Annotated in this window: 93 protein-coding genes and 2 pseudogenes; 66 read left to right on the top strand and 29 right to left on the bottom strand. The window is 35.7% G+C overall.

Features of this window, described 5'->3' with window-relative positions:
• The first annotated feature begins 44 nt into the window (after positions 1-44).
• The 3 genes from LNP23_RS14015 to LNP23_RS14005 all read left to right on the top strand — a co-directional run bounded on the left by LNP23_RS14015 (position 45) and on the right by LNP23_RS14005 (position 1,574).
• Entirely contained in the window at positions 45-722 is a 678-nt protein-coding gene (locus tag LNP23_RS14015) for a YiiX family permuted papain-like enzyme (RefSeq protein ID WP_230001676.1), read from the top strand.
• Between the two features lie 89 nt (positions 723-811).
• A complete protein-coding gene (locus tag LNP23_RS14010) occupies positions 812-1,264 on the top strand; it encodes a Coq4 family protein (protein WP_047776291.1) in 453 nt (150 codons plus the stop codon).
• A 4-nt stretch (positions 1,265-1,268) separates the two neighbouring features.
• A complete protein-coding gene (locus LNP23_RS14005) occupies positions 1,269-1,574 on the top strand; it encodes a hypothetical protein (protein ID WP_230001675.1) in 306 nt (101 codons plus the stop codon).
• An 840-nt stretch (positions 1,575-2,414) separates the two neighbouring features.
• Here LNP23_RS14005 and LNP23_RS14000 read toward each other — a convergent pair.
• The 10 genes from LNP23_RS14000 to LNP23_RS13955 all read right to left on the bottom strand — a co-directional run bounded on the left by LNP23_RS14000 (position 2,415) and on the right by LNP23_RS13955 (position 20,085).
• Entirely contained in the window at positions 2,415-3,803 is a 1,389-nt protein-coding gene (locus LNP23_RS14000; RefSeq protein WP_230001674.1) for a M20/M25/M40 family metallo-hydrolase, read from the bottom strand.
• Positions 3,804-4,348: 545 nt separating this feature from the next.
• Positions 4,349-6,280, bottom strand: coding sequence for a family 43 glycosylhydrolase (locus LNP23_RS13995; protein WP_230001673.1), 1,932 nt, complete (start codon positions 6,278-6,280; stop codon positions 4,349-4,351).
• Between the two features lie 51 nt (positions 6,281-6,331).
• Positions 6,332-7,117, bottom strand: a complete 786-nt coding sequence (locus LNP23_RS13990; RefSeq protein ID WP_230001672.1) for a glycerophosphodiester phosphodiesterase family protein — start codon at positions 7,115-7,117, stop codon at positions 6,332-6,334.
• A 101-nt stretch (positions 7,118-7,218) separates the two neighbouring features.
• On the bottom strand, positions 7,219-9,519 hold the full coding sequence (bglX, locus tag LNP23_RS13985; protein WP_230001671.1) for a beta-glucosidase BglX: 2,301 nt from the start codon (positions 9,517-9,519) through the stop codon (positions 7,219-7,221).
• An 11-nt stretch (positions 9,520-9,530) separates the two neighbouring features.
• Positions 9,531-10,244: a carboxylesterase family protein gene (locus LNP23_RS13980; protein ID WP_230001670.1), complete on the bottom strand. Its 714-nt coding sequence runs from the start codon at positions 10,242-10,244 to the stop codon at positions 9,531-9,533.
• A gap of 5 nt (positions 10,245-10,249) precedes the next feature.
• Positions 10,250-11,635 carry a glucoamylase family protein gene (locus tag LNP23_RS13975; protein ID WP_230001669.1) on the bottom strand — a complete coding sequence of 462 codons (1,386 nt, stop codon included), beginning with the start codon at positions 11,633-11,635 and terminating at the stop codon, positions 10,250-10,252.
• A 68-nt stretch (positions 11,636-11,703) separates the two neighbouring features.
• Complete coding sequence (locus LNP23_RS13970; protein WP_230001668.1) at positions 11,704-12,603, bottom strand: LamG domain-containing protein; 900 nt, start codon at positions 12,601-12,603, stop codon at positions 11,704-11,706.
• 11 nt (positions 12,604-12,614) lie between these two features.
• Entirely contained in the window at positions 12,615-14,078 is a 1,464-nt protein-coding gene (locus LNP23_RS13965) for a RagB/SusD family nutrient uptake outer membrane protein (RefSeq protein WP_047775891.1), read from the bottom strand.
• A 4-nt stretch (positions 14,079-14,082) separates the two neighbouring features.
• A complete protein-coding gene (locus LNP23_RS13960) occupies positions 14,083-17,097 on the bottom strand; it encodes a SusC/RagA family TonB-linked outer membrane protein (RefSeq protein WP_047775895.1) in 3,015 nt (1,004 codons plus the stop codon).
• 243 nt (positions 17,098-17,340) lie between these two features.
• On the bottom strand, positions 17,341-20,085 hold the full coding sequence (locus tag LNP23_RS13955) for a helix-turn-helix and ligand-binding sensor domain-containing protein (RefSeq protein WP_230001667.1): 2,745 nt from the start codon (positions 20,083-20,085) through the stop codon (positions 17,341-17,343).
• A 755-nt stretch (positions 20,086-20,840) separates the two neighbouring features.
• On the opposite strand from LNP23_RS13955, the gene LNP23_RS13950 reads away from it, so the two are divergent.
• Genes LNP23_RS13950 through LNP23_RS13940 form a run of 3 tightly spaced genes read left to right on the top strand, consistent with a single transcriptional unit; the run spans position 20,841 to position 23,365 of the window.
• Positions 20,841-21,407: a YceI family protein gene (locus LNP23_RS13950; RefSeq protein ID WP_047775897.1), complete on the top strand. Its 567-nt coding sequence runs from the start codon at positions 20,841-20,843 to the stop codon at positions 21,405-21,407.
• A 6-nt stretch (positions 21,408-21,413) separates the two neighbouring features.
• The gene (locus LNP23_RS13945; protein ID WP_230001666.1) at positions 21,414-22,805 is read left to right on the top strand and encodes a hypothetical protein; all 1,392 of its coding nucleotides are present in this window, start codon (positions 21,414-21,416) and stop codon (positions 22,803-22,805) included.
• A gap of 8 nt (positions 22,806-22,813) precedes the next feature.
• The gene (locus LNP23_RS13940; RefSeq protein ID WP_047775899.1) at positions 22,814-23,365 is read left to right on the top strand and encodes a hypothetical protein; all 552 of its coding nucleotides are present in this window, start codon (positions 22,814-22,816) and stop codon (positions 23,363-23,365) included.
• Positions 23,366-23,622: 257 nt separating this feature from the next.
• On the opposite strand, the gene LNP23_RS13935 is transcribed toward LNP23_RS13940, so the two are convergent.
• From LNP23_RS13935 to corA, 3 genes are all read right to left on the bottom strand, one after another.
• A complete protein-coding gene (locus LNP23_RS13935) occupies positions 23,623-24,819 on the bottom strand; it encodes an acetate/propionate family kinase (RefSeq protein WP_230001665.1) in 1,197 nt (398 codons plus the stop codon).
• A 94-nt stretch (positions 24,820-24,913) separates the two neighbouring features.
• Entirely contained in the window at positions 24,914-27,007 is a 2,094-nt protein-coding gene (pta, locus tag LNP23_RS13930) for a phosphate acetyltransferase (RefSeq protein WP_047775901.1), read from the bottom strand.
• 63 nt (positions 27,008-27,070) lie between these two features.
• Complete coding sequence (gene corA / locus LNP23_RS13925) at positions 27,071-28,141, bottom strand: magnesium/cobalt transporter CorA (RefSeq protein WP_047775903.1); 1,071 nt, start codon at positions 28,139-28,141, stop codon at positions 27,071-27,073.
• Positions 28,142-28,330: 189 nt separating this feature from the next.
• Between corA and LNP23_RS13920 the strand changes: the two genes are divergently transcribed.
• Complete coding sequence (locus LNP23_RS13920) at positions 28,331-28,933, top strand: hypothetical protein (protein WP_230001664.1); 603 nt, start codon at positions 28,331-28,333, stop codon at positions 28,931-28,933.
• A gap of 64 nt (positions 28,934-28,997) precedes the next feature.
• On the opposite strand, the gene LNP23_RS13915 is transcribed toward LNP23_RS13920, so the two are convergent.
• The 3 genes and pseudogenes from LNP23_RS13915 to LNP23_RS13910 all read right to left on the bottom strand — a co-directional run bounded on the left by LNP23_RS13915 (position 28,998) and on the right by LNP23_RS13910 (position 30,445).
• Positions 28,998-29,570 carry a DUF6252 domain-containing protein gene (locus LNP23_RS13915; RefSeq protein WP_230001663.1) on the bottom strand — a complete coding sequence of 191 codons (573 nt, stop codon included), beginning with the start codon at positions 29,568-29,570 and terminating at the stop codon, positions 28,998-29,000.
• A gap of 476 nt (positions 29,571-30,046) precedes the next feature.
• A pseudogene (locus tag LNP23_RS22960) lies at positions 30,047-30,133 on the bottom strand (hypothetical protein); the annotation flags it as partial.
• Between the two features lie 51 nt (positions 30,134-30,184).
• Positions 30,185-30,445: a hypothetical protein gene (locus LNP23_RS13910; protein WP_230001662.1), complete on the bottom strand. Its 261-nt coding sequence runs from the start codon at positions 30,443-30,445 to the stop codon at positions 30,185-30,187.
• A 332-nt stretch (positions 30,446-30,777) separates the two neighbouring features.
• On the opposite strand from LNP23_RS13910, the gene LNP23_RS13905 reads away from it, so the two are divergent.
• The 16 genes from LNP23_RS13905 (at position 30,778) to LNP23_RS13830 (ending at position 67,183) form a co-directional block, all read left to right on the top strand.
• The gene (locus LNP23_RS13905; RefSeq protein WP_230001661.1) at positions 30,778-33,171 is read left to right on the top strand and encodes a TonB-dependent receptor; all 2,394 of its coding nucleotides are present in this window, start codon (positions 30,778-30,780) and stop codon (positions 33,169-33,171) included.
• Positions 33,172-33,181: 10 nt separating this feature from the next.
• Positions 33,182-34,453 (top strand): DUF4374 domain-containing protein, encoded by a 1,272-nt coding sequence (locus LNP23_RS13900; protein ID WP_230001660.1) that lies wholly within the window; start codon positions 33,182-33,184, stop codon positions 34,451-34,453.
• Between the two features lie 103 nt (positions 34,454-34,556).
• Complete coding sequence (locus LNP23_RS13895; RefSeq protein WP_230001659.1) at positions 34,557-34,982, top strand: hypothetical protein; 426 nt, start codon at positions 34,557-34,559, stop codon at positions 34,980-34,982.
• Positions 34,983-34,987: 5 nt separating this feature from the next.
• On the top strand, positions 34,988-36,448 hold the full coding sequence (locus LNP23_RS13890; RefSeq protein ID WP_230001658.1) for a flavin-containing monooxygenase: 1,461 nt from the start codon (positions 34,988-34,990) through the stop codon (positions 36,446-36,448).
• Between the two features lie 40 nt (positions 36,449-36,488).
• Positions 36,489-40,406: an AMP-binding protein gene (locus tag LNP23_RS13885; RefSeq protein ID WP_230001657.1), complete on the top strand. Its 3,918-nt coding sequence runs from the start codon at positions 36,489-36,491 to the stop codon at positions 40,404-40,406.
• Positions 40,407-40,425: 19 nt separating this feature from the next.
• Positions 40,426-45,453: a beta-ketoacyl synthase N-terminal-like domain-containing protein gene (locus LNP23_RS13880; protein ID WP_230001656.1), complete on the top strand. Its 5,028-nt coding sequence runs from the start codon at positions 40,426-40,428 to the stop codon at positions 45,451-45,453.
• Positions 45,454-45,470: 17 nt separating this feature from the next.
• Positions 45,471-47,378: a type I polyketide synthase gene (locus LNP23_RS13875; RefSeq protein WP_230001655.1), complete on the top strand. Its 1,908-nt coding sequence runs from the start codon at positions 45,471-45,473 to the stop codon at positions 47,376-47,378.
• Between the two features lie 48 nt (positions 47,379-47,426).
• Positions 47,427-53,267, top strand: a complete 5,841-nt coding sequence (locus LNP23_RS13870; RefSeq protein ID WP_230001654.1) for a non-ribosomal peptide synthetase — start codon at positions 47,427-47,429, stop codon at positions 53,265-53,267.
• Between the two features lie 24 nt (positions 53,268-53,291).
• Positions 53,292-54,092 (top strand): thioesterase II family protein, encoded by an 801-nt coding sequence (locus tag LNP23_RS13865; protein ID WP_230001653.1) that lies wholly within the window; start codon positions 53,292-53,294, stop codon positions 54,090-54,092.
• A 10-nt stretch (positions 54,093-54,102) separates the two neighbouring features.
• Positions 54,103-57,681 (top strand): amino acid adenylation domain-containing protein, encoded by a 3,579-nt coding sequence (locus tag LNP23_RS13860; protein WP_230001652.1) that lies wholly within the window; start codon positions 54,103-54,105, stop codon positions 57,679-57,681.
• A gap of 1 nt (position 57,682) precedes the next feature.
• Positions 57,683-58,780 carry a saccharopine dehydrogenase NADP-binding domain-containing protein gene (locus LNP23_RS13855; RefSeq protein ID WP_230001651.1) on the top strand — a complete coding sequence of 366 codons (1,098 nt, stop codon included), beginning with the start codon at positions 57,683-57,685 and terminating at the stop codon, positions 58,778-58,780.
• A 13-nt stretch (positions 58,781-58,793) separates the two neighbouring features.
• A complete protein-coding gene (locus LNP23_RS13850) occupies positions 58,794-59,921 on the top strand; it encodes a Gfo/Idh/MocA family oxidoreductase (RefSeq protein ID WP_230001650.1) in 1,128 nt (375 codons plus the stop codon).
• Between the two features lie 44 nt (positions 59,922-59,965).
• Positions 59,966-64,375, top strand: a complete 4,410-nt coding sequence (locus LNP23_RS13845; RefSeq protein WP_230001649.1) for a non-ribosomal peptide synthetase — start codon at positions 59,966-59,968, stop codon at positions 64,373-64,375.
• Positions 64,376-64,387: 12 nt separating this feature from the next.
• The gene (locus tag LNP23_RS13840) at positions 64,388-65,737 is read left to right on the top strand and encodes an MATE family efflux transporter (protein ID WP_230001648.1); all 1,350 of its coding nucleotides are present in this window, start codon (positions 64,388-64,390) and stop codon (positions 65,735-65,737) included.
• 68 nt (positions 65,738-65,805) lie between these two features.
• Positions 65,806-66,483 carry an HAD family hydrolase gene (locus tag LNP23_RS13835; protein WP_230001647.1) on the top strand — a complete coding sequence of 226 codons (678 nt, stop codon included), beginning with the start codon at positions 65,806-65,808 and terminating at the stop codon, positions 66,481-66,483.
• 1 nt (position 66,484) lies between these two features.
• Complete coding sequence (locus tag LNP23_RS13830) at positions 66,485-67,183, top strand: 4'-phosphopantetheinyl transferase family protein (protein ID WP_230001646.1); 699 nt, start codon at positions 66,485-66,487, stop codon at positions 67,181-67,183.
• A 64-nt stretch (positions 67,184-67,247) separates the two neighbouring features.
• On the opposite strand, the gene LNP23_RS22905 is transcribed toward LNP23_RS13830, so the two are convergent.
• The 3 genes from LNP23_RS22905 to dnaK all read right to left on the bottom strand — a co-directional run bounded on the left by LNP23_RS22905 (position 67,248) and on the right by dnaK (position 70,156).
• Complete coding sequence (locus tag LNP23_RS22905; RefSeq protein WP_230001645.1) at positions 67,248-67,520, bottom strand: hypothetical protein; 273 nt, start codon at positions 67,518-67,520, stop codon at positions 67,248-67,250.
• 136 nt (positions 67,521-67,656) lie between these two features.
• Positions 67,657-68,013, bottom strand: coding sequence for a helix-turn-helix transcriptional regulator (locus LNP23_RS13820; protein WP_230001644.1), 357 nt, complete (start codon positions 68,011-68,013; stop codon positions 67,657-67,659).
• Between the two features lie 259 nt (positions 68,014-68,272).
• The gene (dnaK, locus tag LNP23_RS13815; protein WP_047775908.1) at positions 68,273-70,156 is read right to left on the bottom strand and encodes a molecular chaperone DnaK; all 1,884 of its coding nucleotides are present in this window, start codon (positions 70,154-70,156) and stop codon (positions 68,273-68,275) included.
• A gap of 334 nt (positions 70,157-70,490) precedes the next feature.
• Here dnaK and LNP23_RS22955 point away from each other — a divergent pair, with 334 nt between their 5' ends.
• From LNP23_RS22955 to LNP23_RS13675, 28 genes are all read left to right on the top strand, one after another.
• Positions 70,491-70,877, top strand: a complete 387-nt coding sequence (locus LNP23_RS22955) for an RDD family protein (protein WP_428979163.1) — start codon at positions 70,491-70,493, stop codon at positions 70,875-70,877.
• A gap of 307 nt (positions 70,878-71,184) precedes the next feature.
• Positions 71,185-71,778: a hypothetical protein gene (locus tag LNP23_RS13805; protein ID WP_230001642.1), complete on the top strand. Its 594-nt coding sequence runs from the start codon at positions 71,185-71,187 to the stop codon at positions 71,776-71,778.
• Between the two features lie 194 nt (positions 71,779-71,972).
• A complete protein-coding gene (locus tag LNP23_RS13800) occupies positions 71,973-72,536 on the top strand; it encodes a hypothetical protein (RefSeq protein WP_230001641.1) in 564 nt (187 codons plus the stop codon).
• 206 nt (positions 72,537-72,742) lie between these two features.
• Positions 72,743-73,336, top strand: a complete 594-nt coding sequence (locus LNP23_RS13795) for a hypothetical protein (protein WP_230001640.1) — start codon at positions 72,743-72,745, stop codon at positions 73,334-73,336.
• Between the two features lie 172 nt (positions 73,337-73,508).
• A complete protein-coding gene (locus tag LNP23_RS13790; RefSeq protein ID WP_230001639.1) occupies positions 73,509-74,000 on the top strand; it encodes a hypothetical protein in 492 nt (163 codons plus the stop codon).
• A gap of 151 nt (positions 74,001-74,151) precedes the next feature.
• Positions 74,152-74,628 (top strand): hypothetical protein, encoded by a 477-nt coding sequence (locus LNP23_RS13785; protein ID WP_230001638.1) that lies wholly within the window; start codon positions 74,152-74,154, stop codon positions 74,626-74,628.
• Between the two features lie 24 nt (positions 74,629-74,652).
• A complete protein-coding gene (locus tag LNP23_RS13780; protein ID WP_230001637.1) occupies positions 74,653-75,114 on the top strand; it encodes a DUF3828 domain-containing protein in 462 nt (153 codons plus the stop codon).
• A 186-nt stretch (positions 75,115-75,300) separates the two neighbouring features.
• Positions 75,301-75,807, top strand: coding sequence for a hypothetical protein (locus LNP23_RS13775; protein WP_230001636.1), 507 nt, complete (start codon positions 75,301-75,303; stop codon positions 75,805-75,807).
• 449 nt (positions 75,808-76,256) lie between these two features.
• Positions 76,257-77,357 carry a hypothetical protein gene (locus LNP23_RS13770; RefSeq protein ID WP_230001635.1) on the top strand — a complete coding sequence of 367 codons (1,101 nt, stop codon included), beginning with the start codon at positions 76,257-76,259 and terminating at the stop codon, positions 77,355-77,357.
• 153 nt (positions 77,358-77,510) lie between these two features.
• Positions 77,511-77,735, top strand: a complete 225-nt coding sequence (locus tag LNP23_RS13765) for a hypothetical protein (protein WP_230001634.1) — start codon at positions 77,511-77,513, stop codon at positions 77,733-77,735.
• A gap of 65 nt (positions 77,736-77,800) precedes the next feature.
• Positions 77,801-78,355, top strand: coding sequence for a hypothetical protein (locus LNP23_RS13760; RefSeq protein WP_230001633.1), 555 nt, complete (start codon positions 77,801-77,803; stop codon positions 78,353-78,355).
• A 103-nt stretch (positions 78,356-78,458) separates the two neighbouring features.
• The gene (locus LNP23_RS13755; protein WP_230001632.1) at positions 78,459-78,902 is read left to right on the top strand and encodes a hypothetical protein; all 444 of its coding nucleotides are present in this window, start codon (positions 78,459-78,461) and stop codon (positions 78,900-78,902) included.
• A 161-nt stretch (positions 78,903-79,063) separates the two neighbouring features.
• Positions 79,064-79,558 (top strand): hypothetical protein, encoded by a 495-nt coding sequence (locus LNP23_RS13750; protein WP_230001631.1) that lies wholly within the window; start codon positions 79,064-79,066, stop codon positions 79,556-79,558.
• Positions 79,559-79,715: 157 nt separating this feature from the next.
• A complete protein-coding gene (locus tag LNP23_RS13745; RefSeq protein WP_230001630.1) occupies positions 79,716-80,315 on the top strand; it encodes a hypothetical protein in 600 nt (199 codons plus the stop codon).
• 85 nt (positions 80,316-80,400) lie between these two features.
• Positions 80,401-80,835, top strand: a complete 435-nt coding sequence (locus LNP23_RS13740) for a hypothetical protein (protein ID WP_230001629.1) — start codon at positions 80,401-80,403, stop codon at positions 80,833-80,835.
• Positions 80,836-80,926: 91 nt separating this feature from the next.
• On the top strand, positions 80,927-81,346 hold the full coding sequence (locus LNP23_RS13735) for a hypothetical protein (protein ID WP_230001628.1): 420 nt from the start codon (positions 80,927-80,929) through the stop codon (positions 81,344-81,346).
• A 239-nt stretch (positions 81,347-81,585) separates the two neighbouring features.
• Positions 81,586-81,906, top strand: a complete 321-nt coding sequence (locus tag LNP23_RS13730; RefSeq protein ID WP_230001627.1) for a hypothetical protein — start codon at positions 81,586-81,588, stop codon at positions 81,904-81,906.
• Between the two features lie 145 nt (positions 81,907-82,051).
• Positions 82,052-82,402, top strand: coding sequence for a hypothetical protein (locus tag LNP23_RS13725; protein ID WP_230001626.1), 351 nt, complete (start codon positions 82,052-82,054; stop codon positions 82,400-82,402).
• A gap of 34 nt (positions 82,403-82,436) precedes the next feature.
• Complete coding sequence (locus LNP23_RS13720) at positions 82,437-82,973, top strand: hypothetical protein (protein ID WP_230001625.1); 537 nt, start codon at positions 82,437-82,439, stop codon at positions 82,971-82,973.
• Positions 82,974-83,148: 175 nt separating this feature from the next.
• The gene (locus LNP23_RS13715; RefSeq protein ID WP_230001624.1) at positions 83,149-83,526 is read left to right on the top strand and encodes a helix-turn-helix domain-containing protein; all 378 of its coding nucleotides are present in this window, start codon (positions 83,149-83,151) and stop codon (positions 83,524-83,526) included.
• Between the two features lie 91 nt (positions 83,527-83,617).
• The gene (locus LNP23_RS13710) at positions 83,618-84,373 is read left to right on the top strand and encodes an SDR family oxidoreductase (RefSeq protein WP_230001623.1); all 756 of its coding nucleotides are present in this window, start codon (positions 83,618-83,620) and stop codon (positions 84,371-84,373) included.
• A gap of 71 nt (positions 84,374-84,444) precedes the next feature.
• A complete protein-coding gene (locus LNP23_RS13705; RefSeq protein ID WP_230001622.1) occupies positions 84,445-84,798 on the top strand; it encodes a DoxX family protein in 354 nt (117 codons plus the stop codon).
• Positions 84,799-85,093: 295 nt separating this feature from the next.
• A complete protein-coding gene (locus tag LNP23_RS13700) occupies positions 85,094-86,359 on the top strand; it encodes a Na+/H+ antiporter (protein WP_230001621.1) in 1,266 nt (421 codons plus the stop codon).
• 38 nt (positions 86,360-86,397) lie between these two features.
• A complete protein-coding gene (locus tag LNP23_RS13695; RefSeq protein WP_230001620.1) occupies positions 86,398-87,426 on the top strand; it encodes a saccharopine dehydrogenase NADP-binding domain-containing protein in 1,029 nt (342 codons plus the stop codon).
• Between the two features lie 22 nt (positions 87,427-87,448).
• Complete coding sequence (locus LNP23_RS13690) at positions 87,449-88,039, top strand: hypothetical protein (RefSeq protein WP_230001619.1); 591 nt, start codon at positions 87,449-87,451, stop codon at positions 88,037-88,039.
• A gap of 137 nt (positions 88,040-88,176) precedes the next feature.
• Entirely contained in the window at positions 88,177-88,614 is a 438-nt protein-coding gene (locus tag LNP23_RS13685) for an acyl-CoA thioesterase (protein ID WP_047775934.1), read from the top strand.
• An 80-nt stretch (positions 88,615-88,694) separates the two neighbouring features.
• Positions 88,695-89,138, top strand: a complete 444-nt coding sequence (locus LNP23_RS13680; protein ID WP_230001618.1) for a nuclear transport factor 2 family protein — start codon at positions 88,695-88,697, stop codon at positions 89,136-89,138.
• Positions 89,139-89,158: 20 nt separating this feature from the next.
• Positions 89,159-89,995 (top strand): mechanosensitive ion channel family protein, encoded by an 837-nt coding sequence (locus tag LNP23_RS13675; RefSeq protein ID WP_047775938.1) that lies wholly within the window; start codon positions 89,159-89,161, stop codon positions 89,993-89,995.
• Between the two features lie 42 nt (positions 89,996-90,037).
• Here the strand turns inward: LNP23_RS13675 and LNP23_RS13670 are convergent, their stop codons facing one another.
• Positions 90,038-90,730 carry a hypothetical protein gene (locus LNP23_RS13670; protein WP_230001617.1) on the bottom strand — a complete coding sequence of 231 codons (693 nt, stop codon included), beginning with the start codon at positions 90,728-90,730 and terminating at the stop codon, positions 90,038-90,040.
• A gap of 357 nt (positions 90,731-91,087) precedes the next feature.
• On the opposite strand from LNP23_RS13670, the gene LNP23_RS13665 reads away from it, so the two are divergent.
• The 4 genes from LNP23_RS13665 (at position 91,088) to LNP23_RS13650 (ending at position 94,639) form a co-directional block, all read left to right on the top strand.
• Positions 91,088-91,477: a DUF1398 domain-containing protein gene (locus tag LNP23_RS13665; protein ID WP_047775941.1), complete on the top strand. Its 390-nt coding sequence runs from the start codon at positions 91,088-91,090 to the stop codon at positions 91,475-91,477.
• 127 nt (positions 91,478-91,604) lie between these two features.
• The gene (locus tag LNP23_RS13660) at positions 91,605-92,462 is read left to right on the top strand and encodes a sulfurtransferase (RefSeq protein WP_230001616.1); all 858 of its coding nucleotides are present in this window, start codon (positions 91,605-91,607) and stop codon (positions 92,460-92,462) included.
• A gap of 17 nt (positions 92,463-92,479) precedes the next feature.
• Positions 92,480-93,703 (top strand): ATP-binding cassette domain-containing protein, encoded by a 1,224-nt coding sequence (locus LNP23_RS13655; RefSeq protein ID WP_230001615.1) that lies wholly within the window; start codon positions 92,480-92,482, stop codon positions 93,701-93,703.
• Between the two features lie 324 nt (positions 93,704-94,027).
• Positions 94,028-94,639 (top strand): hypothetical protein, encoded by a 612-nt coding sequence (locus LNP23_RS13650; protein ID WP_230001614.1) that lies wholly within the window; start codon positions 94,028-94,030, stop codon positions 94,637-94,639.
• 70 nt (positions 94,640-94,709) lie between these two features.
• Here the strand turns inward: LNP23_RS13650 and LNP23_RS13645 are convergent, their stop codons facing one another.
• Both LNP23_RS13645 and LNP23_RS13640 read right to left on the bottom strand, forming a co-directional pair.
• Positions 94,710-95,753, bottom strand: coding sequence for an RluA family pseudouridine synthase (locus tag LNP23_RS13645; RefSeq protein WP_047775954.1), 1,044 nt, complete (start codon positions 95,751-95,753; stop codon positions 94,710-94,712).
• Positions 95,743-96,366: a PASTA domain-containing protein gene (locus tag LNP23_RS13640; RefSeq protein WP_047775955.1), complete on the bottom strand. Its 624-nt coding sequence runs from the start codon at positions 96,364-96,366 to the stop codon at positions 95,743-95,745. Before LNP23_RS13640 ends, LNP23_RS13645 begins: the two co-directional genes overlap by 11 nt.
• A 209-nt stretch (positions 96,367-96,575) precedes the next feature.
• On the opposite strand from LNP23_RS13640, the gene LNP23_RS13635 reads away from it, so the two are divergent.
• The 4 genes from LNP23_RS13635 (at position 96,576) to LNP23_RS13620 (ending at position 99,639) form a co-directional block, all read left to right on the top strand.
• Positions 96,576-97,547: a D-alanine--D-alanine ligase gene (locus LNP23_RS13635; RefSeq protein ID WP_047776301.1), complete on the top strand. Its 972-nt coding sequence runs from the start codon at positions 96,576-96,578 to the stop codon at positions 97,545-97,547.
• A gap of 297 nt (positions 97,548-97,844) precedes the next feature.
• Positions 97,845-98,204, top strand: coding sequence for a hypothetical protein (locus tag LNP23_RS13630; RefSeq protein ID WP_230001613.1), 360 nt, complete (start codon positions 97,845-97,847; stop codon positions 98,202-98,204).
• A 314-nt stretch (positions 98,205-98,518) separates the two neighbouring features.
• Positions 98,519-98,977, top strand: a complete 459-nt coding sequence (coaD, locus tag LNP23_RS13625) for a pantetheine-phosphate adenylyltransferase (protein ID WP_047775957.1) — start codon at positions 98,519-98,521, stop codon at positions 98,975-98,977.
• 83 nt (positions 98,978-99,060) lie between these two features.
• A complete protein-coding gene (locus tag LNP23_RS13620; RefSeq protein ID WP_230001612.1) occupies positions 99,061-99,639 on the top strand; it encodes a PhnA domain-containing protein in 579 nt (192 codons plus the stop codon).
• Between the two features lie 118 nt (positions 99,640-99,757).
• Here LNP23_RS13620 and LNP23_RS13615 read toward each other — a convergent pair whose 3' ends face one another.
• The 4 genes from LNP23_RS13615 to LNP23_RS13600 all read right to left on the bottom strand — a co-directional run bounded on the left by LNP23_RS13615 (position 99,758) and on the right by LNP23_RS13600 (position 103,550).
• The gene (locus LNP23_RS13615) at positions 99,758-100,204 is read right to left on the bottom strand and encodes a hypothetical protein (RefSeq protein WP_047775962.1); all 447 of its coding nucleotides are present in this window, start codon (positions 100,202-100,204) and stop codon (positions 99,758-99,760) included.
• Between the two features lie 224 nt (positions 100,205-100,428).
• Entirely contained in the window at positions 100,429-101,778 is a 1,350-nt protein-coding gene (locus LNP23_RS13610) for a DEAD/DEAH box helicase (RefSeq protein ID WP_047775963.1), read from the bottom strand.
• Between the two features lie 418 nt (positions 101,779-102,196).
• A complete protein-coding gene (locus LNP23_RS13605) occupies positions 102,197-103,075 on the bottom strand; it encodes a dihydrodipicolinate synthase family protein (protein ID WP_230001611.1) in 879 nt (292 codons plus the stop codon).
• A gap of 16 nt (positions 103,076-103,091) precedes the next feature.
• The gene (locus LNP23_RS13600) at positions 103,092-103,550 is read right to left on the bottom strand and encodes a cupin domain-containing protein (RefSeq protein ID WP_047775967.1); all 459 of its coding nucleotides are present in this window, start codon (positions 103,548-103,550) and stop codon (positions 103,092-103,094) included.
• Between the two features lie 207 nt (positions 103,551-103,757).
• On the opposite strand from LNP23_RS13600, the gene LNP23_RS13595 reads away from it, so the two are divergent.
• Positions 103,758-105,485 carry a M14 family metallopeptidase gene (locus LNP23_RS13595; protein ID WP_230001610.1) on the top strand — a complete coding sequence of 576 codons (1,728 nt, stop codon included), beginning with the start codon at positions 103,758-103,760 and terminating at the stop codon, positions 105,483-105,485.
• 186 nt (positions 105,486-105,671) lie between these two features.
• On the top strand, positions 105,672-108,287 hold the full coding sequence (locus LNP23_RS13590; protein ID WP_230001609.1) for a type I restriction endonuclease: 2,616 nt from the start codon (positions 105,672-105,674) through the stop codon (positions 108,285-108,287).
• Between the two features lie 217 nt (positions 108,288-108,504).
• Here LNP23_RS13590 and LNP23_RS13585 read toward each other — a convergent pair.
• Positions 108,505-108,804, bottom strand: a pseudogene (locus LNP23_RS13585) (transcriptional regulator); the annotation flags it as partial.
• A gap of 290 nt (positions 108,805-109,094) precedes the next feature.
• Positions 109,095-109,697, bottom strand: a complete 603-nt coding sequence (locus LNP23_RS13580) for an NUDIX hydrolase (RefSeq protein WP_230001608.1) — start codon at positions 109,695-109,697, stop codon at positions 109,095-109,097.
• A gap of 7 nt (positions 109,698-109,704) precedes the next feature.
• Between LNP23_RS13580 and pyrE the strand changes: the two genes are divergently transcribed.
• From pyrE to LNP23_RS13565, 3 genes are all read left to right on the top strand, one after another.
• Positions 109,705-110,349 carry an orotate phosphoribosyltransferase gene (pyrE, locus tag LNP23_RS13575; protein WP_047776045.1) on the top strand — a complete coding sequence of 215 codons (645 nt, stop codon included), beginning with the start codon at positions 109,705-109,707 and terminating at the stop codon, positions 110,347-110,349.
• A 158-nt stretch (positions 110,350-110,507) separates the two neighbouring features.
• Positions 110,508-110,900 carry a hypothetical protein gene (locus LNP23_RS13570; protein ID WP_047776047.1) on the top strand — a complete coding sequence of 131 codons (393 nt, stop codon included), beginning with the start codon at positions 110,508-110,510 and terminating at the stop codon, positions 110,898-110,900.
• Between the two features lie 403 nt (positions 110,901-111,303).
• A complete protein-coding gene (locus LNP23_RS13565) occupies positions 111,304-111,969 on the top strand; it encodes a hypothetical protein (RefSeq protein WP_230001607.1) in 666 nt (221 codons plus the stop codon).
• Between the two features lie 166 nt (positions 111,970-112,135).
• On the opposite strand, the gene LNP23_RS13560 is transcribed toward LNP23_RS13565, so the two are convergent.
• The gene (locus LNP23_RS13560; protein WP_230001606.1) at positions 112,136-112,864 is read right to left on the bottom strand and encodes a biotin--[acetyl-CoA-carboxylase] ligase; all 729 of its coding nucleotides are present in this window, start codon (positions 112,862-112,864) and stop codon (positions 112,136-112,138) included.
• 94 nt (positions 112,865-112,958) lie between these two features.
• On the opposite strand from LNP23_RS13560, the gene rsfS reads away from it, so the two are divergent.
• On the top strand, positions 112,959-113,330 hold the full coding sequence (rsfS, locus tag LNP23_RS13555) for a ribosome silencing factor (RefSeq protein WP_007809313.1): 372 nt from the start codon (positions 112,959-112,961) through the stop codon (positions 113,328-113,330).
• Positions 113,331-113,345: 15 nt separating this feature from the next.
• Complete coding sequence (gene ftsH, locus LNP23_RS13550; protein WP_047776055.1) at positions 113,346-115,271, top strand: ATP-dependent zinc metalloprotease FtsH; 1,926 nt, start codon at positions 113,346-113,348, stop codon at positions 115,269-115,271.
• Positions 115,272-115,343: the final 72 nt, after the last annotated feature.

The following is a 115,343-nucleotide window of genomic DNA, read 5'->3' as shown; positions in this document are numbered from 1 at the left end:
CTTTGTACTTCAAAGTACTTTACTTTTTACTTTAAATTTTTAAAATGAAGAAGACAAAATATATTTTCCTTATAGTAAGTTTTTTAATCAGTTTTTCTTGTGCCCTTTATGTGACGTTACTGTTTTTCCCAATGAATTCCTTTTCGAAATCCAAACAGGAAAATAGTGTTTTGGCTAAAATACAAGATGGCGATATTATTTTTCAGACCTCGGAATCCAGTCAGTGTGAGGCAGTCCGTATTGCAACCAGGTCAAAATTTTCTCATTGTGGAATCATTTTTACCGTGAATGGAAAACAATTCGTTTTTGAAGCCGTACAGCCCGTAAAACTAACTCCATTGGACAAGTGGATCGAACATGGAAAAGACGGCAAATACGTCGTGAAAAGGCTAAAAAACGCCACTGCTGTTCTGGATTCAAAAACACTTGAGAAAATGAAAAACTACGGCAATCAATTTATGGGTAAACAATATGATGCCTATTTTGAATGGACCGATACTAAAATTTATTGCTCAGAACTGGTTTGGAAAATATATAAAAACGGTGCCGACATTGAATTGTGTAACCTACAGGAATTGAAAGATTTTAATTTAGTCGATGAAAGAGTACAAAAAGTATTAAAAGAAAGATATGGAAACGCGATTCCGCTGGAAGAAAAAGTGGTTTCACCCTCTAACCTCTCCGATTCTAAACTGTTAATTACAGTACTAGATAATTACTAAAAATACGAAAGCTGATTTACAATAAAATTAGCTTTTTTATTTCTTATTTAACTTTGAAACTCAAAGAACTTTTAAAAATTAACCACCTTATGAAAGATCGTCTTATTGAAAAAATGTACGAACATACTAAACAACCGTATCAAAAATATTTCAAAAAAAACAAACCTTGGGACATTGACAAAACTACATTATTAACCTATCCGGCAGAGAGTTTAGGTTTTGGACTGGGAACCTTCCTTACTAAAAATCAGTTTGATATTCAGCCAAAACTAGAAGATCATGACATCATTCATGTTCTGACCAATACTGGTATTTCCGTTCGTGAAGAAATCGGAATGCAATATTATCTTTTGGGGAATGGCAAAAAAAGTCTGTATTTATTTCTTGTAATCTCGTCGGGTACGCTTTTTTATCCAAAACAAATGAATTATTTCATTCAACAATACAAAAGAGGCCAACAAGCGCTTCCGTTTTACTATCTGGATTTTTCAAAAATGTTGCACACGCCAATTCAATCTATTCAAAAAACATTTAATATTTAAAATCATGAGAACTAGTAACAACAGAACTTTTACTGAAACCGAATCAATCGATCTGACCATTGGTTCGTTTACAATCAGTACGTTATTTTTCGTTTTTTATATACTTTCGAATGGAAGTACAACTCTGTTGGTCGTTGCCAGCCCGTTTGCTTTTTCTGCACTGATCGTAAATGCTATCATGTTATTTCATTTGACGGACAAATTTATTCAGCTATCGGAACAAAGAAAGGATATCGGAATTAAAATTCTGATCCTGCTCTCGAATATCCCGATTCTCTTTTTGTATTACAGTATTGCAATCAGGGTTTAATCGGTAACGATTGCGATTGCTTTTTTATAATCACAATGTTCACAAAGGGCTTCTTTTACACGCAGATTTAGCAGATTAAGCTGATCTTATTTACCAAATACAAAAAAATCTGCGCAATCTGCCAAATCTGCGTGCTAAAAAATTTACGTATAGAATTAAAAAGAAGTCGCAATGCTATAAATAAACTTTGCAAACCTTGTCTTCATTTTACGATCAAAAAATTAACCGCAAGACTAGCAAAGATTTTCTTTTGCACGCAGATTTAGCAGATTAAGCTGATCTTATTTACCAAATACAAAAAAATCTGTGCAATCTACCAAATCTGCGTGCTAAAAAATTTACGTATAGAATTAAAAAGAAGTCGTAATGCTATAAATAAACTTTGCAAACCTTGTCTTCATTTTACGATCAAAAAATTAACCGCAAGACTAGTAAAGATTTTCTTTTGCACGCAGATTTGGCAGATTAAGCTGATCTTATTTACCAAATACAAAAAAATCTGTACAATCTGCCAAATCTGCGTGCTAAAAAATTTACGTATAGAATTAAAAAGAAGTCGTAATGCTATAAATAAACTTTGCAAACCTTGTCTTTATTTTACGATTAAAAAATTAACCGCAAGACTAGCAAAGATTTTCTTTTGCACGCAGATTTGGCAGATTAGGCTGATCTTATTTACCAAATACAAAAAAAATCTGCGCAATCTGCCAAATCCGCGTGCTAAAAAATTTACGTATAGAATTAAAAAGGAGCAGGAGAACTCTCTATACAGCACAACTTGATCTAAAAAAAAAGCTGCAAGATTGAACTCGCAGCTTTTATCATTTTATTTAAGAAACCTTAATTTACTTTAGGCGTCTCAATTCCGTTTTGATCCATTAGATACATTAAAGCAGTCATAGTTGCCGCTCCTAGTTCTAATTCTCTTTTGTTAATTGCATCAAATTTATCATTTGCAGCGTGGTGATAATCAAAATAACGTTGAGAATCCGGTTTTAAACCTGCTTTTACAATTGCTTTTGATGTTAAATGATTAATATCTGAACCTGCATGTCCAATGGTGAAACTATGCACTAAATAAGGCTCGAAAAGGTCTTTATAGCCTTGTATCTTTTTCAAATTAGTATCATCTGCTTCAATAGAAAATCCTCTTGGACTAAATCCGCCTGAATCACTTTCTAAGGCAAAAATATGATTTTCATTGTTTTTCTTTGAAATTTCTTCATACTTCGCTCCACCTTTTCCACCATTTTCTTCGTTCATAAACAATACTACACGAATGGTATTTTTAGGTTTGTAGTCTAAATTTTTAAGAATACGAAGTACTTCCATACTTTGTACTACCCCTGCTCCATCATCATGTGATCCGTCTGCTAAATCCCAAGAATCTAAATGACCGCCCACAACCATAATATTTTCAGGGTGTTCTTTACCTGTCAATTCCCCAATAACGTTATGAGACAAAACATCCGGTAAGGTTTCGCAAGATTGTTTGAAATAAAATTTCAAAGCCGGATTTCTCTTTAAAGATGCACTTAACAATTCGGCACCATTTGTACTAATTGCCGCTGTTGGAATGTATTGCTCTTTTGGCAAATCACCATAACTTTGTGCCCCTGTGTGTGGAAAATCATCTAAACGCAAATTCATAGAGCGAACAATAGTTCCTACTGCTCCCAATTTAGCGGCTTCTTTTGCACCGGCGTATCTTTGATCTACACAAGCTCCGTAAGAAGTAAAAGTTTCAATGTTCTCCGGATTCATTGGTCTGTTATAAAACACAATTTTTCCTTTTACTTTATCTCCTAATTCTGCTAATTCTTTGATTCCTTTCACCTCAATTACCTCAGCTGTAAGACCACCTTTAGCTGTTGCAACTGATCCACCCAAAGCACAAATCGGAACCACCGTTTTTGCTTTATTGTCTAAGATATAGGCAGTCTCTTTTTCTCCACGAACCCAGTGTGGTACCATTACTTCCTGCAAATATACTTTGTCAAGTCCCAGTCTATCTAATTGCAATTTGGTGTATTGAACTGCTGCTGCTGCAGTGGGAGATCCTGATAAACGACTTCCGATATCGTTTGACAAATATTCTAACCAAGTATAACATTTTGACTCGGTTAAGGCCTTTTTGTAGAATAATTTAATGTTTTTTTCATCATTTGACTGCGCAAAAGATGTCAATCCGTTTAAAGCTAAAACAGTTAAAAGAATCGTTTTTTTCATGGTTTTTATAGCATTTTGGGTTAAGCGCTCTTTTTTATCGAGCCTTACAAAGGAACAAAATTCTTTACAACTCGACTACTTTTTCTTAGTGCTTTTCTATAAAAAAACGCTGATTCTAAGCTTTTTTGTTTGGAATCAGCCTTTTCAGGATTTCACTACTCAAAAAATAATTTTACTTAGCTGTCGGGTGTAATACTGCTAAATTTATTTAACACATAGAAATATAGATTTAAAACTAACATTTATGGTGTTTTTAGAAAATCACAATTTTTTCACCTAACTTTATGTGATTTATTTTAAGTGAAACGACTTTATCTGACTTTACAAACTATATCTCTCCTATGTTTGTCTCGTTAAAAACACCCTCTAGATATCAATTAAACATTCTTTTATGCATTATTGTCACCCTGAGCGAAGTCGAAGGCTGGTTAGGGAAAAAGAGCTTCGACTCCGCTCAGCCAGACAAATGGTGGAGAGATAAGGAAAATTGTGCAGCATTTTTGCTTAGTAATCTCCTATGTGTCAAAATTAATTGCGCTCAACAGCTATTTTACTTCAATAATTTTACTTTTGGCACCAATACCGTTTTCGTTAAAAGGTTCAATTGCAAAATAATACTTTGTGCCTTTGTCCAGACCTCTGAAATCATAAGTACGATCACCATAGACCATGATACTATTGTACAATTTATCAGGCGTAATTCCGTAGTAGATGTTGTAACCTATAGCGTCTGTTTTATTTGTCCATGAAATAATCGCATTACGGGGATCGGTTGTATTTCTTTTCACTTTAAAATCAGAAACTGCTTTTGGTTTTTCTGCCAATCCGTTTCCGAAAACTCTGAAGTCTGAAATAGCAAACATCCCTGAAGCATTATGAATGTTGACCATCTTTATATAACGCGCTTTAATTGGTTTTGTTAATTCAACGTAATCATGAGGAACATCTTTATCATTGGCTGATTTATCAACCACTAAAGTCCAATTTTGGGCATCATCGGACATCCATATTTTATACTGATAATAAATATCCATTGCTTTATTGTACTGCGTGGCTTTATGATCTGCATAATTGATTTGCAGCGCCTTAATCTCCATATTTCTTCCCAAATCAAGTTGCAACCACTCTCCCAGTTGATCGGATGTTGCGGACCAGTAGGTCTGAATATTTTCGTCAGTCAGGTTTGAAGCATCGTAACAGATTTTTTCATATACTTTTTTACCACCGTTGTCCATCCTGTGTGTCTCCACCTCGTTACAAGCTTCAGAAGAAGAAACTGTCACGGGCTTTTTATAGGAAAGTAACATCCAACCTGACGAGGCTCCTTTGGTCTGATCCCGTTGTTGGGTTGGCAGAACAATCGGGAAATCACCGTATGTTGTAATAGAATACATTACTCCATCTTGATCAAATCCGGCCGGAAACATATCGATGCGGCGTTCAAAACGGTCTTTTATAGAGATTTTACAGGTACCTGTATTCCAATAATTTCCATAATTGTCAGCAAAAGTATTTCCGTGGCCTGCTCCAATTACAAAACCTCCGGGTTTATACGACATTGGATTGTGTTTTTGATAGACAAATGGCCCTAATGGATTATCGCCTACGTGAACTCCATTTGCATAACCTTTAAACTCGGTAGCGGGTGCTCCGTACTGCATATAATATTTTCCGTTGTGTTTGGTCATCCAGGCTCCCTCAATAAAATTCCCCCAGGGAGCGGGCTCCATATCATTATTTGGTCCAAAACGTTCCCAGCCATGTATTGAAGGGTCTAATCCAACGACTGCTTTTGCCTGTCCATAAGGTTTCTGAATGTCTTCGACTTCTGTTGCAGCATATAGTTTGGCATAATCAGCCTGATTTCCTTTTGGAAGCCAGGTTTTATAATCTACCTCAACACCCACTAGCGGTAATTTACCGCTTGAACCATAATACATATACACTTTTTTATCATCATCCTGAAAAATGGCTGGATCCCAGGTTGGCAGCATTGCAGTGTTGACATGCCTTGTCCATCGTCCTGATTTTGGGTCAGCTGTTTTCCAAACCGGATGGTCTTTTTTCCAAGTTGAACCTACATAAAACAGGGTATCGTTTACCACCCAGGCTGCCGGTGCACATTGATCATCGTCTCCGGGATTTCTTTGAAAACTACCGTAAACAAATTTCCAATCAGACATATCCTTACTCCAGAAAAAACCGGCCTGATTGGTGGCAAATAAATAATAATCCCCTTTATAAGTGATAATCACCGGATCGGCACTCGAACGGCGGGATTCCGGAATTCCATTATGATTTTGAGTCGTATAATTGTACCCAATATTGATGGGATTACAATAGGTTGTTGCTGGTTTTTCCGGATCAAACCATTCTGTTTTTCCCGGTATGTTCGTATTTTGAGCTGCCATATTACTACTATACAACATCAAAAGGGACAAAAGAAAAATTGTCAGCAGTACAAATATATTTTTCATATGATTTTAATTTTATAAAGAAATTATTTCATCTAAAAACATTTCTTTATTCTATTTTCTCCCCTTTACTCTTTCCTTCAAAAGTTCGGGTTCATTTGTAGTTATATAGTCAAAATTATTCGCAATTATCCAATCCATATCTGCTGGATCATTAACCGTCCATGCATTTAAAATGATATGGTTTTCTTTTGCTTCTTTGATCCATTCAGGATGTTTTTTGAAAACGGAATAATGATAATCAATACCTGTAATCTGATCTGATTTAACTTCCGCAGGTGATTTATTGCCTTCCAGATATTGCAAAGTAGCTTTTGAATCTACTTTTCTAATCTGCTTTAAAATTTCATAATCAAAGCTGATATAACCGGTTATTTTTTCGGCTTTAAGTTTCTTTACAATTTCAACCGCCATGCGTGCAATTTTTTGTCCTCTTTCTTTGCTTATTCCTGAAGGTTTTATTTCACACACCAAAAGAGTCTGTTTATTATTCTTTTTTCCTTCGGCAATATATTCGTAAAGTGTTGGAAGTTTTTCTCCATTAGAGAGTCTGAACTTAATTAAATCCACATAGTTAGTTTCCTCAATAATCAATTTATTGTAATGCGGATCATGGTTGATTACAAGGGAATCATCGGCTGTCATTACAACATCAAATTCTGAACCTGCTGCTTTTAAATCGATGGCATGTCTAAGCGCTGCGATAGAATTTTCAGGTAACTTATTGGTTTTCCAGGCGCCGCGATGTGCCACTACACCATTTTTCTTACTACCACAGGAAGAAAAAATGGCCAATATTATCAAAAAAAGAAATGTTCGAACTACTTTAATTGTATTCATTATCTAAGAATTAAAATTATGATGGTTTAAAAAATAAATGTTTCTTTTAAAAAAAAGCCCTTCGCTAACTACACGAAGGGCTGACCAATAGAACAAACCAACTATTTAGTTAACTCAAAACTAACTTTCTTATCGGCATTTGAATCTGTTCCTACGAAAACATCAAACTGCCCAGGTTCTGCTACGAATTGTAAATCAGAATTATAAAATTTTAAATCTTCAACTGTGATCTCAAAAGTCACGGTTTGTTTTTCTCCTTTTTTAAGGGCTATTTTTTGGAAACCTTTTAATTCTCTAACAGGTCTTGTTACAGAACCAACTAAATCTCTAATGTATAATTGTACGGTTTCTTTTCCATCAAAATTTCCTGTATTGGCAACCTCGACAGTTACTTTTACATTTCCGCCAAAATTCACCTTATCGGATGAAATTTTCAAATTTGAATACTCAAAAGTGGTGTAACTTAAACCAAATCCAAATGGAAATAAGGGTTCGTTTCTCTCATCGATATAATTGGATCTGAATTTTTCGAATTTCCCTTCTGTATTAGCAAGTGGTCTTCCTGTATTTTTGTGGGCATAATAAATAGGCACTTGCCCTACGCTTCTTGGAAAAGTCGATGTTAACTTCCCTGATGGATTAACATCACCGAATAAAACATCTGCAATAGCATATCCTGCTTCACTTCCCGCAAACCAAGCATTTAAAATTGCCGGAACCGTTTCATTTTCTTGATTCAATACTAACGGACGTCCGTCAAATAAAACCAAAACAACCGGTTTCCCTGTTTTAAGTAAAGCTTGTAATAAATCTTTCTGTGCTTGCGGAATTTCTAAATTAGTACGACTGCTGGACTCTCCGCTCATTTCTGCAGATTCTCCAAGTGCCGCCACAATCACATCAGATTGGTTGGCTACTTTTAATGCTTCTGCCAGTAGTTCTTCTTTAGAACGATCATCACGGTGCAATGTTTTGCCAAACATCGTTGCCTTCGTCTCGAAATCTGCATCATAATCTAAATTACTTCCTTTTGCATACAACACTTTAACGGAAGGTCCTGCTACTTCTTTGATACCTCTCAATAAGGATACTGCATTTTCCATTTTTGTAGCTACACTCCAGGTTCCCGGCATGTTTTCTTTGGCATCTGCCAGAGGTCCGATAAGCGCGATAGTACCTGATTTTTTAAGAGGCAGTGCCTGATTTTGATTTTTTAACAACACCAAAGATTGTGCTGCGATCTGACGTGCTTCTTTTCTACTACTTGCTGTAAAAATTTCTGTTTTGGCTCTTTTGTCATCGCAATATTTATACGGATCTTCAAATAATCCTAAATCATATTTTGCATTTAAAATAAGCTGAACCGCATTATCAATTTGTTCGATTGTTACTCTTTTTTCGTCTAAAGATTTTTTAAGTGTTGTTAAGAAACCTTCACCCACCATATCCATTTCAACACCGGCATTTAAAGACAGAGCAGACACATCTTGCAAGTTCCCCATTCCGTGCTCAATCATTTCCGGAATTCCTGTAAAATCTGTTACTACAAAACCTTTAAACCCCCACTGTTTTCTTAAAACATCGGTCATTAACCATTTATTTCCAGTTGCGGGAATCCCGTCAATTTCATTAAAAGAAGCCATTACGGAACCTACTCCTGCATCAACAGCCGCTTTGTACGGAGGAAAATAATCGTTAAACATCCTGATATGGCTCATATCAACTGTGTTGTAATCACGTCCTGCTTCCGGTGCACCGTATAACGCAAAATGTTTTACACAGGCCAAAATAGTATTGTTTTTTGTCAAATCTTTTTGTTGGTACCCGTTTACCATTGCTTTTGCAATCTGGCTTCCTAAGTACGGATCTTCACCTGAACCTTCCGAAACTCTTCCCCAACGCGGGTCACGGGAAATATCAACCATTGGCGAAAATGTCCAGTTAATCCCATCTGCACTGGCTTCCTGAGCTGCAATCTGGGCACTTCTTTCAATTAAGTTCATATCCCAGGTACACGATAGTCCTAATGGAATTGGAAATGTTGTTTCGTAACCGTGAATAACATCCATACCAAATAACAACGGGATTTTTAAACGGCTTTTTTCAACCGCAATCTTTTGTACTTCTCTGATTTTTTGAACTGATTTTATATTGAACAAACCCCCTACTTTACCATCAGCAATATTTTTTGCAACATTGGAGCTATTGGCTTGCCCTGTTGTAATATCACCTGATGTTGGCAAATTTAACTGACCTAATTTTTCGTCCAGTGTCATTTTAGAAATTAACTCTGCCACAAATTCAGACTTCGGTTTAATTTTTACTGTATTTTTAGTGTTCTTTTTTTGAGCGTAACCCAAAACAGCACATCCTAAAAAAAGTAAGACTAATTTGTTTTTCATTCTATTCTATATTATTTGTTCGTATTTGTTTTTATCTGTTTAAACATCCAGTCATAAATTTCCGGGTTGTCATAAACTCTTGTCCAGCTGTCGTGACCCGCGTCGTCAAAAATGATTAATCGGACATCATTCGTCTTGCATTTTTTTAGTTCTTTGTAAACCGTTACGGCATAATCTACATTGACAACATCATCTAATAAACCGTGATAAATTCGGGTTGGAATAGACGCTATTTTGCATACTTTTTCTAACGGAATCAAATCAACAAAACCTGAAATGGGCACAATTGCCGCGAACATATCGGGGTGTGAAAGCGCTAAATTCCACGCTGCCCAGCCTCCTGAACTCAAACCGGTCACATAAATACGGTTGGAGTCTATGTTGTTTTCTTTCCTGATTTTCGTAATTAACTGGTAGATAGACTCTATGTCCCAATCTTCGTCTTCTTTACATTGCGGAGCAAGAACATAAGCATCTAAATCGTGTGTTTTCAGGTATTTTAGAGGGCCGTGAATTTTTACTTTTTCAATGTCTGTACCTTTTTCTCCATCACCTGAAATAAAAACTATTAAGGGCTTTTTCTCTTTTGTATTGGCCGGTTTGTGCAATGCATAACCCACTTCGTAATGGGTTACGATCACCGTTTTTAGTTTTCCGGTTGTTTCACTTTGTGCAAAACTCAATACAGAAAAGAACAGTATCAATAGTGTTATTTTATATTTCATGACAATTAGATTCCGTATTTGCCTGATTTAAATCCAAGTTTGGTTAAACCTTGTTTGGTGTCTGCTGCGTTCATAAACAACTTCCATAATAAACCGCTTCTGTAATTCTCAATCATTGGCGCTATCGTTCCTTGGTCTATAGCCAAATAACGAGGTGTTACCCAATTGTACTGTGGCGAAAAAGCATCGTAAGGGCCTGCAATTCCAATATATTTTGCTTTGTTTTCATCATACAGATAATGCAAAAATTTCATTGATTCTACCGGTGTAAAAGGAAAAGAAGACAAAGCTGCTGTTGGTGTGATTACTCCCGTATCGTTATTGGGTTGGTGTGCGGTATAACCTGTGGTCCCATCTGTATTACGGGTATAACTTGCGGTAAGTCCCCAACATTTATCGGAGTAATCTTTCCATTTTTTCGGATTAGCAATGCTGTATTGCACCATAATTTTGGCGTGATTCTGTGTCAATTGCCAATAATCGGCGTATTTATCGCTTAAGGTATTCGGATCTAAACCTAAATAAGAATAATGCGACCAGAACATTGGTCCAACGTTACCCGAAGCTCCATTGTAATTTAAAACAACCGGTAACCCATATTGAGCACTGCCACTTACTATAGCTCCGTTTCTTGCCCAAGCCTGATGATAGGCTTCTGCAGAAATCGGATAGGTTGGTGATGCGGCTGCCATAACATAAGTGATTAAACATTCGTTGTAACCTTCGAGTTTAAAATTCATTTCCCAACCATAATTGGGAGACCAATGCCAGTATAAAGCATTTTCGCCTTTTGTGTACCAGCTCCACTCTACACCTCTCCAAAGCTCATCTGCTTTTACTGCTAACGCTTTTTCCGTAGTGCTTCCATTTTTAAAATATTCTCTGATGGTAATTAAAGCTTGGCAAACAAAAGAAGTTTCAACCAAATCTCCTCCATTATCTTTTGTTCCAAACGGAATCACTTTTCCTGATTTATTGTCCATCCAATGCGGCCATGCTCCGTGAAAACGTTCTGCTTTTTCGAGGAAAGTTAAAGCCGTTGTAAGTCTGGAAACAGCTTCAGCCCTTGGCAAAAAACCTCTTTCTATACCTACAACAATGGTCATTAACCCAAATCCCGAACCACCGGTTGTTATAATATTGGACTCAAAATTAGGATCCTCCGTAAGATATCTTTCTCTCGCCAATTTTGAATTTGGATCGGCATAATCCCAAAAATATTTTATAGCATCTTTTTGAACCTGATCCATTGCTTCTGCATCGGTCAAAGGTTTAGTCGGTGTTACCGGAGTTGTGGGTAATGGAGTACCTCCTGATTTTTCCTCGGGTGTAGAGGACGAACACGAGTTAAAAAAACTCAAAAAAGCGATTAGGTATATTGAAATTTTCATTCTTTATAAAATATTATGAATTAAAAAATACACCCGGAGAAAAAATCTCCAGGTGTCTTACAAATTACTTATCTGTTATCTTTTTCAAGTTTATATAATGCTGCAACTTCATTATCCGTAAGAGCAGAATCATAAATTCTGAATTCATCCATTAATCCCGTATAATGAAGCATCCAACTATCAGGATTTCCAAATGGAGGACCTAAATGCTGTTGAAAACCGCCAATGATAAATTTTGAGACTTCAGAATTAGCCAGTTCTCCATAAGGACCTCCTCCCATTGTAGGATCACTTGCATATCTTTTTGAAAGAGATAATGGCAAGTCTAATTTTTTCCCATCTATGTAGAGACTGTACGTAGAACTTGTACCATTATAGGTCCACACTAAATGTTTCCATGCGCCAAACATATTAGTCAAAAGGTTTGCTCCATTATGTTCAATAAATTGCCCAGCCCAAGGAATACTAGGCATTACATCTCTTTGGGTATGGTTTTTCATCAACATTGTGGTTGCTGGTCCAGTTCCTTCAATAAGTGTAAAAATATTCCCCCAGAAATCTGTTTTTTTAGGGAGCATGTATAAAGATTGAGCTCCACCTGTATGTGGATCCGTTTTGATCCACATTGAAACTGTAATACTCTTCAGGTTTATTACAGAACTTGCAACGTTATTGTAGGCTATAAAAGAAGTTTTAGATCCTTTGTAGGCCTCTCCCTTGATTCCCGCTTCATAACTAACGTTTTGTCCAACACCATCCGTAATTGCATTTTTAGAATCTGAAATAGTTCCATCAAAACTAAATTTAGCCACCAAATGGTCTGGAGCAATAGCATCTGAATTATCATATCCACCAATTTGTTCGTACGGAATTGGACTGTTAACTTTATCTATACTATCCTCACAACTGGTAAAAAATGCTGCCATTGCAACAGAAGAAAGCAAGAAAATATATTTATTTTTTTTCATTTTGATTGTCTTTAAAAGTTATCGTAACCAGGGTTTTGAGAAGATAGATTTCCGGCTTCTCTTAAAAATGCTGCCGGTATAGGGAACAATTCATGTCTTCCAACTATAAAGTTCTTTCCATCAACATCAAAAGCAGCTTTGGCTTGTCCTGTACGTACTAAATCGAAAAATCTGTCGTGTTCAAAAGCCATTTCAACTCTTCTTTCTTTCCAGATCGCTATTCTAACATCTCCTTGAGAAACAGCTGGTGTTTCTCCTAAGTTTGCTCTAAGTCTGATTTTGTTTAATAATGGAATTGCCTCTCCTGTTTGTCCTAGTTCATTTAAAGCTTCTGCTTTCATCAATAAAACTTCAGCATATCTCAAGTATTTGATGTCCACATCTGTTTCCCACGCACTTGTATAAAGAGATGAATAACACTTGTAGTTGTATCTTTCGTTTTCTACCGTGTTAGGTATCACTCTACCATCGTACAAAGTACTACCTCTAAAAATGATAGTAGCATTTTTTCTAACATCCCCCGGCTCATAGGCATTTACCAAACTTTGAGAAGGCGTATTAAATCCCCATCCCCAACCTCCGGTACCACGAGCACCTTGTGTGTTAGAATACCCCTCAATTCCTTTTGCCGGTACGGCGCCTTGCGCATAAATTTCGAAAATAGATTCAGAATCAAATTTTCCGGAAGCTTTGTACATAGAAGCGTAATCATTAACAATAGAATATCCGGTAACTTTATTACAATTATCGACTACTTGCTGCCATTTCTTTTGATACAAACTTACTTTTGCCAATAGCGCATAAGCCGCTCCTTTTGAGGCTCGTGCTCGTTCTCCGGCAGCATAAGCGCCTTTTTCCGGCAGAGCAGCTATCGCTTCGTTTAGGTCGTTTTCGATAAACGCATATACTTCTGCAGACGATTTACGTGTTAATTGCATAATTCGGTCTGAATCTGAAACCGGCACAGGTAAATGATCCACAATTGGAACTCCTCCGTAACATTTTACCAAAGTAAAATACATAAAAGCTCTCAGGAATTTTGCTTCACCAGCTAATCTGGCTCTTAAAGCAGGATTAGCTTTATCTAATTTTGGTAAAATATTTAAAGCTTGATTACATCGGTTAATTCCATCATAATTAGCTTTAAAAGTACTCTCTGCAGAAGGATTTGATGCATTATACGTTAAAGCATCCAATACATCTTTATCGGTTCCTGTATCTCCAGGTGATGAACCTTTGTCTGCATCATCAGACGTAATACTTGAAAGACCAATCCATCCAAAAGAAGTCATGTCCCAATTTAGAAACTTGTTATAAATTGAAGTTACAAATGTAGCAGCTCCTACATCATTATTAAACAATTCGGTATCATCTGTAGAAATAGATTCGGTTTGATCTACATCTAAATAATCGTCTGCACATCCTGAAAAAAAGAAGGCTGAAACTACAAACGCTGTTATATATATTTTTTTCATGATCTTAAAATTTTAAATTAGCACCCATTACAAATGATCTCAAAGTTGGATAAGCATCTAACTCTACTCCTTGAAGTTTGTATGGATCACCATCGCCATTTAACTCGGGAGAAAATCCTGAGAATTTTTGCGTAATAAAGGGATTAATTGCGTTTACATAAATTCTGCAAGAACTAATAAAACTGTTGCTTTGTAAAGGCAATTTGTAACCTACTGTAATGTTATTGATTCTAAAAAAATCACCTGATTCCAAATAATAAGTAGAAGCCACAGGCACCTTATTAAATGCTCCGGGATTAGAAGCGGTCGTATTATTTGGAGTCCAGAAATTATTAGCCAAAGATTCTTCGATGTTTTCGCCTGAAAAACGTTGCGCTTTTTTACCGTTATACACCTTTGCTCCTGACGTTCCGTAACCATCAACAGAAAAATCAAAGTTTTTATAAATAAGCCCTAAAGAAACTCCATAATTAGATTTTGGCAGAATAGAGCCTACATATTTTTTATCTGTAGCTGCATTTAAAGCATCTTGGGTAACTTTGTTTCCTGCAGCATTATAATAAAGCATGTTTCCGTTTGTCGGATCAAATCCAGCATATTCGTAGAGATAAAAACTTCCTAATGGCTTGCCCAATGAAGAAACATCCAATAACTTTGTATCTTGCCCATTTCCTAACCCCCCACCAATAAGCGGAGCTACGGTTACGTTTCTTAGACTAGTAAGCTCATTTTTATTGTTTGAAAAGTTTCCACCAACCCAATAGCTGAAATTCTCATTAATTTTATCATCCCAACGTAGCGAAATTTCATAGCCTTTATTAGAAACTTTACCTACATGTCCGGGAGAATCAGCTGTTATTCCGGAAGTTATTAACGGCTTAGTAAAAAGAATAACATTTGTCGAATTTTTATCATACACATCAAACGATCCTTTAAGTTTATTCTGAAAAAGCTCAAAATCTAAACCTACTGAAGATTCTTCCGTTATTTCCCAAGACAAACTCGGATCTATTTGAGAATTGATAGTAGTTCCTTCATTAAGGATAGAACCTCCTAAATAAGCCGTTTGACCGGAAGTATAACTTGCTTTGTTTAATGGTACATTTTGGTTACCCAATCTACCCCAACCCCCTCTTAGTTTTAATAAATTAATTGCTTTGACATTAGCCATAAAATTCTCTTTAGTGATTATCCATCCTAAACCAAAGGCAGGAAAATTACCCCAACGATAATCCTTTCCAAAGTTGGAAGATCCATCACGTCTAATAGTACCGGTAAGTAAATACCTATCCATCAATTTGTATTGAAAACGTCCCAGATAAGAGGCTAATTTTGTTTCATTAAAAACCTCATCTTTATAACTTGTTACATTTGTTGCGTACTCCACATCTTTTAATGACCAATAATTAGCATCTGCATTTACGTTTTTTCTAATAATAGTCAATTTTTCTCTGGATCCTTTTACACTTGTTTCGATACCGGCGGTAACCTCCAGATCATGAATTTCCCCAAAAACTTTATTGTACGTTAAATAATTAGATAGATTCCAATTGTAATATTGCTCCCTACCTTTTGTAAGCGTATTTATATTAGCAGTAGGAAATGTTTTTTCATAATCGCTGGCTATTTTATCAGGATTTGCAGCCAGCCAAATATTTTTGTTGTCTTCATAATTATACTGTTTCCACGTATAATATTCTCCGTTAAATTGCGAAGTGAATTTTAAAGATTTTAAAATTTCGTAATCTAATTTCAAACCACCTTGAAGTGTTATACTTCTTTGTTCTTCATCAAAAAAGCCCAACTGTGCCACAGGATTCCCTACATTATTAAATGAAGATCCCGTCTCGTTAGCAAAACCATTATCACCAACTCTGGAAACGCCATATTTCCCGTCAGGAAAATAAACCGGTACCAAAGGAGATTGTTTGTATGCATTTGTAAAAGCGGATAATGGCTTTGGAGTTGATTTAGAAGATGTAAAACTAAAATTCTGATTTAACGTTAATTTTTTAGAAATCTTATATTCATTATTATTTCTAAAAGTCGTGCGTCCAAAATCCAGACCGTTCAAAATTGCTTTTTCTTCATAGTTTCCTAAACTAAAGAAGTATTTAATACTCTCTGAAGCTCCTGAAATAGAAATATTATTTTGTGTATACGTTCCTGTTCTTGTAATTTCGTCAAACCAATCAGTATTAACGGGCTGATCTTGAGAAAAAGTGGTCGATTGTAATGCTGAGTTAGTATAATGAGCATATTTGTTACTACCCGCCATTTTTACTTTTTTAAGAGGCGATCTAATACCGGCAAAACTTTCTATTTCTACAGAAACCTTATTCCCTATACCTTTTTTAGTTGTTATAATAATAACACCATTTGCTGCTCTCGTACCATAAATTGCCAGCGCTGAAGCATCTTTTAAAATATCGTAAGAAGTGATATCATTTGCATTAATGTTATTAATATTCTCAGTCGGCATTCCATCTACAATGTATAAAGGAGCCCTTCCTCCTCTTGCAGTACCAAGACCTCTAATAATTACAGATGGTGTACTTCCCGGCAAATCAGAAGAGATAACTTGTACACCGGCTGCTTTACCTTGTATGGCTTGTGAAGCATTTAGTACTTTAGTTTTTGTAATTTCCTCCGATCTGATGGAGCTGATAGCGGTTGTATTATCAACTTTCTTTCTGGTACCGTATCCAATTACAACGACTTCTTTTAAAGCGGTATCACCAGATTCTTTTAGCGTGATTGTCATTTGTCCTGCACTTGCCGGTACAGAAGCAGAATCAAATCCCAACATAGCAATTTTTAAAGTCTCTCCAACTTTAGCATTAATCGTAAAATTTCCGTCAAAATCAGTATCAGCAGAAGTTTTGGATTCCGATGCCGTAATAATAGCACCCGGAACACCCATCCCGCTACTGTCTAGTACTTTTCCTTTAATTGCCTGTCCGGACATATAGGCCGGAAGCAGCAAGAGTGCTAAAAAGCTAAAAATAAAATTTTTCATACAGTTTGTAATCGTTTAAGTTAGTAGAGCCAAATTAAACAATTACAACGTTGTAGTACATCAAACACACTACTACACAGCTACATCATTATGCGAAAAAACAAACACAATTAACTGATAATCAATGATTTAAATATTCAATTATTTCCTTTAACATAACGTTATGATGTAGTAATGATGTATTAGAATAATCTAAAGAAAGAAATAAAAAAGTAAAAGATGTTTAAAAAAATCAACAGAATCTTACAGACTTAATAAAAACTTTGACAGGTTTTCGTCTTGAGTCAGGTCTAACTTCTTTCTTAGACGATATCGGTGTAATTCTACACCTCTAAAAGAGATGTTCATCATAGGGGCAATTTCCTTTGAAGAAAGGTTCATTTTAAGATACACACAGAGCTTAATATCTTTTGGAGTCAGATTTGGGAATTTCTTGGTAAGGTTAATAATGAACTCATTGTGGATTTGGTTCAGATTGGTTTCAAAAATTTCCCACTCGTGTTTGTTTACTTCATTGATTTTAATTGCTTTTTTAATTTCGCTTTTGAGTTTACTAAAATCTTTTTCCGTATTTAAAATATTCTGGATGTTGTCGATCATTTCGCTCTGCTTGGCAATTGACAATGATTTTCCGGCAACTTCAGATGATTTGGTTTGCAGTTCCAATTCCAGAATGTGTTTTTCATATTCTTGGATATTCAACTCATTCTCGGTTTTTAATTCCATTTCCAGAATTTCTCTTTGGTGCTTTAATTCTTCCGCTTGCAATTTTAATTTTTGAGTATAACGCAGCTTATTCCATTTATAATAGAAAAACAGAATTCCTGCTATACCTATTAAATAAAGTAAAATCATCCACAAAGAAAAATACCAGGGTTGTGCTACTTTAAAATCAAAATCAGCTACTTTTTCATAACTGGCACCGTCGTGTTTGTAAATAACAACTGAATGATAACCGCTACTTAAATTATTCAATAAAATAACGCCGTCAGAAATTGGAACAAAATCTTTACTTTTATTTAGCTTGTAGAATAAATTAGGTTTACTTGCTCCATAAATTCCAGAGATCACATTTACTTTAAGCTCTTTATTGAATTTAATTTTAGAATTGTCTGTCACCAGAGTTCCCTCGCTAAAAGCTTCTACTCGTAACGTTTTGTGCTGCTTGTTGATGTATTTTAACTGAAGTGAAATAAAACCATCATCTAAATTTAACAGATAATGATTCTGATTTTTAAAAATTCTTAAATTCTCATTAATCAATTTTCCTTTATAGTATTTCTCCTGAATAATGTTCCAGACAAATTTATTCCCAGAGGCATAAATGTGATACAGAATTCCGTTTTGAAGTACCATAAAATGATCTTCGTCTATGGCTACAACATCTGAAACGTTTTTGAAATTGGCATTAAACAATTCATTTTTTTCGAGTTTATTGCTAATTGAATTGTAGGTGTACCATGAATTATTAATTAGAAAAAGTATTTCTTTTCTAAACTCAAAGATCTTGATGCCAAAATCATTCTTTATTTTACTTTGTTGGGTAACGTTTTCTACTTTTTTGGTATTGTAGTTATCGTCTAATAGTACATGATACAATCCGCGGTAATTATCGGCTGCCCAAATTTCATTTTTCTTATTCTGAGCCACATATTTTATGGGCTTTGTGAGGCCTTTTATTGTTTTGTACTTAGACAAATCTGACAAATCATCATACACTAAAATACCACTGTAAGTCGATTGGAAATAGGTATTGTTAATGGTGCTTTTGGACAAATTCCACCCCCCGCTCACGGTACTGATTTTAGTCAATGAACCGTTGTCGTAAGAGAATGTTCCGTCATTGTGACCGATAATAAATTTATCCCCAATTTTAGTAATATTCCAGCCTTGCCCCTGCGTATTTGGCATCATCTTAAACTTACCGGTGCCAAATTCAAAAATACCATGATTGGAAGCTATTAAATAGCCGTCTTTTGTGTTTGCCACAGAGTAAACGGATCCCAGGATTCCCGTATTATCATAAAAAATTGATATCGGCGAGTTCACCTCAATATGGGCAATTCCATTATCTAAACCAAGCCATAAATCATCCTCTTTGTCAAAACCAATACTTAAAATGGAATTGTTCATTAAAACATTATTTCGGTCAATGTTTTTAAACAAATTGGATTTTAAGTCTAAAATAAATACGCCTTTATTCCCTGTACCAATAACCAATTTATTGCCTTTAATAAATCTGGCCACATTTATAGTAGTTGACTTTAAGGTCTCATTCAACGGGTTATCCCACGGTTTAAGTCCATTGTTTTGGACCACAAAAACGCCTTTTTTTTGTGTAAAAATATACGTTTCATCTTTGTATTTTTCAATGGCGTGAACCACCGTATTTTTTAGAATCCCCCATCCCTTTGGATTGGCTATTTTTTTTCCATTCATCTTAAAAATACCGTCCTTAACAGACGCTACATAAAGATTCTTATCGACAGGAAAACAATACGAAATAAGCGATGAGAATTTGATCTTTTGAATGGTTTTCCCATTATAAATAAAGACATCATTGAAGGATTGAAAATAAAGCGATCCATTGAATCTGAATATCTTCCAGATCTCTTCATTGTCTTTTTCGGCAAACAGGCGAAGATTTTTGGTAATCGAAACATAATGCATTTTACCATCCTTGCGATACCAATACCCAAACTCTTTATAGGAACCGGAATATATTTTGTCGTCTTCGATTAAAATAGAACGAATGATTGTTTTATTAGGCAACGTGTATTTCTCCCACATTACACCGTCGTAGCGCAACAAATAATGATTGTTGGCAAAATACATGGCGTTATCTTTCCCCTGAGCAACGTTCCAAACCTGATTATCTCCCTGAAAATCGGATTTACTGTAGTTTTCAACAAAAGGAAGTAATTCTTGTGCCTGAATTTGAGAAGTGAAGAGGAAAAAGAAAAATAATTTTAAAAGTGTCGATTTCAAAACATTTGGTTTTATATTCAAAGATACTGACAAAAATTTAATTTTTTATGTGACACCAAGCAGTCTGTTCTTTTGTCACCAATTTGCCCTGTTACTTGACACATCTCATCACTTGTTTTTACAATTCATATTAATCCTATTTCTAAAATCTTTACCCATCCTTTCCATTTTATTGGACTCTTTTTTCGCTAAAAAAAATTACTTGGTTCGCTTTGCTCATTATCTAAATTTCATCAAAAAAACACTTCATAAAACTATTTCTATAAAATCAAAGACTTTTTTATAGGGTATGGATGGTATTCGTTGAAACTTATGAATCATAAAAAAGCAATTAGTCTATAGTACAGTCGCTTACTTTTATTTGAAAAAATAAACTTGTTAAAAAACAAACAAATAAGAGTAAAAATAGTATATTTTTTTTGCCTCCAGTTATTATCTTTTTTATATTTTCGCTAAAAATAAGTTAATTCATTCAAAAATTAACACATATGCAAGAAAATTATAAATTATATTTTTCTCAGTTTTAAGCACCAAAAAGAGTGAAATCTTTTTATTGTAGTAAAAACAAATGGAGACGAAGTTCAATTTTGACAGCTGTCAGGAATGCAAAGAATCCAAACGTTAAATACTATTCAAAGCAGCTCTAAAGGAGCTGTCTGTTTTTTTACAACGCATCTTAGGAATCGGCTGCTGATTCAAAAATCAGTCGACTATTATATAATTCCCCTTAATTAACAACCAAAAAAAGAACAAAAATGAAAACAAAAAAAATTAAATCTATTCTCTTAACCTTTATCTGCTTAGGGATTGCCTTCTATGCCAAAGCTCAGAAAAATTACACTGTAGATACAAAATCACTATTTTCAGTAACCGGAACCTCTACTTTACATGACTGGGAAATGAAATCTGATACCGGCACGGGTACAGCAAACATAACAGCCTTGAATCATAAAATAACCGAAATCAACAGTCTTACTATTATGCTGTTGGCAGAAAGTATAAAAAACGAAAAAAACGGTATAAACAAAGCTGCTTACGAAACGCTAAATACTAAAACACATAAAAACATAAAATACGTTTTAAAATCTGCAGAAAAAGTAAATGAATCTACCTGGAATTTAACCGGGATCTATACCATAGCCGGAGTTAGTAAAGAATATAAAACCCAGATAAAAACAAGCTTTGTCAATGAAATTATAAACTTACAAGGAGTTCAAAAAATAACTTTTGCCGATTTCGGAATGACTCCCCCTAAAGCATTATTAGGAACAATTAAAACCGGTAAAGACCTTACTATCAACTTCAACCTCTTTTTAAAATAAGCACTAATGAAAAAAATTTATATTCTGGTAATAACTTTAATACATATTGCTACTGTAACAGCTCAGGACAGATTCGGTCAAATTCAAAATCTGATTCCGCGTAACAAAGAGGGAATCAATCAATTTGATGTTAAAAAAGACAGCGTTAAGTTTAAAGGATTGAGTGTTGATTTAGGAGCTGCTTTTGCACTGCAGTTTCAGGGGGTAAAGTCTTTTAATGATCATAACTATCCTGCTGACCAATACAAATTAAATAATCTTGAAAATAATTTTAATTTACCAAACGCAAATATGACTATTGGAGCTCAATTGTTTGACGGGGTTCGTGTAAATTTAGATATTTATCTGGCTTCAAGGCACCATAACGAAACCTGGGTAAAAGGTGGTTATTTACAGATTGACAAATTAGATTTTATCGAAAAAGATTTTCTGTCCGATTTTATGCAGTACGCCACGATCAAAATCGGTCAAATGGAAAACAATTATGGTGATGCTCACTTTAGAAGATCCGACAATGGAAATGCATTGATGAATCCTTTTATTGGTAACAATATCATGGATGCTTTTATTACCGAAATGGGTGCTGAGATTTATTACATCCGAAGTGGCTTTGTCAGTATGATTGGCGTAACCAATTCTAAAATGAATCAAAATGTTAAAGAAATTGTTCCTGCTCCAACAACCCCTGCTGCCCCGGATCAAAACACTACCATTAGCCCTACCATTCTTGCCAAAATAGGTTATGACAAACAACTTGACGCTGATCTGAGAGTCAGACTTACGGGTTCTTTATATCACACGGCCAACTCCAGCGGTAATTTGTACTCTTCTGATAGAGCCGGAAGCCGCTTTACAGGTGTAATGACTCATGCCGCTTCGTCATTTGATCAGGATAATAATCCGGCCACTCCTCCTATCTCTATTGCCGATAATTTTGACCCAGCTTCTAACCAGACCACCGGAAGATTCAATCCTGCATTTGGCAACTGGGCTACTTCTTTCATGATTAACCCTTTTGTAAAATACAAAGGGCTTGAATTCTTTGCAACTTTAGAGTTTGCATCAGGAGGAGATAAAAAAGGCAATGACGAAAAACGTACTACAAACCAGTATGAAGCCGATTTGGTTTACCGATTTGGTTCTTCTGAAAACTTCTTTATAGGAGGAAAATACAATACCGTGAGTGGCAAATTAAGCAATGCAGACTCCAAAAAAGTTTCTGTGAACAGGTTTGAAGGCAGTGCCGGCTGGTTTATGACCAAAAATATCCTTGCAAAGGTTGGCTATATCAACCAAACCTATAAAGATTACAGTCAGTTTAATGCCAATGGAACTCCAAACGATTTCTTTGGCGGAAAGTTCAACGGAGTACTATTTGAAGCCGTTATTACTTTTTAACGAATAAAATGAGAAAGTTAGTTATAATTGTAATGTTGGGTCTTGTATCTTTTCTAGTCTTAGGAAGTGCCAGACCCACTTTTTACCCTGATGACACTATTTTAATTATCAAAATGATTGAAATAAAAATCAGTGGAAAATCAACGATTGGAGATTATAATTGTGATAATTCACTCTTAAAAAAAGACACCATTTTTCTAAATCTAAACAAAAGAAACAACATTGTTGCAGAAATTCCGATGCTCCGCTTTGATTGCAGACACCGAATAATGACTAAAGACTTTCAAACTACGGTAAAAGTAAAAAAATACCCTACGAGTTCTGTAACCATTTACGATATAAGAACATACGGAAAAAACTATAAATGCAACCTTTCTTTTTTGATAACAGATAAAACTTTCAAATACAAAGACATTATACTTAACACTTCGGGAAATAAAATTGAGGGCATCATAAATTTAAGCTTCTCCGAGATCGGACTTGAACCTCCGGTAAGAATGGCTGGCTTGGTAAAAGTAAAAGATGAAATACAGATTGACTTTTTTCTGCACAAAAACTAGGTTGTCTTATTTATAAAAAAACCTTCTAAAGCCTATTCCAAAGATGATCTAAAGATTTTTTTATATTGGAAAGTCTTTACAAATAGTATTGCCCTTAAAATTTCAATGCAAAAAACATTATGCTTGCCCGTTTAGACATTTAAAATCTGAATATCAGGACTATGATTTGGATACCCTTCTCATAACTCTCATAATCTGCAGCTTAAAAAACGTTACTCTACATGGGCAAGCATAATTTCATCTGTAAATACAGCATCTTAGTTTTGAAGCAAGTGGTATACCTGATTGGCAATTTCGTATTCTTCATCAGTTGGGACAATCAAAACTTTAACTTTAGAAGTTGTTTTGTTGATTTCTCTTATTTCTTTGGAACGAATCTGGTTTTCTTCATCGTCGATATCAATTCCGAAAAACTCCATATCCGTACAAACCAATTTGCGCATGTACGAAGAATTCTCTCCAATTCCGGCCGTAAAAACAATGGCGTCCAAACCATTTAATGCCGCGGTGTAAGAACCGATAAACTTTCTAATACGATAGGCATTCATGAACAATGCCAATTGACATTCCTTATCTCCTTTTTCGGCATTTGCTTCAATATCACGCAAATCGCTGTAGCCCGTAAGTCCCAACATTCCGCTTTTTTTCTGAAGAATCTCATTTATTTCGTCTAAACTGTATCCCAATGAGTTCGCCATATAAAAAATCACTGATTGATCTACATCACCGGCTCTGGTCCCCATAATTAAACCGTTTGTTGGTCCAAAACCGAAAGAATGATCTACACTTTTTCCGTTTTTAATTGCAGTCATACTACAACCGTTTCCTAAATGAATGGTGATGATATTTTGTGCGGCATGTCGAATCCCTTTCAAATACTTAATTGCTTGTTCTGAAACATATTTATGACTTGTTCCGTGAAAACCGTACACTCGAATTCTTTTTTCGGTCAACAATTCATTTGGAATTGCAAATTTATAAGCTACTTCGGGCATCGTCTGATGAAAAGCGGTATCAAAAACGGCAATTTGATCTGCTGTATGAAAGATTTCTTCGGCCACGGTAATACCTTCTAAATTGGCTGGATTGTGAAGGGGTGCCAAATCAAAAAGTTGCTTGATTTTGGCTTTTACTTTTTCATCGATTTTTACGGTATCAGTAAAATTACTTCCGCCATGCACCACACGATGTCCAACGGCAGTAATTTCTGAAGTTGATTTTATAACTCCTTTTTCAGCATCTAAAAGCATATTGGCTACTTTTTGTAATCCTACTTTATGGGTTGGGATTGATACTGTTTCTTCATAAGAATCGGTTGAAGTTTTAAACGTAACATTGGAACTTTCCAAACCAATTCTGTCAATCATACCGGTACAAATTACCTCATTTGCCGGCATAACCATTAATTGGTATTTAATTGATGAACTTCCTGAATTTATGATTAATATTTTCATTTTTTTTGCTGAGTTTTTTTTGTTTCAGGTTTCAAGTTTCAAGTTATAGAACCTGAAACTTGAAACTTGAAACCTGAAACATTTTTTTTCTTGACTACAATCCTTGTGCTTGGATGGCTGTTATTACTACTGTGTTTATAATATCATCTACGGTACAACCGCGGCTTAAATCGTTTACTGGCTTATTTAAACCTTGTAACATTGGTCCGATTGCTAAAGCTCCGGTTTCTCTCTGAACAGCCTTGTAGGTATTATTTCCTGTATTTAAATCCGGAAAAATAAGTACACTTGCTTGTCCAGCGACTTCTGAATCGGGCATTTTACTTTTTCCGACTGTGAGATCAACTGCAGCATCGTATTGAATTGGTCCTTCAATTTTTAAATCAGGTCGTTTTTGTTTTACAATTGCTGTGGCAGTTCTTACTTTATCAACCTCGTCTCCTTTTCCGGAAGATCCTGATGAATAGGAAAGCATCGCTATTTTAGGTTCAATTCCGAACGCTAAACTCGACTCTGCTGATGAAATAGCAATCTCTGCCAATTGTTCTGCCGTTGGGTTTGGATTAATCGCACAATCTCCGAAAACGGAAACACGATCTTCTAAACACATAAAAAATACGGAGGAAACTACAGAGGAGTTCGGTTTTGTTTTAATGAATTGTAATGCGGGTAAAATGGTGTGTTGTGTTGTATGCGCTGCTCCTGATACCATTCCGTCAGCGTGGCCTTTATAGACCATCATGGTGCCGAAATAAGAGACATCTTCCATTAAATCCCTTGCCATTGTAATGCTTACGTTTTTAGCTTTTCTAAGCTCGTAGTAGGTATTGGCATAGTCTTCATAAAGTGGCGATTCTATCGGATTGATAATGGTAACCTTCGAAAAATCAAAAGTAATTCCGAGTTCTGTGACTTTATTTTCGATTTGTTTTTTATCTCCAATAATTGAAATATCAACGACATCCATGTCTAATAATCTTGAGGCCGCCACAATAATTCGTTCGTCATTTCCTTCCGGAAGCACGATGTGTTTGCGGTGTTGTCTGGCTCTTTTAACCATGTTGTACTGAAACATTTTCGGTGTCATACCTTCTGCTTCAAAAGTGATTAATTTTTCAGACAGTGCTTCAATTTGAACGTATTTTTCAAAAGTACTAATCGAGGTTTCAATTTTATGAGTGTTGTTGGCATAAATTTCCGATCTGATACTACCTATTTTATTCGTGATATAGTACGTTCCCTCAGCAACCGCAATTATAGGTACCACTGCCGAAAGTCCTTCTATAAGTTTTAATATGCTTTCTTCCGGAATTATATTTCCGGTCAGGATGATTCCGGAAATCGAAGGATAGTTCGCCGATTCATTTGCCTGTAATGCTCCTAAAATAATATCGGAACGATCACCGGGTGTAATTACCAGAGCGTTATCATGTAAGTGAACCAGGTAGTTATGCAATTGCATCGCCCCTACACTATAATGCCCAATCTGATTGTTCAAATAAGTACTTCCAAACAATACTTTAGCACCCAATTGATTGACGATCTCCTGCATTGTCGGATTGTTCAGACTTGAAATTAGCGGAATTGTATTAATCAAAACCGTACTCGGCAAGCTTTTTTGCAATCCTTGTGTCACCAATTCAATATTTTCGAATTGCACTTTATTGGCAATAACCGATAAAACTTCAACTTCTTTGACTTTAAACGAATTGTAAACCAAATTAAGACTGTCTACTAATTCGTCCAAGGTTTTTCCAATTCCGGATCCTATGATTATTGTTGGGATTCCGAGGTTTTTCGCGATTAGCACATTGGTGTCCAGTTCAATTGCAGTTCCTTCTCCTGTAAAGCTTGTTCCTTCAACCAAAACAAAATCAAAACGTTCTTCAAGGCGTTTGTATTTTTCGATAATTAGATCTAAAACCTCTCCTATTTTTCCTTTATTTTTCTTCTTAATTAATTTGCTTTTTGTAATCGCATAGGCCTCTTCAAACTTAATGTCAAGATTAAAATAGGAAAGAACAGTTTCTATATGATTGTCTGATTCGCCATCGACAAAATCTTCTATGATGGGTCTAAAATAACCCACCTTTGCCGTTTTACCAATCAGAATACTCATCAAACCGAGTGTCATAATCGATTTTCCGCTATTTTGGTCGCTTGTAGCTATGTATATCGCTTTACTCATATTTTATATTTTTAAACTTAACAAATGTAGTCTATCCCGAAATTTTTAACTTCGAAATAAACGTTAAAACCAACGTCTTTTTTTGAAATAAACGATCAATCCGATAACCAGAAAAAACATCGCAATCATGACATAATGATAGCCGTATTTGTACCGAAGTTCAGGCATATTGTCGAAATTCATTCCGTACACTCCAACAATAAAAGTCAGTGGAATAAAGATGGCCGAAATAATGGTGAGGGTTTTCATGATTTCATTCATTTTTCGACTTTGCTCCGAAAAATAAAAATTAGAAGCGCTTTCCAATGAACTCATATCGGATTCAATTTGCTCTAAAAGCTCTAAACTTTTCTGATGTAGTCTTATAAAAAAATTGAAGGTTTCTTTTTCGATTCCGTTATCCGTATTGTCATCTTTTATTGATTTCAAATAGTATAATGAATCTCTAAGCGGAATAATTGATCTTTTTAAAAAATTTAAATTATCGCGATGGTTTTCAATCTTTTCCAGAATAATAGGTCTGGCCTCTTTTTTAGTTTCATTGATTAATTCCTCTACTTTATCTTCCTCATCTTCCAACGTAATGTAGAAATTCTCCATTACAGCATCCAATAATAAATACAACAAATAATCTACTTTTTTTGTTCGCACAATCCCGGAATGGGTACGAAGACGCTCGCGTATATGGGTAAAAAAATCACTTCGCTTTTCCTGAAATGAAATTAAAACGTTGTCTTTCAAAATAAAACTAATCTGTTCAACACTAATGTTATCTGAATATTCGGAAGGCAAAATCGATTTTATATTGAAGAATAAAATATCTTGTTGCTCCTGTAATTTTGTTCTTTTGGTGGTATTTAAGATATCTGCCAAAAGAAAATCATCAACTTTAAAATGCGCTCCAATGGTTTTTATCAAATTGATATCATTCAATCCATGGATGTTCAACCAGTTATTTTTGGTATAATCAACACAGGTATTTAATGCCAAAATACTAAATTTCTCGTATTCAATAACATCCGCATCATCATAGACAAAAAGTTGCATCTCTGATTGATGTTCTTTGTGAGAGCCCGTGTACTCTAGCGTAATGTGTTGCAGCTTGCGTCCTTTCTTGTATTTTATCTTTCGCATTCAAAAATGTTTTATACAGTAATATTACGAAAAAGAATTCGAAGGAGAAATGACAATTGTCATTTTGATGAAGTGGTTTGTATAAATCATTTAACTAATTCGTCCTACTTATATTATTTTTAAACCTAAACCCGACAGGTTTTTCAAACCTGTCGGGTTTGAAAAACAAAAAATAAAATTTATAACGTTATGCAACTTGTAGAACCATTAGAATTTGGAAAATACTATCATATTTATAACAGGGGGATAAATAGTGAAAATCTTTTTAAGGAAAATAGAAATCATGAGCATTTCTTAAAGCTTTACAACAAACATATAGAACCTATTGCAGAAACTTTTGCGTGGTGCTTGCTTAAAAATCATTTTCATCTATTGGTAAGGATAAAAAGCTTTGAAGAAATTTTACAAAGCCATGAAGAATATGAAATAAAAAAGATTATCGCACCTCATCAGTCTTTTGGAAATTTATTTAATGCGTATACAAAAGCAATTAACAAAGGCTACAATAGACACGGTGCTTTATTTGAAAGGCCTTTTAAAAGAAAATTAATTGATAACGACTCCTACTTAAGAGCTGTTATAAAGTACATTCATTATAACCCCGTAAATCATGGATTTTGCAAACATCCGATAGAATATCCCTGGAGTTCTTATGAGACCTGTATTTCAGAAAGACCAACAAAACTGAAACGTGAGAAAGTAATCGTATTGTTTGAAAATACTGAAAACTTAAAAATCCTTCACAATCAGAAAGAAAATTTCGATTCTTTAGAACAATTTTTAAATTTATAAAAAAACTAAACCCGACAGGTTTTTGAAACCTGTCGGGTTTTAACCGTTTTGTATAACACAAAATTTATTCTCCTTTAATAACTGTATAAGATAAATCGGTAAACACACCATTAGTAACTTCAAAGACATCCGGAGTTACGATTTTAGTTTGTAAAATACCTCCTTTTTCATTTGTAAAACTGAAGGTTCCCGAAACTGTCTTTTTCTCCGGATTCATAGCTGTAATTGTCATTTTTCCGGATTTAGGTGTATGTTCCACAAAAGAATCTCCACCAATTAGATAATAGTTCAAAAACAGTGCATTAATATTAATCAGTTCTCCTTCAGAACCTGAATCTTCAAAAACATATTCTTTTAGTGGCATAGCATCATCGGCTGTTAACTCGCCTCCGCACGTTAAAAAAAGTCTTTGTGAACCATCTTCAGCATTGATATCAAAACGCTGTCCTCCATTTTCTCCCGGAACTTTCATCAAAGTAACACTGTTGATTTTTGTAGCTTTCCACGCTACACCATTGATGGCAGCTGTAACTGAGGCAATTCCAGCCTGGTCTTCTTTTTTGTCATCAGCATCACCACTACATCCTGTAAATAAAGCAGCTACTAACAGTACTACCAGGCCTAATCTTTTTTTCATAATTTAATTTTTGCGCAAATAAAACACTAAAAAAGCTAATACGATTGAGGGAAACCACATTCATAGAAAAATATTTCACAACCAAATCAAACCAGTTTCCGTAACCTGCTGGGGTTAATTCAAATAAACAGAATACCCGACCTCAAAACCTATCTAAAAAAAAGCCATAAAAAAACCGAGTCATTTCTGACTCGGTTTTCTATTCTTATGTAAGAGACGCACAGCAGTGCGTCTCTACGGAGTAAATTATTTTACTTCTTCGAATTCAACGTCTTCAACATTGTCACCTTGAGACTGCTCTTGTTGAGGAGCCGCTTGTTGACCTTGTTCACCTTGAGCGTACATCGCTTCTGTAGCTGTTTTCCAAGCTGCATTGATGTTGTCAAGAGCTGTTTGAATAGCTGGAATGTCTTGAGATTGGAAAAAGAACGTTTGTTGTAAACTCTTATAGCGCTAGTGTTCGAGCCGCTTTTATCTATATTTATTACCTTTGATCGGCAGTTGTTATTTATTGCCTTAATTAGAAAAGACTGGGCACTCATTCTCTGTCTCCTTCTGGTCAAAAGAAAATCGACAGTATTACCCGATTTATCGACTGCTCTATATAAATAACACTAGATACCTTTAACTTTTATATAGGTCTCATTCATTCTCCATCTGACTCCCGCTCTGCTCTTTCTCTTTTTCATTTTCATTTGTGATTCAATCATTGGAGTAAATTTAAACACCCAGCGCTGAATCGTAACATGATCAACTTGTATTCCACGCATTTTCATTATTTCCTCAACATCTCTGTCACTCAATGTAAATCTCAATTTGAAATAAACGGCCTGAAGAATAATAGCTTTGGGATAATAATGACCTTTGGTATTCATTTAATATATTTTGAAGCTCTAAAGATAATAGATATTGCTGGATGCGACAGAACCACCTAGATCTGGAAAAGTCCGAAATTTCACATAAAATAAAGATTTCTTAACAAATAAATGATGTAAGTGTTTTTTTATATAAAAAATACTATTTATATTAGATCTAATTAAAAACAGTAGTCTAAAAACAATTAATATGTTGACTTTCAATTAATTAACTTGTTGTTTTTCTAAAATAACAAATCACAAAAGTTGTTTTTTCTAAATAAAATCGTACATATCCTTTTTTATTCATTTATTTTATTTAGATTTGGTCTAATTAAATATAGTGCAATATTATGATTTCTGAGAGTGTTGGCCTTAATAAAATAATCGTATTTCTTTTTCTCTTTACTTTTTCCATTAAACGTGCCGATGCTCAGGTTACAATGAATATTATCAGCGAATTTAAGGAGCCAATTATTGGAGCGACAGTTACGGTTAGAGGGAAAGACTCTTTCTATTTTCAAAAGACAACCGATGTAAAAGGACAAGTAATAATTAGCGGGAGACCGGGTAGTTATTCCGTTTTTGTAGAAAGTGTTTCATTCAAAAAAAACAATTTCAAAATGCAGATCAATGCAGAGCAAAGCACTTTAGACATTATCCTTATGAAATCAATACAGGAGCTTGACGAAGTGGTAGTAGAAAAAACCAAGTTAACTGCAGCACAAAAAATTCGCGAATCGCTCTATGCACCGGAAGTGATAGATTTCAAAGACTTCAAAAGTACTTCTAAATCTGTGGTTGAAGCAATAAACTTAGCGTCAGGGTTGCGAATACAGCAGCAAGGCGGCATGGGAAGTGCTTTGAATATCAATATAAATGGCATAGACGGTAAAGATGTACGCGTATTTGTAGATGAAATCCCGGTTTATCTGCTAGGTCGTGGTTTTGAACTTCAAAATCTCACTACAAACATGATTGACCGCGTTGAAATCTATAAAGGACTCGTCCCCATACAGTTTGGCTCTGATGCTTTAGGAGGAGTAATCAATATTGTTACCAGAAAAAGTGATGCGAATTTCTTAGGAACAGGATACTCTTATGGTTCCTGGAATACGCATGAAGCTACTCTCAGTGCCTATACACACCCACTCAAAAACAAAAAATTCTTTGCAGGTATTGACGCCGTTTATCGCCATTCCGATAATGATTACTGGATGGATGATGTGGAAGTGGTAGCGGATGATTTATACAATACAAAAAAGGGACGAGCCAGAAGATTTAATGATAAATATGATTTTGGTCTAGCCAAAGTACAAATTGGATTTAAAGACTTAAGTTGGGCCGATAACCTAAAATTCATTTCTTCCTTTACATATACAAATAAAGAATGGCAACATGGAATTACGGCCCTAAAACCTTGGGGAGAACCCTTTTCTAATGAATATACGGGAGGTGCCGCGCTTAACTGGAAAAAATCAAGTTCCCAGAAAAACAGCTGGCAAATTGATGTGACCGCCGGATATAATTTCGAACAGAACTATTTTGAAGACATTTCCTCACGCATCTATTTTTGGGACGGCAACTATATTGAAGGACAAAATAAAGGAGAAAGCGGTTTATACAGTCAGGGCATCACACCTAAAATAATTCAGAAAGTCTGGTATGCACGAGAAAATGCTTTTTTTAGAATAGCAGAAAATTACAGAATAAATGTCAATCTGTTTACTACAAAAAGGGAATTAACCGGAGAAGACAAAGCAGGTGCCGCTACTTATAAAGATGATCCTTTTAAAGAGCCTCAAACCCTTCTAAACAATTTCTTCGGAACTTCGCTGGAGTCTAAATTTTTAAACGGTCGCTTACTTAGTACCACCTCTTTAAAGCATTATTACAGCAAAGTGCGTGGAGTAAGCTTTAAGATCACTAACGAATTTGATAAAATTAGCACCTCCACTTCTTCTGATATTGGCTTTGGTCAAGTGTTCAAATGGGTTCTTAGTCCAAAAATAGCCATCATTCCGGGTTATGAATATACGGTTCGTCAACCCGATAGCCGAGAAATTTTTGGTGACTATATAACGGTTAGCCCGAATCCCAATTTAAAATCGGCTACAAGTCATAACGTTAATTTAAAAATACAATTCAAAGCACTAAATGAAAAGCTCTTTACGGGCATTGGCGGCTTCTACAGAAACACAAAAAACCGAATTATATTAACTTCATTCTCAAATTCGCTTGCGGCTTACACCAATTTATTACAAACTACTACAATTGGTGGGGAATGGTACTTACAATACAAACCTACCAACACCATTGATCTGAGTATAAACACGACGTATCAGGATATAAGACTGGCAGCGGTTGACGATCTGGGGATTTTTACAGACAAATATATCGGAGCAAGAATTCCAAATACCCCTTACCTATTCAGCAATTTTCAAGGGTCTTATACCTTCAATCCCGGGAATAACCGAAACTATTATTTCAGATTTTTATACACCTCGTCCTATGTACATGAGTATTTCCTCACCTGGGCTATTAATGGTAAAAAATCTTCAAAAGTAACAATTCCATCTCAACTTATAAATGACGTTTCAATCTCCATTCACTCAAAAAATAACCGATGGAGTTTTGCGATTGATTGTAAAAATTTAACCGATGCAAGGTTATACGATAACTTCTCTGTTCAAAAACCCGGGAGGAGCTTCTATGGAAAAATCACTTATATATTAACCAAACAATAATCATGAAAAAATGACAAACAAGTTTACCCTTTTAATTTTTACACTGCTGGCATTATCATCTTGTAGCAGCAATGACGACAAGACAGAGTCCACAACAGATACATCGGCGAATTATGCCTTAATTACAAGACCTCAAAATGCAGATGGAAGATCTTTTGCTGCCTATATGCAGAAAATGGATTCTCCGGACGTAACGGGAACAATAAATAATGCTAATGCACACGAAATCTCCGCTTCGCATTCGGGAGGCGTTTATGAGTTTAAAAAAGCAGTATATGTAAATGATTACCAAAATGGATTAATCACCAGATGGACTTTATCTAACGGGAATCTAGGACAAAAAACAGGATCTATCAGCGTTCCGGAATTGGGATTCCAGGGAAATATTTCTTTCAAAGATGAAAACACAGCCTACATTGGAGGATCAGGAAAAATTGTAATTTTTAATCCTACCACCATGGTAAAAACAGGCGTTATCGATTGCTCTAGTTTGTCAAGAGTTGGAAAAGTGACAAACTTTCCAACTGCCGGAGCAACAATTAAGGCTGAGGGAGTTACGGAGATTATCATCAATGGGAATTTTATGTACGCGGCTTTATATGCTATGTATGACTTTAACACCTTTACCCCGGCTACCACTACTTGTGATATACTTGTAATAGATCTAACAAAAGTAAATAACTCAGCTGCAGGTAATTCAGCAGCTTTAGTAAAAGTAATTACAGATGATCGTGGCTCATTTACAGGTGCCTGGAATACGGGAGGTGGTGTTTACTACATGAACCGAACAGAAAACGGAGACATCTATGTATTGTGTCATAATGTTTTTGGTGGTGCCCGATCTGCCATTGGTAAACCGGCCTGTTTATTACGAATTAAAAGCGGAGCTACTGCCTTTGATACCAATTACTATTTTGACTTAGAAACAGTATCACAAGGAAACGGTAACCCGGTAACCAATTTTGAGTATTATGGAAACGGTAAATTCCTTGCAACGGTGCTGGACCCTACAAAACTGGATCCAAACAATCCGTATTCCTATAATACTGATCCTGTTTTCCGTTGGTGGAGTTTTGACTTAAATGCTAAAACGGCAAAGAAACTTGATGATGAATACACTAATAGTGGAAAAGTGGCAAGATGTTATTTTGCAAACGGTTACGCCTATGTTCCATTTGCGAATAAAACCACCAACTATATCAACAAAATTAACTTAAACGATTTTAGTAAAACTAAAGCGGTCACTACAACCGGTATTTCTCATATTCTGGGATTAAAATAATACCTCGTACTGATTTTGAGCATCCGAGATACCCACCCGGATGCTCATTAAGTTTTGCCACAGCATTTTAACTCTGCTATTCGTTAATCAAAAAATAAATCTTATGAAAAAAACTATGCTTGTACTACGGTATGTTTTTGCCGTAATTCTTTTGCTCTTTGGTGCAATAGGAACATACGCTATGTTAACAGAAGGCTATAATCCGCAAAGTGAAGGTATCCTCTTATTCGGGAAAACTTTTCGTGATTTGCACAATGCCATCATGGTGAGCTATTTGGGAGTCTTTGTCCGTTTGTCACAACTGTTTGTTGGCATTTTACTATTAACAAAAAAATATTGGTGGATTGGTTTGTTATTCTATCTTCCTTTCGCTGTCAATATCTTTTTGATCCATGTAATTCATGATAATCCACCAGTACATCCGGGATTTTTTGCTTCGGGAATGGTTGTATCGATCTTGAATTTTATCTTGGTTTTCTATGAAACCGGTCGCTTAAAGCAATTGGTAGTACACTCACAAAGCAAGTAAACAAGATGGCCACAAATCATATCGTTTACGAAGCCTTAATTGTCGGATCGGGATTTTCGGGCATTTCAATGGCTATTAGCCTAAAAAAGCGCGGAATAAACTCTTTTATTATTCTCGAAAAAGCAAAAGATATTGGAGGTACTTGGAGAGACAATACTTATCCGGGAGCAGAATGCGATGTGCCCTCTGCCCTGTATAGCTATTCTTTTGAACCTTTCCCTAATTGGAAGAAAAAATGGTCCGATCAGCCGCAAATTCTCGAATATCTTAAATTCAATGTTGAAAAAAACGGATTACAAGAGCATGTTCAAACTGAAAAGGAATTTTCGTCTTCCTCTTTTCTTGAAAAAGAAGGGCTTTGGGAAATAAAAACCAAACAAGGCGACACCTATACTGCCCGATTTTTGATCATGGCGGTCGGTCAATTGGATCATCCAAAAATTCCAAATTTTAAAGGAAAAGAAATTTTCAAAGGAAACACCTGGCATTCGGCAAGATGGAATCATGCTATTGATTTAAACGGAAAACGGGTAGCCGTAATAGGTAACGCCGCCAGTGCCATACAGTTTATTCCGAAAATTGTTTCACAGGTACAAGCGTTGACTGTTTTTCAGCGAAGCGCCAAATGGTTATTACCCAAGAAAAACTCCCCATACAGTAATAAAGACAGGCATTTACACCAAAAATACCCTTTCCTGCTTCATTGGGCACGTCATTCGAATAACACTTTCAACGGTTTGTTCTACCATTTGATGGGTCAAAACAAATTCTGGAAAAAGGTTTGGCAAGGAGTAAGTATGAGCCATCTCAAAAAAGCAATCAAAGATCCGGAATTGTTAAAAAAGCTAACACCAAATTACCCTATGGGCGCAGTCCGTGTTCTTTTGTCCGATGACTATTACCCGGCTCTGGCAAAAGAGAATGTAACTGTAAACGATGAAGGTATTTCTCATTTAACAGAAGATGGCGTTGTCACCTCCTCAGGAAATAAAATCCCTCTGGATGTAATTATATATGCTACAGGTTTTGAAAGCAATCCTTTTTTGAAAGGACTGGATATTTGTGGTTTGAACGGAAATTCTATAAGCGATGCATGGGAAAAATCTACAGAAACTTATCTTGGAATCACCACAACAGGTTTCCCCAATTTCTTCATGATGTACGGTCCAAATACAAATCTGGGACACAGTTCTGTCTTACTCATGGTAGAAAGTCAGGCGCATTATATCTCTGAATGTCTCCGTCTGATTTCAGAAAACAAATTGAAATACATGGACGTAAAACCTGACTCCCAAAAAGGATTTACAAATCAGGTGAATGAAAGAATGAAAAAAACGGCTTGGGCTCAGGTAAAAAACAGCTGGTACAAAAACGGTGATGTTATCGTCAACAACTGGCCCGGCAAAGCCAAAGAATATCAAAAACTCACAAAAGAGGTAGACGAATCTGCCTACACCTTTTGCTAATAAAAATAATTCATCAATCAACCAAACAAACAATACTGACATGGAAAAAAGTCATCCCAAACTTGCCCCCAACAAATCAGATCATCAAACCATTGAAGAGGATTGTGTTTGCCTCATTGATTTTCTGATCGAAGGGAGTATAAAGTGTCCCAACAAAATAGTATTCAGTGATGTAGATAGTACCCTTCATGAAGCTCCCCTAACCTATTCTGAATTTTTATTTCAGGTACAGACTCAGGCTCAGATTTTTAAAAGTAAGGACGTAAAAAAAGGCGATCGTTGTCTTTTGATTTTTGATCAGGGCATTGAATTCATCATCGCTTTCTTCGCCTGCCAGTGGATTGGAGCTATCCCCGTGCCACTCAACATGCCCGGACGATTAAAGCCTTTGGACAAATGGGAAAATATCGCCAAAGAATGCCATCCTAAAGCAATCGCGACCAGCGAAAAAAGTGCTTCCAGACTAATTCAAAGTATAGGCAGGTCAGAACTCCTCAACGGCACATCGTTAATTAAGGTAAAAATCACTGCCGCAGACCAGTCCGAAACTCATTTTACAGCTCAACCGGATATACATCCTACCGCATTTTTGCAATATACTTCAGGCTCCACCGGGAATCCTAAGGGAGTGGTTGTAACACAAGATTCTTTGATACAAAATTCAAAAGGGTCGAAAAACGACATGAATTTCACTTCTGAAAGTGTGCTGGTAAGCTGGCTTCCCTTCTATCATGACATGGGACTGATCTTATTTATAGTTCAAACCATTTACAACGGGAGTACGCTTTATTTAATGAGACCCGAAGATTTTATGAGTAAACCCCTTAATTGGGTAAATGCACTCAGCAAATGGAAAGCTACACATACGGGAGGTCCTAACTTTGCTTATCAATTGGTTGCCGATAAACTTGTGCAACTGCATAATGAACTTAAAGCTACCAACGCTACAACAGAAATTTCACTAAAAAACCTGAAAGTATGCGCCTCCGGTGCTGAACCAATTCGTTTTCAGACTATTTGTAATTTTCAAAATGCGATTTCGTTGTTTGGCGCCAGCAATCATGTAATTTCTCCCGGTTATGGTTTAGCAGAAGCTACTTTAACCGTTTCTGTAATTAAAGAAGGTGAAAAGGTAAAATGGTTAAAAGTTGATAAAGAAGCGCTCAAAAACAATACTGTAATCCTTCAGGAAAGCGGTTTTATGGAAACCGGACAGGATTTTCACGAAGAAGAAGGAGCTGTTTATCTCGTAGCAAACGGGCAAGTAATTGACAACCACGATATCAATATTATCGCCATTTCTGATCTGGAAACAGCATTACCCGATTCGATCTCCAAACTCAAAACACAATCTCCCTATGCTATTGGTGAATTATGGTTCTCAGGTCCTTCTGTGACAAATGGGTACTATGAAAACGAAAAAGCAACCTCCGAAAGCTACTTCAACTCCTCTTCCGATAACACTACTTATCTGCGAACAGGTGACTTAGCCTTCAAAGATGACGAAGGACAGATTTATATTGTCGGTCGAATTAAAGATCTCATTATCATAAGGGGCTTAAACTATTATCCTCAGGATTTAGAACGCAGCTCTTATTATTCACATCCTGATTTAAGGATTGATGGTGCTGCTGCTTTTTCTATGAACAAACAAGGAAATGAATGTTGTTACATTGTTCAGGAATTAACCCGTAATGCAGTACTGTCTCCTAAATTTGATGAATATACGAAAGCAATTCGCACTGCTGTTTTAAAAGAACACGGAATAGCAATAGAAGCCATTCTTTTTGTTTCTCCTATGCATGTTCCCCGAACTACCAGCGGAAAAATTCAAAGACGACTTGCAAAACGCACTACCGAACTCGAAGAATGGCCCAATATTTTACATGCCTCTCATTTAGGTGCAACGGTATCTAAAAAAGAATCGGATTCCGCCCAAACTGATCTTCAAGAGCAATTGCTACAGCAGATTACCGGAGAATTACAACATTTTCTCCAAACCAGAGTCGATAGTTACACCATTGACGAAAGACGTACAATACCGCCCTATATCATGACCGAGTTTGCCCGTATGGGACTTATGGGGCTTATGGTTTCGTCACAGTACGGTGGTTTAGGATTCAATCTGAGTCAGACAAGTCGCTTTATAGAAATTATCTCATCGGCAGATTTAACGCTGGGATTATTCGTGAGTCTTCACAATGTACTCGGACTGCATCCTATCGCACGGTTTGCAAAAGAAGAAATCAAGGAAAAAGTTGTTCGGGAACTGGCCACCGGAATAGGAACAGCCAGCTTTGCGCTAACGGAACCAGGTGCGGGAAGTAACCCCAATGCAGGTAAAACTTTTGCTCAAAAACAACCGGATGGCAATTGGATTTTAAACGGTGAAAAATGCTGGGTGGGTTCTTCGTCATGGGCGAGTTATCTGACCGTGATTGCACATACGGAGGATCAAAATGGTAAATACCTCGGACAATCCGCCTTTTTAGTACCACAGGGAACACCGGGGCTGAGTCATATTGAGGAATGCATGACCATGGGAATGCGTGGTTCCGTACAAGGACATTTTGTCCTGAACGATGTAAGTATTCCGGAATCACATATACTGGGCGAGATAGGTAAAGGAGCCGAAATTCTTCAAGAAGTCGTATCAATGGGGCGCATCGGGATTAATTCTATGTGCATCGGAATCTTAAAAACCGTTTTATCCAGATCAAAAAGATGGGCCGAAAACAGAAAAATCAATTCTGGATACCTTATTGACCAACCTGTGGTACTTAAACAACTGAATCAGTTGTTGTCCGTTCTCGAAATAATCGAAACGTACCAATCAAAGCTTTTAAAATGGAAAGATCAAGGACTGCTTCTACCTGATATGCTTATCAGTGCCGGAAAAGTTTTTTCGACAGAAGAAACCTGGAAAGGCGTTGATTTTCTAATGCAGATCACTGCCGCCAGAGGTTATTCAGAACACAACGGTATTTCGCAGCTTTTCCGTGATGCTCGTGTGTTGCGAATTTTTGAAGGTCCCTCAGAATCGTTAATTGCTGATTTGGGAGGACGTTCCGATGAAACCATCAGCGAAACATTAAACTTCCTGATCATGCAAGATGTTGCAATCAACGCAAAAATTCAAATAGAAAAAATACAGCTTGTAAAACAGCAGTTCGAGCCTAACAAAGTAGGTTATGATGGGCAACACGATCTTCAAAAGAACAGAAAGTTTGCCAAATATGCTTTTGGTGAAGTACTAGCCTGTCAATTGATTTTGTGGATGTGTGGAGACGATATTTCATCCCAAGCAAAAAAATGGATCGAGAAAAAAATCACAACGCTCACAGCAGATGCACTCGAATTTGATACAAGTCTGCTCGTTAAACAGCAATTTGAAGCTCAATTCAATCATTTACTAAAAGACCATCAGACCATTTACACACAACCTGCGCTTACTGATTCTGCTATGCGCTCCCCTTTTCGGGATTTGCGTACAATCGAAACACAGAACTTTATACAACAAACAGAAGACGAAGGCTACATTAAAAATAATACAACAAGTAAAGCTCCACTTTTCGCCAACAGCGCTTCTGCTGTAACGCAAAGTACCCCTCAAGTGTTGTTAAAAAACAAGGCTATTAAAGAAATGGAGTCCTGGATATACAATTGGTTAGAAAAAGAAGCAGAAATCGAAAGCGGGCACTTTGCCTCTACCACTTCTTTTTCAGAATATGGGCTCGATTCTTCCTTATCCATCCGTTTTATAAGCGACATCAATTCGTGTTACGCAATTCATATAGAACCGTCCATCATTTGGAGTTATTCAACGGTAAGTGAACTGGCCACCTATCTGTGTGAATTTGAAATCAAACCTTCTGAACTCACCGTTATAAAAGAGAATGAAGAAAATGGTGTAGACGATGCCTTTTTGAAAGGACTATTGGAAGATGAAATAAAATGATAATCAAAAGCAAAAACATATGAGCAACGTCAATAAAAATAAGATAGCTGTCATTGGTTTAGATTGTAAATTTCCGGGACAATCCGATGGTCCTGATCAATTTTGGGAAACTCTTTTGAATAAAAAAGACGGTATAATCCCAATACCGTCAGATCGTTGGAATCATTCCTACTATTATGACGCACAAGGTGGCAAAGGAAAAACATTTGTCGATCGCGCCGGTTTTATTTCCGATGTATTTGATTTCTCTCCACAGACCTTTGGCATGTCCGAAAAAGAAGCTGCCGACATAGACCCGCAACAACGTCTGTTGATCCAATCTTCTTGGAACAGTATTCAAAATGCAGGTTACAAAATTGATTCTATAAAAGAAAAAACAGGCGCTTTCTTTGGTTTGAGCTATCGTGATTATTATGATTTCGATATTGCTCCAAATGGTGTAAACGGTTTTACGCCCGCTAATCCATTGGGGACTGTCAATGCAATTGCAGCAGGCAGGGTTGCCTATTTATTGGGATTAAACGGACCTGCTATTCAACTTGACACTATTTGTTCTTCTTCGCTCATGACCTTGCATCTGGCCTGTCAAAGTCTTCTAAATAAAGAATGTGACTATGCTCTTTCGGGTGGTGTTAATTGCATACTATCTCCTCATGCTTTAGTTGCCTTAGCACAGATGGGGGCTTTGTCAAAGTCAGCCAAATGCCAGGCTTTCTCTAAACATGCAGATGGTTACATTCGTGGTGAAGGCGTAGGAGTTCTGCTCCTTAAAAGACTGGAAGATGCAGAACGCGATGGAGACTATATTTACGGCACTGTAGAAGCGACAGCCACCAATCATGATGGCCGCAGTAATGGATTAACCGCGCCAAATGGCAAAGCACAGGTAAAACTTATAGAATTCTGTCTGGAAAAAGCCGGACTTTCTCCCGAAGACATCGGTTATATCGAAGCCCATGGTACAGGTACATATTTGGGAGATCCTGTTGAACTTGAAGGCCTTAACCAAGTGTTTGGAGCTTCAAGATCACCTCTAAATCTGCTTTATGTAGGGTCAGTTAAATCTAATATTGGACATCTGGAACCTGCTGCAGGAGTCGCTTCGTTAATAAAATCATTGCTGATTCTTAAAAACAACTATATCCCTGCCGGATTACACTTAGAAGAACTGAATCCCGGTTTTAAATGGAATGAAAAACCCATAGAACCCGTTAAAGAAAACAGAGCTTGGGAAAGTGATGAAAAATTTATTGGTGTAAGTGCCTTTAGTATGACAGGGGCCAACGTTCATGCCATACTGGGTAAGGCTCCAGAGCAAACCGAAATTTATTCAACTGATGTATCTGCTATGAAGTGGCCGATTCTCATTTCCGCACAAAATGAAACCACATTAAAACAATATATTTCTTCCCTTCTAAACAGTATAAACCAAAACACTTCTATCGCATCACTATCCAATACATTCCTAAACGGACGTGAAGTATTTGAAGAATCGATTTATGCTTGCTTCGATACCACTGAGCAACTTATTCAGGAATTGGAAAAACATCAAAATGGATTGCAAAATGTTTTTGAGAAAGTTTCTCTGAAAAGAAAAAGAAAAAACAATCAGGTGGTTTTGAACATCGGAAACTTTACCGACTTCAAACCCGAATACCTTCAAATCTGGAAAAAGCAAAAACTATTTGCCCCATCCCTTACAAAAACGGATCGTATCCTGACCAATTTACTTGGCAAATCACTATATGAACTTGCAGCCCATCCCACTACGGAAATGGAACGAAAAATTAATAATTTTTCGCAGGCTTTTATATGGTCAGATACTTTGGTGTCTGTATTAAAAACCGATGTACTATTCAATACATCAGGCGAAGGTGATTATCTGGGAGCTGTTTTCAGTGAATTGATAAGCTTTGAAGAATCTTTGCTGCTTTTTATTCTGGAAAATGGATTAAAACGGAACCAACTGCTTGACAAAATTAGATTCCGCACCGAAAACAATCATTGGGACAAATCAGCAAAAGCCTCCAACAAAGAATTTTGGCTTGATAAAAAAGAAGATGCTTCAGCAAAGGCGATCACATTAAATATCCTCAATGATACAACATCTCTATCTATAACTCAAACCGAAACAGTTGGTCAATTACCTGATTTTCTTCTTTACAGTTATGCAAAAGGAGTTGAAATGGAATGGACACAACTTTTAGGAAACGAACTCTTCAAAAAAGTTTCGCTCCCTCCAGCGCCACTTGCCACTGCCACTTACATTTCCGAATCGTATAAATTCAATAGCAGGAAAGATCCGGCAAACTTTCAGAACGCAGGAAAAAGTAATGTTATCGCTTCTATTTTACATCATCAATTAGAGCATGAACAAAGTAACCGAAAAAGCTTTAATTCCTTTTTTAGTCCTGAGCAAGATTTATTCATTAAAGACCATCTGGTTAACGAAACCTATATTTTTCCAGGTGCCGGTTACCTTTCGATGATTTGCGAAGCTTTATTTTATCTTAAAAAAAGTCATCAGATCAAGCTAAAGAACGTGCAGATTTTTCAACCAATGAGTTTCAGTTCATTGACCGAAAAAAGAGAAGTAAAATTGGATTTAACTTATGAAACAAAAAATACCGAAGAACCTTTTTCTACAAGCGGCTCTTGGGAAATTAAGAGCCGAAAAGATCAGGAAGAATGGGCCATTCACATAAAAGGCAGTTTCGGAATTCGTTCTGAGGCTCCCTTGTTTCAAAGTGAAAAAACAGAATCTACGCCTAATGAGACCAACTTAACTCCTGTCGATACAGCTGTATTTTACGATTCCTTAAACAATTGGGGAGTACAATATGGCCCTGAGTTCCGTCTGATTAATCAACTGCAATCTGATGAGCGCAGCATGAAATCTGTAGTGAAACAGGATACCGCGACAATGAATTTATTTGCTTCTCCGGAACTACTGGATGCTTGTATGCACGGTTTATTTTCTGCAAAAACATTTGAACATTTTTCGGAGCCTTTTGTCCCGTCCCGTTACGATGAAATAAATTTCTATCAACCCCTACACGGTACTATTCATGCCTCAGGAATACTCTTAAAAATGGAGTCTGATGCTATGAATGCGCAATTCAGTTTCTGCGATCCTGAAGGCAATATTCTATTGGAAATTACATCAATGGAAGTCCGCAAAATCTTAAGTGAGTTCTTACAATCAGAAAAAGAAAACGAAACTGTTTATCAAGAAAAGTGGCAAAAACTTGACATTGTCAACAACCAGCAAAAAGCAAATACTGATAATCAGTCCGCTTCAAAAGACAGCTGGATTTTTCTAAATGCAGAACAAGCACAACAGTCGTTTTCAGAAGTGATTAAAACCGCTGTCAACGTTCCCCAAATTGCTCTACTTGGGCAAGAAAGTAGTACGATATTGGATAACAGTATAGGGGCATTTAAAGATATAACCGAGCTGCTAAAAAGTCTAAATAACAACGAGCAGCAGTTAATACTATTTGCTCCTCCTATTGAGGATATTAAAGGATTGTCTCAAATGTTCACTTTATTCAAAGACTTGCTTTTGAATCTACCACAAAATCTAAATTTCAGATTGTGTACCATCAAAGGAATGGCAATCCATTCAGAAGAGCAAGTTAACCCTTTTCACACAGCCCTATGGGGACTGGCCAGAACGATGCCTATAGAAGGAAAACAAAAATGGAAGGGTGTTATCGATATCTCCTCTATTAATGAAGCTCCTATGCTATTGGATTCACAGTTCAAAACTATCCTTGCTACACATGATCAGTTGGCATTAAGAGAAAAAAAATTCTATACACCCATCCTGACAACCGAAATTGATTCTTTGTCCGACAACTTACAACCAAAAGGAGACTGGGCTAATCCTGTTCTAATTACAGGTGGGCTAGGACAAATGGGGCGTGTATTTACAGAACAGCTGGTTCAACTGGGATGTAAAAAAATCTATCTTCTTTCGCGCAATCCAGCCTGGCTTGAGATTGAAGACAGTCAGACAGACAACTTCAACCTAAGTCAATCGCAACTTGAATTTCGCGAGTATATTAAGAAATGTGAAGCCAAAGGTATCTCAATTTCTGCCGTTAGCGGAAAAGTAGATTCTAATGAAGATATGGCTGCAATAGCCGCATTACTAAAAAAACAAGGTATTGACGCCATTAATCTGATTCATGCTGCAGGAGCCGTTACCCGAAATAAAGTGGTTGATGCCACATCTGAAGAACTGGAAACAGAATGGAAAGCCAAATACGAAGGAGCAATACAACTAGACAAACACTTCGGCCCTTTTAATGTCGGATTTACTTTGTACACTTCTTCTATTGCTTCGCTCTGGTCGGGAGAAGGTGTAGCCGGTTATTCAAGTGCCAACTTATTATTGGATGGTCTGGCCGTTAACAGGAATCTTGAAGGAAAAAGAACTCTTTCGGTTCGATTCGGAAGATTTGCCGAGAAAGGTTTGATGAAAGAACATGAAGCGCAAGAGCTGGAAACATTAGGTATTTTGACATTACCCATGTATGCTGCTGTCGACAACGCTTTGGAACTTGCTGAAAAATCAACACTCACCACTCCAAGCATCATGCAGGTAGATTGGCAGCGCTTTAGTTCGCTTTATCAACTTCTGAACCGCAATCAATTTCTATCCCTATTGGCACATAAGAACACCACTTCTGAGGGTAATGCTGAACCCAATTTTAGTTACAGTCCGGACAAACCTTTACAAGAAGTCATCAAAGAACTGGTAGCTGAAGAACTGGAGATTGACATCCATGATGTGGATTCTACAATTCCGCTTTTTGAATTAGGCCTGGACTCTGTTGATTCCCTTAGCATACGTACAACTTTAGAAAAACTTCTGAAAATCAAATTATCAGTAAGTCTTATTTACGACTACAATACCGTTGATCTCCTGAGTAAACATCTCGAAGAATTAACTCAAAAAGTCTCAGATCCAACTGTTGAAAGTAAAAAAGAAAAAAGCGAAGAAGAACTTTTACAACTTTTACTTGAAGAACTTAACTAGTATAAAACAGAATTCCAATGGAAAATAACAATACAGTAGATCGTTCCGATATTATAAAAAAAGCGCTCGAAGAAATCAAAAGATTGAAGAAAAAAGTAGCAGAAAACCAAACTTCTCTTTTTGAACCAATTGCGGTCGTGGGCTTGGCATGTCGCTTTCCAAAAGGTGCTAACACACCTGCAAAATTCTGGAAAGCCTTGCAAGAACAAAAAGATTTGATAGGACCTGTACCTGAAAAACGGGCAGATCATTCTCTTGGCGGAGCATGGGAAGGAAGTCCTTTTCTAAAAGAAGCGGGTTATCTCGAAGAAGATATCGAAGATTTCGATCATCGTTTATTTCGCTTTTCTCCCAGAGAAGCAGAACGCACAGATCCTCAGCAACGATTATTCCTAAAAGTCTGTTGGGAGGCTCTCGAAAATGCAGGTTACGCCCCTGACTCCTTGCGAGGCAGTAAAACGGGAGTTTATGCAGGTATAATGCTCATGGAGTACATGCAGCAACTCACCTCTGAGCGAAAACTTACCGCTCAGTTTGATCCTTATGATGTTTCCGGAAACGGATTCTCCTTTTTGTCGGGCAGGACCAGCTATTTTTTTGGCTTTCAAGGTCCCGGCATTACAACAGATACCGCGTGTTCGTCCTCGTTGGTAAGTATCGATCAGGCTTGCAAAGGCTTATGGATGGATGATTGCAAAATGGCGCTCGCCGGTGGAGTGAATCTACTGCTTTTTCAAGACTCTACAGCTTTATTTTCTTCCTTGAATATACTTTCACCGGATTGCCGTTGTAAATCGTTTGATGCAGCAGCAAATGGAACCGTTCGCGGAGAAGGATGCGGTGTAGTTGTCTTAAAAAAGCTGTCTGATGCCTTGCAGGATGGTGACCACATTCATGCCGTTATCAAGGCTACGGGTGTAAATCAGGGTGGATTATCTTCGGGACCAACTGTGCCACACGGGCCTTCACAGGAAATGCTTTTAAAAGAAGTCTGGAAAAAAGCCGGTCTCAGCGAAACGGGCCCGGACTACATTGAAGCACACGGTACAGGTACTGAAATTGGTGACCCTATCGAAATGAACTCCATTATCCATTTACTGCCTAAAGAACGTAAAACACCCGTATTTATAGGAACGGTTAAATCAAACCTCGGACATCTTGAGGCCGCTGCAGGAGTAGCGGGATTTATTAAAACCGTTTTGGCATTAGAAAATAAAAAGATTCCGGGCAACCTGCATTTCAATACCCCATCCGGTCATATCAACTGGTCCGAATCCTGTATTGAAATCCCTCGCCAAACAATAGAATGGAACAAATCTCAAAAACCACGAACAGCCGCTATTAGTTCCTTTGGTCTAAGTGGAACCAATGCACATATTGTATTGGAAGAGTACGAAACTGCCATCACACCTGCACAAGAAAAAACAGCTTATCCCGAACGCCAATGGCCGCTTCGTTTCAGCGCACGAAGTCTTTCCTGTATAAGAGATCAATGGATTGCTTTTGTTGCTTTCCTTAAAGAAAACGAAAACTGGAGTATGGATCAATTATCCTATAGTCATAACGTTTCCAGAGCCGATTTTAAAGAAAAACAGGTAATCTGGGCCGCTACTAAAGAAGAAGCCCTGCACATTCTGGAAACTGCTCTTGCCGATGAATCGGATGAAGTTCCGGTTAAGAATCTGTGGAGAAATAGTGCTGACCTACCTCAGGTAACTGATTCCTCAGAAAAGAGCTTACAAGAGATTCGCTTTTCAGACACTAAAACAAATCCGGATCTGGAACAAGATGTTTTTGCGGACTGGGTGAAAGGAAAAAAAACCGACTGGAAATCCTATTACCGCGGATCTGGTCTACGAAAAATTAATATTCCGAATTATCAGTTTAGGGAAAAAGTATTCGGTTTGAAAACAATCCAAAGCTAGGGAGCAGCATTTGTACAACAAAACAAGATCACCTCTACAAACTATACCATGACAACTATAGAACAAATACCACAAAAAATTACCCTTAAAAATATTTCAGAAGCTTTTGAATATCTGCAAAAGAACCTGATGGAAGAGTTGAAACTCGATAAAGACGAGTTGGAAGAACTTGAAGACGACGAAAATCTGTACACCTTGGGATTAGACTCCATTTCAATGACCGATCTAACGAGTCGTTGGAAAAGAGAATTGGGAATCGAAGTAAAAAACACCGATTTTTTAAGAGAGCCAACTTTGGAAAGCTGGGCAGCCTTTCTTATTGAAAAAATAGAGGAACAAAACAATCCAACTTCTTCAGGGGACGCTACATTACAATTGTATCAAAACGATGAAAAACATCGCTTCGAACGTTTCAAACTTGGTGAAATACAAAATGCCTATCTCGTAGGCAGAAATGCAGAACTCCCGTGGGGTGGCATCAGTTGCTATGGCTATTTTGAAATGAACACAAAAGACCTCAACTTAAATGCTTTGCAACTAGCTGTAAATGCTTTGGTGAAGAGACATGAAATGCTTCGGGTAAGAGTCGATGAAAACGGATTCCAAAAAATCCTTCCGGAAATGACCTATACCCTTCCTGTTTACAAGTTGGAAAATAATCCCAATTTGCAAAACCACCTTGTCAGCATTCGGGAACAAATGGCCAATCAGATTATGCAGCTCCACAATCCTTTGTTTGATCTTAGGGTAAGTGAAATGAATAATAAGGAATGGCGCATTCACTTTGGTATGGATTTTATTGCCAGTGATGCCTTGAGTCTTCGTTTGTTTTGGAGAGATTTATCGATTTTATATTCACAACAAATAGAAAATACTACGGTTAAAATACCAATGCCGGAGATTAAAGCTTCCTTCCGCGATTATCTTCAATACGTTGAACTCCGCAAAAAGTCCGACCGTTACGAAGGAGATAAAGCGTATTGGCTAGGCCGAATAAACAATTTACCTGCTCCACCTAAATTACCGGTAAAAAAACAAATCAGTGAATACGGTCATACCGCAAAAGAATTTACCCACTTTGAACAAACCTTTGAAAAAGAACAATGGGACAAATTCTGTAAACATGCAGCACAGAAAAAACTAACCCCGACAGCCGCTTTAATGAGTATCTTCTCAGAAGTACTCTCTGCCTGGGGAGCGGGACAGCATTTTGGATTGATGCTGACTGTTTTTGAGCGAGATCCCGTTCACCCCGATATTGATAAAGTAATTGGTGATTTCACTCATTTGTCGCTTTTGAGTGTAAACTGTCTCAAACGAACCGTTGGAGAAAATGCACAAGCATTGCAATGGCAAATGCAGGAAGATCTGGAACACAAAAGTTTTTCTGCTATTGAAGTAGTAAAGGAATTAAACCGCGTAAACCCATCTGCTGACCTTTTTTATCCGGTAGTATTTACCAGTGCACTAGGTTTAAGCAAAGACGAAAATGATTTAGGGGATCCTTCTGTTTTTGGTGAAGTCGGTTATTCGTCTTCACAAACACCGCAAGTCTGGTTGGACTCCCAAGTGATGACCAAAAACGGAAATATGGTCGTGGCATGGGATGTTTTAAATACCATATTCCCCTTTGGACTTGCAGCGGAAATGTTTGAAACTTATACGAATCTGATCGAAACTGCTGTTCAGGAAATCTCTTTTTGGGAATCGACACTAGATGACCTTAGACCTGGGCAACAGCGCTATTTACATGGATTAGTAAACCAAACACAATACAGTTATCCGGAATACCTACTGCACGAGCAAATTCTCGAACATGCAAAAGAAGACCCCAACAGGGAGGCTATCGTGTTTAAAGAAACGAGCTATTCATACCAACAATTAGTTGAAAAGGCCAATCATATTTCGGCTGTATTGCAAAAAAATAACATACCGAAAGGAGCCCGAATTGTAGTTCAAATGCAAAAATCTTTTGAATCTGTTGCGGTAATTCTCGGTATCGTACAATATGGTGCGGCTTATATTCCAATGTCACACAACAATCCACAAGCCAGAACTGTTGAAATTATTCAGCAATCAGAGGCACATGGTTTTATCACGGATCAGGAATTTGAACTAAACGAAATTCAAACTAAAAACTTCCTGCATCTCAAGGAATCAGACCTTACTTGGGGAAAAATTGATTTTGAACAACCTGTTATTCTTCCTGATGATATTGCTTACATCATCTTCACCTCGGGATCAACAGGAAAACCTAAAGGTGTCGTGATCAGCCACAAGGCAGCCACTAACACTATTTTAGATGTTAACAAACGTTTTGGTGTCAGCAAAGATGATGCAGTTTTAGGCGTTTCTGCTTATAGCTTTGATTTGTCTGTTTATGACATTTTTGGAATCCTGGGGATAGGCGGAAAACTTGTAATCCCAACAGAAGAGGAACGTATAGATCCTAAAGAGTGGAAATCACTCCTTATCAAACATCAGATTACACTATGGAATTCTGTTCCGGCACTGTTCAATATACTACTGGACTCGCTTTCTGACTCGAACACGATTCCTTTAGAAAAGGTCTTTTTATCAGGCGACTGGATTCCCCTCTCTACTTTTGACCGAATGAAAAAACTGTTACCGGAAACAAGTCTGGTGAGCATGGGTGGAGCCACAGAAGCTTCAATCTGGTCCAATTTCTATGAAGTGAAACAAATCAAGGAAGACTGGAGCTCTATTCCTTACGGTTACCCGCTTTCTAATCAGGAATTTTACATTTTAGATGAATCGGGGCGTCCCTGTCCATCGTTTGTAAAAGGAAAATTACACATCGCCGGAAAAGGCCTTGCCGTAGCCTATTGGGGTCGCGAAGACTTAACCCAACAAGCATTTTATGTTCATCCTACCCTACATATTCGTCTGTATGACACTGGTGATTACGGACAATATATTGAAGAAGGAATTATAGAATTTTTAGGTCGAAAAGACGATCAACTAAAAATCAATGGTTATCGAATTGAAATTGCCGAAATCCAAATGGCTTTTCAGAAATGCAATCCTACTTTAGATCCTGTTATTCTTCCTATTGGAGAAAAAGCAGCCAACAAAAAACTGGTGGCGTATGTGAAAGCAACTGTGGAGACTTTTTCGGAATCTGCTCTTAAAAAACAGTTGGCAGCATACCTTCCACCCTATATTATTCCAGACAGCATCATTCCGCTGGCAAGCTATCCGGTAACAAACAATGGGAAAATTGACCGAAATAAACTTATTCAACTGGCCACTGAAAAAACAGTAGCGCATTCAGAAAAATCGAATGCTGAAAAAAGGCTGAAAAATAATCAAAACCAATACGGCGCTGTACATCCCGTACTAAAAGTCGTTCGCGAAGTTTTTGACTTACCTGAATTAAGCGTACAGGATCAGTTTAGCGAATTGGGAATTTCTTCTATAGACATTATTCGCCTTGCCAATCAATTGGAAACTTCTTTTTTGGATCGTCCCGCAGTAGGTGATATGGTGAGACTGGATTCAACAGCAGAACTCATTGCTTACTATGAGGAAAAAGACATTCACTTTGAAGAAATTGATTCTGTCAACGCTCAGATAGTTTCCGGTAACATGCAGGCTATTCCGCCTCAGTTTCTACTTTACACACCGGAACAAATGAAGTACCTCAACGGGTTAAAATTCATTGACAAACTAGACGACAGACAATCGTACAAAAAAAGCCGCGTAGCAAAACGCAAGGATCTCGCTTCCAACAATCGAATTTCTTTGAGTGAAACAAAAACAACAGATTTACCTGGCGAATGGAGAAAAAGCTACCGTAGTTTCCTTGATAAAGTAGTTTCCTTTGAAGAATTTAAAGGCTATTTAAACCTTTGCTCAGCTCAGGCGATGGATCAAAATCATCGCTTCAACTATGCCTCTTCCGGTGGCATATATCCGGTACAGATTTACCTGACTGTTTTTAAAGATAAAGTAGAAAATGTAAAAGAAGGTTACTATTATTTTGACCCGTACAGTCAGGAACTTGTGCTTATTTCGAGTGAAAATGTTATCTCACCAACACAACTTAACTTTAATCATCAGTGGTTGGAACAAGGGGCTTTTGCTGTACATATGGTGGCGGACATGGAAGCCGTTTACCCGGTTTATCAAAAAGAATCACTTAAATTCTGCATGCTCGAAGGTGGTCTTATTTCACAATTATTAGAGTCAGACGGAGCACATTATAATATAGGATCGTGCCAGTTGGGCGGATACGATTTCGAACAAATCAAAGCGTATTTGAACCTTTCTGTACAGCATTTTTACATTCATACACTCATAGCCGGAGCAATCGATTTTCAATCTGAAAAAGCGGCTATGCAAACAGCGCGTGAAACTTTGGAATGGCAAAAACACATCCACATTCTCAATTCCTTAGTAGCCGAATGCGACCAAAAGAAAGTACAACTTTGGGTAGAAGAAGGTAAATTGAAATTTAAAGCCCCCGAAGGAGCACTTGACAATGAACTGCTTGAAAAGTTAAAATCCAATAAAACTTACTTAATCGCCTATTTGCAATCCGAAACTTTTAAGGAATATCAAAAACGCCACGAACGATTTGATCTGACTCCTATACAAGCTGCCTTTCTAATGGGCAGGGACAACAACTTTGAGTTAGGAAATGTGGGCTCACATTATTACAGTGAACTAAAATGGCCTCATTTGGATGTAGCTAAATTAGAAAAAGTAGTCAACCAGATCATTAATCTGCACGATGCACTGCGCACGGTCATTTACGAAGATGGTACGCAAAGAGTTTTACCGGGGCAACCTGAGTATCACATTAAAATTTCAGATGAAAAGCCTCAAAAAATAAGGGACCAACGTTCACATCATAAATATCCTTTAGGTCAGTGGCCGATGTTTCACTTTGAAGTGAGTCAGGTCAATACGGCCGATACTATTTTACATCTGAGCGTTGATTTACTTTTATTGGATGCCTGGAGTGCCGATCTGCTGATGAGGGAAATTATTAAAGCCTATCAGGATCAGGCGGTCAAAAAACCGAATTATACTTTCAAACAATATATTGCTGATGAAAAGGCATGGCATTTGGAACATACACAATTTATTCAAAAGGCAGAAACTTACTGGGCTTCTAAACTCAAAGACATGCCTGCGGGACCAGCTTTACCGTTTAAAAAACCACTTTCTGAAATTGAACAACCACAATTCAAAAGGTACACCTTTGCTGTTTCAGATGAAGCAATTGCGATTTTAAATACAAAAGCCGGACATTATAAGCTAAGTGCCACTGCCGTATTCGCAACCCTTTTTTCAAAACTGTTATCCCACTGGAGCGGCGGAAAAGCACTCACTTTAAACATGACCCTTTTCAATCGTTTAAGCCTGCACCCTGATGTAAACGAGGTAATGGGAGACTTTACCAATGTGGCTTTGATTTCTTATTTCCCGCATCACGATGCGACCTTCTTAAATGAAGCAGCCGCCATACAAGAACAAATATGGCAGGCGGTAGAACACAGAGCCAAAAACGGATTGGAAGTCTTACGTACTTTAAACAAAAACAATCCCGGGAAAGCAGTTATGCCGGTAGTTTACACCAGTTTGTTAAGTAGTGAGTCAGCCGACATTGAAAACAACTTCTTCCCAAAAGGGGTCAAAGAAGTGTATGCGGTAAGTCAGACGCCACAAGTGGTAATCGACCATCAGATCTACCGACGAGGCGATGAATATTTAATCAATTTAGATGTGGTGGAAGAAGCTTTTGATCTGCAACAACTCGAAGAAATAATCGCCCTGTATGAAACATGGGTACATCAAATTGCAAAGGCCGAAACCTGGGAAATCCAACTTCATTCAACCTCACTTATAAATCAATTTTAGCAACCCAATATAGATTAAAAATACATGGACACACTACAAAAATGGTTTCCCTTTAATCACAAAAAAATAAGGGAGGAAAATGAACAAAACAGTTCATTCAATGCTTCAGAAGAATGCATTCAGGTGTTTTGTTTTCCTTCGGCGGGCAGTAGCGCCAGTTTGTACAGAGCTTGGTGCACCGCTACGAAAAATGTCGATGATATCGATTTCATTCCGATCGAAATTCCGGGGCGTGGTAATCATATTACGGTACCAACTGCCGCGTCAATCAACGAATTGGTAGAAAGTTTCTTAACTATTTTTTCAACCGTGGTAAGGCAGCCTTACATTTTATACGGACACAGTTTTGGCGCAGTAGTGGCGTTTCAGGTCGCTCATACCCTTCAGGAAAGAGGATATCACTTACCTGAAAAACTTATTGTGGCAGGCCGTCACGCTCCACACATGAAAGACCCAAACCCTCTGAGCAGTGTAAGTACTGATCAGGAAATTATTGAGGAAATTAAAAAAATGGGAGGCACTCCCGAGGCCGTATTGAGCCATCCGGAGATGTTACAATTTACCCTTTCGCAATTGCGCGGAGATTTGCGTACGCATGAATCCTTTAAATACAGAGGGCAAAAACTTCAGATTCCGATAGAAGCGCATTGCGGTACTGAGGATGATGCTAATAAAATGATAGTGGAATACTGGAAAGAGGTGACAGAAGAAACCTTTACGGTTACAGAATTTGAAGGCGATCACTTCTTTATTAAGTCCTTAGGTGACACGTATCTTAATTTTCTGATTCATACTATTTTAAAAACAAAAGAGTCACTTACCTAATCTATTTCAAATGACAACTGATTTACTTCACAATACAACAACATCGCAAATCATTCCTGATGGTGATTGCTATATAGAAAAAATTCAGCTCTCTTCTGTGGTCTATAAGGCACTTCAAGAGAAATTGAAGCAACAAAACCAAACACTTGAGCTCGTTTTGACGCTTACTGTCCTACTCTCTTTAAGAACTTGTCTGGATCTGACAGATCAGGAAGAGGGTGAACAGATTACGCTCTTTAGTAAAAATGATTTCTGCTCTATCCTACTCAATACGTTCTCGGAAAATACCGAATTTAATCGTGATTTTCAGGACCTCTGTACTGATCTTCAGAATTCCATTGCAGCAAATACAGGCAAAACGGTAGCAACAACTAACAGCAATTTTTTACTAATACATCAAGAGGACACGTCTGATTTTAAAATCCCGGAAGTTACGCCTGCCGTCCTTATTACAATACTGGTTGCTGAAACCGTACAAATCAACTGGCAGGTTAATCCTGAATTTTTAAGCGAAAAAAGAGTAAAATCTTTAGCTCAAACACAGGAACGTTTACTTAACTGGGTATCAACAGCGAACTTGCAACAATCAGTACCGGATCTTTTAACCGAGCAAGAAAGAAAAGTCAGAGAGCAAGTAAATCAAACCGCAACGGTTATTGAGCCGCAACTTATTCATCAGGCCTTTTTTGAGCACGCGCAAAAAAATCCACAGGATATTGCACTCAACTGGGAGAACAATCAATCCTTTCAGATGAGTTACGGTGAACTGGCAAACACAGCTTTAAAACTATCGCGTACTTTAGTCGACAAAGGAGCTGAACAAGGCAGTCGTGCAGCGATTGTATTACCCAAAGGTCCGTCTCAGATTTTTGCTGTTATGGGAATTTTAGGAAGTGGTTCACTCTATATTCCAATAGGTGTAGAACAACCTTCAGGACGACAAGAAAAAATCTTTAAAAAAGCCGGAGTACAGTTTATTGTGACTGATACTTCAACACTTTTAAATTTTCCGCATCTCAAAGATTTAGCACAAGAACAGAATATTACTCTTATCAACCTCGATGAAATAACTGAAGTAAAACCGTTAGATACCCCCGTAAATTCAAGTGTTGACCAACTGGCTTATATCATTTTTACTTCAGGATCTACCGGTGAGCCCAAAGGTGTTGAAATTACCCATGCAGCCGCCTGGAATACCATTCAGGATATTAATAAAAAATTTAAAATAAGTGCTTCGGACAAAGCTTTGGCCCTATCTGCGCTGGATTTTGACCTGTCCGTTTATGATATTTTCGGACTCTTGGCAGTAGGCGGATCCTTGGTGTTAATTCGTGAAGAAGACCGAAAAGAAGCTTCTCTATGGCTGCATTTGGTTGAAAAACACAAAGTGACCCTTTGGAATTCAGTTCCGGCACTTTTTGATATGCTGCTTGTCACTTCTTCGACAGAAAATGATTTATCGAGCCTTCGTTTGGTATTAGTCTCAGGAGATTGGGTCGGATTGGATTTGAAAGACAGAATGAAAGACAAATCTCCTAACTGCCAGCTCATTGCCTTAGGAGGAGCAACTGAAGTATCAATCTGGTCTAACTTTTTTCCTGTGGAAGAAGTAAAAAAAGATTGGAAATCAATTCCATATGGAAAACCACTTTCCAACCAAAAATACCGCGTCGTTAATCACATGGGTATGGATTGTCCTGATGAAGTTATCGGTGAATTATGGATCGGAGGAAAAGGCGTTGCTTCAGGTTATACCAACAACAAAGAGCTAACAAACAGTCGCTTCGTTACCGCCAATACCGAAAAATGGTATCGCACAGGTGATCTTGGACGCTATTGGGCGGACGGTAATCTGGAATTTTTAGGTCGCGTCGATCATCAGGTAAAAGTAAATGGTTTCAGAATCGAATTGGGAGAGATAGAAGCTGCTCTTAAAACTTTTCCCGGTGTGACTCAGGCTACAGCAATAGTACTTTCCATCAATCAATCTGCACATTTGGTTGCGGGAATAGTCGGTGAAAAAGTTCTTTCTACTGATGGTATTGATGATTCCTTATTGCTACCAACAAGCTCCCCTGCTGCTCAAGAAGAATATGACCTTCAAAAACAAATAGTAGCCGCTTTTCTATACGAACTATTAGATTTATCAAAACATACACAAAAATACGTTGCAAATAATTCTGTTAATTCTGTTTCAAATCAACCGTTACCACTTCAATTAATACAATTGCGAGCGCAACTTATTACAGCATTAAACATTGCTCCTGAGCAAAATTCGGTAATTGATATGTGGCTCAATTGGTTGCATGCTGAAAATATTTTAACAGTGAATGACGATCAGCTTTTTTTCATTTCGGAATCTAGTCCAATCGATAATAGTGGCACCTTCTTTAACAACTTTAAAGAAAAATTAAGCGAACGTAAACCGTTGCTTCGTCAAATTCTGTCCAATACGATTCCATCCGTCTCTTTGCTGGATGATGAACTATTGTCTCCCGAAGTATTAAGCACACACGACAAAGGCACGCTGAAAGGAATTGAACGTATTGCCGAAAAAATCAATCAGGAGCTCGCTCCATCTAAAAAACCATTGAAAGTGGCTATCCTTGGTGGTCGCACTGGTGTGCTAACTGAAAAACTACTTCAGGCCATTCAAAACAATGAAATTGAATTTTCTGTAATCGATGAAGGCCGTGCCATGGTTCGCAGTTTTACGGAGCGACTCTCAGAAGCAGGTTATCACGTAAACGGAATTGAACTAAAACACAATCAGGTACCTGAAGAATATTGGTATCATTTTGATTTTGTAATTAGCCTTAACACCTTGCACCGTTTTCCTGAACCCGATCAAGGCGTGTTTATAAGCAGCTTGCTTTTAAAGAACGGAGGGCGTCTTTTAGCTCTCGAAGCCGAACTATTGATGCCGATAGCATTGGTTAGTTCCGGTGTAATTGATCGTGGATTTCAACACTTCAATCCGCAACGCAGAGAAGTTTATAGCCCTATGTTAAATGAAAAATCATGGCGGAACTATTTTCTGAAAACAGGTTTAACCAAAGTTCATACTGAAGTTATTCCCGATTCATCTACAATAGTATACGATACTCGCAGTCCTGAAAATCGTCCTCAATTAAAAGAAAGTACTATACTCTCTCACATTCAGGCATTACTGCCACCACACATGACACCCGAGAAACTGGCTATCCTTCCGTGGATGCCCTTGAGTGCAAATGGAAAAGTAGATCGAAAGTCGTTTACAGAACTCATAAGGACTATGATTGAAGCCGACGTTCGAAAAAGTACAGAAGACTTCGAAAAACCAATCGGTGAAATGGAAGAAGCTATCGCTGGCATCTGGAAAGATTTACTGGCATTGGAAGCCATAGGCCGAAATGATGTCTTCTTTGAAATTGGAGGCGATAGTTTGTCGGCTACTCGTTTTCTCACAGAAGTAAAGAAACAATTCGAGGTGCAATTATCGCTGAGAGAATTGTTTGGAGCTACTTTAAAAGATACTGCCGGCAAAGTGCAAATAGCACATTTGAAACTACAGCAGGAATTACAAACCATGGAAATAGGAGAAATTTAAGATGATAGGAATAATTGGAGGTTACGGAGAAGTAGGCCATCATGCCTGCCTTACCTTACAGCAATATGGTATTGGCCCATTAAAAATTGGAGGGCGCAATCCCGAGAAAGGAAAAGCAAAACAGTCGGATTTTTTACCCGGGACAGTCTGGGAAAAAGTAGATGTAGAAAACGACCAAAGTTTGTCCGATTTTATTGTCGGTTGTGATTTGATATTAAATTGTGCTGCTCCATCGCATCGTTATTCGAGACGTATTGCTAAAATTTGTTTACAGCATAAAGTCAATATGGTAGATGCGGGAATAGACAATAATTATGAAAGTAATCCGCTCGATACAGGAGAAAATGTAATCGTTTATGCAGCCGGAGCCACTCCCGGATTTTCGGGACTTTTCCCTGTTTGGTTTGCCCAACAGTTTCAAAAAGTTCATTCGCTGCTTAGCTATTACGGTACTTCAGGGCAAATAACTCCTGCGGGTGCAGAAGATTATCTGGAAGGGTCACTGCATTCTAATAATGTCCCTCGTGCCGCTTGGAGAAATGGTGTAGTTCCAAATGTATTGTCACGTAAAAGTGGCGTAAAACTACCTTTTTTTCCGGGAGAGATTACCTTATTTCCCTTGTTTGACGATGAAACACAACTGGTAGCCAAAAGACTTGCACTCGAAAACGGCGAATGGTATGCCGCTGTAGAAGGCGAAAAATCAATTGCAGCACTCGACAGCGCCAGCTTTGAATATAAAACAAATCCCAAAGCGATGATTGAAAAATTGTGCTTTGCTGTAGAAATGGATACGCTGGGAAGAAGTCCATATTTTATTCTCATGGTTCAATTAAAAGGAGAATCCGAAGGTCTGGAAAAAACACAAACAGCAGTTTATGAAGTCAGCAAAATTATTCCGTTCTGTGGAAAAATGGCCGCGATAATTGTAAAAGCAGTATTGGAGGGCAAAATCTCTCCCGGATTGCATCACACCGCTTCCATTGAAGATGTCAATTTTGTCATGAATCATCTTGAAAAAACGGACGCGACGCATACCATTCAAATCATTGACCACTCCATTGAAGAACTTTCATTTGAGGAGGAAGGAACCTTATAAACATTTCAAAAAAATGAATACTAACAACGGAAATTATAAATCAGGGAAAATAAGAACAGTAGTTTTTGGCTCTACTTTTGGGCAATTTTACCTCGAATCACTCAGCAATCTGAATGATGACTTTGAGATCATTGGCCTAATTGCGGGTGGAAGCGAACGATCACGAAAATGTGCTGAAGCTTATGGCATCCCTCTTTTTAATGATATCAGAGAAATAGATCCCAACGATATTGATCTGGCCTGCATCATCCTGCGCTCGGGCGTGATGGGCGGTAAAGGAACCGAGTTTGCGCTTTACTGTATGGCAAACGGAATTCATGTGCTACAAGAGCACCCCATTCACCACAAAGATTTGACTACCTGTTTACGAGCAGCAAAATTAAACGATGTCCATTTTATAACTGGTAATTTATACCCGCATCTGCCTGCCTTTAGACGGTTTACTGAAGTAGCAAAACATCTTTTTGAAACCAAAGAAGTGGTTTACCTTGATATTGCGCTTGCTACTCAGGTCTCTTTTCCATTGGTTCAAATGATGATTGCGCTTTTACCAAACCCGAGACCTCTTAAAATAAAAAATGTTCTTAAAGATTCAGGGCCTTTTCAAGTACTTACAGGCGAATGGGGAGGCCTCCCTTTTACCCTTCGTGCTCATAACGAAGTAAATCCAAACGATCCTGATAATCATCAACATCTACTGCACACCATTTCCATCGGATGCTCGGGAGGCACTTTATCGTTGACAGACACTCACGGGCCGGTTGTATGGAAAACCCAACTCCATATTCCGCATAACGAACTTTTGAAAAATGTTTCTCCAGAGCAACAGCTCAATGAAAAAAGTACCTTGGTTCTGGGACCTGAATTCCCGCCAAGTTATCAGGAAATACTTCAAAAGCAGTGGCCAAGAGCTATTGGAAAAGACTTGCAAATGATGAAAAGTTTCATCACTGGTGAACAAAAACCGGAACAAAGAGCACACTTAGAATTGTTATGTACCAAACTGTGGCACGACTTAACGCACGCTTTAGGAGCTCCAACGTTAAAACCTAATGCCGTGTACCAACATGTAGAAATAAACACACTAAAAGAACTAGCCGATAAAATCCCGGCCGAACCGGAAGAAATAAGTATCTACTAATCCGGCTTAAAAACAAATACTATTAATAACTCCACTATTGTGATATGATTATAAATATAGAAGAAACTGATGTTCAGGAGCTGATTAGCAGCATGCGAAAAAAGAAAATTCAGCTTTGGACAGAAGATGGAAAATTAAAATTCAAAGCTCCGAAAGGAATAATGGATCAAAATAATATTGAACTACTCAAAGAAAATAAAACTAAAATCCTTGAGTATCTAGAGTCAGAGATCAAGGCCATTACAATCCATAATGACCTGCCTAATCGTTACAAACCATTTCCACTTACAGACGTGCAGTCGGCCTATCTTTTGGGCAGAAACCAAGGCTTCCGATATGGCGGTGTGGCCTGCCATCTCTACATGGAACTAAAATATAACGCTCTGGATCATAACCTTGTCGAAAGTACCTGGAACACTTTGGTACAAAGGCATGAAATGTTACGAGCTACGGTTAGTAATCAAGGTTTTCAAACCATTCACAAAGAAACACCCCGTTTTAAGGTAAGTTATCAGGATGCTTCTGTGTTAGACGTTTCAAAACAAGCTATTGTTCTTGATGAGGTACGGGCACGTATGAGCCATCGCGTTTACGATACCGAGCAATGGCCATTATTTGATATTGCGGTCACTACAACGCAGTCGAAACAACAGAAAGAATCTGTGCTTCATTTTTCAATGGAATTCCTCATCGCCGATTGGATTAGCATGTGGATGCTCATGGCAGAATTTGAAAAACTATATTTCAATCCTACCACATCACTTTTACCCTTAAACCTCAGTTTCAGAGATTATGCAATTGCAGAAAGAGGTGTACGTGAAACGGCAGCTTATGCCAAAGATCGTAACTATTGGCTGAATCGTGTAGAAACATTACCGGCAGGTCCAAATCTGCCAATTGCGCGACGTGAAAATACCTCCTCCAATCACTTTACAAGAAACAGTACGCTTATTGAAAAAAAGAAATGGGAAAGTTTTAAAGCAACAGCCAATTCATACGGTATTACTCCTACTTCGGCAGTGGCCGCAGTGTATGCTTCCGTACTGGAACGCTGGAGCGAAACCCAGCATTTTTGCTTGAATCTTACCGTGCTCAATCGCATGCCCCTTCATCCCGAAGTGCATCAAATCGTAGGTGATTTTACTTCCGTTAGTTTGCTCGAAGTAGATTGGAGGGAGCAAAAAACATTCACCGAAAAAGCAAAAGAAATGAATCTCCAGTTGTTTGACGACTTGGATCATACCTTGTTTACCGGAGTAGAAGTACTTCGTGAAATGACCAAAAAGCAACAAAACGGAAGAGTACTTCTGCCGGTTGTACTGACCAGTGCCATCGGATTACTTGATACGGGTGAAGAAGCGGGATTAAAAGGTCAGATTGGTGATTATAACATCAGTCAGACACCACAGGTTTTTATTGATTGTCAGGTAGTAGATACCGCACAAGGACTGTCTGTAAACTGGGATACCCGCGATGGTATTTTCCCTGAAAATATGATCGACGATATGTTCTCTACTTTTGAAGCAGTACTCAATGAACTTGCCGATAACGCGGGGCACTGGAATAAAAAAGAGCTGATTGCATTACCCGTTCGACACCAGCAGGAAAGAAATCAACTGAATCATGAACCCGCAAAATTACCGGAGGATTTATTACACGAACCTATTATTAAAAATTTAAAAACTTTAGCAGACAAAGTAGCTATCGTTGATCAATATGGTTCCTTCACTTATAAAAACATAGAGCAAAAATCGGTCGCCATCGCTTTAAAATTAAGCCAATTAGGTTGTTCCGAACAAGATAAGGTAGCCATTACGCTTCCCAAATCACACCATCAGGTAACCTCTATATTAGCGGTACTTGCTTTGGGCGGTGTCTATGTGCCAATAGACGAAAATCAACCCATTGAGCGACGCGCCAAAATCATAAAAAATGCAGGCATTCGTTATGTACTTACCAGTGACGAAATTATGCAAGAAGGGTACGGAGTCGAAGATGATGTAAATGTTATCGCCGTAGATGGCTTGCAAAACAATACCGAAATTGATCTTGAAACCATTTCAACGAAAATAAAACAGGATCGTAATGCGCCTGCTTATGTGATTTATACTTCGGGCTCTACCGGAGAACCAAAAGGTGTAGTCATTTCACATTTGGGTGCTCTGAACACGATTGAAGATATAAACAGACGTTTCAAAATTGATCAAAAAGATAGTGTTCTTGCGCTGTCACAACTCGGTTTTGATTTATCTGTTTACGATATTTTTGGACTGTTGGGACTTGGTGGTACAATCATTTACCCTCACCCCGATCGTCAGCGTGACCCTTCTCATTGGTTGGAACTACTACAAAACTACCAAATAACATTGTGGAACACCGCTCCGGCTCTTATGCAAATGTTTATCAATTTTCTTGAAAGTGAAAAACAAAGCATCGGCTCGTCCCTTACTTCTTTCAGATTAGCGATGCTATCGGGAGATTGGATTCCTTTGAATCTTCCTGATACTTTACTACAGCTTGTACCTACCGTGCAATTAATAAGTCTTGGTGGCGCTACCGAAGCTTCTATTTGGTCTAATTTTCATATTTATAAAGGTTTACAACCGGATTGGAACAGTATACCTTATGGCAGACCACTTTCTAATCAGGGTTTCCGCATTTTAGATGAACAACTTCGCGATTGTCCGGAATGGAAATCCGGAGATTTATTTATCACCGGTACCGGATTGGCTCTGGAATATTTTAACGATCCTGTACTTACCAACGAACGTTTCTTCCCTCATTTTGCCAATGGTGAAAGAATGTACAAAACCGGAGACTTAGGCCGTTATGCTCCCGGAGGTGAAATTGAATTTCTAGGAAGAAGAGACAAACAGGTAAAAATAAGAGGACACCGTATTGAATTGGGCGAAATAGAATCGGCTCTAACATTACATGCTGATGTTTCCAACGCCGTAGTCATTGCAAAAGCCAACACCGAAAATAATAAAATCAAAACCTTATTTGGTTTTATCGTTCCTGCGAAAAATCAACCTTATACAGATCTAGTTTCCGAATTGTTTCAGCTGCTGGGCAAAAAAGTGCCGTCTTATATGGTACCTTCTCACATTCAAATAATGGAAAAAATACCCGTAACAGCCAACGGTAAAGTGGATGCCAAAAAACTGGAAGAACTTTGTGTTTTTGAAGCGGATAAAAACGGTATCGGAAATCAGGATTTTCAGGATGAGATTGAAAAAACCATCCACGACTTATGGTGTAGTTCCCTGGGCATAGACACGATTGGAAAACACCAGAACCTTAATGACTTTGGGGCAGATTCTTTAATATCGGCTCAAATGGCCGGAAAACTACGTGATCTTTTTACAGACCGAGGACACCAAAATCTAAGTTTTGACCTGATTTTAAGACAAATTCTGACTTCTCCTACTATTGTCGGTTTAGCCGATTTCTTTAGGGATCAGGAACAAAATAGTGGTATTCAGGAAAAGGTTCAGGAGACCAAAAAACCGGTTCGTATTGGAACGCTAACCTATTTTGGTGGCGATCAATCCGAGACACATCGTATTATACTTCATGCCGGTGGCGGTACATTGGACAGATACAAACACCTGATTCGTGAAATGGTCAACCAATATTCCGGCGCAGTATATGGGATTTCAGTAGGTGATTTTGATGCCTATTGTGCGATAGAAAGCGATCAATTGGTCGAACGCATTGCAGATGATTATTGTGTTTCCATTATTGAAAATGGTGCGAAAAAAATACAACTTATTGGTTATTCCATTGGTAGTATGGTCGCTGTAGAAATGGCCCGAAGATTAAGCGAAAAAGGAATTGAAGTCGTTGATTTGTGCATTATCGATGCTATTCGTGTTCCTTTCAAAGTATACGATGATTTATTTGTTGAATTCCGCTTCCTTCCTAATTTAGGTCTTACCCCTGCCGATGCCGGTTTTGGTACGATGAATGGAAACTTATTAATGGAATGGGTCACCACTACTTTACAGGAAAACAAAAACGAACTTCCTGAGGGAGCGATTTTTACTATGCAAGGCAACAGCGAATTGGCCGGAATCAGCTCGGTTTTTAACAACATGAAAGCAGTAAGCCAATCAGACCGTTTTGATGCTTATCTCTCTGCTATGAAACGTTTATCGGGGAGAGAAATGCCTAAAGAACTGCTGGAACGAACTTACAGCACTTTTGCCCAAAATTTTAAAGCTTCCAGATTTACCTCACCTCCCTATTTTGGTGACATACGCTATTTTAAAGCAAAAGAACAAGGGGCGACAACAGCAACCGGAATCAATGACGATATCGTTGAATTATGGTCTGAAATAAGCCTTGGCAAACTGCATATCACAGAAATTGAAGGCGATCATTTGGGTTGTGTCGGAGAAGAATATGCTCCCGATCTTGCAAACCATTTACGAGAGATTTCACTTAAATAATCCTTCAGCATTATGAATAATAGTATGGAACACAAAGACAAAATCCTGAATGGAAACTTATGGAATCTCGCATTGAGCTTGTCCTGGCCCATCATCATTGCCATGGTATTGTATGGACTTAATATGGTTTTAGATGCTGTATTGGTCGGTTTATTTATCGGTGAAAATGCTTTGGCTGCCGTTGTTATTACATATCCGGTAGTTTCTTTAACTATGGGTATCGGCTCCCTCATTGGTGTGGGAGCCGGTTCTATACTCAGCATTGCTATTGGCGAAAAAGACCATCAAAAACAGGCTACTCTATTGGGTAATGTCAATTTTTTATGCGTTGTCTTGTCTTTAGCCTATCTGTTTTTTGTCTTCTTTGCCGATAGAATCATTTTACGATTTATGGGTGCTGAAGGCGAAGTATTAAACCTTGCCCATACTTATTTTCAACATACTCTCTTTGGTGTTTTCTTTTGGGTATATGGTTTTGCTGCCAATATGATTGTGCGGGCAGAAGGCAAAATGAAACTTGCCGCACTTATCATGGGAACGGGCTTAGTGGTGAATGTACTGGTTAGTTATTTCCTTATAGAAGTATGGAAACTTGGGATAACAGGTGCTGCCTGGGGCATGAATATCGGAATGTTTGTCTATTCTGTCTTTGGATACTGTTATTTTCGCAGCAAAAAGGTTTCTTTTCCCGCTCAGCCTCTTTCCTTTACATATGATAATGCCATTTTAAAAACCATTGCTTCTCTAGGAATGGCCTCCTTTGTTATGGTCGTCATGAGTCTGATACAGGCAATAGCAATCTTTCAGAGTATTTCACGATACGGCAACACGGTCGATTTGGCTGTTTATGGCGCAGCCTACCGCGTATATACCTTATTATTGATGCCTATTGCCGGCTTTATGCGGGCACTTCAACCTATCGTTGGAATTAATTACGGTGCAGGAAAATATACTCGAACCGTAAATGCCTATATGATTTTTGTCGTTTTATCGACGGTACTCATTTTGCCCGTATGGATTCTTATTATGGCGTATCCCGGACAAATACTATCTTCTATGATCAATGTGGATTTATTAAAAAACCTGCATTATCAGAATTTCCAAGTTTTATTGTGGGCCACTCCTATCATTCCGTTTCTGTTTATGACTATGAGTTTTTATCCCTCCATTGGCAAGGGCAAACCGGCAGTACTTCTGGCGATTACCAGACAAATCATTTTTTATGTGCCTGCCATGCTTATTTTACCCGTCCTGTTTGGAATAAATTGGATTTACCTTGCTTCCAGTGCAATCGAATATATAGTAGCTGTTATTGCTATTATAATGGTTGTCCGCGAATTAAGACAAATGAATAGACTATAGACAAAATTAACTCTAAAATGAGCTATTAATTTTATCATTACCCCTCTTAAACAATCAATATCAATACGATGAAAAACTTACCTAATGACCTACACGCCGCTTATTTTGATGTAGATGGTACACTAACTAAAAGCAACATTGTCGAACCTTTAATGTACATCAAAAAACACGTAATGTCTCCCTCTAAATACAAACTCTGGAAAGCGATTCTCCCAATTCGTTTTATTTATTGGACGATCCTTGACAAGATCAATCGTGAAATGTCAACGGCCTCCATTTATAGGCAATACAAAGGTATTGCTGTTGAAAAAATGGCTACATTACAAAACCCATGTTATCAGGAAAAATATAAAAAGAAACTCTATTTGAAAGCATTTGAAACTGTCAATTTATTCAAAGAACAAGGCATTCAGATTGTTTTGGTTTCAGGTTCCTTAGATATTTTTTTACAACCATTAGCAGAAGAATTAGATGCAACACTAATTGCAACCTCTTTGCAAATAAAAAACGGAATCTACACCGGAGAAATTGAAGGTCGCACCGTTTCCGGAAAATGGAAAGCAGAACTAGTCAACGAACACGCGCATAAAAACCAATTCGATTTGGAGCACTGCGCCTCCTTCGGAAATTCGACTGATGATATCCCTATGTTGTGCTCGGTAAAGTACCCTGTGGCAATTAATCCCGACAAAGGATTGATTTCATTTGCTCAAAAAAATAACTGGGATTCTCTAATTTGGTCTTAGAATGCATATATACGGTGTCAATATTAACCACAATTTGTACGAAACTTTGTTTAAAGAAATGACCCAATATGTTTCTCCTGAAAAAAAGGCCAAGATCCATCGGTTCCGAAAACCAGTTGATCAAGTACGGTCTTTATTTGGGGATTTAATTATACGTTACATTTTGTGCAAGCATTATGGCTTGCACAATAACGAAATAAGGTATGAGTATCAGGAATTCGGTAAACCTTATCTTCCATTGCATCCTCATTATCATTTTAATATCTCACATTCCGGAGACTGGGTCGTGGGTGTAGTCTCCACATCTTTAGTGGGAATTGATATTGAAAAAATAACGGATTTAAAAACTGACGCATCTTCATTGGCATTAACAGCTGAGGAGATCGAAAAATTCCGGAAACTAAATGAAACGGAAAGAAATGCGTATTTTTTTGAATTATGGACTTTAAAAGAAAGTTATTCTAAGGCTACCGGAAAAGGTTTATCTGAGGGATTAAATACGTTAAGAATTTCAACTGACAATGGGATTATACATATCCTAAAAGATGAAAATACCATAGACGCTTATTTTCAGATATTAGAATGTATAGCCGGATATAAATTTTCTTTGTGTTCACTTTCTGAAAGTCTTCACAAAAATATTAAATTATTCCCTCTCAATGGATTTAGTGAAGAGGCCAAAGCCTTTTTTATGTTGTAAAATTACTTTTTTGGGTTCTGTCGCATCTGCCATATAAAACAGAAAGAAATTTCAGAGCTGAAAATTATGCTGCCAATTTACAAAATGATTTAAACATACTTGTGCCTAGCTTAAGCATCTGATTCTTTCTCAACATGTTTACCACTTCAATTCCTGCTAAGGCTCTTTTGGCACACTCCACTGTTGTGATGCTTCGGTTTAAATATTCACGGATTCTCTGGGGCGTTTTCTTTCCACAAACCTCAACAGGATAGCTTTCTATGTAGACATACCATTCCTTTCGGTCTTCTGCTTTTCGCAGGCGCACGGTCACCTTGGTTTTTGCTAATTGCTTCATATAAAATCATTTCCGTTATACAAATTATCAATTTCCGTTTTTTGAGCATATACATGCTTTCCAATCTGTCTGGTCGGGATTGAATATTTCCTGATATGCCTTTAGACAGAACCTTCAGATATTTGAAATCTCCCGTCTATTTCGCCAATGGAATAGCTGTCTTCTTTTTCAAGGCTGTAAAATTTTTTCTTCGGTGCGTTTTCACCCTCAGGCCCGCTGCGGGTAGGGGCAACATCTCACCCATAGCGCTGCGGTCTATCCTTACAAGGCGAATTCCCAGATTAACTGACTGAATTTTTCCTTTGTACACAAGCCGGTAAAGGGTTCTTTTTAAAATGCCAAAAAGTACGCCAGCTTCCGCAACAGAAATAAAAGCATTATTTTGTGGTATTTTATCTGCCAGCACTTTGAGTTCCACTTCATTTTTAAGCCGCAGCATCTTCTGTTTGTATACTTTCTTACTGCATTTAGCCGAGCAGTAAACTGAAGCCACTCTTTTGGGCAGAAATTCCCCGCCACAGACAAGAATTGATTATTTATCTTTCATCGCCCATATCTCCTGATTAAGGAACCATAAGTATACATAAATACCGCTTTATCTCCTTTTAAGTGCCGGTACAAATGTGGCACAAATATGCGGCAAAAAAGGATTAAAAAACAGCAGAAACAGAAAAGGACAAAAAAGAAAAAACCGCTGTAAACATATATTTACAGCGGCTTAACACTTATTACTGATTATTTTTAATCAGCAATTATTTTACTTCTTCGAATTCAACGTCTTCAACATTGTCACCTTGAGACTGCTCTTGTTGAGGAGCCGCTTGTTGACCTTGTTCACCTTGAGCGTACATCGCTTCTGTAGCTGTTTTCCAAGCTGCATTGATGTTGTCAAGAGCAGTTTGAATAGCTGGAATGTCTTGAGATTGGTGAGCCATTCTCAATTCAGTTAAAGCGTACTCTACAGCAACTTTGTGATCATCAGCTAATTTAGATCCAAGTTCTTTCAATTGAGACTCAGTTTGGAAGATCATTCCATCAGCTTCGTTCAATTTTTCAGCTCTTTCTCTAGCTACTTTATCAGACTCAGCGTTAGCTTCAGCGTCTTTTTTCATTTTCTCGATTTCTTCAGCTGTTAAACCAGAAGAAGCTTCGATACGGATATCGTGAGATTTTCCAGTTCCTTTGTCAGTTGCAGAAACTTTGATGATACCATTCGCATCAATATCAAAAGAAACCTCGATTTGAGGAACTCCTCTTGGTGCTGGTGGAATACCGTCTAAGTTAAAACGACCGATAGTTTTGTTATCAGCAGCCATTGCTCTAGCTCCTTGTAATACGTGCAATTCAACAGTTGGTTGAGAATCTGCAGCAGTAGAGAAAACTTGAGATTTTTTAGTTGGGATAGTTGTGTTAGACTCAATTAAGATAGTCATAATTCCACCCATAGTTTCGATACCTAAAGATAAAGGAGTAACGTCTAATAACAATACATCTTTTACATCTCCAGAAAGAACTCCACCTTGAATAGCTGCTCCAATTGCAACAACCTCATCAGGGTTAACTCCTTTAGACGCTTTTTTACCGAAGAATTTTTCAACTTCGTCAGCAATTCTTGGCATACGAGTAGAACCACCTACCAAGATAACTTCGTCAATATCAGAAACAGATAAACCTGCATCTTTTAATGCTTTAGCAACTGGTTCCATAGAACGTTTTACTAAAGAATCAGTTAATTTTTCGAATTGAGCTCTAGTTAATTTTTTAACTAAGTGTTTTGGTCCTGAAGCTGTAGCAGTTACGTAAGGTAAGTTGATTTCAGTTTCAGCAGAAGATGACAATTCAATTTTAGCTTTCTCAGCAGCTTCTTTCAAACGTTGCAAAGACATTGGATCTAAACGTAAATCAATACCTTCTTCAGCTTTAAATTCGTCAGCTAACCAGTCAATAATTTCGTGGTCAAAATCATCTCCTCCAAGGTGAGTATCACCATTTGTAGACAATACTTCGAATACACCGTCTCCTAATTCAAGAACAGAGATATCAAAAGTACCTCCACCTAAATCATAAACAGCAATTTTTTGATCTGTTCCTTTTTTATCTAATCCGTAAGCTAATGCAGCTGCAGTTGGCTCATTGATGATACGCATAACTTTAAGACCAGCAATCTCTCCAGCTTCTTTTGTAGCTTGACGTTGTGCATCATTAAAGTAAGCAGGAACAGTAATAACCGCTTCAGTAACTGTTTGACCTAAATAGTCTTCAGCAGTTTTTTTCATTTTTTGAAGTGTCATAGCTGACAATTCTTGTGCAGAGTACAAACGACCATCAATGTCAACACGTGGTGTATTGTTATCTCCTTTTACGATTGAATAAGAAACTCTTTTTGCTTCAGCCGAAACCTCACCAAAACCTTGTCCCATAAAACGTTTGATAGAAGCAATAGTCTTAGTTGGATTAGTTACCGCTTGTCTTTTTGCAGGATCACCCACTTTAATTTCTCCACCTTCAACAAAAGCGATGATAGATGGTGTAGTTCTTTTTCCTTCTGCGTTAGGAATAACAACTGCTTCATTACCTTCCATTACAGAAACACAAGAGTTCGTCGTACCTAAGTCAATTCCGATTATTTTACCCATTTTTTATATAATTTATTTTTGATATACTAATTTTTAAACTCATGTGGCATAAGTCAATCTTTGTGCCAATATAAAAAACCAAAGTAAATTGTCAGTTTACTATTGACACACCAAAAAAATATGACAACATGACATTTTTAAAACCTGACATTCATGGCATATCAGTACTTTAAGTGTCATTATCAGGAGCTGATTCCTGCTGTCTGCTCTATCTTTTCCTTGCTAAAGAAGCAAGAAAAAGGATGCCGCTCCCATCAGGGCTAGGGCACTTGGTTGTGTTAAAAAAAGTTCTGTGAATACCATTAAAATAAGTACATTCGTCAAAAAAAAAACGATGAACGAAAAATACCCTTTTTTACTCGAGAGAATACAATCTATTCTAATTGACTCGGTTTTAATAGTAGCTTGCATGATCATTTTCTCTGATATTCTATCTAATTTCAAAAATGTACCCGATTGGCTAAGGGCTGTTTTGCTGATAGCTCTATTTTTATACGAACCAATAGCCACTACTTTTGGTGGCACAATAGGTAATAACATAAAAAGCATAAGAGTCAGAAAAAATTCCGACAGCACAAAACGAATCAATATTTTCCAGGCGCTGATTCGATATTTCATCAAATTACTATTCGGCTGGCTTTCTTTTATCACTATTTTTTCAAACTCAAAGAAACGAGCCCTTCATGATATTCTTAGTGGGACTGTAATGGTGAAAATTTAAGCAGAATAATTAAGGTTTAAAAACCTGCACCTCTGCATTGGCTACGTTATCATTATGTCATTCATTTGCTTTAAGGCTGAACAGGTTTAAGATATACCCAATCGTTCTTAGTACACAACAATAGTAAAACAACCGAAATCTATATCCCTCGCTATGCGAAGCCTCCCGACTTCCAGTAGCGCTTTAGTTGAATTATCGTTTTTATTCCTATATTCGTCGAGCCGAAAATACTCGGCTTCTAAACCCCTAACCATGACAAGCGCCGAAATTTTAGTAACAAGGCGTTATGAAATCTAAAAAAATCAGTATGAAAAAAATTTTTCTCGGAATTATCTCTATCATATCATTTTCAATGTATTCACAAAACAGATATGAGCTTCTTGAAAACGGAAAAGAGAAATTATTTCTTTCAGATTCAATTTCAAAAATGGCTGAAAGTGGATTAATAACAAATCGCCCTATTGTTGTTGTTAATGGAATACCATTTCGTTACCAAGATTTAGAAAAAGAAAAATTACCATTGTCAAAAGTTGCTATTGAAAAGATTGTAGCAATTGATAAACAGAAAGGCATTAGTATTTATGGTAATTTCGGCGAAGCAGGAGTTTTAATAATTACAACCTCAAAAACGAAAATATTTTTACTGGAAAATGAAGATGAATCACAATATTATTTGGTTGACAAAATCAAAACCGCTTTCCAAAAAGATGAAATTGCTAATCCTCCATTAATAGTCATAGATGGAGAGCCTTTTAAATATAATAAAACTCTTAACACAATAGTTCTACCTATAAAAAAAGAAATTATATCAGATGTTACCATTTTAAATAAAAACAGTAGTAATGTTATATATGGAAAAGATGAAGTTTACGGAGCTATAATAATAACAACTACAAAATAATAAGAACAAAGCCCGGCTAACTAATAACCGTTACACGAGATTTGGACATTAGTATGAATTTACAGCTAGTTTTGTACTTGGAAAACTTGTGCATAATGGAGAAAATCCCGCATCTTTATTCCCCAACCTCTTGTAGTGCCAGAACGTTGCGCCACAGTTAACCGCAGAAGTAAAAAAAAAGACCAAATTTATGAATGTTTACAAATAACAAATTTACAATGTTATTAAATTTCCCTGAACAAATTATTGACGATTTTATAATCCCTGCTTTTACTATAAATGAAGGAGAAATTATTATAATTGAAATTCTTGGAGGTGCTAAATTTAGGGACTTAACTCTTAAATTAAATAGTATTTTTACAAATCAAAACTCAAGTTTCAAATATGTTGAACACATACAAACAGATTCACTTTTAAGTTTTATCTTTCCTCTAACAGTTGAAAAGTATCTTAAGAATTCTGGCTCAAATATATTTTACAGAAATAAAATATATGAACTTAATTGGATGAAACCAAAAATAAAAGTGAACACATTAGCAGGAAGTCCTAGAAGAATACTAAGCTTATACAAAACGTTAACTTTTACAAAGAATATTATTATTGATTTAGTTGGAGTCGACCCAATTGGAGGAGTTGAAATTTATCAAATCTTGAAAAGTAACAAAAATAAAAATGGAGCTACAATCTTATTTGATTCATGCAATGAGTTTGAAAATGATTGTTCAAAATTTATACGAACAAAATATATTGGAGAGTAATAGTAAATAAAATAACCGATCGCACAACAGTCGTTTGTCGTGATTGAGCCTTTCTTGAATTATCGTTTTATTCCTATATTCGGCCTTCTAAATCCCCATACTCGTATAGTGCCAAGACGTTGGTAGTACTATTACCGAAAAATTAGACATAATTGTAATCCATAGCATAGAATCAGAAAATTAAATTTTTAAACAATGAGTAATTTATGAAACGTAATATATTAATATTAGTGTTTTTCTTAGGAATTATACCAATCTCATGTGAAAGTGTAGACCCATATTATAAAATTGACAATTTGACTTGTCAGGCTTTTAAGGACGAAGCATTAACAAATGTTGTTAAGCCTATAGATATAATTTCAGAAAATAAAGTATACTTTAAAATTAACATGTCTTATACCTACGTTGCAAATATTGAAAAATCAAGACAGTGGTTCAACTTTACAACTTCAGCTTATGCTTTTTCAAAAGGCACCCCAGGTATTGACGGACTGAAAGATAAATTGAAAACAATTGAAATATTCAGTAATAATAATTTTAATGGTAAACCAGCAGGTACAGACATTAAAGATTTATTTAAATGGCATGATGTTCAATGGGATGGGCAACAAAAAACAATAGATTCATTAGTAATTGCTTTAAATCAAAGTTCATTTTTTATAGGCGGTAATCCATATTTTTTAAAGTTAATTCTAATGGGAAAACCTAATGATAATTTACCGCAAACATTTACCTTTAACTTTGTTTATGAAAACGGTAGTCGCCAATTAGTTAGTTCAACTGATATTAATTGGGTTTAAAAATACAACTACCAACAGTCGTTAAAAGAGATTTGGGTACTTGGCTTAATTTATAGCTGGTTTTGTACTTGGAAAATTTTTGCTTAATGGAAAAAACTCACATCGTTAATCCCAAACCTCGTATAGCGCCAGAACGTTAGTTGTAAGCTTCAGTACATTTCAAACATAAAACATGAAATTTAAAATTCTACTATTATTATCTCCAATCCTAATGTTTGGACAAACAGGCGAAACAGATGCGAGCAAAATAAAAACTATAGAATCACATGTAAAATATACGGACAGTATTTCTAGTTTCCTTACAGAAGAAGTGTCTAATGAAGAATTTGTATTTACACATGGTCGAATTGATGGAAAACCTACAAGAAGAATGTATAACAATACGCGGTTATTAAAAACTAATGGTCTAGTTATCAGGATTTGTTATACACGAAGGAATCAAGAAACAGACGAAGACATGAGTTTTTACTATTCCAATTCGAAACTTATTTACATAGAATCAATAATTAGTCGTAGAAAGAAAAAAAAGTTTATCAAAAAAAGATTTTACTATGAAAATGACATTTTGATTTCTCCAACGTTTTCAAGTAAAGAATACAATCTAAAATATGAGTTAGAGATTATTGAAAAGTCCAGAAGTTTATTGAAACAAGCCAGCAGTTAACAACTTTTACATGAGATTCGGGTATTTAATTTAATTTGCAGCTGGTTTTGTACTTGTAAAACTTATACATAATACAATAAAAGCGCACCTTATATTCCCTAGCTGCCACAAATGTCAAACCGTTAATAGCTATATCTCAAAAAAAACGAAAATGAAACCGAAAATTATTTTACTTATTTGCTTTTCTATTTTTTTAATGTCGTGTAATGTTAGCGAAAAAATTGATGGAAAGTATCGATCAAACTTTGCGGATTTAGGTTTCTTTATAACAAAAATTGAGTTGAAATCTGATAGTACTTTTCACTATGAATTTTCAGGCGATTTATCACACCAAGAACTTGATGGAAAATACATAATCAAAAAAAAGAAATTATATTTACGATTTAACAAACTGAAAGACGAAACTGAAAGTGAAATTGTCAAAATTAACGGAAAAGATACCATTGTAAATTTTGGAAATTTTGGAAAAACTCATTCTTATGAGTTAAAAAAGGAAAATGAGATAGAATATCATTTGAAATACAAAATCTCAAAAGGTAAACTACAATCATATAATACACAAACAGATAAATTAGTTCGTAAAGGAGAAAAATATTCTATTAATTTTATTCCTATTACTCGGTTGTAATAATAACAAAAACAGAAAGTCAAAATGAAAAGAAGACATCTATTTTTCATAGTAATAGTACTACTTATAATAAGTTGTAAAAAAAACGACGAAAAAAACAAAACCGAATTATCAAGTACGGACACAAAAATTGCAGATGAATCTAATTCGAAAGAAATATTAAATGCATTTTATGTAGCTTATTTACATGAATTTACTAATTCAAATCTCAAAGAATCCGAGAGAAAATTAGATTCTTTAAAAAACAAATATTGTAAAAAGACTTTATTAGACAGTATTTCGAATGAATTTGAAAATAATGAATTGGATTATGACCCATTTATAAATGCTCAGGATGTCTCTGAAAAAATGATAGAATCATTATCTATAGAAAATGTAGTGGGACAAAAAAATAAATTTCAAGTAAAATTTCATGATGATAGTTCCGAAAATAAAACCAATATAATGGTAACTATTACTGACGGAAAAATAGCTGCATTAAAATAAGCAGCCGCTAAGAGCTCTTATACGAGATTTGAACATTGCCCAGAATTTAAAAATGGTTTTGTACTAGGAAAATGTGCGTCAAATGGAAAAAAATCAACTTTTTAATACCTAACCTCTTCAAACTCCAAAAATGCAAACTGAAACCCAATTCTCAGAAGAAACTTCAACTGAAATACAAATCCAAAAATGACATTTAACATACTTCTGTCTTTAATTCTTTTCATCATAGGTTTGGGCTTTTTTCCTGGGCTTTTTTTTCTGCTGAAAAAGAATACACGAAGAAAAGGATTAATACTTATAAAAACTTCTTCAATCATTGTTATAGCTTTTCTACTGTTTGGTTTGTTTAGTGGGCTATTCACAAGTAGATCAAAAACTAAAGATTTAGTTGGAAAATATCATATCGTAAAGGTCACTCGTCTTAATATTGACAAAAATACTTACGATAAATATAAACTTCAATTGTATGAAAACGGCACTTTTAAATTGACCACAACTCCATCTATTGACATATGTCAAAATGGAAAATATGAAGTTGACTACGAATTTAAATATAATGAATTGTCTTTAGAATGCCCAAATCTTTTTACTTCTGCTCATATTGATAGAGGTTTAGGGAATTATAGAATTGAATTTATAATTGGTGACCCGGATAGTGGGGAAAGTATTTACTTTGAAAAAATTGAGAAATAAATTATTAACCATACATATTGATCTGAATAATTTGACTACTATTAACAGCAAAAATAAAAGCATCTTTTTACACATCTCTGTTTACACATTAAATCCTGAAGTGGAAACCTGAAGTTTACAAAAAATATGTAAAAAATGATAATATCCTTTTTTATATTTTAGAAATCCCAATTACACATGAAATTTAATATTAAATAGAATTAAACATCGTAACGGCTTAAAAAAACAAATGAAAAACATCTATTCACTTACATATAATTTTTGGTGGAGTGAAAAATGGATATTTCCCCATTAAAAATGGGAACATCTTTTGTTTTTTTAGGGGCAGGCTCGTTATTTATTTCAAACTTTATAACAAAAAAAATTAAGTATAAATTTGACCAATACGCTATAAAAACAAACAATAAACGCTAACAGCCGTAAGCTGTAATTTTAGAAAAACAACAACTATGAGCCTATTTAAACGATTATTCGGAAAAACCGAAAACAAAGAACAAGAAAGAAATTCATCAATAATTGAAAAGAATGCTGAGGAGCATGAAAAAAAAGCAATGGATGAACTTAAATCTTCGCCACAAAATGACCAAGATTTATTTTTAGAAATGATGAATAAATTATCCAGTTCTAATGAAATTAGTACAAATACACCTGATCTTTTTAAAACGGAATTGTATGATTCAATAAATCGATACTATTCATCTCCTGAATTTAGAATTGAGCTTAGTTTAGAAGACGAACAAGGGAATTTGTTTGAAGAACACGAAGCTTTTAATTTCACTTTTAATGAATGGAAAAAAGTCAGATCAATTTGGGACCGAAGAGCAATTTTATTTGAACAATGGGATGAAACTGAACTTAACAAATTACAAAAATGGCAAATAATTGAACGATTTGTAAAAGACAGATACGCTCTAAAAGCTTTAAATTTTCAAGAAACCAATATAAAACAAGATGATTTTCAAGATATAAGATTGATTGTTGCACTATCAAAACTTTATCGTGTTTTAAACTCCATTCCTCAAGCTTTACATTATTCAAAAGGCGCTTACGAATTGAGACCGGATTTAGATATTGTCAAAACCGAATACGCTAATTTATTACATTTATCCAATTCATATGAAGATAAAGAACTATCCCATAAATTAATTAACGAAGTAATCGAAAATAGAATCAAAAACGATGCTAACGAGAAAGAAATTCCATTATTAAATTATTTTGCTTTTTCTGTTAATTATATCGATTCATCTATTTTTGCAATTAATTTTCTTAAAGCAGGAAATTGTGATGAAGAAACTTGGGAAAAATTAGCCGAAGAATATTATTGGTGTCCAACATTTAGATACGAACATTCGGTTTTTCTGTCACAAAATGGAGAAAGTCTAAGAGCATTAGCTAAACTTGGCTCCTTAGCAAATGAATTTCCTTGGTATGAATCTGGTGTATTGGCAAACATTGACGCTATAAATCAATTAAGAATACAAAATAAAGACAATTCATTTATGAGTGAAGAAATGAATAAAATGGAACAGTATAAATCAATGTGGAAATAAAAATTACAGTCGACAGCCGTTTTAGTTTCCAATTCATCAGTAGCCGGAAAGTATAAAATTGCCTCAAAAGTATTTACTTTCAAAATTGAGGGAAATGAAAAAGTTTTTGGAGTTTATAATAAAGAACAGAATTATGATTTGCTTGCTAAAAAGTTGAATTTAAACGATGAAGTACTAGTTTATTTTAATGATAATAATTCAACAAACTTAAATTTGGATATCTTTCAAATTGAGAAAAAAAATGAAGTTGTATATAGCGCAGCAGAATATATTGAAAAACAAAGACTAGGTGCGTATATTGCTCTCATTGGCGGATTTATTTTACTTGGAATCACAATAATTGAAGCCAAAAAGGATTATAAAAAATACTACCGCTAACCGTTCCTGGCATTTTCACACAGAGCACCGAAAATAACCAATGAACAACCATAAAACAACAAAATATGTTAAAGAAACTCTCCATAATTAGTTTATTGATTCTATTCCTCCCCTTTTTTCAAACTTGTTCAGACAAAAATATTTCTGAAAATAGAAACTTAAAAAATAGTCCATTATGGGAAGAGGTAAAAAGCGTCTCTAAAACGGAACTTAATGAAAAAGAGTACAATTTAACTTTCGCAGAACTGACCGTAAAAAAGCAAAATGCAATTACTGATTTTGTAAAACTCAAAAAAAAATTAACACTAAACGGTTATCAAATCGGGAAACTATTCATTGATGATATTGAAACTCCTCAATGGCCATTAATGCCGTTTTCGGTTTCTATTTTAATAGATCTACTTATAATATTTTATTCGTTTAAAGACAAGCCAAAAACAACTTTTATTTTAGGCATTCTAAATATATTCTTACTTATAATCCCACTGATAATGTTATATTTCGGGAAAATTTTTGAAGATGTTGAACAAATAAAGAGTGGATACTACTTATTACTTTTTAATCTCTCAATAATTACTGTGGAATCCTATTCACAATTGAAAAGAAAAAACATCAGATAACAACAAGTTTACTGTAACCGAATAGAATTCTACAACCAGAATGAGTTCCTAACGAATTTAAGTATGGTTGAATTACGAAAAAACTATATATAAAACCTATTTAATGAAAAAAACAATTTTATTTCTTTCTTGCTTATTTTTAAGTACAAATGTATTTGCGCAGAATTTTGAAAAGTTAAAACTTAATGAAAATGAAATTCCTGTAGATTATCATTTGACAAATAAACCAAAATGTATCTCAATACAAGCTTGCACATTCTACAATAATCCTGATCTATATTCTGCTTTGATTGGAAAAGTAAAACATAAAGAAGTTCAAAATTTTGAAAACAAAACTGACAGTGGAAGCATTATGTATTTTGAATTTGAAAATAATTTTGAAATGCAAGGTTTCCTCGAAGGTCTACTTTGGGGCGGAAAAAAATCTACAAAGGAGCATCCGGAAGATTTTTTTGTAAAAGATAACATTTTAATTATTTGGAGTTTAGCTGAAAAAAGTTTACTGAAAAAAGTATCTAAAGAAAAAATTGAATTAGAGTTAAAATAGAATCATTTACTAACAGGCATTTGTCGTAATATGGGACTTTTGGTCGAATTTGCAGTTGGTTTTTTGTATTAAAATTTGTATTTAATGAATAACCTTCCCAAACGTCGGAATGCTAACTGTGTACTTAAAAAACTAGAGAATAAAAGGTTAATTGAGTAATAATGACAAACGAAAATCATAAAATAAAATCAATCTACAATTACATTCTAGATCATAATTCTGAAGATAGTGATTTTTGGTCTATGGGTGGTGGTAGCAATGAAATCCAAAAAAAATTAAATACATTTCTTGATGAAGATTGGAGTAATTTAAAAACCGAAATTGTTAAATGGGATAATGATTATATTGATATTATATTAGTATCTATTACTTTCGGTTTTGACGGAATGTTTGTTCCATGTTTACATGAAAGATTAATTCCAAATGCCGGAAACTTTTTACTAGATATGTTTATTTTTTTAGATAATTTTGATCAAAAATATGAAATTGCCTTTAACAGTTTTTTTATAAATACTAGTAATTCAAATAAAATAAGCGAATTAAAGTTAATGAAAAACTGGATGATTGAAAATGGTTTTAACAAAAAAGAATGGTTAAACTTAAATATAAATCCTCTTAAAAATATTATAGAAGCTATTAATAAAACCAGCACGTAACTGACGTTTGGCGAGATTGTAATATTACAATAATTTTGAAGATCACTATGTACTTCTAATTTTTTGCAAAATGGAAAAAACCTACCTCCTCAATCCCCAAACATATCAAGCACTGTAATATTAGTGACTATTATCTCCAAACCGAAAACATAAAAATATGAAATTCAAAATTATTTTCTTTTTACTAACAGTAACTTTATTAAGCTGTAAAAACAAAGAAACAAACACCAAAAAAGAACTTTCCATACAATCGAAAGATTTCGAAGTGTTTCTAAAGAAATTTAAAACCCTGAAATTCCCCTTAAACATTAAAACTTCAGACATACAGATTGAGAATTTAAAGGCTTTTACAAAAAACGATTTAAAGTTTTTAGATTTAAATAATATCGATCCTGATCTCGACAATGTCTATCCTTATGGTATATTGCCAGACACTTTAGAAGCTTATAAAGTCATTTATCTGCTTCCCGCTGAAACTCATATACCCGTAATTGCAACTTATACAAAAGAGGGTAAAAAAATAAGTACTGAAGAATTAGGTGTTGGCGGATGCGGGGCTGACTGTGGATTTACCTGCGCAGCATATATCAAAATTGACCGTAATCTAAAAATACATTCTGTTGATTCCATTACAAGTCATCAATGCGACAGTCTCGGGCCTATTTTAAATACCAAAAGAAACTATACTCACTTTAAAGACGGAACTATAACCAAAAAAGGAAAGATAACATTCTCAAAAACGATAGAGCAATACTAAAAATCGTTAATTTAACCGAACAAACAATAAACAAAGAAAATTATAAAAAAAAAAGATTTTTTACTTACTACTTTTTTGTTTCATTTTGTCTATTCCATACTTCCTTACTAAAAATGAAATTTTTAAACCTAAAACTCAAATTGACACAAATAAAACTTTAAACATTAAAGACTTAAACGCAAGAAAATTCATACAACTATTTATAGAGAAGTATGACCAAAAGCGAGGGCTTAATTGTGTAACTCTTTCGGGAGACTTTCCTAAAAATTGGGTCAAAAAAGAGGATGTAGAATATTTGATTAGTATACTTAATTCTAATCAAAAGTGCTGTGGTTATATGAATCCTTTTTCTTCATTTATTTCAGGAGATAATGCCGAAGTTGGTGGATTTGCAATTATTTTTTTAAACTCTTACATTACAAATTCAAAAATAGAACTCGGTCTGAATTCTAATCCTAAAGTTGACAAAAAAGAAAGTGAAAAAATAATGTATTGGTATAATAATCTTAAAAACAAATAAAATCCAATGGTTAACGGCTTGCAGTGATTAGGTCTTTAAGTTTAATGAAAAAAACGCGCCTTTAAATCCCAATCACTTCAAAAGCAAAACATTGGACGATCTTTTTGAAGAGCAGAATAAAATAGAAGCATTTGCAACAAATAACAAAATGAAAAAACTGAATATATTCTTAAATGTCCTTATTATCGTATTTGTTTGCGCTTTAGGATTACGTGGAAAAATTTCTGGTGAAAAATTTGATTCTCGCAAATGGAAAAATGCAAATTTAAACCTTGAAGAGAACATGACTATGCGTTGGGATATGATGAACAGTTTGCGAAATAATTATAAACTAATCGGAATGTCCAAAAACGAGATTGTTAATTTGCTCGGAAAACCTGCTAGCAATTTTTCAACAGAAAAAGAATTTAGATATTATCTTGGATATAGTAAAACCGGAATAAACACCGGAAGTTTAACCATAACATTTGAAAACGAAAAAGTTGCAGAAATTAATGTCTGGCAAGGCTAAATTGATCCTAACAGCTTGAAGAGATTGGGACTTTAGTGCAATTATAATTTTTATTGCTATATACGTTTAGTCAAAAATACTCAGCTTCGAAATCCCTAACCCTTTCAAGCACTAGATCGCTATTAACAAATTTAACACAGAGTCAAAATATAATACAATCAAAATTACATCCACTAACAAGCGTTTATAGATAATTTTAAATAACCGAACTAACTGAACATAAAACATATAAATCTCCAATGACCAACTTTAAACTTTGGCTTGAATTTGAACATGTCGATTTTAGCAATTCTGATATGGAAAATGAATCTTGTAACATTCATGTTGATTTGCCAAATGGAAAACATTACGGAATAAACATTTGGACGTATAAGTTTTTAGAAACTGTAAAAAAGCTGAATGAAAAAAGCGGCGACAATTTAAATGGTTTATATCAATGTACGCCAGATTTATTTGTAAAGGAACTTACAAGGGAGTGTATTGAAAAAACTATTGCAGATTTACTAGAAATTGGAAATCTGGAAGATGTATTAAATCGGAGTGTACTTTCAGAAAAATAAAAACCATCATCTAACACACAACATCAAAAATCAACTACCAATAAAATAGAAACAGGATAATCTAAGAAAGTTTGTGAATTTTTTATTTTAAGAAATAACTAAATTAGTAATCTCAAAAAATACCTCATTTAGTAAAAGCCAACTAATGGAAAATTACAGCATCATCATTTTTATCCTGGCCATCGTAATTGGACTTTCTGCTTTTGCAGATAAAATTAAGTTACCCTACCCTATTTTATTGGTTATTGTTGGAATCATAATCGGCTTTTTTCCAAGTATGGGCGAAATTGAGATTAATCCCAGCTCTTCGAAGTGTTCTTTCAATATTGCGATCGCTGTGCGAAGTCTTTTGGCTTCGCAAACACTACTATATTCGGCTACAACTTTTTTAGCTCATTGGAGCAGGTACGAAGTCGGGAGACTTCGAACAACGGAGAATTTGTACATAATGGACAAAACCGCAATCATTAATTCCCAACCAAGTATAGCGTCATAACGTTATAACCAATTTTATAAGACATCAAGACAATATGGAAGAACCAAAAAAAATGATCTCTGAAATTATAGAGACGAATTCAGAAATAATTATATCTACTCCAAAAAAGAGAAGTTGGGTCTTGATAATTTTCTTATCATTAATAACACTTCAATTTACAAATGGAATTATTCAATCCTTATTTTTTACCAACAACTTACCTTTGATAAGTCGAATTATGATTTTGGTATTATCCATAACCGTCGTTTATTTTACACTAAGAGGGCTACTATGGCAACTAAAAGGAATAAGAGAAATAAGTATTAGTAATGGAGAATTAAAATTAAGTAAACTATCCCCTCTTTGGACAAAAACAAAAACATATAAACTTTCAGAAGTTAAAACAATTGATATTAAAGATGAAGCAGTATCTGAAGGACCAATAGCAATGCTCCAACTTCTAAGAATTACCGACAAAATAAAAATAACTTTCTTTTATGGATACGAAACTATAACAGCTACTGGCGGAATAGACCTTACAGAGGCTATAAAACTAAAAAAACTAATGCAAAGTAAAACAAACCTTAATTAACTAATATAAAAAGTGGCTATAACAGCCGTTCAATTTGGGCTAAATTTAAAGACCCTTTTGTACTGCGTAATTCGCGCATAATGGTAAAAACCAGCATCTTTACTCACAAAGTTATTAATTACCAAAAGGTTATTCATAACTTTGTGAAAAACACTATGTTGAATTGACATCCAGTATGAAAGAGACGCAAAATAATAGCCAAAACAGAGGTCAGGAAATTACAGCACTTTATTTCGATTTTTTAGACCTACATATAGAAGATGTTGTGCAAGGAAAAGTTTCCGATTTTATGGAACTCAATCAAATTGCAAGCAAATTATTTATTTCTCATTCGCATCTCTCTGATACTTTACAAGAAGTAACAGGACATCATCCTTGTCATTTTTACGATTTAAAAATTGTAAACAAAGCAAAATCATTACTGACAGAAACCAATTTATCTATTGCAGAAATAGCAAAAATATTAACTTACGATCCTTCCAACTTTTCCAAGTTTTTTAAAAAATTTACTGGAAAAACAGCCGGGAAGTTTCGCCGGCAATTAAAAAAATAAAACCTATTTCAAAAGTTCCGAAAAGTTCACCACGATAGAACAATTCCATTTGCTCAATTTTGACGTATAAAATAATTAAAAAACGATTATTATGATACGAAATGATTTAAATGAAAAAGTAGTTTTAATAACAGGTGGTGCAAAAAACTTAGGTGGTTTATTAAGCCGTAATTTTGCAGCAAAGGGGGCTAAAGTGGCAATACATTACAACAGCGAAAGCACCAAAGCAGACGCCGAACAAACATTGGAAGAGATCATAAATAAAGGAGGCGAAGCATTTTTATTTCAAGGAGATATGACTGATGTTAAAAACATTACTCAATTTTTTGATGCAACAATTGCAAAATTTGGAGGTATAGACATTGCTATTAATACAATTGGCAAAGTATTAAAAAAACCTTATGTTGAAACCACAGAAGAGGAATACGATAGTATGGCAGATATAAATTCTAAAGTAGCTTATTTTTTTATTCAGGAAGCCGGGAAAAAATTAAACGACAATGGAAAAATTAATACCATCGTTACTTCCTTACTAGCTGCCTACACTGGCTTGTATTCAACCTACGAAGGAATGAAAGCACCGGTAGAACACTTCACCAGAGCTGCTTCTAAAGAATTTGGAAATAGAGGTATTTCAGTAACAGCTGTTGCTCCCGGACCTATGGATACTCCTTTCTTCTATGGGCAGGAAGCTCCTGAAGCGGTTGCCTATCATAAATCGGCATCGGCATTAGGTGGGTTAACCAACATTAATGATATTGCTCCCTTAATAGAATTTTTAATAACTGAAGGTTGGTGGATAACCGGGCAAACTATCTTTGCAAATGGTGGTTACACAACAAGATAAGAATTAATTCAATAACTTTACAAAAGGCAGATGACGTTGTTGTTTGCCTTTTACAGTAAAAAAACCATTCTATGATACTGAAAATTATTAATACCATCTTGATGCTTATTGCTATTTTTATGGGACTTAAACAAGGGTATGCAATGCTCACCGTTAAACCTGAAATGCTCGAAATATTCAGTAAATGGAACTTCAACAGAACAGCGCTAATTATAAATGGAGCCGTTACAATTATTAGTGCTTTGCTAATACCTTTTCCAAGAACATTTGTTTGGGGTAATTTTTTAATGGGAGCCGGGATCCTTATGATTATTTGTCTTCGTCTTTTAGATAAAGATTTAAAAGGTGTTGCTATTGAATTGCCTTTTCTCTTACTCAATATGATAATCATTTATCTGCAACACCCACTTTCAAAAACAAATTGATAGGAATGAATTATTCTTTATTTTTATCAGTCCGTAATTTTAATAATCCCCCCCCTTTTTCAATTCCATTTACACTCTGCCAAAAATACTTGTTTTTCATATTCCTCTTCTAGCCAAATAGGGAGTTTCTCCTTTTTTACTAAGGTCAGAAATTGTAATTCTTATGTTATAAAATCAAAATTTAAAACCAATAAAACTAAAACAGGATAATTTAAGAAACTTTGTGAATTTTTTATTTTAAGAAATAACTAAATTAGTAATCTCAAAAAATACCTCATTCAGTAAAAGCCAAATAATGGAAAATTACAGCATCATCATTTTTATCCTGGCCATCGTAATTGGACTTTCTGCTTTTGCAGATAAAATTAAGTTACCCTACCCTATTTTATTGGTTATTGTTGGAATCATAATCGGCTTTTTTCCAAGCATGGGCGAAATTGAGATTAATCCCGAGATTATTTTTTTGATTTTTCTGCCTCCACTTTTATACGATGCTTCTTTTAATATTTCGCCTAATGATTTTAAAACCAATATCAATACAATTGGTACATTGGCCATTACATTAGTTTTTGTTACCACTTTAGGAATTGCCATTGTTGCCCATTACCTGATTCCCGGAATGACCTGGCCGCTTTCGTTTGTACTTGGCGCAATCCTTTCTGCCACCGATGCTGTAGCGGCAATAAGTATCACAAAAGGGCTGAAAATTTCACACAAAACCATCACAATCCTTGAGGGAGAAAGCCTTATTAACGATGCATCGGCATTTGTTGCTTACCGCTTTGCTGTGGCGGCTGTAATGGGATCTGCTTTTGTAATCTGGAAAGCTACCTTACAGTTTATGTTATTGCTTGGAGGTGGTTTTTTGGTTGGTTTTATCATGGCCAAAATTCTCGCTTACATCCTAACCAAAGTGCATAAAAATGTGAACGTTACGATTAGTTTTATGCTCTTAATGCCCTTTGTAGCCTATCTTGTTGCTGAACATCTGCACGTCTCAGGCGTTATCGCGGTAGTCGTTTTAGGATTGTCTATTGCCCGATTCAGTAATAAAATCTTCCCCGAAAGTTTAAAAAACAACTCCAGAACGCTTTGGGATATTATTATTTTTCTCCTTAACGGATTAATCTTTATTTTAATTGGTCTTAATTTCCGCTACATCCTCAAAGACATAGACAATACCATGATTTTACCTTATATTGGGTATGCTGCGATTATTACCATCGCAGCACTGTTAATTAGGATGGGAAGAGTTTTTCTGCAAAAAATAAACCTTCAAAAAGCTTTTCTAGATACAAAAGGAAAAAGAAAAGTAAGTGAACATGCACTTTTAGACTTCAACAACAGTATCATTTTGGGTTGGTCCGGTATGCGCGGTATTGTTTCGTTGGCAATCGCGATCGGATTGCCCAAATTTCTGGAAAACGGAACGCCATTCCCTCAAAGAAATGCTATTATTTTTATTTCAGTTGCGGTTGTATTATTAACCCTTATCGGACAAGGACTTACTTTGCCCTGGATTGTAAAAAAATTAACTCCAAAAGAAACGAATCGTTCTTAAAATATATTTTTTATACATTACTAAACCAACTAACCCTTATGAAAAATAGAATTGCAATTTATGGTGCCTACGGACACACCGGAAAATTTATTGTCTCCGAACTTTACAGACAAGGTTATACAAATCTTATTCTTTCGGGAAGAGATCAGGAAAAATTAGTGCTTTTAAATCAAGAATATCCAGATTTAAAAATACAAGCAGCATCTATTCATGATCCGAAAACATTAGATGATGCATTTTCAGGTGCAGAAATTATTATAAACTGTGCCGGCCCTTACTTAGACACTGCAGAACCGATCATAAAATCTGCTTTGCGACTGGGCAGCCATTACATTGATTTAACGGCGGAACAAAAACCTGTTTTAGACATCTTCGAACAGTTTTCTGAACAGGCAAAAAACGATAAAATCCTCATAATTCCAGCCTCTGCTTTCTATGGCGGTTTAGCAGATTTATTGAGTACTGCCCTAACCCACGATTGGAACCAGATCGATGAAATAAATGTTTATATCGGATTGGACTCGTGGCATCCAACAAAAGGAACAAGGCTAACAGGAGACCGAAATCACTATAAAAGATTAACGTTCAAAGACAATCGTTTACAAGAACTTGAAGCAAGTCCTTCGCAAGAATGGGATTTTAAAAGTCCAATTGGGATTAAGGAAGTTGTTGCTTTGCCGCTTTCTGAAATCATTACTATTTCACGTCATTTAAATGTTAGCAGTGTTAATACTTATCTTAGTCAAAACTCTTTGAATGATCTTAGAAATGATGATACTCCGGAACCTAAAGCTGTAGACGGGAAAAACAGATCCTCACAACAATTCTGTGTTGATGTTGTTGCAACAAAAGACAACCAAATAAGAATCATTACCGCTCAGGGACAGGATATTTATTCCGTTACCGCTCCGTTGGTAGTAGAAGGAATAAATAGAATTTTGTCCGGCAGAGTAAAAAAGACCGGAGTGACAACAATGGGAGAAGTTTATGACGCAGCAGATTTTTTACAAACTTTAGATGAAGATGACATCCAAATATCAGCCATAAAAGAATCTCAACTGAATTAAAAATAAATTACTGCATTACCCAATGGCAAAATTGATTTCACTATACTTTATCCTTTTCTCCACGTTGCTCTTTGCTCAAAAAGATAATTTCAATAAAGAGATTACCAAAGTAAAAGGCGATTTAAACAAAGACGGTTTAATCGATTATGTTTTGGTCTCACAAGACACCTTAAATGATGAAGGACCTTATAAACTCGAAATCTATTTTGCTGAATCAAATGGAAAATTCAAACCAATTATTTCTTCAACAAAAGCAATAGACCCAGCATTTCCTGAGGGCAAAAAAGGTTATTACTCAGGGAATGCTTTTTCAGAAATTACGATCAAAAAAGGGATTCTCAGTATTAATATTGAACTTACAAGAGGCCATTATGAACATAAATTCCGATTTCAAAATGGTAATTTCGAACTTATCGGTTTCTCCGAAGCCTATTCTGACGGCATAGGTACAATGACCACAATAGATTTTAATTTATCTACCGGAATCCGAATTAAGGATACAGAACGTTATGACGACGAAAATGAAAAGCCAACTCATTCCCAGAAGAAAGTCCTTATCAGACCATTACCGAAATTACAGGATTTCGTCTCTTTTCAAACAGAATTTTATTAAGCTGTCGCTGATACTTTAAGTTTTCATAAAGAACTTTTCCGGTTTTTATTTGTAATTTCGATTTCTGACAATAACCGTTTTTCCGAGAAACAAAACTCAAAAAACAGTTCCGATTAACATTAAAATTAAAAAAACAAATGGTTTCATTTACTAAAGAATTATCTTTTCGCTGGTCAGATCTTGACCCAAATTTTCACGTTCGCCATAGTGCTTATTACGATTTTGGCGCACAACATCGTATTGAAGTTTTAGAACAATTGGGGTTAACTTTAAGAATAATGCAGACAGAGGGCTTTGGTCCCATTTTATTTAGAGAAGAGTGCGTTTTTAGAAAAGAGCTAAAACTTTCAGATAAAATATTCATTCATACCAAAACCTCCAAAATGAAAGCGGATGCTTCGCGCTGGTCTATCATTCACGAATTTAGAAAGGAAGATGATACGCTTTGTGCCGTTATTACCGTTGATGGTGCCTGGATGGATACTAAATTGCGTAAATTAGCTACTCCAACTCCACAAATTGCAGTTGATGCTTTGAGTATTTTCCCGAAAAGTGAAGATTTTATAGCGCTTTAAAACAACTCCTATGTAATAAATTGACTCCATTTTGTGCTTACAGTTAAACGAATGTTTCAACCATAATTAAAACGATAACTATGAAAAAAGCAATCTTAAGTTTTTTTACACTATTAATTTTAATCTCTTGTAACAACCAAAAACCGCAAAATATGGAGTCAAAAAATACAGCCTTAGTCAAACAATATTTCGAGCATTTCAACAACCACAAATGGAAAGAAATATCCGAAATGTATACCCCGACTGCCGATTTTAAAGACCCGTCACTAGGAACAGGGATTGTAAAACAAACTCGTGCCGAAACCCTAAAAAAATACAGCGAATTAAATCAGATGTTTCCGGATTTGACTGATAAAGTCATTCAGATCTATCCTTCAGGCGAAAATAATGTTATCGTTGAATTTGTGTCTTCCGGAACTGCCGAAGACGATTCAACTTTTGAACTTCCGATTTGTACCATTTTTACAATTGAAAACGGTTTGATCACAAAAGATTTTACCTACTACGACAATTTCGACGAATAATAAGCTCCTATTTACAACGAATGATTGATTATATAACAGATTTTAGGATAGGCATTTTTGTCGCTATTATAGTGATTGTAACCATCGTTTTGGGAGCCATTACAGATAGAGCCTTAAAAATGTTTCTCTATCGCAAACTCAGCGATAAAGAATACGATGCGACAGGTTTTAAGTTTTTAAAACACTTAATCATTACGGTTATTTATATTTTGGGATTTGCATTTGCCTTAATACAAATTCCGGAATTTAAAATTATCGGACATTCTTTTTTGGCAGGTGCCGGCGTTATTTCGATCGTGGCCGGTTTGGCTTCGCAACAAGCGTTAAGTAACATTGTAAGCGGTATTTTTCTTGTAATTTTTAAGCCTTTTCGAATCAATGACAAAATTACCATCAACAATTTTGTAGGTACCGTTGAAGATATAAATCTAAGACAGGTCGTTCTGAAAGATGCGGAAAACAACCGAATCATTATTCCTAATTCGATCATTAGCAATCAAATTATTGTAAACACCAACATGCACGATACCAAGTGTTGCAAAATAATCCAAATTGGTATCGGTTACGAATCGGATATCGAAAAAGCGCTGGAAATCATGAAAGAGGAAGTCAGCAAACATCCCCTTTCTATTGATAATCGAACTGCCGAAGAAAAAAAGAAAAACACGCCTTTAGTTAATGCAAGAGTAGTTGAACTCGGTGCATCAAGTGTCAATATAAAAACCTGGGCATGGGCAAAAAACTCTACGGACGGTTTTATTATGTATTGCGATTTATTGCAAAGCATCAAAAAACGTTTTGACGAGGCCAATATTGATATCCCTTATCCGCAACAGGTTGTCACGTTAAAGAAATGATTTGCGTTAGAAATAAATTTTCTTGTGCAAGACGTTGTTAGTTTATTGAAACTTCAATCCAAAATTTACTTTATCAAAAGTTGTACTGCAGGAAACTGCAAAACGACCAAAGTTTACCGTTCCAAAAATTCCTTCTTCTCCCTGACCGGAATAAAACCCTCCCGCCGCGAAACCATCGTTCTGATATTTTAAAGCAATATCATTAACTCTGCTGCTTAACTGACCAAAAACAATCACATGTGGGATAATTTCGTAACTCGCAAAAACTTTTGGAACCAGCTTTCTGTAATAATCGGAACTTTCATCGGTATCATAACTAATGCTTGTTGAATGCAGATTCTCGAGACTACCACCAATAAAAGTGTTCTCCTTAAAATGCCACGACACACTAAATCCCGTAAATGTTCCGTCATAACCACTCCTCGACTCTAAGTAACCTATAGCGATTGTAGCTCTGAACTTTTCACATATCTTACCGATATAACCAACATAAGACCGATCAATATCAGACTTATCGATGCCAGCTCCCAAAATAACATCGTCCTCACACATCGTAAAGGCGTACTGAAAGTAAGTCGAATATTGATTTTCATTGCCCGCAACAACACTACGTCCTTTATCAAGATCGATATTGGGTGAAATTAAGGTTGAGTTTATAACGGCAAAATCAAATGTATTGATTTCCTGGGCAAATGTAGGGGCTGTCAACAGGAATAGAAGTATTGTTCTTTTCATAATATCAATTTTAGCTTACAACATTCTACTATTAAATTTACGAAAAACCTTGCTATTTAAAAAAAATATCCTTTTAAGTGCATTATTCATCGCCAAAATACAACATTTTAAAAATCAAGAAGTTAACTTCAAATTAAACGAAACTAAAAAGAAACCTACAAAAATTAGAAGTCACGGTAATTCGCAGTCCTTTGCTTTTTCAGATAACTTTAGCATTTTACTCTTTGTTTTAAAAATGGTTCTCTTTACTTTTATAAGTATCAATTCAAATTCGATCAGATAATAAAAACGGAATCCGTTTTTTGATCCATTAATCGTATTTTTGAAATATAATAGCAATCTTAAAAAACTGACAATATGTTTACAATCGAACAAATAAAAGAAGCGCATTCTAAAGTAAAATCGGGTGCCGATTTTCCAAACTATATACAAGACTTAATTATTCTGGGTGTTAAAGGATACGATACTTTTGTGCACGACGGTCATGTAGAATATTACGGCGTAAATAATTACAATGTGACTGCTGATGAAAAATATGCCGAAATTAAAGTTGCCCCTTTTCCGAACAAAGAACTTTTTATTGAGTTTTTGGTAAAACATCAGTATGGTGAAACCGATTATATAACATTCTGCGGCCATTGTGCGCAATGTGGTATTGCAAAATGGCGTGTTGATATAGTCGAAATGACCTGTACTTATTTTGATCAATCAGATAATGAAATCCTGATCGAAAAAATCCCAAGTTAACCTCAGTCACCAAACAAACCAACAAATTCAATTCGCGCCAATTCATACAATTCGTGGCAAAAAAAGGAAGCACCGAACACAAATCGCCAATTTTCAATCCTTTATAAAACCAAAAAACGCCAAAGCCATGTCAACTAAAATTTCGCCTCTTATAAATCCCAATGAACTACTGGAATTACATGCTTCTCAAAAAATCATCCTAATAGATGCGAGAGCCGGAATCGGTGCGGAAGAAAATTATAAAAAAGAGCATTTAAAAGGTGCCGGTTACGTTGACTTAAACCACGATTTAGCCACGATCACAACCGAACCTGCAAACGGTGGAAGACATCCTTTACCTTCTTTTGAGAAATTTTCAAAAACACTATCAAACCTTGGAATTCAACCCTCAAGCCATGTTGTAATTTATGATGACAAAAACGGCTCCAATGCCGCCGCCAGATTTTGGTGGATGCTCAGAGCTGTCGGACATGAAAAAGTACAAGTTTTAAATGGTGGTTTACAGGCTTCTATCAAAAGTGGCTTTCCAATAAGTTCAGAAATTGAACATTTTGACACCGTAGAAAATTATCCGATTAAAGAATGGCAATTGGGTTTAGCGGACATAAACCAAGTTGAAACGGCTCGAAATAATGACGAATTTATCGTTATTGATGTTAGAGATAAAAATCGTTTTGATGGTCTCACAGAGCCCCTGGATTTAATCGCAGGACATATACCGGGAGCCACTAATGTTCCTTTTAGTGAAAACTTAGACGAAAATGGCTTTTATCATGCTGCTGAAATATTAGCAAAAAAATATACTGAAGTTTTAGGTCCTGCAAAACCCGAAAATACAATAGTCCATTGTGGTTCGGGCGTTACGGCTTGTCATACTTTATTAGCAATGGATTATGCCGGAATTCCGATTCCAAAATTATACGTAGGTTCCTGGAGCGAATGGTCACGTAACGATCGTCCGATGGCAACCAAAGAAAACAATTAATCTTTTAAGAAATAAAAATGCAGCATTGGGATATCCTTTTATCAAATAAAGTAAACAAAAAAGCTTTTATTGACACATTACTTTCCGGTACTATTGAAGGAGAACTGGCCGTTTTTAAAGACCAGAAAGGCATTCTTTTCTCCGACATGGCGATAGAGAAATTTATTGAAAAAGAATACCAATACGACATTGTAGAAGCTTCTCCGGATTCGCACCGACAATTGCGAACCTTTTCTTCGGGCGAGCGTAAAAAAGAGTTTCTTCGATACTGTATCAATCAAAAACCTGATTTCATCATTTTCGACAATCCTTTTGATCATTTAGATCAGGCCTCCCGTGTTGTTTTGGCGGAATCTCTAAAAAAGCTGACCGATAGTATTGCTATTATTCAATTGGTTAATCGATATGTAGATGTTCTTGATTTTGTTCCGAATAAAGCTCAAATTATGGACAATTCATTTGCCTTACATCCATTATCAAAAGTCGAAAACCATTTTAAAACGTTACAGACTACTTCAATTCCAAAAGCCATAGAACCGCATTCCTTTCACGAAAGTATATTAATAAAAATGGAAAACGTTTCGGTAAGTTATGAAGAAAGAAAAATTGTAGATCAAATCTCGTGGACCATAAAACCGGGTGAGTTCTGGCAACTTATCGGTCCTAATGGTTCCGGAAAAAGCACTATTCTTTCTTTAATTACAGGAGACAATCCAAAAGGATTTGGTCAGGATTTATTTTTATTTGGAAGAAAAAAAGGAACGGGAGAAAGTGTCTGGGACATTAAAAAACAAATCGGAATCTTCACCACTTCGATGACCGATTTGTTTCAAAAAGGCCACACTTTAGAACAAATGATACTGTCCGGATTCTTCGATTCTATCGGATTATATACAGAACCTACAACTTTTCAAAAGCAAAACGTAGCACAATGGCTTGAAGTAATCGAAATGAGTCCATTAAAAAACAAACGTTTTACAGAACTGTCAATCGGCCAGCAAAGAGTGGCGTTGATTGTTCGTGCCGTTTTAAAACATCCGCCATTATTAATTCTGGACGAACCTGTCGAAGGTTTAGACGACGAAAATGTAGATCTGGTAATTCAGCTTATCAATACCATAAAACAGGAAACCAGCGTGGCGATCATCTACGTTTCGCACCGCATCGAATCAGGCCTCGCTCCTACCTCCGTATTTGAATTGGTACCGACACCAACAGGTTCGATTGGAAAAGTAAAATAGCATCCGGTGCAAAAGTTGATAATCAAGTAAAAGTATATTTTTAAACCATATAAGTAATGTAAGTTCATTTTAAATTTACTTTGCGTTACTTGCCTAAAAAAAGGATCAGGTGTAAAAAATTGGATCTAAAAATTTGGTTTACTAAAAAAAACGTCATTTGTCCTTTCGACGAAGGAGAAATCACACAAGGAATTCCGCATAGAAAATCGCCAATCTTTATTGATTTGAGAGTGCAATTTCTCCTTCGTCGAAATTGACAGAGCTACAAAAAAAGGCTTGATGGATTGAAAATACCATGCTGAAATTGAATTAAAAACCAAACTTATGACATTTAAATACCTTATATTCTTCCTGTTGTCCTTATTACTAATTTCTTGCTCCAGCGTAATTTCAACACCAAAAAAAGAATATCAATTAACCAAAACAGCACAAATTAAATCCGACTGGAAGCAAAATTCAAAAAGTTGGTCTTTACAAAAAGATACCTTAATGGGTACCGGAGGTCCTATGGTGTGGGGTGTTATGGAATCTAAAAAACAACTTCCGAAAAATTTCGAAATTGATTTGAAAGTCAATATGACAAAAGAATCTTTATTTGAAATAATGCTCCATATCGATCAGGATAAATACATCAGAACTTACCTTTATCAGATTGATCAGAATATCGTCATTGGCAGAGGCACCTACAACAAAGGAAGTAACGAATACGACAAACGTGGCGGACCAAGTTTATTTACCAAATCAATCAGCTTAAAAAATAATCATTGGTATTCGGTCAAAATTCGGGTTTTAAACAATCAATTATTCTTTTCTGTGGATAATGACACTAAACTGGAATGTTCCCTAGAAAAAAGCAATTTAAGCCAACATGGAAAATTGGGTCTCTTAACAAATGGAGAAGTAAAAATAACCGACTTTATTGTAAAAAGTATCTAAATAAAAAAGCTCCAATAGGAGCTTTTTATATTACAAAATTATTTAATTTTCTAATTGACAAATTATCTAATTAATTCTCTTCGTCTTCCATATTATGCGTTTTTCCATAATTGCGCCATTTCTCAATACAATCTTGAAAATCTTGCGGTAATTCGGTATCAAAACGCATCATTTCTCCCGTAGTCGGATGCACAAAACCAAGTGTTTTAGCATGCAACGCCTGACGTGGTAATGCTTTGAAACAATTGTCTATAAATTGTTTGTATTTTGTAAAAGTGGTTCCTTTCAGAATCAAATGCCCCCCGTAACGTTCGTCATTAAACAACGGATGTCCTATATGTTTCAGGTGCGCACGGATTTGGTGTGTTCTGCCTGTTTCCAATTTACAAGAAATAAGCGTTACATAACCAAAACGTTCCAACACTTTATAATGTGTAATTGCAGGTTTCCCGATTTCAGGATCAGCAAAAACAGCCATTTGCATACGGTCTTTTAAGTGTCGGGCCAGATTTCCTTCAATCGTTCCCGCTTCTTCCGCTACATTACCCCAAACAAGAGCGATATACTCACGTTCAGAAGTTTTGGCTTCAAATTGCTTTGCCAAATGTGTCATGGCAGCTTCAGTTTTGGCTACAACCAAAAGTCCTGAAGTATCCTTGTCGATTCTGTGAACCAAACCAGGGCGTTCGCTGCTATTCATTGGCAGATTATCAAAATGATGTGCCAAAGCATTCACCAAGGTTCCGGTGTAATTTCCGTGACCCGGATGTACTACCATCCCCGGTTCCTTGTTGATTAACAACAAAGCATCATCTTCATAAACAATATTCAACGGAAGATCTTCCGGAAGAATATGATTTTCAAAAGGCGGGTGCGATAACATCACGGTTACCACATCTAATGGTTTTACTTTATAATTTGATTTTACCGGAATATCATTTACAAAAATGTTTCCTTCAGTAGCTGCGTTCTGAATTTTATTTCTAGTCGCATTCTGAATCAAATTCATTAAATATTTGTCAATACGCAAGAGCGCTTGACCTTTAGGGACTTCAAATCTGAAATGTTCGAATAATTCGTCTTCCAGATCTAAATTTTCAATATTATTGTTCATCTTTTGGGGTTTCAGTTGGTGGCACAGCTAAACTATCTGTCGCCTGACTGTCATCTGCATACGTTGCTTTTCCGTCTCCTAAAACCAAATCAATTTTAGAAGCTTTCAATACACGGTCACCTACTTTTAAATTTCTTCCTTTGTAACGCATTTCCAAAACCATATCTTTTCCAAGATTCGGAATATAGGTAATTGTTCCTGCTTCAAGTCCTAAAGCCTTTAGCGTAGGAACTGCTTCACGATACGTTTTTTCTATTAAATCCGGAATTCGAACAGACGAAAATCCGGAAGCATTAATTTTTATATATATTTTTCTACCAACTTTTACCTTTGTTCCAGGCAATGGATCCTGCTCCACTACACTGTATTTTGGAAATTCACTTCGGTAATCAACACTATCCAAAAGCACATAATCTAAGTCCAGCTCGTCTAATTTTGCTTCTACTTGCTCTTCGGTTAGTTTAGATAGATTCGGAACAGCGATTTCATGCCCGTGATCAGTTGTAAAAGTCAACCAATGCATAAACAAATAACCCAAAACTGCAATAATAGCAGCCGCACCTAATACTTGCAAAAAGAACACACGGCTTGTTAAATACTTACGTAAACTCATAAAATTATTTTTAGTTGTGGCAAAGATAAACCTATTTCGTTTCAAAAAAAATGATAATTTTGTTTAAAACAAGAAAGTGGTAAAAAAACGCTACGTTAAAATTTAACCGCAAAGGCCGCAAAGATTTCACGCAAAGTTCACAAAATTGTCGAACTTGAAACCTGAAACTTGAAACAAAAAAACGAACAAAACATACTAAACATAAAAAAATGAAAAACATAGCCATCATCATGGGCGGATATTCAAGCGAATATAAAATTTCTCTTATCAGCGGAAATGTTGTGCACCAATATCTTGACAAAACAAAATACGTTGGTTTTCGTATTCATATTTTCAAAGAAAAATGGGTATATGTAGACGAAAATGAAGCTGAATTTCCAATTGATAAAAATGATTTCTCCGTAACTGTAAACGGGCAAAAAATTACTTTTGACTGTGTTTTCAATGCCATTCACGGAACTCCGGGTGAGGATGGATTAATGCAGGCTTATTTCGAATTGTTAAACATTCCACAATCTTCCTGCGATTATTACCAATCTGCACTTACCTTCAACAAACGTGATTTACTTTCGGTTTTAAAACCATACGGAATCAAAACAGCCATTTCTTATTACCTAAATAAAGGCGATGTTATCAATACCGAAGAAATTGTAAAAAAAGTAGGTTTACCTTGTTTCGTAAAACCAAACAAAGCAGGATCAAGTTTCGGAATTTCAAAAGTAAAAACCGCCGCCGAATTGCCAATTGCTATTGAGGTAGCTTATAAAGAAGACAATGAAATCATCATCGAAAGTTTCCTTGACGGAACAGAAGTTTCGGTTGGTGTAATCAATTATAAAGGTGAAATTAAAGTTTTACCAATTACAGAAATTGTATCTGATAATGATTTCTTTGATTATGAGGCCAAATACGAAGGAAAATCACAAGAAATAACACCGGCAAGAATCTCAGACGAATTAACTCAAAAAGTAGCTGAAACAGCCAAACGTGCTTACGAAGTTTTAAAAATGAAAGGTTTCTCCAGAAGCGAATTCATTATCGTAGACAACGAGCCTTATATGCTCGAAATGAACACCATTCCGGGACTAACAACAGAAAGTTTGATTCCACAGCAAGCCAGAGCAGCGGGAATCTCTCTGGAAGATTTATTCACCAATGCGATTGAGCTGGCGTTAGTTTAAAAAAGTTACTGAGGTTCTGAGATTCTAAGTTACTAAGATTTCGGAACCTTTTTTAGTTTTTTTTTAAAACCTGAATTGCTATTTCGAGTAAAGCCTGGCTAAGATAGCTTTCTTGACCCTTAGAGCAAATCACACAAAAAAATCAATCAAAAAAGAAAATAAACTCAGAATATATGATAATAAATATAGGCCGTAACATAAAACAATTACAAACAGGAACGATTGAAAATGCTTCATGTCCAAACTGTAATAATAAAAACGGGTTAAATTTTTCAATTTATGGTGGTTTCGTAAATATTGTTATTATACCTGCTGCACCTAATAAAACGTACAATAATAGTCGAATGTGATCATTGTAAAAAAACATGGAAATTAAAAGAATTACCAATTGATATTAAGGACAATTTCAAGAAACAATATAAAAAGAATCCCGTAAAAACCCCTTTATGGCAATATACGGGTTCTATCATTCTAATGTCTGTACTCTCATTTGGTATTTATACAGGTATTCAGGCAAAAAAAGCCGAAAAAAATTACATTAAAAGCCCTTTAACCGGTGATATTTGCCTTGTAAACAATGACGGACATTATACTACTTTGAAAGTAAAATCAGTATCAAAAGATAGTGTTGGTATTATCTTAACGATATGGAAGTAGATAATTATACTGGTATTAATGACATTAATATTGATAAGAATTATAATAAAACACAAAATTTTACAAAACAAGACTTGAAAGACCTCTATGACAAAAATATAATTTATCAAATAGATCGCAACTAAGCTATTCTATGCTTATTATCTAAATAACGAAAGGTGTATTCTTTAGAAACGTAAAAAAACTAAAATAACTCAATATTGTCATTTCAAAAAAGAAAACATCATACTAGAAACTCCACAATCAAAATAAAAACCTCTGAACCTCAAAAACTCAGAACCTTAGAATCTTAGAAACTCAGAACCTCAAAAAAAATGAGAAAAGCCATATTCCCCGGATCATTTGATCCCATTACACTAGGTCACGAAGACATTATCAAAAGAGGAATTTCTCTGTTTGATGAAATTGTCATTGCGATTGGTGTTAATGCTGAAAAAAAATACATGTTTTCATTGGAAGAAAGAAAACGATTTATTGAAGAAACTTTCAAAGACGAACCAAAAATAACGGTTATTACCTATGAAGGTCTTACCATCGACTTATGTCATAAACTAAAAGCGAACTTTATTTTAAGAGGGTTGCGCAACCCAGCCGATTTCGAATTCGAAAAAGCAATTGCACATACCAACAGACGTCTTTCAAAAATAGAAACCGTATTCTTGCTGACAGCAGCCAAAACATCCTATATCAGTTCCAGTATTGTTCGTGACGTATTGCGAAATGGTGGCGAGTATGAAATGTTGGTTCCGGATGCTGTTAGGGTGCAGAAATAATCTAAAGTAAAAAACCTAAAAACATAAATTTGTAAGCAAAGCTATTAAAAGGTAATTTTGTCTCTACAAATAAATTACAAAAAATGAGCATAGAAAGAGAATTAAACAAACGAAGCGGATCGAAATGTGAACTTTGTGGCGCAACCGAAAACCTAAAAGTATATACCGTTTTACCTACACAAAAAGGCGGAATTGATGAAAGTATATTCGCTTGCACTACTTGTATAGATCAAATCGAAAATCCGGATAATGTCGATTTAAATCACTGGAGATGCTTAAACGACAGTATGTGGAACGAGAATGTTGCTGTACAAGTCGTAGCCTGGAGAATGTTAAGTCGTATGCGTGCTGCAGGATGGCCGCAAGAATTGCTTGACATGATGTACTTAGACGAAGATACTTTGGCATGGGCACAAGCAACAGGAGAAGGTGAAGAGGACGAAAATAAACTAATTCACCGTGACAGTAATGGCGTAATTTTAGAGCACGGAGATTCTGTGGTTTTAATTAAAGATTTAAAAGTAAAAGGATCCAGCATGGTTGCCAAACAAGGAACTGCTGTACGTAACATTCGTTTAGATCATGAAAATGCCGAATACATTGAAGGAAAAGTAGACGGACAACAGATTGTAATTATCACACAGTACGTTAAGAAGATATAAGTTTTCAGTCGCAGTCTTCGGTTTCAGTACATTTCTGTAAACTGCGACTGCGACTGAAAACTAAAAAAGGCCGTTCAGAAAACTGAACGGCCTTTTTAATATAGTGTCTGCTAACAAATTATTTTTGAAACAATTTATTAATCTGATCTTTAACGAATGGCTCAGAAACACTGCTAGTTGCAGAAGAAGCATCTTTAGTAGAAACCATAAACTGAACAGTCGCTTTTTCCGGAAGAACACTTCCTGTGTAGTGCAACCAAATGTAATTGTTTGGCAACTCTAATTTGATATCATATAAAGGGCTTGCTGTAAAACCATTTAAAATAATATTGTACAAATTAGTGTAATCGTTATTTACGTTTTTGAAAGTAAACTTTCTTAAACTTGACGATTCGTCCTCATTTTGAATACTAGTGTAATAAACCGTATACTCATCTCCAATTTTTTGAATATAGTTGTTATTTACTTTTCCCAATTTTTCAACTGGTACAGTTTCAAGGACTTTAATTTGCGCAAACGAAACAAAACTAAAGAGCATAAGGGCAAGGGTAATAATGTTTTTCATAATGAATTTGGGGTTAATTTTTACTTATATTATTAAACGCCGAAATTAGGAAAAATTACCTCTAAAACTGCTATTTTATTAACATTAAATTGTTGATTTTGTTCAAAAGCTTTTCATTCCTCAACAAACGAACCACAACAGATTAATAATCAATAATTTAAACTCAAAAACCACACTTATTTAAGAGATAAAGCTTTACAAAAAGTTCTTCAAATTCAAAAAAACTATCGCTCTTCTTCTTTCTTAACTACCTTTCTGGCTACTTCAATTTTAAATTTCTTCCCTTTCATTTTCTCCTCTTTAATATTCTTAAGGAGCTCTGTCACTTTGTTATATTTTACTGCTGCGAAAGAAATAAAATCTTTTACTTCAATCAATCCCAGATCTCCTTTTTCCAGTTTTCCTTTTTGCGAAAAGAACCCCACAATATCAATTTTATTCAATTTTGTTTTCTTTCCTCCGCTAATGTAGATTGTTTGAAATTCAGGTGGTTTTGGTAGTGTTGTTGTATTTTCAACATTCAAAACATCCATTCCGTAATCGATGTAATCTAATTTTTTTTCACTTTCGTGAATGAGTATATAAGCCGTACCCGAAGCCTGCATACGTGCCGTACGACCATTTCTATGGGTAAATTCGTCTTCTTTTAAAGGTAAATGATAATGTATAACGTGTTTCATTTCCGGAATATCCAAACCACGGGCAGCCAGATCAGTTGTAATCAGATAACTCACACTTCCATTTCTGAACTGAATCAAAGCACGTTCACGCTCATCCTGGTCCATTCCGCCATGATAATACACTGAGTAAATTCCTTTTTCATTTAATGTATCACTAATACGTTCAGCGGCATCACGATGATTACAGAAAACAATAGCCGATTGCGACTTTAGAGAACAAATTAAATTGAATAAACTCCCTAATTTATCTTTCGCAGGAGAAACCACCATTTTCATCGAAAGATTGGCTTTTTCTTCTTCCTCCGGAATAAAATCTAAAACGGTCGGATTAACCACGCGGGTATATCTCGGAATCTCAATATCTGAAGTAGCCGATACCAAAACACGTTTGTTTAATTTCGTTAGCTTGCCAATGATAAAAGACATTTGCTCATGAAAACCCAATTGCAATGACTTATCAAATTCATCCAAAATTAAAGTCTGAATTTTGTCCATTCGGAAAGTTCCTCTTTCTATATGGTCTGCAATTCTCCCCGGAGTTCCGATTAAAACAGCCGGTGGATTACTTAAATTTTTAATTTCAGTGTCAATCGAGTGACCTCCATAACAGATATTCACCTTATAATCAGTCCCCATTTTCTTCCAAACCTGTTCGATCTGTAATCCTAATTCACGAGAAGGAACCAAAATCAAACATTGAACCGAAAGCACTTCAGGCTGCAATAATTCTAAAACCGGCAATAAAAAAGCCAGTGTTTTTCCCGATCCCGTTGGAGAAAGCAGTAAAACATTATTATCGTTAAGAATTGCATCTTGTGCAACTTCCTGCATTTCGTTCAGGCTCTCAATACCTAAATTCGAAAGTATATTATTGGAATGGTGTTTTTTATTCATTTTGCAAAAGTAAACAAAATAGTGTTGTTTATGGGGGTAAAGTTTTTTTTCAGGTTTGGAGGTTCAAGTTTGAAGGTTCAAGTTTCATGTTTCAGGTTTCAGGTTTGAAGTTTCAGGTTTCAGGTTTTCCGTAAAAGGCTTCGACTCCGCTCAGCTTGACATACGGTATAGTCCTGAGCGAAGTCGAAGGGCGTCCTGACCAAAGCCGAAGCTCTCTCTGAGTCAAATCAAAGATCACCCAAACGAAGTCAAAAAACATCTTAAGCACAGCATTGCGCCTTTGCGAAAAACCTTTGCGAACCTTGCGGTTAAACACGCCATCCAAATCCACCCCCGTTTCAAACCTGAAACTTCAAACTTCAAACTTCAAACTTTTAAACCTGAAACTTGAAACATGAAACTTCAAACCTGAATCTTTTTAAACCTCCTCCAAAATCAATCCCAACTCCTTAACTTCACTCTCAGTCAATGGCTTCAAGGGACTCCTCAAAAAACCTCCATCGATTCCTTGAATTCCCAGACCTGCTTTTATCGCTCTTGGCAAACCTTTATTCACTATAAACTTCAAAAGATTTAATTGCTTGTAAAACACCTTCTGAGCTTCATTCAAGTCATTATTCTGAATCGCATTATACAAATCCGTATTTAAATTGGGAATCAAATTGGGTGCTGCCGTACACCATCCCGTAGCCCCGGCAGCAAACGCAGCCAATGCCAACGGATTTGAGCCGTTATAAAATGCCACATCGTCTCCCAGTTCTCTTTTCAAATAATGCATTCTCTGAACATCTCCCGTACTCTCTTTTATCATGGTAACATTGGGAATTTCAAGGATTCTTTTAAGCAAGGCCGGTGACATGTCTACTCCTCCGGTCGCCGGATTATTGTACGCCATGATTGGTACTGTTATTTGTTTTGCCACAGTATCAAAATGTTTTACAATTTCATCATCCGATAATTTCCAGTAACTCATCGGAATAATCATGACCGCATCGGCGCCTGCTTTCTCTGCAAATTTCGCATGATAAATCGTTCTTTCGGTCGTTAAGTTTGATACTCCAACCAAAACCGGAACCCTGCCTTTGACTTGTTGTATGGTTGCCTCCGTAACGGCTTCTTTCTCTTCGTCTGTCAAATAAGGCATTACACCCGTGCTGCCTAATGGCGCAACTGCATGTGAACCTGAAACAAGCAATCGCTCCAATAGTTTTTTATACAACGAAATATCTACTTTCTCTTCTTTATCAAAAGGAGTAATCGGATAAGCTATAATGCCTTTAAATAAGTTATTTTTCATTTGTTTTTTTAGCTTGTTAAAGATCTCTTCCCTCTTCCTCTCTCAAGGCAACACCCAAATTTTGAAGTTGCGGTGCGTTCTCACAAGCGATATATTTTGCAGACGCTTCACTACTCAGGTTCTTATGTCTGTGCCATGCCCAACTCGGAATATAAACGGCATCTCCGGCCTTCCACTCTACCCTTTCGTCTTCAACTTCTGTGTATCCATGCCCTTCTATAACATACAATACGGTTTCATAAGTATGTCTGTGTCTGTTTGTCATCTGATCCGGTAACAAACCTCCAATTGTCATGCTTACATTTTTACTGGGAAGATCAACGAAAAAAACCGGGTGTTTTCTTTCGGTAGAAAATTGATTGTGTACTCCGGCATCTTCTACATTTCTGTGAATTAATTTTTCCGGTTTCACAAATGTTGGTCGGGCAAAAGTTTGGTGAAAATCTTTTGATGAAAATTGTTCTTTAGTTTCCATAATTTTTGAAATTTTGTTTACTGCAGTATTGCATTTTCAAAACTACTTCAACTTTGGACTATGCAAGTGGTACAGTTTTAAAACAAACAACTAGTCCAGATTCAATTTCGGAAAATTAAATTTTAAAGAAACACTCCTGATAACTACAAAAGCATTAAAACATTTACAACAAATAATTATATTTGACTCCTATTAAAAACCCAAATCATGAGACTTTTCACAATTCCCATTTTACTTTTCACCCTTACAATTTTCGCGCAAAACACAAAAAAATACGATACTTTTTTCGAAAAAGGCAATGGAAATCAAGCGGCCGATTATCACGAAACTATAAAGTACTACACTCTTTTGTCCCAAGATTTTCCAACGGTTCAAATGCAGGAAATGGGGTTGACAGACTCGGGATATCCTTTGCACATGATTACTTTCAATCCGGATGCGGCATTTGATTTTAACGCCATTCAAAAAAACAAAGCTGTTCTTCTTGTCAACAACGGAATCCACGCCGGAGAACCGGACGGAATTGACGCCACCATGCAATTGTTCAGAGATTTGGCTTTAGGAAAAATTAAAGCGCCAAAAAACACGGTTATTGTAACGATTCCGGTGTATAATATTGGAGGTGCTTTAAACAGAAACTCAACGACAAGAGCCAATCAGGATGGTCCGGAAATTTATGGTTTCCGCGGAAATGCCCGAAACTATGACTTAAATAGGGATTTAATAAAGTCCGACACTCGAAATACCAAAAGTTTTGTCGAAATTTTCCAGAAAACAAATCCTGATGTTTTTATTGACAATCACGTAAGTAACGGATCAGATTATCAATACAAGCTAACGTATATTATGACGCAACACAATAAACTGGGAACCGTTTTGGGTGATTTTATGAATACCGAAATGATGCCGGCTTTAGTGAAAGATTTACAAAATAAAAAAATTGAAACAACCCCTTATGTAGATTCTTTTAAAGACACACCGGACAAAGGTTTTGGCCAGTTTACAGACAGTCCGAGGTATACTACGGGTTATACTTCACTATTTAATACAATCGGTTTTGTAGTTGAAACGCACATGCTTAAAAAGTATGCCGATCGTGTAAAAGTAACCTACGAATACATGAAATCGACAATTGACTTCATGGAGGCGAATTATTTAAAAATCAAACAGCTTAGAGCAAAAAACGAAGCACAATATCTACCTAAAAAGTCTTATACTTTGAAGTGGGAAATGGACAGTACCAAAACCACTAAATTCTCCTTTTTAGGCTATGAAGCGGGGTACAAAAAAAGTGATGCTACAACCGGAGACCGTTTGTACTATGATCGAAGCAAACCGTACAAAAAAGACGTTCCGTACATCAAAGAATTCAAATCGGTTAAAGAAGTTGTGATTCCAACCGCTTATATCATTCCACGTGGTTACTGGAACATCATTGATCTTTTGAAAAATAACGGAATTGCCTATTCTCAACTAAAAAACGACACAATTGTTGAGGTTGAAAGTTATAAAATCGCTGATTTCAAAACGGCTCCATCCGCTTATGAAGGGCATTATATACATCGAAACACAACGATAACTTCTAAAATCGTAAAAGTTGCTTTCGCGAAAGGAGATTACCTTGTGCCAACAAATCAAAAAGGCGCAAAATATTTATTGGAAGCTTTTGAACCGGAAGGTGTGGATTCGTTCTTCAATTGGAATTTCTTTGACGCTATTTTACAGCAAAAAGAACATTATTCTGAATATGTTTTTGAAGATACTGCTGCAAAACTGCTAAAAGAAAACCCGCAATTGAAAGCGGAATTAGAATCTAAAAAACAAAACGACGCAACATTTGCTAAAAGTCCTGAAGCACAATTAGAATGGATTTACAAACATTCTGCATATTATGAGAAGGCGCATTTGCAGTATCCGGTTTATCGGGTGCTTTGAGTTTTTTTATTTTTCTCTCAAAACGATATTAAAATAATAATTTTTTAAAATATAAATTCAAAATTATTATTTCCCAAAAAATCATTTTATTATAATCTTATTCTTTTTGAAATAATTTTAAAATAGTTATATATAAATACTTCTGTCTTTTTTTAGTTAACTTTAATTACAAATAATTAATAATCTATGACAAATATCAATCATTTTACAGAAAGCGATGTAGAAATGAAAATAATTCTACCTCTTTTAAAAAATACATTGCCAAACGGCCTTGGCTTAGAAGATTATCATATTCAAACCAAAGCAAGTCTAAAAAAAATCTTAATCGACAAAGGTACTTCTCAAAAATTATATTATCCCGATTTTGCAATAACAATTTTAGGAGTTCCGTTACTTATTGTGGAAGTCAAAAAACCAAATGAAAATCTAGATGAAGCATATAGACAAGCATGCTTATATGCAAATGAAATAAATAGGGAATTTCCAAAAAATGTTAATCCGTGTCAATTAGTTATTGCATCTGATGGTAATAGATTATTTGCAGGAACTAGCGATACAAGTACTCCTGAATTTAAAATTGACAAAATTAATTGGATTAATACTAATTTAGATTTTGATAACTTTTTAAATACGTTCAACTATAATAGATTAGAAACTAATGCAAGAAATTTTAGATCAAAAATACGTACTGATGCTAAATTCAAAAATCCAATAAATTTATTAGGTGGAAAAAATATTAGAAATTTAGAATCCAGTAATTCTTTTGGAGAAAATATTTCGATTCAATATAGACATCTCTTTAATCCGAAGCTTGAAATAGAAAAAAAAGATATTGTAATAAATGCTTACGTAAAATTGAATAAAGTTGAATCACATATTTCACCAATCGATAATATTATAAGACAACGAATTTTCAATAATGATGGAATTTTGATTTCAAACTTTGAAAATCCTTCCGAAATTATAAATAAATTTGACAATCCTAAAACTCTTAATAACCAAGTACTATTATTAATTGGCAGCGTTGGATCTGGTAAATCAACATTTACAACATATTTAAAAGAGGTAGCCTTAGATCAACAAATTAGAGACACGACTCATTGGATTAATTTAAATCTTAATGACGCTCCAGTAAATAAAGAAGAAATTTATAAATGGATAAAAAAATCTATTATAGATAATATTAAAAATAATTTTAATGATATTGAACTTGATAGTTTATCTTTTATTCTGGAATTATATAAAGAAGAAATTAGTTCACTAAAAAAAGGTGTCTTATCATTATTCATTGAAACTGATACAAAATACAGAGAATTATTAGCAGAAAATTTATTAAGGTTTCAAAATGATATTGATTTAACACTAGAAAAACTTATTCTAAGATTAATCAACGAAAAAAACAAAGAACTAGTGATTGTATTAGATAATTGTGATAAAAGAAATATCGAAGAACAACTATTAATGTTTGAAGTAGCCAATTGGTTAAAAGATAATATAAAAACAATAGTTTTTTTACCTCTTCGGGATACAACATATGAAAATCATAAATATGATAAACCACTGGATACCGTTGTAAAAGATTTAATCTTCAAAATAAATCCTCCAAATTTAGAACAAGTTCTTTCATCGAGAATATCATATGTTTCTAAATTATGTAACAATAATAGAGATGGCTTTTATTATTTAAGTAATGGCATAAAAGTAAAATACCCTTCGAAGGATGAAGAAAAATATTTAAAAAGTATTCTAAGTTCCTTATTTAATAATAATTTTTTCAAAAAGCTTATTTCAGGATTTGCAGGTAGAAATATCCGAAACGGAATTGAAATATTTTTAGATTTTTGTAAAAGCGGCCATATAAATGAAGCTGAAATCACAAAAATAATTAAATCTCAAAGTGAATATGTACTTCCTAATCATTTAATAAGTAAAGTTTTTATCAGAGGTAATAAAGTATATTATACCGATTCAAATTCAAGAATAAAAAACTTATTTTTCAGTGTTCCTAGCGATGAAATTCCTGATCCGTTTGTTAGAGTTTCTATTTTAAAATACTTGTTTGATAATCGATTTTCAACTGATGCACATAAAAATTTAACGGGCTACATAAAAACAGATCTACTAATTAAATTCTTAAATGCCCTTGGACACGATGAAAACAGAATTATTGAAGAATTAAAATATTTTTTAAGATTCAATCTAATAGAGAATGAATCATTAAACCCTGATTTCTTCAACAAACAAGACCTAATAACCATTACATCAACAGGTTGTGCGAATTATGAAATTATACGAAATATTGACTATTTAGCGTCTGCTGCTGAAGATATGTGGTATAGAGATAATATTCTAGCAGAAAAAATTGTTACAAATCTTTCAGGAAATGGAGAGTATGCACATTTATCAATACAATCCGTATCACTACATTCAAGAAATCTTATAAGTTATTTACAAAAATATTATAACAGTAATTTTTCATTTATTGTAGGTAAAATAATAGATACTGATTTTACACCTATTGATTTTGATCAAGTTAACTCTGATATAGATGATTTTGATAAAAACATAAAAACAAATACCAGACCTAATTTATCTAAAGATAGAGATTATGAAGCATCTGTTTTAAACATTCAACATTATGGAATGATATGTTCGATAGTAGACACACCCTTTTTTGGATTATTACATATAAGTGAATTACCAAATGATTTTCTTGTGAAATATTCTCTGGGAAATACATTAAAAATTAAAATTAAAAAATTTAAAAAAGAACACAACAAATATGACTTGATGTTAATATAATAATATCAAATCAAGATGTAACTTTGTATGAGGGATAAAAAAACTTACCCCTACTCGCGCTAGCGAAAGAAATAAACTATCAAATACAACGGTGTAAACTTGGGAAAGATTTTAACCTATTTTAGAAAATAGCTTAAAAATCTTGAAAGCATTAAAAAAGCCTAATAAACATATAATTTATTAGGCTTTTTTTAAAATATTGAAGAAAAAAATTATCCTTCAGTATTTTTTCTAAAAACTCAACTTTGTCTTTTTCAGACTGAACTAAACGTTCGTAGAGTTTTTTATTTTCTTCTACAGATTCCATTAATTTGTCTAACGGATTAAAAGTGCAATGGTTATTAAACGTCCCTGCATTATTATCTGTGAAACTATCGAAATAATTAATTGCAGCTTCCTCTGAAAAATTCTTAAGTGCTTCAATACTTACTCCTAAAGCTTCCTGTTTTATATCTCTAAGCTCACGAATTCGGCTAATTTTTCGTTCTACGTGATTTGGTTTTGCTAATGTGCTAATAATTCAAAGATAAAGTATTGCTTATATGTAAACAAAAGTACGATTTTTGAGACATGAAATAGTTAAAATTAAAAAATTATATAAAGCCCTCCCTAAGACAAGTCTCTCACTCCTGAGCGCAATCAAACCCTAAGAAATAGTTTTCAGTCCCAGTTCCTGTTTTCACAAAACCTGAAACCTGAAACTTGAAACAACCTAAAAAAATTCCAAATTCCAATTGAAATTGAATCTAAAAGTTCAACATAAAATTGGAATTTGGAATTTTAAAGATTTGGAATTTACACCAGCAGTTATTGGAACTGAATTTCTTCTTCAAATAACAGTTTGATGTTTTCGTACGAATTCTTCAAGGCTTCTTTAATTTGTTCAGGGTTTAACCAGGCGACCTTTTCAATACCTTCTTCCTGTTGTCCGTGTGGTGTTCCTTCGAAATCGGAATGCATTTCGAACCAGTGTGTGATTTTGAGCTTGTATTTTCCGTTACGTTTAAAAACGTGATAGGTTTTTTGAAGCTTATTTGTGATTCTTAATTTTCCTACGCCAGTCTCTTCTTCGACTTCGCGCATGGCAGTGTTCTCTATTTCCTCTCCTTTTTCGATTCCGCCTTTTGGCAGATCCCACTTTCCGTTTCTGAAAATAAATAAAACTTCCCCTTTTTTATTGTAAACTAGTCCTCCACCGGCTTTGTTTACAGGAATTTTAGCCTTCAGCGTCTTCAATATCTCCTTTTCATCAGGATGGTACAAATACGCTTTTTGAATTTTATTCTGAAAAATTTTGACAATAAGCTGTTCAATATCAATGCTCTCTAACAGAAATAATTGAAAATTGGTCTCTCTTGAGATTTCATTTGTCAAAAAAAGTGGTTTGTCGTTCACAAAAACTTTATACATTTGTACTATGATTTTTAATAAAGATACAGCCGAAAAAACAGCCGAATTGCTTTTGCAAATAAATGCAATTAAATTGAATCCAGAAAATCCTTTTACATGGGCTTCTGGATGGAAGTCACCTATTTACTGCGATAATAGGTTAATTCTTTCATTTCCAGCCATCCGAAATTTCATTCGTGATGAGTTTGCGAAAAATATAGAAAAACAATTTGGGAAACCAGATGTCATTGCCGGTGTCGCAACGGGGGCAATAGGAATTGGTATTTTAGTGGCCGAAAGCCTTGGATTACCTTTCGTATATGTACGCCCGGAAGCAAAAAAACACGGAAGACAGAATCAAGTAGAAGGCTTCCTGCAAAAAGGTCAGAGTGTAGTTGTCGTAGAAGATTTAATTAGTACCGGAAACAGTAGTCTTATGGCTGTTGAAGCTTTACGCAATGAAGGTGCTATTATTAAAGGAATGGCAGCAGCCTTTACTTATGGCTTTAATGTTGCCGAAGAAAACTTTAAAAACGCTAATATCGATTTGTACACACTAAGTAATTACGAGAACTTATTGGATTTAGCGGTACAAAAACAATACATCTCTGAGGATGATATGGCTGCATTAAAAGAATGGAATGTGAGTCCGTCAACTTGGAGACAGGAGTAATTGTAGATTTTAGATTGCAGATTTTAGATTCTTGGTCTTGATTCTACAACTTAAACATAAAACCTTTGCGAACTTTGCGTTTATAACGTTTTACAATAGAACAAAACTTGCGAACTTTGCGGTTAAACAACCAACTTAGCTTAAATAAAAAATAAAATATGAACTTAGAAAGTCCAAAAGTTACTGTTCAGAAATCAGCGCAAGATCTATTTGATTTATTGACTGATGTTAGGAATTTTGAAAAATTAATGCCGGATAACATTGCTAAATTTGAAGTAATTGGCGAAGATGCTTTTATTTTTGGATTAAAAGGGATGCCGGAAATAAAACTAAAAATGAAAGAAAAAACAGCTCCAAACAAGATTGTCTTGGGTGCTGCTAGTGATAAACTTCCGTTTACATTGGTTTCTAACATTGATAGTATTTCTGACTCAGAAAGTGCTGTACAATTGCAATTCGAAGGTGAATTTAATGCCATGATGGCCATGATGATCAAAGGACCAATTAGCAAATTCATTGAAACTTTGGCTACTAATATGACAAAGCTTTAATTGTAAATTAGCCCACATAATAAAAAAGTCCGATTTTACGATCGGACTTTTTTATTGTTTTATTTTCTCTCGCAGATTTGGCAGATTTTCGTTTTGTCTTGCTTGTAAAATTACAACGTCATGAAGTCTTTTATGCACGCAGATTTTACAGATTTAGCGGATTTACATCTATAACAAAATTAAAATCCCCAATTTTAGCTCTTCCTCTCTGAACCTTTGCTCTTTTTAGTCTTTGAACCTCCCAGCCTCCCCTCTCGCTAAAAACTTAGCAACTCAGCATCTCAGCGCCTCAGAACCTTAAAAAAACCCAATTCATCCTCAAAAAACCACAACTCAGAACTATAAATTATTCCGCTCCGCATTATTGATCGAAGTTTGGCTCATTAAACTAAAACACATCAAAATGGAACCAGTTATTAAAATTTTAATTTACATTCATGCTTTTTTTGGAGGACTTGGACTAATTACCGGAATTGGGAGTATTATAGTCCGAAAAGGCGGAAAACTGCATAAAAGAATGGGGAAACTGTTCTCTATTGGCATGATCACCAGCTCTCTTATCTCGTTACCGATTTGCTGGATGCCAAAGCATCAAAATATATTTTTATTTCTAATTGGATTGTTTACCATCTATCTTGTTATTTCGGGAAACAGAGCTTTGACTTTTAAACATAAACCCAAAGCAGATAGATTAGACAAAATAATCTCAGGAACGATGTTATTCTTTTCAGTACTAATGATTTCTTTAGGCGTTTATTGTCAATTGAATAACATTGCAAACGGAATTCTATTTACATTTTTTGGTGGATTTGGATTTTACATGACCGTAAAAGATTTTATTTTCTATAAAAACTTTTCGGAAACCAATAGAAACTGGCTTTCAAAACATATCGGAAAGATGATTGGAGCTTTAATTGCCTCTATTACGGCCTATATCGTCGCCGGATTAGGAATTGGAAATTTAATAGCCTGGATCACACCGTCAATCTTAGGAACAATCTATATTATTTACTGGAATAGAAAAATTGAACCGAAAAAGAATGTCAGCACGCAGATTGAACAGATTTAGATATTTCTTTTAAATCTTGTATAAAAGTCATGAGTTTTTTTTAAGCACGCAGATTTAGCGGATTTATTTCTATCAACAATTAAAATCTTTCAATTTCAATTCTTCCCTCTGAACCTTTCACAACCAAAAACTCAGCAACTCAGAACCTCAGAACCTTAGCACCTCCCTAATAAAGCATCTGAATCTCCTTAATCTCAAACTCTTTCACAGAGTCGTCCTCAAGCATTATTTGTATTTTTCCAACAGGAGAAACCCCTTGAATAATTCCCATGAAGTTTTGATTCTGGAGATTTTTAAAAGGCATTGGAACCCCCTTTCTGAACAAAGAATTAAAGTATTCGTCCCAGAAAACTTTAGAATTGGTTTTCCATGCCTCAATTTTCTGTTCTATCTTTTCTGTGATTAAAAAAGGTAAAACATCCTTATCAAAAGTTCTTCCGGAAATTACCGATAAAGAGGAAGCATTAGGCAATTCGGTGAAATTTGTTTGATTAACATTCAGTCCTAATCCAACAACTGACACGATTCTGCCATCACTTTTGAGAGTATTTTCTATTAGTATGCCACCAATCTTCTTGTTATATGACATAATGTCGTTTGGCCATTTTATACTTAAATCAGAAATATCCAATGATTTTAAAGTTTCAATTACGGCTAATGAAACTACTATACTTAAATTAAAAACCTGTTCATTATCAAACAAAAAACCCTTCACCAAGGCGCTCATAATTAAGTTTTTACCGGATTCAGACTGCCATTTGGAGCCCATTTGCCCCTTGCCTTTTATCTGATTTTCAGCTGTTACCACTGTAAAATTATCAAGCTCTTCCTGGCTCGCCAATGCCTTAAGAAAATCGTTTGTAGAATCTATGGCATCGAGTTTGATTAGTTTCATTTAAATAATTTATTTATACTTAATTTAATATTTTGTTAAGGTTCAAAATTAATGACAAAAATTGGTAACTTTACAAAATCATATAAAATAATTCATGGCGAAAAAGACTATTAATAATGACGTTCTATTAGCGAACATAATCAAAGGAATTGAAGAAGTAAAAGGGAATGATATCGATATTCTTGACTTAAGAGAAATAGACACGGCTGTTTGTGACTATTTTGTAATTTGCAACGGAAGCTCTAACACTCAAGTTAACGCCATTGTAAACTCAATTCAGAAAACAGTATCCAAAGATTTAAAAGATAAACCTTGGCACGTAGAAGGAACCGATAACGCAGAATGGGTTCTGATGGACTATGTTCATATCGTGGTACATGTTTTCCAAAAACACATCCGTGAATACTATAATATCGAGAGCCTTTGGGGTGATGCCAAAATAACTACAATCGAAAACAAATACTAAAGAAAATTTTTTCTAATGGCTAAAGATAATAATCCAAATCCGAGTAAATTTAAAATAAGTCCCTGGTTAATATATACTGCAATACTTCTGGTTTTTTTATTTATAAGTTTTGCAACCGGAGGATCTAGCTTAAGCGAACCCGCTCAATTGACCTCTTCTAAATTCAATACTTTATTAGAAAAAGGACAAATTGAAAAAGTAATCGTATACAACAAAGCGGAAGCTGAAGTATACCTTACAACAGCAGCACTAAAAGATGCAGCGAATAAAAAAGTAGCAAAAGATATTTTTGAAAGACCTAACAAAGGTCCTCATTATACTTTAGAAATTGGTAACGACCAGATTTTTCAAACGAAATTAGAGAAAGCAGTTGGCGAAGGCAAACTGAAAGATTTTAATTTCTTGCAAAAAAACAACTGGAGCGATATCCTGATCAGCTTACTTCCTATCATCATTATTATTGGTGTTTGGATTTTCATTATGCGTAAAATGTCAGGCGGTGCCGGTGGCGGTGGAGGACAAATTTTCAACATTGGAAAATCGAAAGCAAAACTGTTTGATGAAAAAACAGATATCAAAACAACATTCAAAGATGTTGCTGGTTTAGAAGGTGCAAAAGAAGAAATACAAGAAATTGTAGAATTCCTTAAAAATCCTGAAAAATACACCAATCTTGGAGGTAAAATTCCAAAAGGAGCCTTATTGGTAGGACCTCCGGGAACTGGTAAAACCTTACTTGCAAAAGCAGTTGCGGGTGAAGCTCAAGTACCTTTCTTCTCTTTATCAGGTTCTGATTTTGTAGAAATGTTTGTTGGTGTTGGTGCTTCACGTGTACGTGATTTGTTTAAACAAGCAAAAGAAAAATCTCCTGCTATTATCTTCATCGATGAAATTGATGCAGTTGGTAGAGCAAGAGGAAAAAGCAATATGTCAGGCGGAAATGACGAAAGAGAAAATACTTTGAACCAATTACTTACAGAAATGGATGGTTTTGGTACAAACTCTAACGTAATCGTTTTGGCTGCAACCAACAGAGCTGATGTTCTTGATAAAGCTTTAATGCGTGCTGGTCGTTTTGACAGACAAATTTTTGTTGACTTACCGGACATTCGCGAAAGAGCTGAAATCTTTGCAGTACACTTAGCTCCTATCAAAAAAGTAGAAGGTCTTGATTTAGATTTCTTAGCCAAACAAACTCCTGGTTTCTCAGGTGCTGATATTGCAAATGTTTGTAACGAAGCTGCTTTGATTGCGGCGCGTAATAACAAAACTGCAGTAGACAAACAAGATTTCCTTGATGCTGTTGACAGAATCATCGGAGGTCTTGAAAAGAAAAACAAAATCATTACTCCAGAAGAGAAAAGAGCAATTGCGATTCACGAAGCGGGTCACGCAACGGTAAGCTGGATGTTAGAACATGCCGCACCACTTATTAAAGTAACTATTGTGCCACGTGGACAAAGTTTAGGAGCTGCCTGGTACCTTCCGGAAGAAAGACAAATCGTTAGAACAGATCAAATGTTAGACGAAATGTGTGCTACTATGGGTGGAAGAGCTGCTGAAAAAGTAACTTTTGACAGAATTTCAACCGGAGCATTAAGTGACTTGGAAAAAGTAACACGCCAAGCTCGTGCTATGGTAACGATTTACGGTTTGAATGATAAAATCGGAAATGTTACCTATTACGACTCAAGTGGACAAAGCGAATACAACTTCTCGAAACCTTATTCTGATGAGACAGCAAAGATTATCGATGCTGAAATTTCAGAATTAATTGAAGGTCAATACAAAAGAGCCATTCAAATTCTGGAAGAAAACAAAGACAAATTAAATCAGCTTGCTGATATCTTAATTGAAAAAGAAGTTATTTTCAAAGATGACTTAGAAACAATTTTCGGAAAACGTACTTTTGATAAAAATCTTGAAGAAGTAGTTTCGTAAATTATACAGAAATATTTAATATTTTTTAAAATCTTAATTCAAAATAGCCTTTTGAATTAAGATTTTTTTATC

It is taken from the genome of Flavobacterium cupriresistens (assembly GCF_020911925.1).
Lineage (GTDB): Bacteria > Bacteroidota > Bacteroidia > Flavobacteriales > Flavobacteriaceae > Flavobacterium > Flavobacterium cupriresistens.
This window is presented reverse-complemented; position numbering and strand designations above follow the sequence as displayed.

Coding starts and splice junctions, on each gene's coding strand:
- LNP23_RS14015 (WP_230001676.1), top strand. CDS start 45: ATGAAGAAGACAAAATATATTTTCCTTATAGTAAGTTTTTTAATCAGT.
- LNP23_RS14010 (WP_047776291.1), top strand. CDS start 812: ATGAAAGATCGTCTTATTGAAAAAATGTACGAACATACTAAACAACCG.
- LNP23_RS14005 (WP_230001675.1), top strand. CDS start 1,269: ATGAGAACTAGTAACAACAGAACTTTTACTGAAACCGAATCAATCGAT.
- LNP23_RS14000 (WP_230001674.1), bottom strand. CDS start 3,803: ATGAAAAAAACGATTCTTTTAACTGTTTTAGCTTTAAACGGATTGACA.
- LNP23_RS13995 (WP_230001673.1), bottom strand. CDS start 6,280: ATGAAAAATATATTTGTACTGCTGACAATTTTTCTTTTGTCCCTTTTG.
- LNP23_RS13990 (WP_230001672.1), bottom strand. CDS start 7,117: ATGAATACAATTAAAGTAGTTCGAACATTTCTTTTTTTGATAATATTG.
- bglX (WP_230001671.1), bottom strand. CDS start 9,519: ATGAAAAACAAATTAGTCTTACTTTTTTTAGGATGTGCTGTTTTGGGT.
- LNP23_RS13980 (WP_230001670.1), bottom strand. CDS start 10,244: ATGAAATATAAAATAACACTATTGATACTGTTCTTTTCTGTATTGAGT.
- LNP23_RS13975 (WP_230001669.1), bottom strand. CDS start 11,635: ATGAAAATTTCAATATACCTAATCGCTTTTTTGAGTTTTTTTAACTCG.
- LNP23_RS13970 (WP_230001668.1), bottom strand. CDS start 12,603: ATGAAAAAAAATAAATATATTTTCTTGCTTTCTTCTGTTGCAATGGCA.
- LNP23_RS13965 (WP_047775891.1), bottom strand. CDS start 14,078: ATGAAAAAAATATATATAACAGCGTTTGTAGTTTCAGCCTTCTTTTTT.
- LNP23_RS13960 (WP_047775895.1), bottom strand. CDS start 17,097: ATGAAAAATTTTATTTTTAGCTTTTTAGCACTCTTGCTGCTTCCGGCC.
- LNP23_RS13950 (WP_047775897.1), top strand. CDS start 20,841: ATGAAAACAAAAAAAATTAAATCTATTCTCTTAACCTTTATCTGCTTA.
- LNP23_RS13945 (WP_230001666.1), top strand. CDS start 21,414: ATGAAAAAAATTTATATTCTGGTAATAACTTTAATACATATTGCTACT.
- LNP23_RS13940 (WP_047775899.1), top strand. CDS start 22,814: ATGAGAAAGTTAGTTATAATTGTAATGTTGGGTCTTGTATCTTTTCTA.
- LNP23_RS13935 (WP_230001665.1), bottom strand. CDS start 24,819: ATGAAAATATTAATCATAAATTCAGGAAGTTCATCAATTAAATACCAA.
- pta (WP_047775901.1), bottom strand. CDS start 27,007: ATGAGTAAAGCGATATACATAGCTACAAGCGACCAAAATAGCGGAAAA.
- corA (WP_047775903.1), bottom strand. CDS start 28,141: ATGCGAAAGATAAAATACAAGAAAGGACGCAAGCTGCAACACATTACG.
- LNP23_RS13920 (WP_230001664.1), top strand. CDS start 28,331: ATGCAACTTGTAGAACCATTAGAATTTGGAAAATACTATCATATTTAT.
- LNP23_RS13915 (WP_230001663.1), bottom strand. CDS start 29,570: ATGAAAAAAAGATTAGGCCTGGTAGTACTGTTAGTAGCTGCTTTATTT.
- LNP23_RS13910 (WP_230001662.1), bottom strand. CDS start 30,445: ATGAATACCAAAGGTCATTATTATCCCAAAGCTATTATTCTTCAGGCC.
- LNP23_RS13905 (WP_230001661.1), top strand. CDS start 30,778: ATGATTTCTGAGAGTGTTGGCCTTAATAAAATAATCGTATTTCTTTTT.
- LNP23_RS13900 (WP_230001660.1), top strand. CDS start 33,182: ATGACAAACAAGTTTACCCTTTTAATTTTTACACTGCTGGCATTATCA.
- LNP23_RS13895 (WP_230001659.1), top strand. CDS start 34,557: ATGAAAAAAACTATGCTTGTACTACGGTATGTTTTTGCCGTAATTCTT.
- LNP23_RS13890 (WP_230001658.1), top strand. CDS start 34,988: ATGGCCACAAATCATATCGTTTACGAAGCCTTAATTGTCGGATCGGGA.
- LNP23_RS13885 (WP_230001657.1), top strand. CDS start 36,489: ATGGAAAAAAGTCATCCCAAACTTGCCCCCAACAAATCAGATCATCAA.
- LNP23_RS13880 (WP_230001656.1), top strand. CDS start 40,426: ATGAGCAACGTCAATAAAAATAAGATAGCTGTCATTGGTTTAGATTGT.
- LNP23_RS13875 (WP_230001655.1), top strand. CDS start 45,471: ATGGAAAATAACAATACAGTAGATCGTTCCGATATTATAAAAAAAGCG.
- LNP23_RS13870 (WP_230001654.1), top strand. CDS start 47,427: ATGACAACTATAGAACAAATACCACAAAAAATTACCCTTAAAAATATT.
- LNP23_RS13865 (WP_230001653.1), top strand. CDS start 53,292: ATGGACACACTACAAAAATGGTTTCCCTTTAATCACAAAAAAATAAGG.
- LNP23_RS13860 (WP_230001652.1), top strand. CDS start 54,103: ATGACAACTGATTTACTTCACAATACAACAACATCGCAAATCATTCCT.
- LNP23_RS13855 (WP_230001651.1), top strand. CDS start 57,683: ATGATAGGAATAATTGGAGGTTACGGAGAAGTAGGCCATCATGCCTGC.
- LNP23_RS13850 (WP_230001650.1), top strand. CDS start 58,794: ATGAATACTAACAACGGAAATTATAAATCAGGGAAAATAAGAACAGTA.
- LNP23_RS13845 (WP_230001649.1), top strand. CDS start 59,966: ATGATTATAAATATAGAAGAAACTGATGTTCAGGAGCTGATTAGCAGC.
- LNP23_RS13840 (WP_230001648.1), top strand. CDS start 64,388: ATGAATAATAGTATGGAACACAAAGACAAAATCCTGAATGGAAACTTA.
- LNP23_RS13835 (WP_230001647.1), top strand. CDS start 65,806: ATGAAAAACTTACCTAATGACCTACACGCCGCTTATTTTGATGTAGAT.
- LNP23_RS13830 (WP_230001646.1), top strand. CDS start 66,485: ATGCATATATACGGTGTCAATATTAACCACAATTTGTACGAAACTTTG.
- LNP23_RS22905 (WP_230001645.1), bottom strand. CDS start 67,520: ATGAAGCAATTAGCAAAAACCAAGGTGACCGTGCGCCTGCGAAAAGCA.
- dnaK (WP_047775908.1), bottom strand. CDS start 70,156: ATGGGTAAAATAATCGGAATTGACTTAGGTACGACGAACTCTTGTGTT.
- LNP23_RS22955 (WP_428979163.1), top strand. CDS start 70,491: ATGAACGAAAAATACCCTTTTTTACTCGAGAGAATACAATCTATTCTA.
- LNP23_RS13805 (WP_230001642.1), top strand. CDS start 71,185: ATGAAAAAAATTTTTCTCGGAATTATCTCTATCATATCATTTTCAATG.
- LNP23_RS13800 (WP_230001641.1), top strand. CDS start 71,973: ATGTTTACAAATAACAAATTTACAATGTTATTAAATTTCCCTGAACAA.
- LNP23_RS13795 (WP_230001640.1), top strand. CDS start 72,743: ATGAAACGTAATATATTAATATTAGTGTTTTTCTTAGGAATTATACCA.
- LNP23_RS13790 (WP_230001639.1), top strand. CDS start 73,509: ATGAAATTTAAAATTCTACTATTATTATCTCCAATCCTAATGTTTGGA.
- LNP23_RS13785 (WP_230001638.1), top strand. CDS start 74,152: ATGAAACCGAAAATTATTTTACTTATTTGCTTTTCTATTTTTTTAATG.
- LNP23_RS13780 (WP_230001637.1), top strand. CDS start 74,653: ATGAAAAGAAGACATCTATTTTTCATAGTAATAGTACTACTTATAATA.
- LNP23_RS13775 (WP_230001636.1), top strand. CDS start 75,301: ATGACATTTAACATACTTCTGTCTTTAATTCTTTTCATCATAGGTTTG.
- LNP23_RS13770 (WP_230001635.1), top strand. CDS start 76,257: ATGAGCCTATTTAAACGATTATTCGGAAAAACCGAAAACAAAGAACAA.
- LNP23_RS13760 (WP_230001633.1), top strand. CDS start 77,801: ATGTTAAAGAAACTCTCCATAATTAGTTTATTGATTCTATTCCTCCCC.
- LNP23_RS13755 (WP_230001632.1), top strand. CDS start 78,459: ATGAAAAAAACAATTTTATTTCTTTCTTGCTTATTTTTAAGTACAAAT.
- LNP23_RS13750 (WP_230001631.1), top strand. CDS start 79,064: ATGACAAACGAAAATCATAAAATAAAATCAATCTACAATTACATTCTA.
- LNP23_RS13745 (WP_230001630.1), top strand. CDS start 79,716: ATGAAATTCAAAATTATTTTCTTTTTACTAACAGTAACTTTATTAAGC.
- LNP23_RS13730 (WP_230001627.1), top strand. CDS start 81,586: ATGACCAACTTTAAACTTTGGCTTGAATTTGAACATGTCGATTTTAGC.
- LNP23_RS13725 (WP_230001626.1), top strand. CDS start 82,052: ATGGAAAATTACAGCATCATCATTTTTATCCTGGCCATCGTAATTGGA.
- LNP23_RS13720 (WP_230001625.1), top strand. CDS start 82,437: ATGGAAGAACCAAAAAAAATGATCTCTGAAATTATAGAGACGAATTCA.
- LNP23_RS13715 (WP_230001624.1), top strand. CDS start 83,149: ATGAAAGAGACGCAAAATAATAGCCAAAACAGAGGTCAGGAAATTACA.
- LNP23_RS13710 (WP_230001623.1), top strand. CDS start 83,618: ATGATACGAAATGATTTAAATGAAAAAGTAGTTTTAATAACAGGTGGT.
- LNP23_RS13705 (WP_230001622.1), top strand. CDS start 84,445: ATGATACTGAAAATTATTAATACCATCTTGATGCTTATTGCTATTTTT.
- LNP23_RS13700 (WP_230001621.1), top strand. CDS start 85,094: ATGGAAAATTACAGCATCATCATTTTTATCCTGGCCATCGTAATTGGA.
- LNP23_RS13695 (WP_230001620.1), top strand. CDS start 86,398: ATGAAAAATAGAATTGCAATTTATGGTGCCTACGGACACACCGGAAAA.
- LNP23_RS13690 (WP_230001619.1), top strand. CDS start 87,449: ATGGCAAAATTGATTTCACTATACTTTATCCTTTTCTCCACGTTGCTC.
- LNP23_RS13685 (WP_047775934.1), top strand. CDS start 88,177: ATGGTTTCATTTACTAAAGAATTATCTTTTCGCTGGTCAGATCTTGAC.
- LNP23_RS13680 (WP_230001618.1), top strand. CDS start 88,695: ATGAAAAAAGCAATCTTAAGTTTTTTTACACTATTAATTTTAATCTCT.
- LNP23_RS13675 (WP_047775938.1), top strand. CDS start 89,159: ATGATTGATTATATAACAGATTTTAGGATAGGCATTTTTGTCGCTATT.
- LNP23_RS13670 (WP_230001617.1), bottom strand. CDS start 90,730: ATGAAAAGAACAATACTTCTATTCCTGTTGACAGCCCCTACATTTGCC.
- LNP23_RS13665 (WP_047775941.1), top strand. CDS start 91,088: ATGTTTACAATCGAACAAATAAAAGAAGCGCATTCTAAAGTAAAATCG.
- LNP23_RS13660 (WP_230001616.1), top strand. CDS start 91,605: ATGTCAACTAAAATTTCGCCTCTTATAAATCCCAATGAACTACTGGAA.
- LNP23_RS13655 (WP_230001615.1), top strand. CDS start 92,480: ATGCAGCATTGGGATATCCTTTTATCAAATAAAGTAAACAAAAAAGCT.
- LNP23_RS13650 (WP_230001614.1), top strand. CDS start 94,028: ATGACATTTAAATACCTTATATTCTTCCTGTTGTCCTTATTACTAATT.
- LNP23_RS13645 (WP_047775954.1), bottom strand. CDS start 95,753: ATGAACAATAATATTGAAAATTTAGATCTGGAAGACGAATTATTCGAA.
- LNP23_RS13640 (WP_047775955.1), bottom strand. CDS start 96,366: ATGAGTTTACGTAAGTATTTAACAAGCCGTGTGTTCTTTTTGCAAGTA.
- LNP23_RS13635 (WP_047776301.1), top strand. CDS start 96,576: ATGAAAAACATAGCCATCATCATGGGCGGATATTCAAGCGAATATAAA.
- coaD (WP_047775957.1), top strand. CDS start 98,519: ATGAGAAAAGCCATATTCCCCGGATCATTTGATCCCATTACACTAGGT.
- LNP23_RS13620 (WP_230001612.1), top strand. CDS start 99,061: ATGAGCATAGAAAGAGAATTAAACAAACGAAGCGGATCGAAATGTGAA.
- LNP23_RS13615 (WP_047775962.1), bottom strand. CDS start 100,204: ATGAAAAACATTATTACCCTTGCCCTTATGCTCTTTAGTTTTGTTTCG.
- LNP23_RS13610 (WP_047775963.1), bottom strand. CDS start 101,778: ATGAATAAAAAACACCATTCCAATAATATACTTTCGAATTTAGGTATT.
- LNP23_RS13605 (WP_230001611.1), bottom strand. CDS start 103,075: ATGAAAAATAACTTATTTAAAGGCATTATAGCTTATCCGATTACTCCT.
- LNP23_RS13600 (WP_047775967.1), bottom strand. CDS start 103,550: ATGGAAACTAAAGAACAATTTTCATCAAAAGATTTTCACCAAACTTTT.
- LNP23_RS13595 (WP_230001610.1), top strand. CDS start 103,758: ATGAGACTTTTCACAATTCCCATTTTACTTTTCACCCTTACAATTTTC.
- LNP23_RS13590 (WP_230001609.1), top strand. CDS start 105,672: ATGACAAATATCAATCATTTTACAGAAAGCGATGTAGAAATGAAAATA.
- LNP23_RS13580 (WP_230001608.1), bottom strand. CDS start 109,697: ATGTATAAAGTTTTTGTGAACGACAAACCACTTTTTTTGACAAATGAA.
- pyrE (WP_047776045.1), top strand. CDS start 109,705: ATGATTTTTAATAAAGATACAGCCGAAAAAACAGCCGAATTGCTTTTG.
- LNP23_RS13570 (WP_047776047.1), top strand. CDS start 110,508: ATGAACTTAGAAAGTCCAAAAGTTACTGTTCAGAAATCAGCGCAAGAT.
- LNP23_RS13565 (WP_230001607.1), top strand. CDS start 111,304: ATGGAACCAGTTATTAAAATTTTAATTTACATTCATGCTTTTTTTGGA.
- LNP23_RS13560 (WP_230001606.1), bottom strand. CDS start 112,864: ATGAAACTAATCAAACTCGATGCCATAGATTCTACAAACGATTTTCTT.
- rsfS (WP_007809313.1), top strand. CDS start 112,959: ATGGCGAAAAAGACTATTAATAATGACGTTCTATTAGCGAACATAATC.
- ftsH (WP_047776055.1), top strand. CDS start 113,346: ATGGCTAAAGATAATAATCCAAATCCGAGTAAATTTAAAATAAGTCCC.